Annotated in this window: 107 protein-coding genes, 1 tRNA gene, 2 pseudogenes and 2 riboswitches; of the genes and pseudogenes, 70 read left to right on the top strand and 40 right to left on the bottom strand. The window is 64.4% G+C overall.

Going from position 1 to position 113,296, the window contains the following annotated elements; translation table 11 throughout:
- The first annotated feature begins 16 nt into the window (after positions 1-16).
- The 3 genes from guaA (at position 17) to ACFUCV_RS08220 (ending at position 6,373) form a co-directional block, all read left to right on the top strand.
- Positions 17-1,606 (top strand): glutamine-hydrolyzing GMP synthase, encoded by a 1,590-nt coding sequence (guaA, locus tag ACFUCV_RS08230; RefSeq protein WP_380814422.1) that lies wholly within the window; start codon positions 17-19, stop codon positions 1,604-1,606.
- A gap of 112 nt (positions 1,607-1,718) precedes the next feature.
- Positions 1,719-5,858, top strand: a complete 4,140-nt coding sequence (locus ACFUCV_RS08225) for a DUF4011 domain-containing protein (protein WP_380814419.1) — start codon at positions 1,719-1,721, stop codon at positions 5,856-5,858.
- A gap of 11 nt (positions 5,859-5,869) precedes the next feature.
- Positions 5,870-6,373 (top strand): hypothetical protein, encoded by a 504-nt coding sequence (locus ACFUCV_RS08220; RefSeq protein WP_380814417.1) that lies wholly within the window; start codon positions 5,870-5,872, stop codon positions 6,371-6,373.
- 42 nt (positions 6,374-6,415) lie between these two features.
- On the opposite strand, the gene ACFUCV_RS08215 is transcribed toward ACFUCV_RS08220, so the two are convergent.
- Positions 6,416-7,159 carry an RcpC/CpaB family pilus assembly protein gene (locus ACFUCV_RS08215; RefSeq protein ID WP_380814414.1) on the bottom strand — a complete coding sequence of 248 codons (744 nt, stop codon included), beginning with the start codon at positions 7,157-7,159 and terminating at the stop codon, positions 6,416-6,418.
- A gap of 143 nt (positions 7,160-7,302) precedes the next feature.
- Between ACFUCV_RS08215 and ACFUCV_RS08210 the strand changes: the two genes are divergently transcribed.
- Entirely contained in the window at positions 7,303-7,434 is a 132-nt protein-coding gene (locus ACFUCV_RS08210; RefSeq protein ID WP_380814507.1) for a hypothetical protein, read from the top strand.
- 62 nt (positions 7,435-7,496) lie between these two features.
- Here the strand turns inward: ACFUCV_RS08210 and ACFUCV_RS08205 are convergent.
- Positions 7,497-7,610 (bottom strand): annotated as a pseudogene (locus ACFUCV_RS08205) (FmdB family zinc ribbon protein); the annotation flags it as partial.
- A 120-nt stretch (positions 7,611-7,730) separates the two neighbouring features.
- A complete protein-coding gene (locus ACFUCV_RS08200; RefSeq protein WP_380814411.1) occupies positions 7,731-8,336 on the bottom strand; it encodes a 5-formyltetrahydrofolate cyclo-ligase in 606 nt (201 codons plus the stop codon).
- A gap of 78 nt (positions 8,337-8,414) precedes the next feature.
- Between ACFUCV_RS08200 and galU the strand changes: the two genes are divergently transcribed.
- From galU to ACFUCV_RS08180, 4 genes are all read left to right on the top strand, one after another.
- Complete coding sequence (galU, locus tag ACFUCV_RS08195; RefSeq protein WP_380814409.1) at positions 8,415-9,317, top strand: UTP--glucose-1-phosphate uridylyltransferase GalU; 903 nt, start codon at positions 8,415-8,417, stop codon at positions 9,315-9,317.
- Between the two features lie 4 nt (positions 9,318-9,321).
- The gene (locus tag ACFUCV_RS08190; RefSeq protein ID WP_380814406.1) at positions 9,322-9,936 is read left to right on the top strand and encodes a GNAT family N-acetyltransferase; all 615 of its coding nucleotides are present in this window, start codon (positions 9,322-9,324) and stop codon (positions 9,934-9,936) included.
- A gap of 162 nt (positions 9,937-10,098) precedes the next feature.
- Positions 10,099-10,905, top strand: a complete 807-nt coding sequence (locus tag ACFUCV_RS08185; RefSeq protein WP_380814403.1) for a hypothetical protein — start codon at positions 10,099-10,101, stop codon at positions 10,903-10,905.
- Positions 10,906-11,008: 103 nt separating this feature from the next.
- Positions 11,009-11,084, top strand: a tRNA-Ala gene (locus ACFUCV_RS08180).
- Between the two features lie 416 nt (positions 11,085-11,500).
- Here the strand turns inward: ACFUCV_RS08180 and ACFUCV_RS08175 are convergent.
- Positions 11,501-12,070, bottom strand: a complete 570-nt coding sequence (locus tag ACFUCV_RS08175) for a dihydrofolate reductase family protein (protein ID WP_380814400.1) — start codon at positions 12,068-12,070, stop codon at positions 11,501-11,503.
- A 324-nt stretch (positions 12,071-12,394) separates the two neighbouring features.
- Between ACFUCV_RS08175 and ACFUCV_RS08170 the strand changes: the two genes are divergently transcribed.
- The 8 genes from ACFUCV_RS08170 to ACFUCV_RS08135 all read left to right on the top strand — a co-directional run bounded on the left by ACFUCV_RS08170 (position 12,395) and on the right by ACFUCV_RS08135 (position 21,814).
- A complete protein-coding gene (locus ACFUCV_RS08170; RefSeq protein WP_380814398.1) occupies positions 12,395-13,168 on the top strand; it encodes an AraC family transcriptional regulator in 774 nt (257 codons plus the stop codon).
- A gap of 267 nt (positions 13,169-13,435) precedes the next feature.
- Positions 13,436-14,458, top strand: a complete 1,023-nt coding sequence (locus ACFUCV_RS08165; protein WP_380814395.1) for an iron-siderophore ABC transporter substrate-binding protein — start codon at positions 13,436-13,438, stop codon at positions 14,456-14,458.
- 19 nt (positions 14,459-14,477) lie between these two features.
- Positions 14,478-15,521: a FecCD family ABC transporter permease gene (locus ACFUCV_RS08160; RefSeq protein ID WP_380814392.1), complete on the top strand. Its 1,044-nt coding sequence runs from the start codon at positions 14,478-14,480 to the stop codon at positions 15,519-15,521.
- A 38-nt stretch (positions 15,522-15,559) separates the two neighbouring features.
- Positions 15,560-16,597 carry a FecCD family ABC transporter permease gene (locus tag ACFUCV_RS08155; protein WP_380814496.1) on the top strand — a complete coding sequence of 346 codons (1,038 nt, stop codon included), beginning with the start codon at positions 15,560-15,562 and terminating at the stop codon, positions 16,595-16,597.
- A complete protein-coding gene (locus tag ACFUCV_RS08150; protein ID WP_380814391.1) occupies positions 16,597-17,427 on the top strand; it encodes an ABC transporter ATP-binding protein in 831 nt (276 codons plus the stop codon). Before ACFUCV_RS08155 ends, ACFUCV_RS08150 begins: the two co-directional genes overlap by 1 nt.
- A 75-nt stretch (positions 17,428-17,502) precedes the next feature.
- Entirely contained in the window at positions 17,503-19,089 is a 1,587-nt protein-coding gene (locus tag ACFUCV_RS08145; RefSeq protein ID WP_380814389.1) for an ABC-F family ATP-binding cassette domain-containing protein, read from the top strand.
- Between the two features lie 106 nt (positions 19,090-19,195).
- Positions 19,196-21,136, top strand: coding sequence for a penicillin-binding transpeptidase domain-containing protein (locus ACFUCV_RS08140; RefSeq protein WP_380814387.1), 1,941 nt, complete (start codon positions 19,196-19,198; stop codon positions 21,134-21,136).
- Between the two features lie 3 nt (positions 21,137-21,139).
- Positions 21,140-21,814: an NUDIX domain-containing protein gene (locus ACFUCV_RS08135; RefSeq protein WP_380814385.1), complete on the top strand. Its 675-nt coding sequence runs from the start codon at positions 21,140-21,142 to the stop codon at positions 21,812-21,814.
- On the opposite strand, the gene ACFUCV_RS08130 is transcribed toward ACFUCV_RS08135, so the two are convergent.
- The 7 genes and pseudogenes from ACFUCV_RS08130 to ACFUCV_RS08100 all read right to left on the bottom strand — a co-directional run bounded on the left by ACFUCV_RS08130 (position 21,811) and on the right by ACFUCV_RS08100 (position 29,029).
- Positions 21,811-23,469 carry a carboxyltransferase domain-containing protein gene (locus tag ACFUCV_RS08130; protein WP_380814382.1) on the bottom strand — a complete coding sequence of 553 codons (1,659 nt, stop codon included), beginning with the start codon at positions 23,467-23,469 and terminating at the stop codon, positions 21,811-21,813. The genes ACFUCV_RS08135 and ACFUCV_RS08130 overlap by 4 nt on opposite strands.
- Positions 23,470-24,228, bottom strand: coding sequence for a LamB/YcsF family protein (locus ACFUCV_RS08125; protein ID WP_380814380.1), 759 nt, complete (start codon positions 24,226-24,228; stop codon positions 23,470-23,472). It lies immediately after the preceding gene.
- Position 24,229: 1 nt separating this feature from the next.
- Positions 24,230-25,225 carry a malate dehydrogenase gene (locus ACFUCV_RS08120; RefSeq protein WP_380814377.1) on the bottom strand — a complete coding sequence of 332 codons (996 nt, stop codon included), beginning with the start codon at positions 25,223-25,225 and terminating at the stop codon, positions 24,230-24,232.
- A gap of 69 nt (positions 25,226-25,294) precedes the next feature.
- Entirely contained in the window at positions 25,295-25,924 is a 630-nt protein-coding gene (locus tag ACFUCV_RS08115) for a malonic semialdehyde reductase (RefSeq protein ID WP_380814375.1), read from the bottom strand.
- A gap of 317 nt (positions 25,925-26,241) precedes the next feature.
- Positions 26,242-27,334, bottom strand: a pseudogene (locus ACFUCV_RS08110) (IS701 family transposase).
- A gap of 147 nt (positions 27,335-27,481) precedes the next feature.
- Positions 27,482-28,477, bottom strand: coding sequence for a magnesium/cobalt transporter CorA (gene corA, locus ACFUCV_RS08105; protein ID WP_380814373.1), 996 nt, complete (start codon positions 28,475-28,477; stop codon positions 27,482-27,484).
- A 36-nt stretch (positions 28,478-28,513) separates the two neighbouring features.
- The gene (locus ACFUCV_RS08100) at positions 28,514-29,029 is read right to left on the bottom strand and encodes an Lrp/AsnC family transcriptional regulator (protein WP_380814370.1); all 516 of its coding nucleotides are present in this window, start codon (positions 29,027-29,029) and stop codon (positions 28,514-28,516) included.
- Between the two features lie 137 nt (positions 29,030-29,166).
- On the opposite strand from ACFUCV_RS08100, the gene ACFUCV_RS08095 reads away from it, so the two are divergent.
- Positions 29,167-30,081 carry an N-acetylglucosamine kinase gene (locus ACFUCV_RS08095; RefSeq protein ID WP_380814368.1) on the top strand — a complete coding sequence of 305 codons (915 nt, stop codon included), beginning with the start codon at positions 29,167-29,169 and terminating at the stop codon, positions 30,079-30,081.
- A gap of 34 nt (positions 30,082-30,115) precedes the next feature.
- Here ACFUCV_RS08095 and ACFUCV_RS08090 read toward each other — a convergent pair whose 3' ends face one another.
- Positions 30,116-31,138, bottom strand: coding sequence for a LacI family DNA-binding transcriptional regulator (locus ACFUCV_RS08090; RefSeq protein WP_380814366.1), 1,023 nt, complete (start codon positions 31,136-31,138; stop codon positions 30,116-30,118).
- Positions 31,139-31,344: 206 nt separating this feature from the next.
- Between ACFUCV_RS08090 and ACFUCV_RS08085 the strand changes: the two genes are divergently transcribed.
- The 4 genes from ACFUCV_RS08085 to ACFUCV_RS08070 all read left to right on the top strand — a co-directional run bounded on the left by ACFUCV_RS08085 (position 31,345) and on the right by ACFUCV_RS08070 (position 36,391).
- Positions 31,345-33,210 (top strand): beta-galactosidase family protein, encoded by a 1,866-nt coding sequence (locus tag ACFUCV_RS08085; RefSeq protein ID WP_380814494.1) that lies wholly within the window; start codon positions 31,345-31,347, stop codon positions 33,208-33,210.
- Between the two features lie 67 nt (positions 33,211-33,277).
- Entirely contained in the window at positions 33,278-34,237 is a 960-nt protein-coding gene (locus tag ACFUCV_RS08080; protein ID WP_380814364.1) for a glycine betaine ABC transporter substrate-binding protein, read from the top strand.
- A gap of 66 nt (positions 34,238-34,303) precedes the next feature.
- The gene (locus tag ACFUCV_RS08075; protein ID WP_380814361.1) at positions 34,304-35,521 is read left to right on the top strand and encodes a pyridoxal phosphate-dependent aminotransferase; all 1,218 of its coding nucleotides are present in this window, start codon (positions 34,304-34,306) and stop codon (positions 35,519-35,521) included.
- Between the two features lie 15 nt (positions 35,522-35,536).
- The gene (locus tag ACFUCV_RS08070; RefSeq protein WP_380814358.1) at positions 35,537-36,391 is read left to right on the top strand and encodes a PPK2 family polyphosphate kinase; all 855 of its coding nucleotides are present in this window, start codon (positions 35,537-35,539) and stop codon (positions 36,389-36,391) included.
- A 41-nt stretch (positions 36,392-36,432) separates the two neighbouring features.
- Here ACFUCV_RS08070 and ACFUCV_RS08065 read toward each other — a convergent pair whose 3' ends face one another.
- Together ACFUCV_RS08065 and xseA are read right to left on the bottom strand one after the other, a co-directional pair.
- Positions 36,433-36,687, bottom strand: coding sequence for an exodeoxyribonuclease VII small subunit (locus ACFUCV_RS08065; protein ID WP_380814355.1), 255 nt, complete (start codon positions 36,685-36,687; stop codon positions 36,433-36,435).
- Positions 36,684-37,982, bottom strand: a complete 1,299-nt coding sequence (gene xseA, locus ACFUCV_RS08060; RefSeq protein ID WP_380814353.1) for an exodeoxyribonuclease VII large subunit — start codon at positions 37,980-37,982, stop codon at positions 36,684-36,686. Before xseA ends, ACFUCV_RS08065 begins: the two co-directional genes overlap by 4 nt.
- Positions 37,983-38,151: 169 nt before the next feature.
- Between xseA and ACFUCV_RS08055 the strand changes: the two genes are divergently transcribed.
- The 5 genes from ACFUCV_RS08055 to ACFUCV_RS08035 all read left to right on the top strand — a co-directional run bounded on the left by ACFUCV_RS08055 (position 38,152) and on the right by ACFUCV_RS08035 (position 42,011).
- Complete coding sequence (locus ACFUCV_RS08055; RefSeq protein ID WP_380814351.1) at positions 38,152-38,985, top strand: hypothetical protein; 834 nt, start codon at positions 38,152-38,154, stop codon at positions 38,983-38,985.
- A gap of 9 nt (positions 38,986-38,994) precedes the next feature.
- On the top strand, positions 38,995-40,080 hold the full coding sequence (locus tag ACFUCV_RS08050; RefSeq protein WP_380814349.1) for a 4-hydroxy-3-methylbut-2-enyl diphosphate reductase: 1,086 nt from the start codon (positions 38,995-38,997) through the stop codon (positions 40,078-40,080).
- A 120-nt stretch (positions 40,081-40,200) separates the two neighbouring features.
- Positions 40,201-41,286 (top strand): redox-regulated ATPase YchF, encoded by a 1,086-nt coding sequence (gene ychF / locus ACFUCV_RS08045; RefSeq protein WP_380814347.1) that lies wholly within the window; start codon positions 40,201-40,203, stop codon positions 41,284-41,286.
- Positions 41,287-41,504: 218 nt separating this feature from the next.
- A complete protein-coding gene (locus tag ACFUCV_RS08040) occupies positions 41,505-41,756 on the top strand; it encodes a type II toxin-antitoxin system Phd/YefM family antitoxin (protein ID WP_380814344.1) in 252 nt (83 codons plus the stop codon).
- On the top strand, positions 41,757-42,011 hold the full coding sequence (locus tag ACFUCV_RS08035) for a Txe/YoeB family addiction module toxin (protein ID WP_380814342.1): 255 nt from the start codon (positions 41,757-41,759) through the stop codon (positions 42,009-42,011).
- Positions 42,012-42,030: 19 nt separating this feature from the next.
- Here the strand turns inward: ACFUCV_RS08035 and ACFUCV_RS08030 are convergent, their stop codons facing one another.
- From ACFUCV_RS08030 to ACFUCV_RS08015, 4 genes are all read right to left on the bottom strand, one after another.
- Positions 42,031-42,798 (bottom strand): SCO1664 family protein, encoded by a 768-nt coding sequence (locus tag ACFUCV_RS08030; protein ID WP_380814339.1) that lies wholly within the window; start codon positions 42,796-42,798, stop codon positions 42,031-42,033.
- Complete coding sequence (locus ACFUCV_RS08025; protein ID WP_380814337.1) at positions 42,798-43,358, bottom strand: DUF3090 domain-containing protein; 561 nt, start codon at positions 43,356-43,358, stop codon at positions 42,798-42,800. The genes ACFUCV_RS08030 and ACFUCV_RS08025 overlap by 1 nt, the downstream gene beginning before the upstream one ends.
- 24 nt (positions 43,359-43,382) lie before the next feature.
- The gene (locus ACFUCV_RS08020) at positions 43,383-44,075 is read right to left on the bottom strand and encodes an MSMEG_4193 family putative phosphomutase (RefSeq protein ID WP_380814334.1); all 693 of its coding nucleotides are present in this window, start codon (positions 44,073-44,075) and stop codon (positions 43,383-43,385) included.
- 214 nt (positions 44,076-44,289) lie between these two features.
- Entirely contained in the window at positions 44,290-44,874 is a 585-nt protein-coding gene (locus tag ACFUCV_RS08015; protein WP_380814332.1) for a DapH/DapD/GlmU-related protein, read from the bottom strand.
- Between the two features lie 53 nt (positions 44,875-44,927).
- Between ACFUCV_RS08015 and ACFUCV_RS08010 the strand changes: the two genes are divergently transcribed.
- From ACFUCV_RS08010 to ACFUCV_RS07980, 7 genes are all read left to right on the top strand, one after another.
- Positions 44,928-45,557 (top strand): hypothetical protein, encoded by a 630-nt coding sequence (locus tag ACFUCV_RS08010; protein ID WP_380814330.1) that lies wholly within the window; start codon positions 44,928-44,930, stop codon positions 45,555-45,557.
- A 141-nt stretch (positions 45,558-45,698) separates the two neighbouring features.
- Positions 45,699-46,118: a substrate-binding domain-containing protein gene (locus ACFUCV_RS08005; RefSeq protein WP_380814328.1), complete on the top strand. Its 420-nt coding sequence runs from the start codon at positions 45,699-45,701 to the stop codon at positions 46,116-46,118.
- Positions 46,119-46,259: 141 nt separating this feature from the next.
- Positions 46,260-47,507: a flavin monoamine oxidase family protein gene (locus ACFUCV_RS08000; protein ID WP_380814325.1), complete on the top strand. Its 1,248-nt coding sequence runs from the start codon at positions 46,260-46,262 to the stop codon at positions 47,505-47,507.
- A gap of 368 nt (positions 47,508-47,875) precedes the next feature.
- Positions 47,876-48,628: a glycosyltransferase gene (locus ACFUCV_RS07995; RefSeq protein WP_380814323.1), complete on the top strand. Its 753-nt coding sequence runs from the start codon at positions 47,876-47,878 to the stop codon at positions 48,626-48,628.
- Positions 48,625-49,509: an endonuclease/exonuclease/phosphatase family protein gene (locus ACFUCV_RS07990; RefSeq protein ID WP_380814320.1), complete on the top strand. Its 885-nt coding sequence runs from the start codon at positions 48,625-48,627 to the stop codon at positions 49,507-49,509. Before ACFUCV_RS07995 ends, ACFUCV_RS07990 begins: the two co-directional genes overlap by 4 nt.
- A complete protein-coding gene (locus ACFUCV_RS07985; RefSeq protein ID WP_380814318.1) occupies positions 49,506-50,114 on the top strand; it encodes a hypothetical protein in 609 nt (202 codons plus the stop codon). The genes ACFUCV_RS07990 and ACFUCV_RS07985 overlap by 4 nt, the downstream gene beginning before the upstream one ends.
- A 77-nt stretch (positions 50,115-50,191) precedes the next feature.
- Entirely contained in the window at positions 50,192-51,079 is an 888-nt protein-coding gene (locus tag ACFUCV_RS07980; RefSeq protein WP_380814315.1) for a DUF808 domain-containing protein, read from the top strand.
- A gap of 27 nt (positions 51,080-51,106) precedes the next feature.
- Here the strand turns inward: ACFUCV_RS07980 and ACFUCV_RS07975 are convergent, their stop codons facing one another.
- A complete protein-coding gene (locus ACFUCV_RS07975; protein WP_380814312.1) occupies positions 51,107-51,487 on the bottom strand; it encodes a VOC family protein in 381 nt (126 codons plus the stop codon).
- A 179-nt stretch (positions 51,488-51,666) separates the two neighbouring features.
- Between ACFUCV_RS07975 and ACFUCV_RS07970 the strand changes: the two genes are divergently transcribed.
- The 8 genes from ACFUCV_RS07970 to ACFUCV_RS07935 all read left to right on the top strand — a co-directional run bounded on the left by ACFUCV_RS07970 (position 51,667) and on the right by ACFUCV_RS07935 (position 63,133).
- Positions 51,667-53,481 (top strand): ABC transporter substrate-binding protein, encoded by a 1,815-nt coding sequence (locus tag ACFUCV_RS07970; RefSeq protein WP_380814309.1) that lies wholly within the window; start codon positions 51,667-51,669, stop codon positions 53,479-53,481.
- Positions 53,482-53,862: 381 nt separating this feature from the next.
- Positions 53,863-55,779 (top strand): translational GTPase TypA, encoded by a 1,917-nt coding sequence (gene typA / locus ACFUCV_RS07965; RefSeq protein ID WP_380814306.1) that lies wholly within the window; start codon positions 53,863-53,865, stop codon positions 55,777-55,779.
- Positions 55,780-56,064: 285 nt separating this feature from the next.
- Positions 56,065-57,705, top strand: coding sequence for an ABC transporter substrate-binding protein (locus ACFUCV_RS07960; RefSeq protein ID WP_380814304.1), 1,641 nt, complete (start codon positions 56,065-56,067; stop codon positions 57,703-57,705).
- 227 nt (positions 57,706-57,932) lie between these two features.
- Positions 57,933-58,859, top strand: coding sequence for an ABC transporter permease (locus tag ACFUCV_RS07955; RefSeq protein ID WP_380814301.1), 927 nt, complete (start codon positions 57,933-57,935; stop codon positions 58,857-58,859).
- Positions 58,852-59,859, top strand: a complete 1,008-nt coding sequence (locus ACFUCV_RS07950) for an ABC transporter permease (protein ID WP_380814299.1) — start codon at positions 58,852-58,854, stop codon at positions 59,857-59,859. Before ACFUCV_RS07955 ends, ACFUCV_RS07950 begins: the two co-directional genes overlap by 8 nt.
- A gap of 5 nt (positions 59,860-59,864) precedes the next feature.
- Positions 59,865-61,649, top strand: a complete 1,785-nt coding sequence (locus ACFUCV_RS07945; RefSeq protein ID WP_380814296.1) for a dipeptide ABC transporter ATP-binding protein — start codon at positions 59,865-59,867, stop codon at positions 61,647-61,649.
- A 120-nt stretch (positions 61,650-61,769) separates the two neighbouring features.
- Positions 61,770-62,669 carry a PIG-L family deacetylase gene (locus tag ACFUCV_RS07940; protein ID WP_380814294.1) on the top strand — a complete coding sequence of 300 codons (900 nt, stop codon included), beginning with the start codon at positions 61,770-61,772 and terminating at the stop codon, positions 62,667-62,669.
- On the top strand, positions 62,669-63,133 hold the full coding sequence (locus tag ACFUCV_RS07935) for a hypothetical protein (RefSeq protein WP_380814291.1): 465 nt from the start codon (positions 62,669-62,671) through the stop codon (positions 63,131-63,133). Before ACFUCV_RS07940 ends, ACFUCV_RS07935 begins: the two co-directional genes overlap by 1 nt.
- Here the strand turns inward: ACFUCV_RS07935 and ACFUCV_RS07930 are convergent.
- Positions 63,130-63,363 (bottom strand): hypothetical protein, encoded by a 234-nt coding sequence (locus ACFUCV_RS07930; protein WP_380814288.1) that lies wholly within the window; start codon positions 63,361-63,363, stop codon positions 63,130-63,132. The genes ACFUCV_RS07935 and ACFUCV_RS07930 overlap by 4 nt on opposite strands.
- Before the next feature lie 114 nt (positions 63,364-63,477).
- Between ACFUCV_RS07930 and fdxA the strand changes: the two genes are divergently transcribed.
- The 6 genes from fdxA to ACFUCV_RS07900 all read left to right on the top strand — a co-directional run bounded on the left by fdxA (position 63,478) and on the right by ACFUCV_RS07900 (position 68,111).
- Positions 63,478-63,801: a ferredoxin gene (gene fdxA / locus ACFUCV_RS07925; RefSeq protein WP_110107230.1), complete on the top strand. Its 324-nt coding sequence runs from the start codon at positions 63,478-63,480 to the stop codon at positions 63,799-63,801.
- 9 nt (positions 63,802-63,810) lie between these two features.
- Positions 63,811-64,965, top strand: coding sequence for a succinyldiaminopimelate transaminase (gene dapC, locus ACFUCV_RS07920; RefSeq protein WP_380814285.1), 1,155 nt, complete (start codon positions 63,811-63,813; stop codon positions 64,963-64,965).
- Positions 64,966-65,186: 221 nt separating this feature from the next.
- Entirely contained in the window at positions 65,187-66,470 is a 1,284-nt protein-coding gene (locus tag ACFUCV_RS07915) for a citrate synthase (protein WP_380814282.1), read from the top strand.
- Positions 66,471-66,505: 35 nt separating this feature from the next.
- Complete coding sequence (locus ACFUCV_RS07910) at positions 66,506-66,691, top strand: hypothetical protein (RefSeq protein ID WP_380814280.1); 186 nt, start codon at positions 66,506-66,508, stop codon at positions 66,689-66,691.
- Between the two features lie 46 nt (positions 66,692-66,737).
- Positions 66,738-67,361, top strand: coding sequence for a TetR/AcrR family transcriptional regulator (locus ACFUCV_RS07905; protein WP_380814278.1), 624 nt, complete (start codon positions 66,738-66,740; stop codon positions 67,359-67,361).
- A 141-nt stretch (positions 67,362-67,502) separates the two neighbouring features.
- Positions 67,503-68,111: a hypothetical protein gene (locus ACFUCV_RS07900; protein WP_380814276.1), complete on the top strand. Its 609-nt coding sequence runs from the start codon at positions 67,503-67,505 to the stop codon at positions 68,109-68,111.
- Positions 68,112-68,114: 3 nt separating this feature from the next.
- On the opposite strand, the gene ACFUCV_RS07895 is transcribed toward ACFUCV_RS07900, so the two are convergent.
- The 6 genes from ACFUCV_RS07895 to ACFUCV_RS07870 all read right to left on the bottom strand — a co-directional run bounded on the left by ACFUCV_RS07895 (position 68,115) and on the right by ACFUCV_RS07870 (position 73,973).
- On the bottom strand, positions 68,115-69,023 hold the full coding sequence (locus ACFUCV_RS07895) for a hypothetical protein (RefSeq protein ID WP_380814273.1): 909 nt from the start codon (positions 69,021-69,023) through the stop codon (positions 68,115-68,117).
- On the bottom strand, positions 69,013-70,002 hold the full coding sequence (gene dapD / locus ACFUCV_RS07890; protein WP_380814271.1) for a 2,3,4,5-tetrahydropyridine-2,6-dicarboxylate N-succinyltransferase: 990 nt from the start codon (positions 70,000-70,002) through the stop codon (positions 69,013-69,015). Before dapD ends, ACFUCV_RS07895 begins: the two co-directional genes overlap by 11 nt.
- A gap of 56 nt (positions 70,003-70,058) precedes the next feature.
- Positions 70,059-71,663 carry a molybdopterin-dependent oxidoreductase gene (locus ACFUCV_RS07885; RefSeq protein WP_380814269.1) on the bottom strand — a complete coding sequence of 535 codons (1,605 nt, stop codon included), beginning with the start codon at positions 71,661-71,663 and terminating at the stop codon, positions 70,059-70,061.
- A 108-nt stretch (positions 71,664-71,771) separates the two neighbouring features.
- On the bottom strand, positions 71,772-72,611 hold the full coding sequence (locus tag ACFUCV_RS07880; protein ID WP_380814267.1) for an anti-sigma factor domain-containing protein: 840 nt from the start codon (positions 72,609-72,611) through the stop codon (positions 71,772-71,774).
- The gene (sigK, locus tag ACFUCV_RS07875) at positions 72,608-73,189 is read right to left on the bottom strand and encodes an ECF RNA polymerase sigma factor SigK (RefSeq protein ID WP_380814265.1); all 582 of its coding nucleotides are present in this window, start codon (positions 73,187-73,189) and stop codon (positions 72,608-72,610) included. Before sigK ends, ACFUCV_RS07880 begins: the two co-directional genes overlap by 4 nt.
- 82 nt (positions 73,190-73,271) lie before the next feature.
- Positions 73,272-73,973 (bottom strand): fasciclin domain-containing protein, encoded by a 702-nt coding sequence (locus tag ACFUCV_RS07870; RefSeq protein WP_380814263.1) that lies wholly within the window; start codon positions 73,971-73,973, stop codon positions 73,272-73,274.
- A 175-nt stretch (positions 73,974-74,148) separates the two neighbouring features.
- Between ACFUCV_RS07870 and dapE the strand changes: the two genes are divergently transcribed.
- Positions 74,149-75,276: a succinyl-diaminopimelate desuccinylase gene (gene dapE, locus ACFUCV_RS07865; protein ID WP_380814260.1), complete on the top strand. Its 1,128-nt coding sequence runs from the start codon at positions 74,149-74,151 to the stop codon at positions 75,274-75,276.
- 60 nt (positions 75,277-75,336) lie between these two features.
- Here the strand turns inward: dapE and ACFUCV_RS07860 are convergent, their stop codons facing one another.
- The 4 genes from ACFUCV_RS07860 to ACFUCV_RS07845 form a co-directional block, all read right to left on the bottom strand.
- On the bottom strand, positions 75,337-76,185 hold the full coding sequence (locus tag ACFUCV_RS07860; RefSeq protein WP_380814257.1) for an amino acid ABC transporter permease: 849 nt from the start codon (positions 76,183-76,185) through the stop codon (positions 75,337-75,339).
- Positions 76,182-76,832 (bottom strand): amino acid ABC transporter permease, encoded by a 651-nt coding sequence (locus ACFUCV_RS07855; RefSeq protein WP_380814254.1) that lies wholly within the window; start codon positions 76,830-76,832, stop codon positions 76,182-76,184. Before ACFUCV_RS07855 ends, ACFUCV_RS07860 begins: the two co-directional genes overlap by 4 nt.
- An 86-nt stretch (positions 76,833-76,918) precedes the next feature.
- A complete protein-coding gene (locus ACFUCV_RS07850; protein ID WP_380814491.1) occupies positions 76,919-77,812 on the bottom strand; it encodes a glutamate ABC transporter substrate-binding protein in 894 nt (297 codons plus the stop codon).
- Between the two features lie 81 nt (positions 77,813-77,893).
- Positions 77,894-78,652, bottom strand: a complete 759-nt coding sequence (locus ACFUCV_RS07845) for an amino acid ABC transporter ATP-binding protein (RefSeq protein ID WP_380814251.1) — start codon at positions 78,650-78,652, stop codon at positions 77,894-77,896.
- Positions 78,653-78,772: 120 nt separating this feature from the next.
- Here ACFUCV_RS07845 and ACFUCV_RS07840 point away from each other — a divergent pair, with 120 nt between their 5' ends.
- The 5 genes from ACFUCV_RS07840 to ACFUCV_RS07820 all read left to right on the top strand — a co-directional run bounded on the left by ACFUCV_RS07840 (position 78,773) and on the right by ACFUCV_RS07820 (position 82,218).
- The gene (locus tag ACFUCV_RS07840; RefSeq protein WP_380814249.1) at positions 78,773-79,531 is read left to right on the top strand and encodes a TIGR00730 family Rossman fold protein; all 759 of its coding nucleotides are present in this window, start codon (positions 78,773-78,775) and stop codon (positions 79,529-79,531) included.
- A gap of 100 nt (positions 79,532-79,631) precedes the next feature.
- Positions 79,632-80,033: a DivIVA domain-containing protein gene (locus ACFUCV_RS07835; protein ID WP_380814246.1), complete on the top strand. Its 402-nt coding sequence runs from the start codon at positions 79,632-79,634 to the stop codon at positions 80,031-80,033.
- The gene (locus tag ACFUCV_RS07830; RefSeq protein WP_380814243.1) at positions 80,023-80,610 is read left to right on the top strand and encodes a DNA-3-methyladenine glycosylase I; all 588 of its coding nucleotides are present in this window, start codon (positions 80,023-80,025) and stop codon (positions 80,608-80,610) included. The genes ACFUCV_RS07835 and ACFUCV_RS07830 overlap by 11 nt, the downstream gene beginning before the upstream one ends.
- Positions 80,607-81,884, top strand: a complete 1,278-nt coding sequence (locus tag ACFUCV_RS07825) for a hypothetical protein (protein ID WP_380814241.1) — start codon at positions 80,607-80,609, stop codon at positions 81,882-81,884. Before ACFUCV_RS07830 ends, ACFUCV_RS07825 begins: the two co-directional genes overlap by 4 nt.
- Positions 81,885-82,050: 166 nt before the next feature.
- Positions 82,051-82,218, top strand: coding sequence for a DUF3117 domain-containing protein (locus ACFUCV_RS07820; protein WP_380814488.1), 168 nt, complete (start codon positions 82,051-82,053; stop codon positions 82,216-82,218).
- Between the two features lie 102 nt (positions 82,219-82,320).
- On the opposite strand, the gene ACFUCV_RS07815 is transcribed toward ACFUCV_RS07820, so the two are convergent.
- Complete coding sequence (locus ACFUCV_RS07815) at positions 82,321-82,953, bottom strand: O-methyltransferase (protein ID WP_380814239.1); 633 nt, start codon at positions 82,951-82,953, stop codon at positions 82,321-82,323.
- 178 nt (positions 82,954-83,131) lie between these two features.
- On the opposite strand from ACFUCV_RS07815, the gene sigE reads away from it, so the two are divergent.
- Together sigE and ACFUCV_RS07805 are read left to right on the top strand one after the other, a co-directional pair.
- Positions 83,132-83,758 (top strand): RNA polymerase sigma factor SigE, encoded by a 627-nt coding sequence (gene sigE, locus ACFUCV_RS07810; RefSeq protein ID WP_380814237.1) that lies wholly within the window; start codon positions 83,132-83,134, stop codon positions 83,756-83,758.
- A 121-nt stretch (positions 83,759-83,879) separates the two neighbouring features.
- Complete coding sequence (locus ACFUCV_RS07805; RefSeq protein ID WP_380814234.1) at positions 83,880-84,305, top strand: Sec-independent protein translocase TatB; 426 nt, start codon at positions 83,880-83,882, stop codon at positions 84,303-84,305.
- Between the two features lie 127 nt (positions 84,306-84,432).
- Here the strand turns inward: ACFUCV_RS07805 and ACFUCV_RS07800 are convergent, their stop codons facing one another.
- Genes ACFUCV_RS07800 through ACFUCV_RS07790 form a run of 3 tightly spaced genes read right to left on the bottom strand, consistent with a single transcriptional unit; the run spans position 84,433 to position 87,419 of the window.
- Positions 84,433-85,554, bottom strand: a complete 1,122-nt coding sequence (locus tag ACFUCV_RS07800; RefSeq protein ID WP_380814231.1) for a P-loop NTPase — start codon at positions 85,552-85,554, stop codon at positions 84,433-84,435.
- A 7-nt stretch (positions 85,555-85,561) separates the two neighbouring features.
- Positions 85,562-86,143: a DUF1003 domain-containing protein gene (locus ACFUCV_RS07795; RefSeq protein ID WP_380814227.1), complete on the bottom strand. Its 582-nt coding sequence runs from the start codon at positions 86,141-86,143 to the stop codon at positions 85,562-85,564.
- Positions 86,136-87,419 carry a magnesium transporter MgtE N-terminal domain-containing protein gene (locus ACFUCV_RS07790; RefSeq protein ID WP_380814225.1) on the bottom strand — a complete coding sequence of 428 codons (1,284 nt, stop codon included), beginning with the start codon at positions 87,417-87,419 and terminating at the stop codon, positions 86,136-86,138. The genes ACFUCV_RS07795 and ACFUCV_RS07790 overlap by 8 nt, the downstream gene beginning before the upstream one ends.
- Before the next feature lie 129 nt (positions 87,420-87,548).
- Between ACFUCV_RS07790 and ACFUCV_RS07785 the strand changes: the two genes are divergently transcribed.
- The 3 genes from ACFUCV_RS07785 to ACFUCV_RS07775 all read left to right on the top strand — a co-directional run bounded on the left by ACFUCV_RS07785 (position 87,549) and on the right by ACFUCV_RS07775 (position 89,353).
- Positions 87,549-88,436 carry a general stress protein gene (locus ACFUCV_RS07785; RefSeq protein ID WP_380814223.1) on the top strand — a complete coding sequence of 296 codons (888 nt, stop codon included), beginning with the start codon at positions 87,549-87,551 and terminating at the stop codon, positions 88,434-88,436.
- A 171-nt stretch (positions 88,437-88,607) separates the two neighbouring features.
- Entirely contained in the window at positions 88,608-89,045 is a 438-nt protein-coding gene (locus ACFUCV_RS07780) for a hypothetical protein (protein ID WP_380814220.1), read from the top strand.
- Positions 89,042-89,353 carry a transcriptional regulator gene (locus tag ACFUCV_RS07775; RefSeq protein WP_380814217.1) on the top strand — a complete coding sequence of 104 codons (312 nt, stop codon included), beginning with the start codon at positions 89,042-89,044 and terminating at the stop codon, positions 89,351-89,353. The genes ACFUCV_RS07780 and ACFUCV_RS07775 overlap by 4 nt, the downstream gene beginning before the upstream one ends.
- A 66-nt stretch (positions 89,354-89,419) precedes the next feature.
- Here the strand turns inward: ACFUCV_RS07775 and ACFUCV_RS07770 are convergent, their stop codons facing one another.
- On the bottom strand, positions 89,420-90,994 hold the full coding sequence (locus ACFUCV_RS07770) for an aminopeptidase P family protein (protein ID WP_380814215.1): 1,575 nt from the start codon (positions 90,992-90,994) through the stop codon (positions 89,420-89,422).
- A 116-nt stretch (positions 90,995-91,110) separates the two neighbouring features.
- Here ACFUCV_RS07770 and ACFUCV_RS07765 point away from each other — a divergent pair, with 116 nt between their 5' ends.
- Positions 91,111-91,959, top strand: coding sequence for a PHP domain-containing protein (locus ACFUCV_RS07765; protein WP_380814213.1), 849 nt, complete (start codon positions 91,111-91,113; stop codon positions 91,957-91,959).
- Between the two features lie 73 nt (positions 91,960-92,032).
- Here the strand turns inward: ACFUCV_RS07765 and ACFUCV_RS07760 are convergent, their stop codons facing one another.
- Entirely contained in the window at positions 92,033-93,775 is a 1,743-nt protein-coding gene (locus ACFUCV_RS07760) for a DEAD/DEAH box helicase (RefSeq protein ID WP_380814211.1), read from the bottom strand.
- A 296-nt stretch (positions 93,776-94,071) separates the two neighbouring features.
- Positions 94,072-95,541 carry an RNB domain-containing ribonuclease gene (locus ACFUCV_RS07755; RefSeq protein WP_380814209.1) on the bottom strand — a complete coding sequence of 490 codons (1,470 nt, stop codon included), beginning with the start codon at positions 95,539-95,541 and terminating at the stop codon, positions 94,072-94,074.
- A gap of 65 nt (positions 95,542-95,606) precedes the next feature.
- Between ACFUCV_RS07755 and ACFUCV_RS07750 the strand changes: the two genes are divergently transcribed.
- A complete protein-coding gene (locus tag ACFUCV_RS07750) occupies positions 95,607-96,311 on the top strand; it encodes a ferritin-like fold-containing protein (RefSeq protein ID WP_380814207.1) in 705 nt (234 codons plus the stop codon).
- Between the two features lie 95 nt (positions 96,312-96,406).
- Entirely contained in the window at positions 96,407-97,855 is a 1,449-nt protein-coding gene (locus ACFUCV_RS07745; protein ID WP_380814206.1) for an MFS transporter, read from the top strand.
- A 178-nt stretch (positions 97,856-98,033) separates the two neighbouring features.
- On the opposite strand, the gene ACFUCV_RS07740 is transcribed toward ACFUCV_RS07745, so the two are convergent.
- Complete coding sequence (locus ACFUCV_RS07740; protein WP_380814204.1) at positions 98,034-99,305, bottom strand: MFS transporter; 1,272 nt, start codon at positions 99,303-99,305, stop codon at positions 98,034-98,036.
- Positions 99,306-99,485: 180 nt separating this feature from the next.
- Positions 99,486-100,964 (bottom strand): D-serine/D-alanine/glycine transporter, encoded by a 1,479-nt coding sequence (gene cycA, locus ACFUCV_RS07735; RefSeq protein ID WP_380814202.1) that lies wholly within the window; start codon positions 100,962-100,964, stop codon positions 99,486-99,488.
- 157 nt (positions 100,965-101,121) lie between these two features.
- Positions 101,122-101,219, bottom strand: a riboswitch (glycine riboswitch).
- Positions 101,220-101,361: 142 nt separating this feature from the next.
- Positions 101,362-101,457, top strand: a riboswitch (glycine riboswitch).
- 155 nt (positions 101,458-101,612) lie between these two features.
- Here cycA and gcvP point away from each other — a divergent pair.
- From gcvP to ACFUCV_RS07700, 7 genes are all read left to right on the top strand, one after another.
- Positions 101,613-104,525: an aminomethyl-transferring glycine dehydrogenase gene (gene gcvP / locus ACFUCV_RS07730; RefSeq protein WP_380814200.1), complete on the top strand. Its 2,913-nt coding sequence runs from the start codon at positions 101,613-101,615 to the stop codon at positions 104,523-104,525.
- A gap of 18 nt (positions 104,526-104,543) precedes the next feature.
- Positions 104,544-105,662 carry a glycine cleavage system aminomethyltransferase GcvT gene (gene gcvT, locus ACFUCV_RS07725; RefSeq protein ID WP_380814198.1) on the top strand — a complete coding sequence of 373 codons (1,119 nt, stop codon included), beginning with the start codon at positions 104,544-104,546 and terminating at the stop codon, positions 105,660-105,662.
- 75 nt (positions 105,663-105,737) lie between these two features.
- Positions 105,738-106,121, top strand: a complete 384-nt coding sequence (gene gcvH, locus ACFUCV_RS07720; RefSeq protein WP_380814196.1) for a glycine cleavage system protein GcvH — start codon at positions 105,738-105,740, stop codon at positions 106,119-106,121.
- Entirely contained in the window at positions 106,118-107,434 is a 1,317-nt protein-coding gene (glyA, locus tag ACFUCV_RS07715; protein ID WP_380814194.1) for a serine hydroxymethyltransferase, read from the top strand. The genes gcvH and glyA overlap by 4 nt, the downstream gene beginning before the upstream one ends.
- Before the next feature lie 107 nt (positions 107,435-107,541).
- Complete coding sequence (locus tag ACFUCV_RS07710) at positions 107,542-108,939, top strand: L-serine ammonia-lyase (protein ID WP_380814192.1); 1,398 nt, start codon at positions 107,542-107,544, stop codon at positions 108,937-108,939.
- A gap of 10 nt (positions 108,940-108,949) precedes the next feature.
- Positions 108,950-109,969, top strand: a complete 1,020-nt coding sequence (gene lipA / locus ACFUCV_RS07705; RefSeq protein WP_380814190.1) for a lipoyl synthase — start codon at positions 108,950-108,952, stop codon at positions 109,967-109,969.
- 2 nt (positions 109,970-109,971) lie between these two features.
- Positions 109,972-110,769 (top strand): methylenetetrahydrofolate reductase, encoded by a 798-nt coding sequence (locus ACFUCV_RS07700; RefSeq protein WP_380814188.1) that lies wholly within the window; start codon positions 109,972-109,974, stop codon positions 110,767-110,769.
- A gap of 144 nt (positions 110,770-110,913) precedes the next feature.
- On the opposite strand, the gene ACFUCV_RS07695 is transcribed toward ACFUCV_RS07700, so the two are convergent.
- Positions 110,914-111,459, bottom strand: coding sequence for a hypothetical protein (locus ACFUCV_RS07695; RefSeq protein WP_380814186.1), 546 nt, complete (start codon positions 111,457-111,459; stop codon positions 110,914-110,916).
- Between the two features lie 194 nt (positions 111,460-111,653).
- Here ACFUCV_RS07695 and ACFUCV_RS07690 point away from each other — a divergent pair, with 194 nt between their 5' ends.
- The gene (locus ACFUCV_RS07690; protein ID WP_380814184.1) at positions 111,654-112,070 is read left to right on the top strand and encodes a DUF2809 domain-containing protein; all 417 of its coding nucleotides are present in this window, start codon (positions 111,654-111,656) and stop codon (positions 112,068-112,070) included.
- A gap of 40 nt (positions 112,071-112,110) precedes the next feature.
- On the top strand, positions 112,111-113,205 hold the full coding sequence (locus ACFUCV_RS07685) for an FAD-dependent oxidoreductase (protein WP_380814182.1): 1,095 nt from the start codon (positions 112,111-112,113) through the stop codon (positions 113,203-113,205).
- Positions 113,206-113,296: the final 91 nt, after the last annotated feature.

Below are 113,296 nucleotides of genomic sequence, written 5' to 3'. Positions count from 1 at the left end.
GGGTTAAGATTGGTGGGTGACTACTCCCGCTGCGGTCCAGACCGCCCAGAAGCCCGTCCTGGTTGTGGACTACGGAGCCCAGTACGCCCAGTTGATTGCACGCCGCGTGCGTGAGGCCAATGTGTACTCGGAAATCGTGCCGCATACCTATACCACTGCGCAGTTGTTGGCTAAGAACCCAGCTGCCATCATCCTTTCCGGGGGGCCCTCCAGCGTCTATGCGCAGGGTGCACCTGACGTTGGTGCAGACCTTTTTGAAGCTGGCATTCCGGTCCTGGGCATTTGCTATGGCTTCCAGGCCATGGCCGCGGCCTTGGGCGGAACCGTTGCGGAAACGGGGCTGCGCGAGTATGGCTCCACGCAGGTGCGCCTCGTGGGCGAAGGCCGCTCCATCCTCGACTCCCTGGACGCAAACCAGACCACGTGGATGAGCCACGGGGACAGCGTGCAGCAGGCCCCCGAAGGGTTTGACGTGCTCGCCACCTCCGACGGGGCACCCGTTGCAGCCTTCGCGAACGAGGAAAAGTGCCTGTTCGGCGTGCAGTGGCACCCTGAGGTGAAGCATTCCGAGTTCGGCCAGCAGGTGTTGGAGAACTTTTTGTTCAACGGTGCCAAGCTGGAAAAGAACTGGACCGCAACGTCCATCCTGGATGAGCAGGTTGAACTGATCCGCAAGCAGATCGGTGATGCCCGCGTGATCTGCGGCCTCTCCGGCGGCGTGGACTCCGCAGTGGCCGCCGCACTGGTGCAACGCGCCGTGGGCGAGCAGCTCACCTGCGTGTTCGTCAACCATGGATTGCTGCGCCAGGGAGAAGCCGAGCAGGTGGAGCTGGACTTCGTGGCATCCACCGGCGCCAAGCTGTACGTTGCCAATGAGCAGGACCGCTTCCTGAACGCCCTGGCCGGCGTCTCGGATCCGGAAAGCAAACGCAAGATCATTGGCCGCGAGTTCATCCGCGCCTTTGAGGAAGCCGAACGTGCCATCATGGCCGAGGCTGCCTCCGAGGGCGGGGAAATCAAGTTCCTGGTCCAGGGCACCCTGTACCCGGACGTGGTTGAGTCCGGCGGCGGTGAAGGCGCGGCGAACATCAAGAGCCACCACAATGTGGGTGGTTTGCCTGAGGACCTGCGCTTTGAGCTCGTGGAGCCGCTGCGGGCATTGTTCAAGGATGAGGTGCGTGCAGTGGGCGCCGAGCTTGGGCTGCCGCCGGAAATTGTGGGCCGCCAGCCCTTCCCCGGCCCCGGCCTGGGCATTCGCATCGTCGGTGAAATCACCGGAGAGCGTCTGGAACTGCTGCGCAAGGCCGATGCCATTGCCCGTGCCGAGCTCACCGCGGCCGGTCTGGACAATGAAGTATGGCAGATGCCGGTGGTGTTGCTCGCCGATGTCCGCAGCGTGGGCGTGATGGGTGACGGACGCACCTACGGACACCCCATTGTGTTGCGTCCGGTGTCCTCCGAGGACGCCATGACGGCCGACTGGTCCCGGCTGCCATACGATCTGCTGGCCAAAATCTCCAACCGCATCACCAATGAAGTCGAGGGCGTCAACCGCGTCGTTTTGGACGTCACCTCCAAGCCGCCGGGAACCATCGAGTGGGAGTAACCTCCCGTTAGCCACGAAAAGGGCGCCAAAGAGCTGTGGGTTCAGGCTTAATTTGGCGCCCTTCCGTGTGCCTAGCAGGCTAAATCCAGCTGAGGGGGATAGCCTGAATTGCATGTCAGTATGGTCAAGATCGTTTCGCTCAAGTGCAGAGAAGAAGGCACCCGTGTCCGCAGTTGCAAGCCCCAACGAGAGTTCCTGGGAACTGCGCAGCTGGCTTGCCGGGTTGGATTCGTACTCCGGCACGGACACGGCCCTGGCCTTCTCGAAGACCAGCTACGGCAGCATTGACCTCACCCATGCGCACCCTTCGGGGCTGGCCCAACTGCTGGCGGGCCGCAAGACCCGCCTCTCCACCCTGGTGCGGGAACCTGAGCACTATGCCGCGGCCAAGCGCGCCGCCGCCGCCTTGCGGGCGAAGATTTTTGAGCTCAGCACCGACCGCGGGATTGATGTGGGCTATTTGGCTGCCGGCATTGCCCGCTGGCCCGGCACGGAGCTCGACGGCGGCCTCACGGGCACGCCGGTGTGCGCCCCGGTGCTGCTGGCCGCCGTCGCACTGACTGTCCGCTCAGGTCAGGATGATTATGAGCTCCAGTTGATGGAGCAGGCGCAGGTGAACCCCGCCCTGGTCAAGCACCTGTCCCAAAATGCCGGCATCCATCTTGATGCAGCAGCTTTGGGCCGCCTGGCCTACAGCACCGCCCGCTTCGATCCGGCCCCTGTGCTGGAACGTGTGCGCGCCTTGTTGACTCCGATCCCCCAAGCCGTGGTGGAACACGATCTGGTGATGTCCACCTTCGCCTTCCTGGCAGATAACTTGAACGATCCGGCGCTGAGTGGCGGCAGCGAATTGCTCGAATCGCTGCAGCGCCACAGCAACGACGACGTCCTGCCGGTGGAGTTGGAAGCCGACACCTCCCGCTTCACCCCCTTGGATGAGCGTGATCCGGAGGAGGAAATCCTGGTCCGGGACGCGGACCCGCAGCAGCAATACGTGCTGGATCTGATTCGCGACGGCGGATCGGTGCTGGTCTCCACGCCCCCCGGCACCGGGCAGACACAAACAGCCGTCAATGCCATTGCGCAGCTGGTCCACGACGGCAAAAGCGTGTTGGTGGTGGGCGAACGCCGCGGCACGCTCAATGAACTGGCGCAGAACTTCACAGCCCTGGGCCTGGATTCGCTGCTGCTCCAGCTCAGCGCCCAGTCAGGTCCGCAGCAGATCAAGTCCCAGCTGGTGCGTGCCATCACCCGCAATGAAAAAGCCGATGAGCCCAAGCTGGGCACGCTGCATGAAACCCTGGTGGACCACCGCCACCAGCTGGTGGATCATGTGGCAAGCCTGCACAATGTGCGCGACCGTTGGGGCTGCTCGCCGTACCAGGCCATGCAGTCACTGGCCGAGTTGACCTCGATCCATCCCGCGCCCTCCACCACCGTCCGGCTCAAGCGCAGCGTTCTGGACAGCATTCAGGACCGCAAGGAACTTACTGCGCGGCTGCGGCGTGCCGCCGAGCTGGGTGCCTTCAGCCAGGTGGCTGTGAGCAGTGCCTGGCATGGCGCCCGGATGGTGACCCGCAAGGAAACCGAGTCCGCCTACACCTTGGCTGAGCAGCTGCACGAGCAGGTTCCCGGTTTTGCCGACAAAATGTACCAGGTGGCCGAATTTGGGCAGATCCGCCAGGGGCATTCCTTCGCCGAGTGGGGACGGCAGCTGACCATGCTGGTGGCGATCCGTGAAAGCCTGGACAAGTTCAACGCCGACATTTTCGACTGGCCCACCGACGACATGATTGCCGCCACCGCCACGGCTGCCTGGCGGCGCGAGCGGGGCATTGAAATGCCTGCCCTGCAGCGCGCCCGTTTCCGCCGCAATGCCAAGGATTTGGTGCGCCCCGGGGTCCATATTGCCGATCTGCATGCCTCCCTGCTGCTGGTCAATGAACAAAGTGCCCTCTGGGCGGAAGCTGCCACAAGCAAGCGCCACCCCACGGTGCCCTCGGGGCTGGCGGAGCTGAGCCGCAGCTACATGGCTTTGCGGGAAAAGCTGCTGGCCCTGGGCGCCATTTTGGATCGGACAGTCGACGGCGGCGACCTCATGAACTTCAACGCCGGCGAGCTCATTGGCCGGCTGGAAGCGCTGGTTCAGTCCAGGGAGTCCCTGGAGACCCTGCCCGAGCGCACCTTGCTGCTGGAGGGCATGCGTGAGCAGGGCTTGGGGGAGCTGCTCGATGACTTGGCCCGTCGTGAAGTTCCCGCTGCCCAGACCGGTGCCGAGCTGGAGCTGGCATGGTGGCAGTCGGCACTGGAAGCCATGATCAGCGGCGATGAGTACCTGGCCATGTCCGACGGCGACAACCTGCGCCGGCTGGAGGCGGAGTTCCGTCTCGCGGACCAGGCGCACGTGGCGTCGGGGCCGGCCCGGATCCGTTGGCGGCTGTCCCAGCAGTGGTCCAGCATTTTGTCCGGGCGGAACCGTCAGGGGGAAATGCTTCGCAATGTGTTGACTGACGGCAGGGTGTCCCTGGCCACCTTGAGTGCGCAGGCACCGGATCTGCTGCGCAACCTGGCGCCGGTGTTTGTATTGAGCCCCTTGGTGGTGCCCTCGGCCATTCCCAGCGGATATCGCTTTGACACAGTGGTGATCCTGGATGCGGAATCCACCTCCCTGCAGTCTGCCCTGCCCGCGCTGGCCCGCGCCGATCAAGTCGTGGCCTTTGGCGATGAACAGACCGCATGCCCGAAGAGTTTCACCGTGGCTGTCACCCGGCCGGGCACGGCAGCAACCGACCAGCATCCCTTGGAGAGCGTCTTTGGAGCGCTTTCACGGATGCTGCCGCGGCACCGTCTGACCATTTCCTACCGGGACGTCGATGAGGACCTGGTCCGCCAGCTCAGCAACGGCTTTTATGACTCCCAACTGCAGCGCCTTCCCGACGGCCGCACCGTCACCGGCTTGGACCGTGCCATCACCGTGGACTACCTGCCCGAAGGCAAGGGACTGCCGGGTGCCGGTGACGGGGGCGTGGAGTCGGTGGTGGCCGAGGTCAACCGGGTGGTCGATTTGGTGTTTGAGCACGCCCGGGTCCATCCACGGGAATCGCTGGCCGTCATCACCGCCAGCGACCGCCATGCGGTGCGGGTGGCCCAGGCCATCCGTCTGCAGATGGCCAACCATCCGCTGCTCAATGAGTTCTTTGCCTCCGGGCCGGAGTCCTTCCGGGTGGTGACGGTGGACCGGGCCGCCGGACTGGTCCGCGATCGCATTGTGTTCTCCCTGGGCTTTGGCCGCACCCCGCACGGGCGCGCCCTGCATGGTTTCGGCCCCCTGTCCGAACCCGATGGCCGCGCCAAATTTGCCTTGGCCATGACCCGTGCCCGCACCCACATCCACATTGTCACGTGCTTCCGTCCGGAAGATCTGGACGCGGCCCGCCTGAGCTACGGCGCCGTTGACTTCTTCGAGTTGCTGGACCGGGAACTGGCTGGGAACTCCCTGTTGGGCACACCTGCCACGCGGGCCATGGACAGTGAGAAGGAAACCGGTGAGGACCCGCTGGTGGCCGATCTTGCCGATCGCCTGCGGGCCCGGGGAGCCCGGGTATGGCACCACTATGACGGTGCCCTGGACATGGCCGCAGCACCGGATCCAATGTCCCTGCTGGGCCGGGAGGATCATGAAATCCCGGCGCCGGTGGCGGTGGAGTCCGACGGAACCGCGAAGTACAAGAACATGAGCGTGCGTGAACGCAGCCGTCTCCGCCCGCAAATGCTGGAACGCCTTGGCTGGCGCTACGTGTCACTGTGGACCATTGAAGTGTTCACGGACCCCTCCAGCTGCGCCGACCAAATTGCCCACCATCTGGGCCTGTCGTCCGCAACCGGTGAAGCCGATCTGGCGTCATTGCTGGGATCAACCCAGGACGGTTTGATGGCGGCTGTGGTTGACGCTCCGCGGGTCCGCCGCCGCGGCAATCAAGGCGGGGACAGCGCCGTTGAGGTGCAGGAAGAAGTTGAGGAAGGTGGTGGCACCGTGAGCCCCAGCAGTGCAGGGAACAGTCAGGATGACCGCCAGCCGGAGGAGGGGGCATCAGTGAAGGAACAGCAGCCTGTGGCAGCGGCACCGTCCAGCGACTCCCCGCTGCTGCCCAAGGAAGCCCCGGGCGACGCCGACCACACCTGGGGGGACGGGCCAAGGAACAGCGGCCACGATGAGTGGCTGCGTGAAAACAAGCCCCCGCATTGGGGATAGGGGTGGACACGGTGGCTGAAACATCAACGCCTGGCACGGATGCCCCCGGGAAGCAAAGCCGCCAGCCGGTTCAGGCGCCACCGGGCGTGGGCGCGGCGGCGGTCCTGCTGGTCCTGGCGGCCGTGGCCCAGGTGGTTGCCTCCGTCACCGCCGTCATTCATGCTCTCTCCCCGGAGCGGACCAAGGCCATCGAGGAACAAATCAACGCCATGACCGGCAGCGTCCCCAGTGTGGAATCCTTCCGGAACATGGGCGTCATCACTGTGGTTGTGGCCGGGCTGGGGACAGTGGCCGCCTATCTCCTGTTGGCGTTTTTCCTCCGCAAGGGCCGCATGTGGGCCCGGACGGGGGCGGCGGTGTTGCTCACCCTGACGCTGGTGCAGCTGTTGGGAATCACCTTTCCCCTGGGCCTGACCACCGTGGCGCAACTTTCCCTGGGAGCCGTGGCGGTGGCCCTGTGCCACCTCCCGGCCGGGACAAGGTACTTTCTCGCCGTCAAAGCGGCACGGAAGTGACAACTGGCCCATCCGCGGCGGCTTGTTGCAGCCATGGGCTTTTCAGTTCAGCAAAATCAGGAACACCTTTCCACGATTGATGGCGCCGGCGAGTTGCACCGCCTGCTCCGGCGACGCCGCCACCACCACCACCGGCTCGGTGTCTGAAGCGCCCGGGAGCAGCCCTTCCCCCGCGTCGGCGTCGCCGGGGGTCCACAACACAGGCACCTTCTCGGCCAGCACCACCGTGGTGGCAGCAGCCTCAAGCCCCTCGGCGCTGCTGAGCACCACTGTCACCAACTGGCCCTGGCGCAACAGGGGCAGTGTTGAAGGATCACTGAGCCGCAAGGGCACTGCCTGGCTGCCTGCCGGCGCGCCCGTCAGCAGACCGCTGCCTAAAAGGGCCGCGTCAGTCAAAACCTCTCCGCGCCGCACCGGCCCGGAGAGCCGGCCATCCCGGGGAGCTGGGTTGTGGGGGTCCAGAAGCCCGTCCGGAACCATGGCCGGGTCCAGGGCCTGGATGCGGTAGTCGGTGGCCGTGAGTGGATGCCCCGCCGGCAGGTCCCGGCTGGCGACCAGGACGGCCGTGGTCGGGGCGCTTGCGGGGGTGAGCTGCTCCACCGCAATGGCCGCCGCTGCGCAGAGGAACAATGCGGCAATGAGCCGACGGCGGCGCAGCGCCAGATGGTGCAGACGGCCCGCCCAGGACAGTTCCGACACCCCGGGCCACGGCCGGGCATTCCAGGCAGGACCGGGATACGCGGCGGGGCCGCGCTGTCCTTGGAATTTCCTGCCGGACCGACTCATGGGCCCACACTAGTGCTGCTCCGGCGCCTGCTCCGGCACAAATGTCCCGGCTGTGCCGCGCCGGGGCCAGCGCAGGCGTTGTGGAGGACTGCCGTGGGGCTGCCAGGGCGGCCGGTCGGTCTTAAGCGGCTGAGGAGGCGGGGGTGCTGGAGGTGCTGGACTTTGCCGGGGCCGGAGCCTTGCTGCCTGCGGGGGAGGCCGCGGCATCGGAACTGCCCGTGGCGGTGGGAGCGGCTGGAACGGAGCTGGAGGAGCTCCTGGAATCGGTGCGGTAGAAACCGCTGCCCTTGAAGACCACACCCACTGAATTGAATTTCTTCCGCAGGGTGCCGCTGCATTCAGGGCAAACCGTCAGGGAATCGTCACTAAACGACTGCTGGATGTCAAAGGCATGGCCGCAATTCTTGCAAGCATAAGCGTACGTGGGCACTGATTCTCCTTTTGAGTGCATGCGTTGGGGCCCCATTCCTGCCGGATACAGCATTGGCAGTCCATGGCCCCGAGTGCCAATTCTAGCATCCGCCCCGGTGCCACCCGGGAGCGGGCCAGCCTGCAAACCGCCCCTGGTCCTTTAGCGCCGGTCAGCTAGCAGGCCCAGCTTCCGGTGGCCGGCGGGCGTCACTGTGAAGGCGAGGGGAATGTCCAAGGCATCATGGGGCAGCGTGCCCGCCGGCAGCACCTCGTGGGCATACACCAGCGCTGCGATGGCTTCCGTGCGGTGGGCGAGGAACCTGTCGTAGTAGCCGCCGCCCTGCCCCAAACGCACGCCACTGCAATCAACTGCCAACGCCGGGATGAAAAGGGCAGCCACGGGCCCTAATTCAGTAAAACCAAGCCGCTGTCCCACCGGTTCCATCACCGGGGCCAGCGCGCTCGGTGCCAATGGCACGCCGCGGTGCCACGACACCCAACTCAAGTGATGTCCCGGTTCACAAACCGGCACATAGACCTTGCGGCCCGAACGCAGCAAAGCTTCAAGCAGCAGCTGGGTGGGGGGTTCCGCGCCCACTGAAATGTAGGCACAAACCGCTCCCGTGCCAGGGCAGCACGTCTCCAGCCAGGCGATGGCCGCCCGGGCCAGGTTCACGGCTGCATCCGTGTGTGGCTGTGCCGTCAAGGCTGCCACCCGGGCAGCACGAATTTGTCTCCGCCAGGCAGCTTTGTTCAGGGGGCTCACAGGGTCCTATCAAGGGTCATTACGGGGTCCAGGCCACGATATCCAACGTTTTACCTTCGGTTCAGTTAGCCTAGGTGAATGACTTCTGAAAAGCGTGTACGTAAGGCGGTTATACCCGCAGCTGGTTTGGGAACCCGTTTCCTTCCCGCCACGAAGGCGATGCCCAAGGAAATGTTGCCCGTGGTGGACAAGCCCGCCATCCAGTACGTGGTCCAGGAAGCCGTCGGGGCCGGCCTGACAGACGTGCTGATGATCACGGGCCGCAACAAGCGTGCCCTTGAGGATCACTTTGACCGTGTTCCCGTCACCGAGCAGCTGTTGGAGGACAAGGGCGACGTCGATCGCCTGGCAGCAGTCCAGCATGCCACCGCCTTGGGTGAGATCCACTATGTTCGCCAGGGGGATCCGAAGGGACTGGGCCACGCGGTGCTCCGTGCCAAGACCCACGTGGGTGACGAGCCCTTCGCCGTATTGCTCGGTGACGACTTGATTGACGAGCGTGATGAACTCCTGACCACCATGATTGAGGTGCAGGAACGCACCGGTGGCTCCGTGGTGGCGCTGATTGAGGTTCCCGAAGACAAAATCTCCGCCTACGGCTGCGCGGACATGAATGTCATCGAGGGTGAGAACTATGTGCGGGTGAACCACTTGGTGGAGAAGCCCGCGGTGGCGGATGCGCCGTCGAACCTGGCTGTCATTGGCCGCTACGTGTTGCACCCGGCGGTTTTTGAGGTCTTGGAAAACACCCCTCCGGGCCGGGGCGATGAAATTCAGCTCACGGATGCCCTGCAGACACTGGCCACGCGCGAAGGCGAAGGCGGCGGGGTCTACGGCGTGGTGTTCCGCGGCCGCCGTTACGACACCGGTGACAAGCTCAGCTACCTCAAGGCAGTCGTCACCTTGGCATGCGAAAACGAGGAGCTGGGCCCGGACCTGCGGGAATGGTTGGGCGAATTCACCCACGACTTCAAGGTCTAAAGCTGTGTGGGGGCAAACCATCTGGCCGGTGAGCCTGGAGTGCGGTGATTTGGCCCTGCGTCCCATCAAAATGCGGGACAAGGGACAGTGGACGCAGGTGCGGGCCCGGAATGCTCAGTGGTTGCAGCCTTGGGAGGCCAGCAACCCTGCTGGGCAAGGGGACTTGCCCAGCTTTGGCGGCATGGTGCGGGCCCTGCACCAACAGGCCCGGGACGGTTCGGCGCTGCCGTTCATCATCACCGAACGTGTGGCGTCGGAAGCGAAACCCGCCATTGTGGGTCAGCTGACGGTTTCCTCCATCACTTGGGGCTCCTCCATGTCAGCCACACTGGGCTATTGGGTGGATCAAAGTCGGGCCGGGCGTGGCATTGCGCCCACAGCGGTGGCCATGGCGACTGATTTGTGCTTCAGTCGGCTGGGTTTGCACCGGATGGAAATCAATGTCAGGCCCGAAAATTCTCCCAGCCTGCGCGTGGTGGAAAAACTGGGGTTCCGGGATGAAGGCCTGCGGCAACGCTTTTTGCACATCAATGGAGCCTGGGCCGACCATCGCAGCTTTGCTTTGACCGCCGAGGAAGTTCCCGAAGGTCTGCTGCCGCGCTGGCTTGCCCGCCGGTAGTTCAAGCCCACTGCAAGACGGCTGTCATGGGAGGTAATTATCCCCTTGCTCAACGACACACCGGCAGTAATGCCGCACAAGGAATGTTTCCCCTTTAGGGTTGAAACGTGGCAGGACGACAGTTGCCAGTTCCGCCAAATTCAGCAGTTGCAGGAGACGTCAATGGATAGCAGCACCTCCGACGCCCACGAGCCCGTGGAGCCGGGACCTTCAACGGCCGTGCCCTCGGCAACTGAGAAAACCCTGGTCATCCGCTGGGGCCGGACATTCATTGCCCTGGCCGGTTTACTGGCCCTGCTGACAGCGGGGATCTCCGGGGCCCTCAGCGTCTTTTCCCTAGGCTCGGCGACCGTGGCCTGGACCGCTTTGGCAGTGTTTGTTGCAGTGGTTCTGGGGCTGCGAACCATGGCAATGAGGGAACAGGCTGCCAGAAACGCCAAGCGCAGCCAACAACGGGCTGCTGCCCGGCAGGCGGGCCGTGATGTGGCTGTGAACCGGGTGGAACCGAAGGAGACGGCGCTCTTTGACCGGGCCGAAGGCGCCGAGCCGGCACCTGCTCAAAAGCCGTTGACGGCCGCCGAGCTGCGTGCCGCTGCGCTGCGCGTTGCGGCGAAGGGCACTGCCGAGGCAAAAATTGCCCACACGCAAACCTTGGCGGAGGGCGATTTGGGCCTGGAGCCTTGGCTGCCCGTGGAAGTGCCCGTTCCCGGCTATGTGACTGCCAACCGCGCCCTGAGTTTGGAGAAGCCGTTGGTTCTGCCGGAAGCGCCGAAGTCGGCCGGAACCTCCATTAAGGCCGATCAGGCCGGCGTTGGGGTTGCAGGAGAGCAGGAAGGCATTGTTGCCGTGGTTGACACTCCGGTCATTGCCGCCGAAAAGGCCGCCAAGAAGGAGCAAACTGCAGCTTCGGAGCGCGGCACCTTGGCGCTGAGCAATCTTGATGATGTGCTGCAACGCCGCAGGGCCTAGATTTTTTGCAGTGGCCGGGTCCCTTGGGCCCGGCCTTTTGTTTGCCAAGTGGCATTGCAGGCAGCGGCGCATTATTGTTGAAGGTGGGTCAAGTTTTACGCCCGGGGCTATGGCGCAGTTGGTAGCGCGCTTCGTTCGCATCGAAGAGGTCAGGAGTTCGAATCTCCTTAGCTCCACCAAAATACCCCTCTGGGCTGCGGAAACGCTGGGTTGGAGGGGTTTTTGTTTGCCCCAAAATGCCCCAACGACACGGAAACGACATGCTTTAGGCCAAAACACGATGGGATTTGGGGCTCGTTGTGTCGTGGAATAGTGGCGTTGGCGGCACCAGTTCCAGTTGCGCAGCAGCTTGCTGCGCAACTGGCTCCTTAGCCCAGGATCGGGCGAAAGTAGCCAGGAAGGTTTCACAGCGGACAGTCATTCAGAGCTCCCTCTTTAGAGGCCGGGCCCAGAATAGGGTGGTGGTGCTGTGATGCCGACGGCGCCGGCAGGGGCTTCCCGCCACAGCCTGCTGTCACCCGTGCCACGTGGAAATTGGGTTGTCCGGCGTGCCCTGGCTGGAACTTTCCCGTTGTTGAGGTCATGGGACCGCATATCAATCCGCCGCCCGCACGGGGCGGTAGCTTAGGGCAACAGCGCCTGAGCGGAACTCACGCCGATCCACGAGCTTGAGTTGGATGCGTTCGTGCAGACCGGCCAGCAAGGTGGGGCCGTGCCCGGCGAGTACCGGCTGCACCAGAAACTCGTACTCGTCGATCAAACCCAAATCAGCCAGTGCCAACGGCAGCGTCACACCACCAACCCACAGTCCCTCCCCGGGCTCCTGCTTGAGCCGTTGAACCGCCTCTCCCAAGTCGTCGCGCACCAGCTCGGCATTCCAAACAACCTTGGAAAGCGTGCCCGACACGACGTACTTCTTCGCCTGGTCGATGGCCTCGGCGAACGGGATCTTCCACGGGTCCATCCAGTCAGGCCAGGTGCCGATGGCCGGCTTTTGCCATGCAGACTCCATCATCTGGTACGTCACCCGGCCAAAGAGCAGGGCATCGGCCCGCTCCATCTCAGCGGTCCAGTAGCGCATCGACTCCTCGTCCGGGGGGAGCCCTGCCTCGTGGTGGCAGCAACCGTCCAGTGTGACATTGATTGAGTATCGAAGTGGTTTCATGGTCTTGACGTCCCTCACTGCGCAGCTTGATTTTAGTGGATCGGCGGTTGGCCAGGCCACCTCGTCGAACGCCCCTTCCGTAGCTTGAGGATAATCAGTCCCGCCGCCCAGCGGTAGCCTCCCGGGGCCCTAAAATTTGGCCGGTTCCATACATCGTGACCTGCTTGAAAACCCGTCTTCCCCAGGCCTCGGCTCTAAGAGTGCAAAGGGCGGCTGCATAAAAATCCGGCCGGAATCCCATGGGGCCGCCTCCCGGCAGGGGCAAACCGCGTGGAACAATGACGCCATGGACCTTTTCAACGCCCCGGGCGGGTGGGCCCGCCGGTGACGGGCGTGGATCGCCGGATCCTGCCCAGCTATGCGGCGGATTCCATGGCCGTGCCCTTTGTCATTTCGCGTTTTCATGAGCACATCCAGCAAGACACGCAGTGGGATGACCATTCCCACCCCACCCATGAACTCTTGTGGAACGACTCTGGCGTGTCCCGCGTCACTGCCGCCGCCAGGACCTGGCTCATCACTCCCGTCCTGGGTTTGTGGATGCCGGCCGGCTTTTTGCATGCGGGATCCGCTCCGGCGGGGACCCGCTGCAATTTTTCCCATTTTGGGGTCCGTTCCGTCCCCAGCATTTCTGCGGTGCCCGTTGCGGTGGAGCTCACGCCGCTGCTGCGGCTGTTGTTGGAGCGCCTTGCCGGCGCCACCTTGCCTGCAGGTTCCAGGGCCATTGCGGAAGCGGCCGTCTTGGACGTCCTGAGACCGGCACCCCATGAGGTGTCCCTGCATATTCCGCAGTCCAGGCTGCTGCGTCCCATAGTGGAATCGGTGTCCCGGGACCCCGGCCAGCAACGTTCGGCCGCGGAGTGGGCCCGGGAGCTGCAGGTCAGCCCGCGGACCATAACCCGGGCGTTTCAAGCCGAAACGGGGGCCGGTTTCCTGCAGTGGGTGGCCAAGGTGCGGGCCCAGCGCGCCATTTCCCTGCTGGCGCGGGGAGAAGACCTCGAGGAGGTGGCCGCCCTCCTGGGCTACAGCTCCTCAAGCGCCTTTGGGGCAGCCTTCAAGCGCACCACCGGATTCATTCCGTCCTCATTTCGGCCCTAATACTGAATGTTTTTCTGGCCTAATTAGCTCCACACCAAAAAGCATGCTGTCACTTTGGCGATATTGCCGTCGTATTCGTGTGTTTGCGTCCCGTCCCACGCCACTTTACGATGAATAGGCAAGGCTAACCTAAGTGATGGCGGGGACAGGTGAGTCCCGCAGATGGTGCTGCTTCAGCCCGCATCCAAGCCTTGCCCCTGGCAACTTAATGACACAGCCGTGTCCTATGACCTTTGAGTGGAGACCCTTATGCGCAAGCATCGTTTCATGCTGGCAAAAACCGTTGCCGTTGCGGCCGCCGCCATGTTTACCGTGGCATCCTGCGCCAGCGGCCCCGGCGATGTCCAGGGCGCGCAAAGCGTGCCCGCCGCAGATGCCGCCAGCTACCCGTTGAGCATCGAACATGCCCTGGGCACCACCGTCCTGGAGGCCAAGCCCACCCGCATAGCCACCGTCAACTGGTCCAACCAGGAAGTTCCGCTGGCGTTGGGCGTGGTTCCGGTGGGTATGGCAGCTGCCAACTTCGGCGACGACGACGGCGACGGCATCCTTCCGTGGGTCGAGGAAAAGCTCCAGGAGCTTGGCGGCGAAGCTCCGGTGCTTTTTGATGAAACCGACGGCATTGATTTTGAAGCGGTGGCCGACACTGCCCCCGACGTCATCCTGGCGGCCTACTCGGGGCTGACCCAGGAAGACTATGACACCCTGAGTGAAATTGCCCCGGTGGTCGCCTACCCGGAAGCCGCCTGGGCCACCTCATGGCGTGACAGCATCAAACTCAACTCCCAGGCAATGGGCATGGCCACCGCAGGCGAAGAGCTCATTGCCACACTGGATAAGGACATTGCCGACGGCGTCGCCAAGCACCCTGAGCTGGAAGGGAAATCAGTGATGTTCCTGACCCACGTGGATCCGGCCGACCTCAGCGAGGTCAGCTTCTACACCACCCACGACACCCGCACCGCCTTCTTTGAAGATCTGGGCCTGACAGCGCCAAAATCCGTGGCCAAAGCCTCTGAAGGTGAAGTTTCCTTCTCCGGAACCATCAGCGCCGAGCGCGTGGATGACTTTGACGATGTGGACATCATTGTCACCTACGGCGATGGCGCGCTGGTGCAGACCTTGAAAAATGACCCCCTGCTCTCCAAGATGCCCGCCGTGGCCAACGGCGCCATTGTGGCCCTTGATGGCACCGGGCCGCAGGGGACAGCGGCAAACCCCACACCCCTGGCCCTGTCCTGGGTCTTGAACGACTACCTGGATCTGCTCGGCACAGCGGCCGGCAAGTAGTTCAATCATCACTTCAAAAATGGCCACCGGCACCACAACTGATGGCGCGGACACCGGGACAACCCGGCGCCCGCGCCACAGGCGTCTGCCGGCGCTGCTGGCACTGTTGGCAACGCTGCTCATCCTCTGCGCCCTTTCGCTGTACATAGGCTCCCGCAGTGTGACGCTTCAGGACCTGATGGCGGGCCTGGGCGGGGCAGTGGACAATGTGGCGCAGGCGGCCGTGGTCAAACGCGTGCCCCGCACGGTCCTGGCGCTCCTGGTGGGCGCGGCACTGGGCCTGGCCGGCGCCGTCATGCAGGCCGTGACCCGGAACCCGCTCGCCGACCCCTCCATTTTGGGCGTCAACATGGGGGCCTCGCTGGCAGTGGTGGCGGGCATGGCCTGGTTTGGGCTGAGCACCGCCAATGGTTTTATCTGGGCAGCCATTGCCGGCGCCGCCGTAGCCGCAGTGCTGGTCTACGCCGTGGGCTCGCTGGGACGCGGTGGCGCCACCCCGCTGAAGCTCGCACTGGCAGGAGCTGCCATGTCCGCCGCCTTGGGATCTTTCTTGACGGCCATTGCCCTTCCCCGCGGCGACATTTCCGCCAACATCAGGTCGTGGCAGATTGGCGGGGTGGGGGGAACCACCTTCGAAGCCATTGGACCCATGCTGCCCTTCTTCGCGGTGGGCACCTTGATTTGCCTGCTCTCGGCCCGCAGCCTGAATTCGCTGGCCCTGGGTGATGACGTGGCTGCTGGTTTGGGGGAGAACGTTGCAGCCATCAGGCTCACCGCCGCCCTCGGCGCCGTGACGTTGTGCGGGGCCGCCGTTGCCGTGGCCGGACCCATTGCATTTGTGGGTCTGGTGGTGCCACACGTCTGCAGGCTGCTGGTGGGGGTGGATCAGCGGTGGCTGCTGCCCTTTTCCGCGCTGACCGGCTCGGCGCTGCTGTTGGCCTCGGACATTGTGGGGCGGGTCCTGGCACGCCCGGCAGAGCTCGACGTCGGCATCATCACGGCCGTCATTGGGGCGCCCGTCTTCATAGCCATTGTCCGGCGAGCGAAAGTCCGTGAACTGTGAGCGTTGACCAGGAATTGACGGCACCCAAGAACGGGGGCATGGATCATGGCGCCACCATTGCGGGCATCACCCGTTCCCGGACCCGGCGCCTGCGGGAACGGCGGCTGCTCCTGGCTGTGCTGGTGCTGCTGATCATTGCCAGCTGTGCCGTCTCCCTCATGGTGGGGCAAACAACATACTCCGCCGCCGAGGTGTGGCAGGTCATGCAGGGCCAGGATGTGCCCGGTGCCTCCTTCACCGTGGGCCGGCTCCGCCTCCCACGCACAGTCATGGCCCTGGTGGCGGGACTGAGCTTCGGGATGGCAGGTGTCACCTTCCAAACCATGCTCCGCAACCCCCTGGCCAGTCCGGACATCATCGGCATCAGCTCCGGAGCCAGCGCAGCGGCCGCCTTCGCCATTGTGATGCTGTCATTGAGCGCCACCATGGTCTCCATCTTCGCCATTGTGGCCGGATTGGTGGTGGCGTTCCTGGTTTACGCCCTCTCCTACAAGGGCGGGGCGGCGGGCATCCGGCTCATCCTGATCGGCATTGGCATTTCCGCCATGCTGGAGTCCATGATCAACTACGTCCTCTCACGGGCCGGGCAGTGGGATCTGCAGGAAGCCATGCGGTGGTTGACGGGAAGCCTCAACGGCACCACGTGGACCCAGGTGGTGCCGGCGGTGCTTGCCCTGGCCGTCTTCGCCCCGCTCCTGCTGGCCCAGGGCAAAAACCTGGCCAGCCTGCAGCTTGGCGATGACACCGCCGCAGCCTTGGGGGTCAGGGTTGACCGGGCCAGGCTGACCATGATCATTGCAGCGGTGGCGTTGATTGCCTTCAGCACCGCCGCCGTGGGGCCCATTGCCTTCGTCGCCTTCCTCTCCGGGCCCATTGCCGCCAGGATCCTGGGCCCGCGCGGTTCCCTGCAGATCCCGGCGGCACTGGTGGGTGCCTTGCTGGTGTTGTTGGCGGATTTCAGTGGGCAATACCTTTTCGGCACCCGCTTTCCGGTAGGCGTGGTCACGGGCGTGCTGGGCGCTCCCTTTTTGCTGTATCTCATCATTCGTAGCAACCGCACCGGAGGCGCCCTGTAATGGCCACCCACACTTTCGCCACCCACCAGCTTTCGGCCGGCTACGGCGAACGCGCCGTCATTGAAAAGCTGGATCTGGTGATTCCCCATGGCAAAATCACCACCATCGTGGGCCCCAACGCCTGCGGCAAATCCACCCTGCTGCGCTCAATTTCGCGTTTGCTCACGCCACGGTCGGGGCAGGTCCTGCTCGATGGCAAGCAAGTGCACAAGACACCGGCCAAGGAACTGGCCAAGGTTCTGGGCCTGCTGCCGCAGTCACCCATTGCACCGGAGGGCATCACGGTGGCGGACCTGGTGGGCAGAGGCCGTCAACCCCATCAAGGCATCTTTTCCCGTTGGTCCGCCGCCGATGACCTGGCCGTTGCCGCCGCACTCGATGACACGGACACGGCCCAACTGGCGGACCGGGCCATTGATGAACTGTCCGGCGGGCAGCGTCAGCGGGTCTGGATAGCCATGGCCCTGGCCCAGCAGACCGACATTTTGCTCCTTGATGAACCCACCACCTTTTTGGACGTCAGCCATCAGGTGGAGGTGCTGGATTTGCTGACGGACCTCAACCGCCGCGCGGAGACCACCATTGTGATGGTGCTTCATGATCTGAACATGGCAGCCCGCTACGCCGATCATCTGGTGGCCATGCGTGACGGGCAGATCCGGGCCGAAGGGACGCCTGAGGACATTCTCAGCGAAGCGGTGATTCGTGATGTCTTTGGCTTGGAATCGAAAGTCATCACCGACCCCACCACCAACAAGCCCCTGATGCTGCCGCTGGGCCGCCACCACATGGCGGGCCCCCGGACCACCGCCGCAAACTCCCTGGCCTGAGGGCAGGAGCCCGCCGACTACAGTGGTGGTGGGTGCTTTGCGTGCCCGTTCCCAGCTGCAAAGGACCACCCCGCCATGAGTTTGATCCGCCTCAATGATGTTTCCGTGCGCTTTGAGAAGGCCCAGGTGCTGCGGGAAGTCTTTTTCAAGCTCGAGGCAGGGGACCGGGTGGGCATGATTGGCCGCAACGGCTCCGGAAAGTCCACCCTGCTGAAGCTGGTGATGGACCAAATTGAGCCTGACGCCGGCACCGTGGCGGTGGAGCTGGGCACCAGGATCGGCTATTTTTCCCAGTTTTCCGAACTCAATGGCGCCGCCACCATCATGGACGTGCTGCAGGGCGTCTTTGCGCACGTGCAGGAGCTGGAGAAGGAACTGGCGGACATCGATGCCGCCCTGGCCGCGGATCCAACTGCATCCCAAATGGACACCATGATCCACCGGCAGTCGGAGCTTTTCGCGGACATGGACCGCCTGGATGGCTGGGACTACCAGCGCTCCATTGACAAGGTCCTCACCACGCTGGGCTTCAATGCGGCCCACCGGGTGTGCCCCATCGATGACCTCTCCGGCGGTTGGCGCAACCGGGCCGCGCTGGCCAAAATCCTGCTTCAAGCCCCGGACGTGCTGCTGCTGGATGAGCCCACCAACTATCTTGACGTGGCCGGCGTCGAATGGTTGGAGGGCTGGTTTAAGAACTTCCGCGGCGCAGCCATCATCGTCTCCCACGACCGCAGGTTCCTGGACGCAGTGGTCACCCGCATTGTGGAGCTGGAGAACTACCACCTGCATGAGTACCCCGGCAATTTTGCCGACTACGTGAATGCCAAGGCGTTCCGGCTTAAAACCCTGGAAAGCCAGTTCGTGCATGAGTCCGAACTCCTGGCCTTCGAGGCCGAAGGCATCTCGGACCGCCGCGCCGCTGCCAAGGCGGCCTCCAAGGGACTGGATGCGAAACTTTCCAAGATCAAAAAATCCCGTGCACCGCGTCCGGTGGATAAGATCATCACCGAAATTTATGCCGGCCTGCATGTCAAGGACGTGCTGTGCCGGGTGGAATCGCTGGGCAAGTCCTACGGGGACCGGACCCTGTTCAGTGACCTCAGCTTTGAGATCCGCCGGGGAAACCGGATTGTGGTGCTGGGCTCCAACGGCTCCGGCAAGTCCACACTGCTGCGCGCCCTGACCGGGGAGGAGCCGGCGGATTCCGGCTACGTCACCTGGGCCAAGGGCGGTGGGCTGATTTCCTACAACCAGGTGCTGGCCGAGTTGGATCCCGAGGACACCGTCACCCACGCCGTCAACGCCATGCCCGACAGCCTGGCCCTGACCGCCACCAAAAAATCCGTCAACCGCTTCCTGGCCATGTTCCAGTTCTCCGAGGCCGAGCTGAAGCAGCGCATCGGTGCGCTCTCCGGTGGCCAACGGGCCCGCGTGGCCATGGCGCAGTGCCTGCTGTCCGGGGCCTCCGTGCTGGTGTTGGATGAGCCCACCAACCACCTGGACATGTCCAGCACCCAGGTCATGGAACGGGCCCTGCTGCACTTCCCCGGCGCGGTTCTGGTGGTCAGCCACGACAGGTTCTTCACCGACAAGATCGCCAACCGCAAGCTGGTCTTCAACCCCGGGACGCCCGGCCGGATAAGCGTGCACGGGGCGTAAGGGCGCTGGCGCACCCTTGGGTCAAGGGTGCGCCACACCGGCGTGATTTGCTTGCCGGTGCATGCGGCGCAGGTAGTCTGAGGGGCAACCCAACGTCAGGAATTCCATGCTCCGTCGCCTTGCCGCCCTGCTGCTCGTCTGCTGCCTTGCCGTGGGAGGGGCCGGCTGTTCAGCGCCCGACGACGGCACCTCCACCGCGAATGCCCTCGCCACCGCCTTGAGCACCCACACCGTGGGGGATGTGGTCTTCGACGTCCCCGCGCAGGAGGTGCAAAGGGAACTGACGGAGCTGGCCCAGGGCATTGATCCGCTCTGGCCCACCGTAAGCGTCACCGGCGTCGAGCTGGCCGAAGACAGCGCCAGGGTTTCCCTGAACTACTCCTGGAACCTCCCCGACCAGGCACAGCCGTGGAGCTACGCCACGGGAGCTGACATGCAGCGCACCGGGAACAGCTGGACAGTAGCCTGGTCACCCCAAATGATCCAGCCGCAATTGGCGGCGGGCGAACGGCTGAACATCAGCACCACACCGGCCAAACGCGCCGACATCCTGTCCGCCGACGGTGCGGCCATTGTCAAGGACCGGCCCGTGCGGGTGGTGGGGATCAACAAGGAAGGGCTCAGCGAAGCGGAAGTGGAGGCCTCCGCCAAAGCCCTGGCAGCGGTGCTGGAGCTCGATGAAGCCGCATACCTGGCCAAGGTCAAAGCTTACGGTCCGGTGGCATTCGTCGACGCCATCACCTTGCGTGAGGAGGTCTTCGCGGCCCTGGACCAGACAAGGATTGCTCCCATCCAGGGTGTGCTGGCCACGGCGGACACGCTTTCTTTGGCACCTTCCCGCACCTTTGCCCAGGCCATTCTGGGTGATGTGCGCGAGGCGACGGCCGAAGACATTGAAAAGTCGGACGGAAAAATCAGTGCCGGCCAAATGGTGCCCGCCGGGGGACTGCAGGCAGCTATGGACGGGCAGCTGGCCGGCACCCCGGGGCTGACGGTGAGCGCCGTCGCCGCAGAGGAGACCGGCACCACCACCGCTGCACCCACCCCCGGCGCCACGGCCGCATCCCAAGCAGCCGAGGCACCAACACCGGCGCGGGTGCTTTTTGAAGTCGACCCCGTGGACGGCAAGGATGTCACCACCACGCTGGACCAGGGGCTGCAGGACGCCGCCGAACAGGCCCTGTCCCAGGTGGACCCGCCCAGTTCAATTGTTCTCATGCGCCCCTCCAGCGGGGCCATTCTGGCCGCCGCCAACGGGCCCGGCAGTGCCGGGTACAACACGGCCTTCCTGGGCCAGTATGCGCCCGGGTCCACCTTTAAGGTCGCCACCTCCCTGGCTCTGCTGCGGCTGGGGATGACACCGCATACCCCCGTCCCCTGCACCACTGAAGTCATTGCCGCCGGGAAGAAGTTCCTCAACGCACCGGGCTACCCGGCCGAGGCCACCGGGGATGTGCCGCTGACCACCGCCGTTGCAAAGTCCTGCAACACCGCCTTCGTCTCACAGTTTGAAAAACTGCCGCAGGAGCAGCTGGCCGACGCCGCAGCTGCCCTGGGCATTGGCATGGAAAACGATCTGGGACTTGATGCCTACATGGGCCAGGTGCCGCGTAATTCGGCAGGCACCGAACATGCCGCCTCCATGATTGGACAGGGCAAGGTCCAGGTCTCGCCCCTGGCCATGGCCACCTTGATGTCCACCGTGGTGAAGGGTTCCCCGGCGGCACCGGTGCTCATCAAGGACCGCGACGGCAAAGCCAAAGCTGCCGCCGGCGCCCCCCTCACGGCCAAGGAATCCGCAGATTTAACCACCATGATGCGGGCAGTGGTCACCGACGGCTATCTGACCACCCTGGCCGGGCTGCCCGGTTCCCTGGGCAAGACCGGCACCGCCGAATACGGCAATGAGACCCCGCCCCGCACCCACTCATGGGTCATTGCCGCCCAGGGCGACCTGGCCGTGGCCGTCTTTGTTGAAGACGGCGACCTGGGTGCTGTGACGGCGGGCCCCATCGCCAAGGCCGTGCTGACGGCCGCCGCGGGTTAGGCCGTGCTGGCTCCGTTGGAGGACGCCTGCACGGTGGTCCTGCTGCGCGACGGGAGCGCCGGGCTGGAAACGCTGCTGCTGGAACGCCCCCATTTCAGCCGCGCCTTCGCCGGCGCGTGGGTGTTTCCCGGCGGAAAGGTGGATCCTGCGGACCGGACGGCTGCCGACGGGACCGGGCTGGATGACCTGGCCGCGGCGCAGCGGGCCGGACTGCGGGAACTTTTTGAGGAAACCGGGCAGCGCCTGGAACCGGGGGAGCTGGTGTTCCTGTCCCAGTGGACGCCGCTGCAGGACATTCCGCGCCGCTTCCGCACCTGGCACATGCTGGCCGCCGCCACCACCGGGGAGGTGGTGCTGAACCCGGCCGAACATGTGGGCCTGCTCTGGATCACCCCCGCGCAGGCACTGGCCCGCCACGCCCGGGGCGGGTTGACGCTGATCCCGCCCACCTGGGTCACCCTGCATCATCTGGCCGCCATGGATTCCACGGCCCAGGCGCTGGCCAGGGCGCGTGCGGCCACGCCCTTCAGCTACCAGACCCGGCTGCTGGGGGACCGCGGGCTCATCTGGCGCGGGGACGAGGCCTACCCGGACCCTGCGGGGGCTGCCGGGAACGGTGCCCGCCATCGCCTGCTCACCGCCACGCTGCCGTGGGTGTTTGAGTCCACCGGTTTTTAGCCCAGCGCTGCAAAGCGGACGGCTGCGCCAGGGGCCAGGGCAGCGGCCTTGGCCAGGTCCTCGGCAACCACCACCCCCAGCACCGGGTAGCCGCCGGTCACGGGATGATCTGCCAGGAACACCACCGGCAGGCCCGACGGCGGCACCTGAATGGAGCCCTCGAGGATCCCTTCGCTGGGAAGTTCCAGGCCCCGGTGCGCGGCGGTCCGGGCCAAGGGCTGCCCGCTCCCGCCTGCGGGGCTCCTGCCTGCAGGACCGGGCAGTTGCAGGCGCAGCCCAATGCGGTTCGACTGCACACCCACGTGCCAGTTTTGCTGCCCAAAAGCGGACAACGACCCCGCAGTGAACCAGTCGCCGCGGGGCCCGGAGGTGAACCTTAAAAGAGTTGCTTCCGCCAGGGACGCGGCAGCGGCCGGGGCTGGTTCCGGGAACCCCACCGGCCCCACGGCTGTGGTGCCTCCGGTGGGCAGGAACGTTCCCGCGCCCACAACCGGCGGACCCAGCCCGGACAGCACATCCGTGGCACGGCTGCCCAACACCGGGGGCACGGCCACACCTCCGCGCACTGCCACGATGCTGCGCAGTCCGGGATGCGGCGGCAATGCCTCAACGCTGAGGACCGCCCCGTCCGGCAGCAGGAAGGGGGCATTGAGGGGCGCGCCGTAGGGCTCCGTGGTGCCGCGGTCAATGATCAAGCGCAGTGAAGTTCCGGCGACGGCGAGCAACTGGGTGCCCCGCGCCCGCACCCGCAGCCCGCCCAGCACAAGTTCCAGCCCGGCCGCACCGGGGCTGCGGCCCCGTGCGGGCGCATTGCCCACCATCCTGTTCGCGCGGCGCAGCGCCGGCCGGTCCAGGGCCCCCGATCCCGTCACCCCCAGGTGGGCATGGCCGGGACGGCCCAGATCCTGCACGGTGCTAAAGACCCCCGGCGCCAGGATTTCCAGCCCGGAGCGGTTCTGCGTTCCGGAGGTGCCCGGTGCGGCCGCTGTGCCCCCGGCGCAAGATTCCTTCGAAGCCGCACCAAGGTGCACTAGTTCCCGGACGGCCTTGAAGCGTACCTTGTCCCCGGGCTGGATCAGGGCCGGCTGTGCCCGGCCAGGGTCCCAGAGCGGGTCGGCGCAGCGTCCCAGCAGCTGCCAGCCGCCGGGGGTGGAACTGGGATAAATGGCGGAAAATTCGCCGCCCACCGCCACGGACCCGGCCGGCACCACCGTGCGCGGGACGGCCTGGCGGGGAATGTTCAAGGCCCGCTCCGACGGTGCGAGGTACATGAAGCCCGGCGCGAAGCCGCCAAAGGCCGCCACCCACTCCTGCCCGGCATGCCAACGGACCAGGGCATCGGCACCGAGGCCGGCCAGCTGCGCCGCATGGGCAAGGTCGGCGCCGTCGTACACGGTGTCGAGGCTGTGCCGGGCGCCCCTGACGGGTGCACCTCGGACGGGCCCGGGGCGGGACAGAACCGCCCGGGCCTGTTGCGCCGAGGCCGGCGAGTCGCAGCGGACCAAAACGGTGCGTGCCGCGGCCACCACGTCCAGCACCCCGGGCAGGCGCCGTTCCCGCAGCAGGGAGGCACTGTCCATGACCGCTGCCAGGGAATCCAGTTCCATTAGAAAGGAGCAGCCACCCAGGGGATGGAAACGCCCATGCCGGCCCATTCAGGCAAAACTGTTGATGGACACGCCGGCATCCTCCAACGCTTTGCGGACAGCTGCAGCCAGGGCGAGGGCGCCGGGCGTGTCCCCGTGCAGGCACAGGCTTTGCGCCGTCAGGGGAATGCGGCTGCCGTCAACGGCGGTGACCCGGTGCTCCACGGCGAGGTCCAGGGCCTGCGCCACGACGGCGCCGGGATCATGCAGCACCGCCCCGGGCCGGCTGCGGGGAACCAGCGTGCCGTCCGGGTTGTAGGCACGGTCGGCGAAGGCTTCGCCCACCACCTTCAGTCCGGCGGCCAGACCCAGACGCATCACTTCCGACCCCGGCGCCACCAGCAGCGCCAAGGCGGGGTCCAGGGCAAGCACGGCGTCCACCACCGCCTGCGCCTGCCCCGTGTGGTGCGCCATGGCGTTGTACAGGGCGCCGTGCGGCTTGACGTAGCGCACGCCGGTGCCGTACGCCCGGGCCATGGCCTGCAAGGCGCCCACCTGGTAAATGATCTCGTGCCGCAGCTCGGCGGGATCCACATCGAGGAAGCGGCGGCCAAAACCGGCCAAGTCCCGGTACCCGGGGTGCGCGCCAACACTGACCCCTGCCGCTGCTGCGGCGGCGCAGCTGCGCGCCATGGCGGCGGGGTCGCCGGCATGAAAACCGCAGGCAATATTGGCGCTGCTCAGGTGCTCCATGAGGGCTGGATCGTCCCCGAGCCGCCACTGGCCAAAAGACTCGCCAACGTCGGCATTGAGGTCAATGGCCGGCATTTCAGAGCAGGCCCAGGGCGGCGACGGCGTCGCGTTCGGCGAGCAGTTCGGCCACCGAGGCGTCAATGCGGCTGCGTGAGAACGCATCAAGCTCCAGGCCCGGAACAATGGTGTAGTTCCCAGCATGGGTGGACACGGGGAAGGAGCTGACCAATCCGGCCGGCACGCCGTAGGAACCGTCGGAGGGCACCGCCATGCTGGTCCAGTCGCCCTCCGGGGTGCCCTGGACCCACAGGCGGACATGTTCGACGGCGGCATTGGCGGCCGACGCCGCGGAGGAGCCGCCCCGCACGGCAATGATCCGGGCGCCACGGTTGGCCACGGCGGGAATGAAGTCCTCCGCCACCCAGCTGTGATCCACGAGGGAGGTGGCAGGTGCCCCGCCCACCGTTGCATGGGTCAGATCCGGGTATTGGGAGGCGGAGTGGTTGCCCCAAATGGCCATGCGCCTGATGTCCGTGACGGGGCTGGCGGTCTTGGCGGCCAGCTGGGCCACGGCCCTGTCATGGTCCAGCCGGGTCATGGCCGTGAAGCGGGAGGCCGGGATGTCGGGGGCATGCGAGGCGGCAATGAGGGCGTTGGTGTTGGCCGGGTTGCCCACCACCACCACCTTGACGTCGTCGGCCGCGCCGTTGTTCAGGGCCTGGCCCTGGGCAGAGAAGATGCTGCCGTTGGCGTTGAGCAGATCGGCCCGCTCCATTCCCGGCCCGCGGGGGCGTGCGCCCACCAGCATGGCAATGTTGGCGCCGTCGAACGCCGGCAGGGGATTGTCAAAGACCTCAATGCCTGCCACAAGCGGGAAGGCACAGTCCAACAGCTCCATGACGGTGCCCTCAGCCGCCTGGGCCGCCTGCGGGATTTCCAGCAGCCGCAACTTGATGGGCACCTCCGGACCCAACAGGGCGCCGGAAGCGATGCGGAACAGCAGGGCGTAGCCAATTTGGCCGGCGGCCCCGGTGACCGTGACAGTGACGGGGGTGCGCGCATGTGCGTTCATGGTGCCAGTCTAGCCACGGCGGCCGCCGCCCGGGGAGCGTCTTTTCCTGCCCAGGCGGGGGCCGGAACGTTACAGGGTTGCGGTGGCGGCGTCGAAGTCCAGGCGCGGGAGGCGCGCGCGGCCGCTTTCGCCGTCGGGCTTGCCCAAGTTGACCACCATGAAAGCCGTCAGGGGCGTGCCGGCGTGGAATTCAGCGGTGAGGGCCGGGGCATCGAAGCCTGTCATGGGTCCGGCGGCCAGTCCTGCCGCACGGGCGGCCAGAATGAAGTAGCCGGCCTGCAAATGGGCGTTGGTCAAGGCCATGTGGTTGCGGGTGTCGGGATCGGCTTCAAAGACCGGGGCCAGGCCACTCATGTGTGGGGTGGTGGTTTCCAGCAGCTGGTGCCATTCGTTGGTGTAGCTGAGCACCGCCACCAGGGGGGCCGTGAGGGTCTTGTCCTTGTTGCCGTCGTTCATGTGCTTTACCAGGCGCTCCCGGGCCTCGGGCGAGCGGACCCAGGTGATGCGCAGGGGCTGGATGTTCATGGCCGTGGGGCCCATCTTGGTCAGCGTGTAAATGGCTTCCAAGGTGCCGTCGGCAATTTCCTCCGCGGACCAGCTGTTGGCTGTGCGTGCCTGCAGGAACAGGGCGTTGGCGGCCTCGCCATCCAGCACCAAGGCGTCGTTGAGGGTGTCTTCGGGGGCAATGTCAATGCTCATGGGCACGGCTTTCTGTTGGCAGTGTGGAGACCTTCCACAGGTCACAGCGTCCGTGCCGGGCACTATGTTTCCCCGCTGATGGTGATTTTGACCACATTGGCCAAGCTGTGGCCTTTGCCCCGGTGGGCGGCGCGCGCCAATGCCTAGTACTACAGTCGTGTTTGTAGGGTGTGGCCGCGGGCTTTGTAATGGCATTGTTGGGCGGGGTATTGGTGTCGTCGTAGCCAAAGTGACCAGCGGATCGCGTGGTGTGGGTCCGGTTCCCGGTGCCAGATGATTCCGGGTGATGAGGCGCCTAATTTCGGGCAGCGACAGTCTTACCAGGTGCTTGGAGTCTGGGTGCGGGCCCCCTTTTTAGAGCGGATGACGCTCAGGAATGCGTGGGCGAACATGGAAAGGGTGATATGCCGATACCAGCTGCGTGTATTGGCGCACCTGGTAGTGGTCAAGGCCGGTTTCTCCTTTGGAGGTTTGGAAAGTTTCCTCGATGGCCTACCGGGCTCCGGTGACGCGGGCCAACTCGATCACGGTGACGTTTTCTGGGGTGTGGCAGATGAAGTAGGCCAGGTCGGTCGGGTCTTTTAGGGAGCGGCGTGCCAGCAGCCAGTGCTCGCCCGTTTCGGCGGGACCGTTGATGCGGATCCTGGCCCAGGCGTAGAGCCGTTCGTCCTTGGTTCCGATGCCGGCGGTGCGGGTGCGCCAGGCACGCCTGTCCAGGGCGGCGAAGAACTCATCGGCACGGTCGTCCCCGCCCACTGAACCACGCACCCAGGCGATGACACGCTGGTTCATAGGTACCGCCATGACGTAGTGCATGCTCCGGGCTTCCAAGCGGCGGCGCAGCCCGGCATGTTGGCCGTAGACAGCGTCCCCGGTGGTCCATTCGGCCTCAATGCCAGCATCTAGGGCGCGCTCGATCATGTCAGCGGCGAGGACGGGCTTGGTGGCCATGACTCGCTCTTCCGGGATACCCGCGCGCTTGCAACGCGCCGCGTCATCCATCCAGGCCTTGGGCAGGTACAGCTCCCGATCCAGAAACGTCCTCCCTGCCGGTGAAACGTAGGACAGGAACACCCCGATTTGGCAGTTCTCCACCCTCCCGGCGGTGCCCGAGTACTGCCGCGCAACCCCGGCCGAAGCGGTTCCCTTTTTCAAGAAACCGGTCTCATCAATCGCCAAAATGCCCTTCGAGTCGCCCAAGTGCTTTTTCACGTAGACGAACAAAGCATCACGGACCTTGTCCGGGTCCCAATCGGTCGTCGAGAGCAAGCGCTGCATCCCATCCGGCGTGCCCTGCCCAGCGCGCTCCGAAAGGGTCCAAGAGTTCTTCCGCTCCTCATTCGAAAGCAGCCCGCGAATATAGTTCACGGCGTTGTTCCGCGGCTCCGTCCGGGCGAACTCACCCCCCAATCAACTCCAGGACTTCCTCCAGGCCATCAGCCCATTCCCGTATCTCTGCCACCCAAATATCATCACTCACCCACCATGATTAACAGGATTCTCGCCCCAAGTCCGATTAAACCGCCGACACGACCAGAAACAAACGCGGCTGTAGTACTAGAGCCAGGACTTGCGCTTAAAGATCCAATACATGCCCAGGCCCACCAGGCCCATCAAGCCCAGCGCGAAAGGGTAGCCAAAAGACCAATGCAGTTCAGGCATGTGCTCAAAGTTCATGCCGTAGATGGTGCCCACGAACGAGGGTGCGAACAAGATGGCGGCCCAGGAAGAGATCTTTTTCATTTGCTCGCTCTCTGCCACATTTGCCTCGTTTTGGCGGTTCGAGGTCAAGGTGCCGTCCACCGTCATGGCGTTTTGCAGCAGCTGCCGGAAGGAATCGGCGCGGGCTGTGACAATGTTGACGTGGTCCTCCACATCACGCAAATAACGCTGCTGCTCCTTGTCCACCCCGTACTTTTCAAAGCCGCCCTTGAGTTGTTCCAGCATGCCCTGCAAAGGGTGGATGGCGCGCTGGAACTGGATCACCTCACGTGCCAGCTGATAAATGCGCCGGGAAACATGCGGGTCGCCGGCAAACAGTTGGTCCTCAATTTCATCAATGTCGTTTTCCAGTCCATTCACCACCGGCTGGTAGTCATCCACCACCTGGTCCAAAATGGCGTACAAAACCGCCTCCGGACCCAACGCCAGCATTTGGGGTTCCCCTTCCAGGCGGGCACGGACCCGGGCAAGGTCGGGGGTCTCGGCGTGCCGGATGGTGATCACAAAATCCCTGCCGGTGAAAACATGCAGTTCCCCAAACTCGACGCTTTCGCTCTCGTCGAGGTATTTGGCCGGCCGCAGCACTGTGAAGAGGACGTCGTCGTACCTTTCCAGCTTGGGCCGCTGGTGCGCCTTGATGGTGTCCTCAACCGCCAGCACATGCAGGGAAAATTCCGCCGCCAACTGCTTCATTTCAGTGGCGTCGGGCCGGAACATGCCAATCCACGCCATTCCGTCGCACGAGTCCCTCAGCTCAAAAGTCTGGTCAAGGTTTTGGGGAGTGGCAAAGCGCAATCCGTCCACATATACGGCGTTATCAATGATGGTCACCGATCCATTATGGTGCCCGGCGCCCAAAATCGCAGCTTAATCCAGCGGGCCCGTGTGCCCGGGAATGTGCTTGAACACCAGGGTGGTTTCCGTATGCCCCACCACCGGATCGGTGGTCAAATTGTCCAGCACCCAGTCACGCAGGGCATCGGTGTCACGCACCGCAATGTGCAGCAGGTAATCCACCGACCCGGAGGTGTGGAAGGTGGAGAGCACCTCCGGCAACAGGGGGACGCGGGAGGTGAAGGTGTCGATTTGGTCCCGGTCGTGCGCGCGCAGCCGCACGGCAATGAGCGCCTGCACCGCCCGGCCAATGGAGGCCAGGTTCAGTTTGGCCTCGAACCCTTCAATGGCTCCACGCTCCATCAGTGAGCGGGTGCGCATCAGCGCGGTTGAAGGGGCTATGCCCACCGCGTCGGCAAGATCCCTGTTGGTGATGCGGGCATCGGCCACCAGGGTGTCAATGATTTGGCGGTCGACTGCGTCCAGCAGCTCTGGGGCAAAACTTCCGTGCACGGGGTCCCGTCGAACGTTCTTCGCCGATGCTGCCATGGTTCCTCCGTGATTTTGCGTGATGTCCGATGGTTGGCCGTTGCAAACTGCCACTAGTTCGTGGATTTGGCCAATTTCCGAACATTCTACGCCCCTGCAGCGTCCTGGTGCGGCGTTGTTGGCATTAGTCTGGGCAGGTGGAACACACTACCCTTACCCCGCAGCTGCTTCCGGCGCGCTTTGTGGGCCTTGACATTGGCGGCTCCAAAACGCGCGGCATGGTCTGGACTTCCGGATCCGTCACCGGTGATGCCACGGTGGGCAGCACCAATGTGCAAAACGTGAGCGCGGCGGTGGCTGCCGAAAACCTGGCCGCCCTGTTTGCGGCTTTGGACTGTGCCGGTGCCGTGGAGGTGTTTGTGGGTGCCGGAGGCATTGACACCGACGACGACGCCGCCGCACTCCGGCGCTTGATCTCTCCCCTGGTGCCGGGGGCGCAGGTGACGGTGGTCCATGACACGCGCCTGCTGCTGGCGGCTGCCGGCTACACGGAAGGCACTGCAGTCATTGCCGGAACGGGGTCCGCCGCCTGGGGGATCAATGCGGCGGGGGAGCAGGCCAGGGCCGGGGGATGGGGCTACCTGCTCGGCGATGAGGGCAGCGGCTATTGGCTGGGCCGGGAGGCTGTGCGCCACAGCCTGCGCCGCATGGATGCCGGCAACGCCGTGGATACCTTGACGTCCGAGCTGCTGCGCCACTGCGAGTTGCGGGTGCCCGGTGAGCTCATTGCGCATTTCCATGGCGGTACCTCGCGCCGTTACTGGGCGGCGGCGTCCGCGGTGGTCGTGGCGGCCGCCGATGCCGGCCATGCCCCGGCCCGTGCAATGCTGGACCGGGCCGCGGACTCTCTGGCGGAGCTTGCCGAAGCTGTGGCGGTACAGCTGCAGCTGTCGGCGCCGGTCGTTCTGGGTGGCGGGCTGGGCAGCAATGTCCCGGCATTGCAGGACGCGTTCACCAAAGCCCTGGCAGAGCGTGGGATGCATCAAGTCCACATTCTCCGGCAGGATCCCATTTTGGGCATTCCGTTGCTGGTGGCCGGGCGGGGGCATTGATTCCCGCCGGTCCAGGCAGGGAATCAATGCCGGTCTAGGGCGCGGACGGCGGGGGAGCTGTGCTGGCGCGGACCACGAGCTTGGGCGCCCGCAGCTCGGTGGTGGTGGCCAGTTCCGGGTGGACAATATTGGCCACGAGGCGCTGCACGGCGCGCCGGCCCGTGTCCTCAAAGGATTGCCGCACGGTGGTCAACGGCGGTGTGGAAAAAGCTGCCAAATCAATGTCATCAAAGCCCACCACCGACACATCCTCCGGCACGCGCCGGCCACATTCATCCAGCGCCCGCAGCACGCCAAAGGCCATCTCGTCGCTGCCCACCACAATGGCAGTGACTTCTTCCATCCGGCCCAGGATCATGCCGTTGCGGTACCCGGATTCGGGGCTCCAGTCGCCCTGCAGCTCCGGCGGGACCTCGCGGCCGGCTTCCTGCAGGGTGCGCCGCCAACTGGCCAGGCGGCTGGCCGCGTCGGACCATTCCCGCGGACCGGAAATGTGCCAGACCGTTTTATGGCCCAGATCCAGCAGATGTTGGGTTGCCAGGACCGCGGAGACATCCTGGTCCACGCCCACTTGGCGGTCCCCCGGGATGGCGGAACCGTCAGTGTTCACCGTGGGGATCCGTGCGGTGATCCGCTGCACTTGCTCGGCCGCATCCAGCAGCGGCGCAGCAATGATGATGCCATCCACGCCCTGGTAGACCAGACGGCTGACGGCGTCGGTCAAGCCCTGCGCGGAAAGGTCCGCCGTCACCGAGTTCACCGTGTATCCCGCCTCCCGGGCCCCGAGTTCCACGCCCAGGGCCAGGGATGAGCGGGAGTAGTTGTTTGTTGCCAGCGTCAGGACCCCAATGGTTTTGGAACGCCCCGTGACCAGCGCGCGGGCCGTGTGGCTGCGGCGGTAGCCCAGGTCTTCAACTGCCGCCAGTACGCGGCGGCGGGTGCTTTCCTGGACATTCGGGTGCTCGTTCAGGACGCGGGAGACCGTCTGGGCCGAGACGCCGGCAGCTGCCGCCACATCACGCATTGCCGGGCCGCGGGTGTATTGCTGCGAGCTCATTGCTTTCCTAGGGGTGGGACAACTCATGCGTCAGGCAACGCAATGCTGCCTAAATTCTACGGCCCGCACCCGCACCCGGCCCCGGGCGCGCCTGGAAATCCCCCCAGCGGGCCATCCTCCCTGACATCAGGCTCTAATGACGTTACGCTTGTTATCCATAACAAGATCATCTGAAGATTCCCGCCCCTCAAGGAGTTAAGTTGAACGTGCCAGCGTCCGGGGCAGCTGCGCCCCCAGCCATTCCGGCCCAGCCACAGCCCGCGGCTGCCGGTGCCGCCTTGAGCTATGCCGACCGTCAGCTTTTCCGCCACGGCACCGGGCACCGCATCATTGCCGGTGCCCTCCATTACTTCCGCATCCATCCGGACCAGTGGCAGGACCGCATTGAACGCCTGGTGGCGTTGGGTGTGAATACCCTGGACAGCTATGTGGCGTGGAACTTCCACCAGCCCTCCGCCCACGCGGCCCCGGATTTCTCCGGGTGGAAGGATTTGGCCCGTTTCATCACCATGGCAGGTGAGGCCGGGCTGGACGTCATTGTCCGTCCGGGGCCGTACATTTGCGCTGAATGGGACAATGGTGGATTCCCTGCCTGGGCCACATCCACACCGAATGTGGTATTGCGCTCCTCCGATCCGCTGTTCACCTCGATGGTGGCCAACTGGTTTGATGCCTTGATGCCCGTCCTGGCGCCGCTGCAGGCCTGCCACGGCGGACCCATTGTGGCTGTGCAGGTGGAGAATGAATATGGCAGCTACGGCGACGACCAAAATTATCTGCACTGGAACCGGCAGGCGCTGCGGGACCGGGGCATCAGCGAAATGCTGTTCACCGCCGACGGCGGCACCGACTACTTCCTTGACGGCGGCGCCCTGCCCGATACCTGGGCGGCAGCAACCCTGGGATCCCGCGGCGCGGAAGCGAACAGCGTGTGGGAACGCAGGCGCCCGGGTGAACCCTTTTTCACTGTGGAATTCTGGAATGGTTGGTTTGACCACTGGGGTGAGGACCACCACACGCGCGGCGCTGCGGACGCGGCGGCCGAGGTCAGGCAGATCCTGGACGTGGGTGGCTCCATTTGCCTCTACATGGCCCACGGCGGCACCAACTTCGGCCTGGCTTCGGGAGCGAACCATGATGGAGGCATCCAAGCCACGGTCACCAGCTACGACTCCGACGCACCCATTGCCGAAGACGGCCGTTTGACTCCGAAGTTCCACGCCCTGCGCCAGGAGTTCTTTGCCGCCTCGGGCCGGGAACCGGTGCCGGTGCCGGACCACCTTGTCCGGCCCGCACCCGTCCTTCCGGCCGCGGACTTTGAGCTAAAGCCCGGCACGCCCCTGCTTGATTTTGCCAGGGCCGCGGCAGCTGTGCCCAGTATCAAACCGCTCTCCTTTGAACAACTGGGGCTCGACCGCGGCCTGGTGCATTACAGCGCCCGCGCGGTGCTTCCGCGCGGGCGCTCCGTCCTGAAAATCCGTGGCCTCCACGACCGTGCCTACATTTGGATTGACGGCGCCTTCGCCGGGATCCTCAGCGATGCCGACGGTGCGCAGGGGCTGCCACTCAATGGCGCCGGTGGGCTGAGCAGCTTGGAAATCCTGGTTGAAAACCAGGGCCGGATTAATTACGGACCCCACTTTGGCGAGGGCAAGGGCATCCTCGACGGCGTCCTGATCAACCAGCGCTACGTTTTCCATTGGGAGCAGCGCGCCATTGACCTGGAGCTGCCACTGGAACAACTGCTGGAACTGGGCAGCCCGGGCGCAGGGGTTTCCCGGGAACAAGCCGCCGGTTGGTACCACGGCGTGGTGGATGTTGCGGCGGCGGCGGACAGCCACCTGGCCCTTCCCGGCTTTGGCAAGGGAATGGTGTGGCTCAACGGCTTCCTGCTGGGACGCTTTTGGGAGATTGGGCCCCAAACCACCCTGTACATGCCCAAACCACTGTTTAAAACAGGCCTGAACCACCTCACAGTGTTGGAGCTTGTTCGTGGCGGCTGCCACGGAGAGCTCCGCGAAGCAGCCAATCTGGGCCAGGCCAAGGTAACCTATGTGGAGGATTTAGGCTAAGCCGCCACAGCCGTCCCGGCATCTTGCCGGGGTTAAAAGCGGCTTCAATCACCTAGGAGAGTTCAGAGTGCGCCGGAAGTTCATTGCCGCATTCTCCCTCGGTGCGCTGTTGATGGTGGGGACCGGGTGCACCCCCGAGCCCATCGTGGCAATCCCCAGCCTGTCCAACACCATTGGGGAAATCCCACTCCAGGTCGCCGCGGCCGAGGTGCCCGCGGGGGTGGACACGCAGGAGGGCGTGCTCGTTGCCCAGCTGTACGTGGCCGCGCTGAACGCCGCCGGTGCCACGGCTCAAGTGCATGAAGGGGCCGGCACAGCACGCGGTGCCGTTTCCGAGGTGGCGGCAGGCACCGTTGACATTGCCCCGGTTTTCTCCCGGCAGGCCATGGACGGATCCTTGCCCGGGGTCTGGACCAAGGATTCGGCGCAGGTCTTGTCGGCGCTGAAGGAATCCCTGCCGGCCGGGGTTGAGCTCTTGGATCCCGTGAAGGCCCAGGACAAGACCAACGTGGTGGTGACGGCGGTTACAGCGGAAAAGTACCGGCTTAAAACCATGGCCGATCTGGCCGGCACCTGCGCGAAGGTGGATATGGGAGGTTCGGCGGCATTCCGCAGCCACCCCCGGGGCCTTGCCGCCCTAAGCAGCGATTACAACTGTGTGCCCAGGCAATTCAAGGAACTGACCCCCTCGGTGGGCTATTCGGCGCAGAGCACCCTGTGGGCGCTGCTTCGAGATGACATTCAGCTGGCCACCCTGCACAATTCCTCACCCGCCATTGCCGACAACGCCCTCGTAGTGCTGGGTGATCCCCAAGACGCCTTCCCTGCCCAGGATCTGGTGCCTGTGGTGTCCACGGCACGGGTCACCGATGAAGTCCAGGCAGTGGTGGACAAGGTCAGTGGCGCCCTCACCGAAGGTGAAATGGCCAATTTGAACCGCTTGGCACAGGACCGCCATTTCGGCACCATGGCCGCGGCGGCCGAGGCATGGCTGGTTCAAAAAGGACTAATCGAAACCCGCTCCTAGCCTCTGGCGGGGCCTTGTCGGCACGTTGGCACGGCATCACCGGGGTCAATGTGCGATATTGGGTGCATGGCAGAATTCACGCAGTCCACCAAGCTCCATAATGTCCTTTACGACATCCGCGGACCGCTCCTGCAGCGGGCCCAGCAGATGGAGGCCGAAGGCCACCGGATACTCAAGCTCAACATTGGGAACCCGGCGCCTTTTGGCTTTGAAGCGCCGGACGCGATCCTGGTGGATATGATCCGGCACCTGCCCCACGCCCAGGGCTACACGGATTCGCGCGGAATTTTCTCGGCCCGCACAGCAGTGGTGCAGTATTACCAGACCCGCGGCATCCAAAACATCGACGTCGACGACGTCTACCTGGGCAACGGCGTGAGCGAACTCATCACCTTGTCCCTCATGGCGCTGCTGAACAATGGCGACGAGGTGCTCATCCCCACCCCCGACTACCCGCTGTGGACGGCGTCGGTGAGCCTGGCAGGTGGCCGCCCGGTGCATTACCTCTGCGATGAAGACCAGCAGTGGTGGCCGGACCTGGAGGATTTGGCGGCCAAAATCACCCCCCGCACCAAGGGCCTGGTGATCATCAATCCCAACAATCCCACCGGAGCCGTGTACCCGGCACATATTGTCCAGGGCATGGTGGATCTGGCGCGCAAACACGGTTTGGTGGTCTTCTCCGATGAAATCTACGAGAAAATCCTCTATGACGACGCCGAGCACATCAACACGGCCAGCATCACGGGCGAGGACGTGCTGTGCATGACCTTCAGCGGCTTGTCCAAGGCCTACCGCATTTGTGGGTTCCGTTCGGGATGGCTGGCCATTTCCGGACCCAAATCCCGTGCCGCCGACTACCTTGAGGGCATTAATTTGCTGGCCAGCATGCGCCTTTGTGCCAATGCCCCCGGCCAACACGCCATCCAGACGGCTTTGGGCGGGCATCAGAGCATTGAGGACCTGATTTTGCCCGGTGGGCGTCTGCGCGATCAACGCGACCTGGCCTACCGGATGCTCAATGACATTCCCGGCGTGAGCACCAACCAGGCCAAAGGTGCGCTGTACCTGTTCCCCAAACTTGATCCGGAAATGTACCCCATCAAGGATGATGAGAAGTTTGCCCTGGATTTGTTGCAGTCCCAGAAGATTTTGGTCTCCCATGGCCGTGCCTTCAATTGGATCCGCCCTGACCACTTCCGTCTTGTCACCTTGCCCAACCTTTTGGACCTGGAAGAGGCCATTGGCCGCATTGCCGAATTTTTGAGCACCTACAAGCCCTAGGAAAGGTCCACCACCATGGCGCTGCCCTTCGAATTCACCGGTCACCCGGCCCAACTGCTGCGCGTGGGGCCCGGTTTCTCCCTGGCCGCCCAACCATGCCATGCAGCTCCCGGCTTCGCGGGCAAAAAGGCTGCCGGTGCGGCCGCCCTGGCCGCGCGTGCTCCGCTTTTGGCGCAGCTGCAGGAACAGCTTTTCGCGGAAAGCCGCTTCGGCGGGAAGCGCTCGCTGTTGTTGATCCTGCAGGCCATGGACACTGCCGGCAAGGGTGGCATTGTTTCCCACGTGGTGGGTTTGGTGGATCCCCAGGGAGTCCAGCTGACCTCGTTCAAGGCCCCCAGCGAGGAGGAGAAGGCGCATGACTTCCTCTGGCGCGTGCGCCCCGCAGCGCCACGCCCGGGCATGTTGGGTGTCTTTGACAGGTCCCACTATGAGGACGTGTTGATCCACCGGGTCCATGGCTGGGCCGATGGCCCTGAACTGGACAGGCGCTACGAGGCCATCAACGCCTTTGAAGCTGAACTGGCGGAGGCGGGGACCACCATTGTCAAGATCATGCTCAACATCAGCCCGGAGGAGCAGCTTGAACGCTTGACGTCCCGGCTGCACGACCCCACCAAATATTGGAAGTACAGTCCCACCGATCTGGACGAACGTGCGTTCTGGCCCGCCTACATGGAGTCCTACCAGCGCGTCTTTGACAAAACCTCCACCGGGCATGCGCCGTGGTATGTGGTGCCGGCGGACAAGAAGTGGTACGCCCGCCTGGCCGTGCAGGAAATCCTGATCCACGCCCTGGAGTCGTTAAAGCTGCAGTGGCCCTCGGGTGACTTCGATTTGGCCCGGGAACGGTTACGGCTCAGCAAGGCTTGAGGCACGCCGGAACCGGCGCGGCACGGCGTTGTTCGGCAGGGTTATGCGTCGTTGGATTTGTCGGCGCGGGCAGCATCAAGACGTGCTTTGGCGCCCTGCAGCCACTCTTCGCAGCGCCGGGCGAGGGCTTCGCCGCGCTCCCAGAGAGCCAGGGACTGCTCCAGACTGGAGCTGCCGGCCTCAAGCTGGTTCACCACCGCCATGAGTTGTTCCCGTGCTTGTTCGTAGCTCAGGGCCGCCACATCTTCAGGGTCCGCTGCCTTTGACTTGGCCTGGACTTGCTGGGTTTCACTCATTGGAGATCCTTTGCTGGTGCTGTTTGAACGGTTTGGCTGTCGGTGGCTGTTGCTTCTTGGGCGGCGGCGACCGCTGCCAGGGTTCCGGCCGCCACCCGGATGGCCAGGGGTGTCCCCGCTGGTGCCTGCGCTGGATCCCGCACAATGCTTTTATCCGCCAACTGCACCACTGAATAGCCCCTGTCGAGGGTTTTTTGCGGGGATAGCGCGCGCACCTGGGCCCGGAGGTGCTGCAGCTGGTCACCATGGCGCCGGACCTGGGTCAGCACCGCATTCTGGGCGCGGGCGCCCAAGGCGGTGACGTCGTCATGCCGGACGGTGATCATCACTGCCGGGTTGGCCAGGACGGGGCGGGACCGCAAATGGATCAGACGCTCAGCCTCGCGGCCCAAAAGATCCTCAATGCGCCGGTTCAGCTGGGTGCGTGCCTGCTCCACCCGGCGCAGTTCCTCGCTCACGTCCGGAACGATGCGTTTGGCGGCGTCCGTGGGGGTGGACGCACGCAGGTCGGCAACCTCATCAAGAAGCGGACGGTCGGCCTCATGGCCAATGGCGGAAACAACCGGAGTCGTGGCGGCGGACACCGCGCGGACCAGCTGCTCGTGGCTGAACGGCAGCAGGTCCTCCAGTGAGCCGCCGCCGCGGGCTATGACAATCACATCAACCTGCGGGTCGGCATCCAGCTCGGCCAAGGCGGCCAGGACGCCGCTGACGGCGTTGACTCCCTGGACGGGGACTTCCCGCACCTCGAACTCCACGGCAGGCCACCGCAGGGAGGCGTTGCGGGTGACGTCCTTCATGGCGTCGGAGTTGCGCCCGGTAATCAACCCAATTTTGTGCGGCAGCAGCGGCAGACGCTTCTTGCGGCGCACATCGAAGAGGCCCTCGGCAGCCAGTGCCTGACGCAGCTGTTCAATGCGGGCCAGCAGATCACCTGCGCCCACCGGGCGAATGTCCTGCCCCTGCATGGACAGCCGGCCGGTTTTCAGCCAAAAGTCCGGCTTCAGCTGGGCCACCACGCGGGATCCACGTTCCAACGGCACCTCCAGCCGGCCCAGGACCGAACCCCACACCGTGACACTGAGGGACACTTCCGCATCGACGTCGCGCAGGGTCAGGTAGCTGACATTGGCCCGCTTGTTCAACTCAATGATCTGCGCCTCCACCCAGGCCGGCGGGGCCTTTTCAATGTGGGATTTGAGCTTTTGGCTCAACAGCTGCAGCGGCCAAGGATTATCCGGGGAGGTTTCCGCCGCCGTGGGCGGAAGGACTTTCCGTTCCGGGGTTTCCGTCATGGTAAGAATCGCCGTCCTTGTAACTCGGTGCCGTGCCTGATGCCGGACGTTGTGCCTGGAGCCTGTGCCAATAACTCTATCCGCACGCACTGACACGGACGGTTTGTTCTCCACAGCGGTGTACTAAAGTTGGGATCCATTGCACGCCGCTCTACGTCTGGGGTCACTTATGCGCACTGCCGCTTCCGCCTTGCTGGTCATCATTGCGCTCCTGGTGGCAGCTGTTGCCGGTCCATCGCTGTGGCTGCAGCGCAACATCATTGATGAGGCAGGCTTTGCCAAACTGGCCGGACCGCTGGGCGGCAATGCTGAATTCCAAGGCGGGCTGACGGAACTTGTCTCCTCGCGGGCCACCGCGGCCCTGAATCTGACCCCGCCCTTCAGCGACCTTGCCGCATCACTGGTCACCTCGGCCGCGCAGCAGATCTACACCGATCCGGCCTACGAACCAGCGTGGACCCAGACCCTGGAACGCAGCCACCGCCTGACCTTTGCGGCAGCGGAAACTTCCGGCACCGCAGCGGACGTGAAACTGGACATTGCCCCCATTGTGGGCATGGTGATTGGGAACGTGAGCGAACAGGTGGGCATTCCCGTACCCCTGCCGCCGGAATTGGTGGTTGACGTGGAACAGCCGGAACTGGCGCGGCTTCTGCCGGCGGCAACCACGCTGGGTGGTTGGGGCCCGTGGTTGGCGGGCATCGCCGTTGCACTCATCGTGCTGGCGCTGGTGGTGGCCAAGCGGCGGGCCGCGACCACAATTTTTCTTGGGGTGGGACTTGCCGTGGTGGCCCTGGGCTGGTGGCTGGCCGCAGGGATGGTGCAGACCGGGCTGCGGCAGCAAATGGCGGGCCCGGCGGCCATTGAAACCCTGGGTGTGGAGCTCGGCGCCCTGGCCGGGGAAAGCTGGCAAAAAGGTATCACAGCCACCTTCATCGTGGCCGCCGTGCTGCTTGTCGCCGGTGTTGTAGCTCTCATGGTGGGGAACAGGCGCACCACGTAAGATGGGAGCATGAGTGCCTCCGCTGTTTCCCTCGCCATGCCCGTGGTTCCGCGCCGTCGCAGGACGCCCGAAGAGGTCGCTGCCGCAGCACCCGTCACCGGAGAAAAGAAGGTCCTGCTCGCCGCGCCGCGGGGCTATTGCGCCGGCGTCGACCGGGCGGTCATTGCTGTGGAAAAGGCCTTGGAGCACCACGGCGCTCCCGTCTACGTGCGCAAGCAGATTGTCCATAACGTGCATGTGGTGTCGTCGCTGGAAGCGCAGGGCGCCATCTTTGTGGAGGAAAATGAGGAAGTCCCCGAGGGTGAGCTCGTGGTGTTCTCCGCCCACGGTGTTTCCCCCGCCGTGGTGCAGTCCGCCGCCGACCGGAATCTACGCACCATTGACGCCACCTGCCCGCTGGTGACAAAGGTCCACAAGGAAGCCGTCCGCTTCGCCAAAGCCAACAACCACATCCTGCTCATTGGCCATGAGGGCCATGAGGAAGTTGAGGGAACCTATGGCGAGGCTCCCGAAAGCACCACCATTGTGAACAATCCGGAGGAAGCGCGCACGGTGCAGGTGGCGGATCCGGATAACTTGATATGGCTCTCACAGACCACCTTGTCGGTGGATGAAGCCATGGAAATTGTGGAGATCCTGCGCGAGCGTTTCCCCAAGCTCCAAAACCCGCCCAGCGACGACATTTGCTATGCCACCACCAACCGCCAGGTGGCCATTAAAAAGATTGCCCCGCAGGCTGACCTGGTCATTGTGGTTGGCTCCGCCAACTCCTCCAACTCCGTGCGTCTGGTGGAAGTGGCCCTGGAATACGGCGCCAAGGCTTCCTACCGGGTGGACTTCGCCAATGAAATCGACGAGTCCTGGTTTGAGGGCATGGCCACCGTGGGTGTCACCAGCGGAGCCTCCGTGCCGGAAGTCCTGGTGCAGGACGTCTTGCGCCTGTTGGCCGACTACGGCTACGGGGACGTGGAGGAAGTTGTCACGGCCGAGGAAGACATCCTCTTCTCCCTGCCGAAGGAACTGCGCGCCACCATGAAGGCCGCCGGAGACAGCTCCAACGGCCTCGGTGGCCACGGAAAGCGCCCCGTCAGCTAGTTTTTGCCGGGTGCGGGGCCCACTCCCACGTGGCGGAAATTCTTAGCCGCCACCTGGCAGTTGGCCCCGCATTCGGTGCAAATAAGGCGAAACGGGGCCCTGCCGGTAGAATCACATACCGTGGCTCTTACTATTGGCATCGTCGGACTGCCCAACGTCGGCAAATCAACCCTTTTCAACGCACTGACACGCAACAACGTGCTCGCAGCGAACTACCCGTTCGCCACGATCGAGCCCAATGTTGGCGTGGTCAGCCTGCCCGATCCCCGGCTGGCCCAACTGGCCAAAGTGTTTGGATCAGCGCGCATCCTGCCCGCAACCGTTTCCTTCGTGGACATTGCCGGGATCGTCAAGGGCGCCTCGGAAGGTGAAGGGCTGGGTAACAAGTTCCTTGCCAACATCCGCGAGGCGGAGGCCATTGCGCAGGTCATCCGCGTGTTCGACGACCCCGATGTCATCCACGTCGACGGCAAGGTTGATCCCCGCTCCGACATGGAGACCATCAACACCGAGCTGATCCTTGCGGACATGCAGACCATTGAAAAGGCCGTTCCCCGTCTGGAAAAGGCTGTCAAGCTCAAGCAGCGTGAAGCGGCGGAGTTGAACGCCGTGCAGGCGGCTTTGACTGTGTTGGAGCGTGGCGACACCATTTTCTCCTCCATCAAAAGCGACAAGCTGGAGATGGAGCACTTGAAGGAACTGAGCCTGCTGACGGCCAAGCCCTTCATTTACGTGTTCAACGTGGACGACTCCATCCTGGGCAACCCGGAGCGCCAGGCGGAACTGCGCGAACTCGTGGCACCCGCGGACGCCATCTTCCTGGACGCCAAGCTGGAATCCGATCTGGTGGAACTGGATGAGGAGGAAGCCCGCGAGATGCTGGAAATGAACGGCCAAGAGGAGTCCGGCCTGGACCAGCTGGCCCGCGTTGGCTTCCACACCCTGGGCCTGCAGACCTACCTCACCGCCGGTCCCAAGGAAACACGCGCGTGGACCATCCACCGTGGCGACACCGCGCCCCAAGCCGCCGGCGTCATCCACACCGACTTCCAGCGCGGCTTCATCAAGGCCGAAGTGGTCCACTTCGACGACCTCATCGAGGCCGGTTCCATGTCCGAGGCCAAGGCCAAGGGCAAGGTCCGCATTGAAGGCAAGGAATACGTCATGCACGACGGCGACGTGGTGGAGTTCCGCTTCAACGTCTAGAAACCGCTTCTGATCAAGATCAAGTCCTGCCCCTTGGGCATGTTGAACGCCTCACGGAACCTGGTTCCGTGAGGCGTTTGAATTTTATGGAGTGGGAATAAAGCCGTGTCATCTTTATGGGCAATTTTGACGGCTGTCGACGAAAGCGCACGAGACTGCTGATCGACTGACTGGTACCATAAAGTGGTACGGCTAAATCAAACGTGAAGGAGTGGCTGATGTCCATCAGCGCCAGTGAGGCCCGGAAAACATTGTTTCCGCTTATTGAGCAGGTCAATGACGACCGCACTGCCATTGAGATTGTCTCCCGCAAGGGGAACGCCGTTCTCATGCCGGCCGACGAATATGCGGCGTGGCAGGAGACTGCTTATTTGTTCCGTTCCCCTACCAACGCCCGGCGGCTGATCGATGCCTACGAGCGGGCCGCCGCCGGTGGAACCCAGACGCATGAACTTGATCGGGAGGAGTGAGTGCGCCTCGCTTGGGATGAGTCGGCCTGGGAAGACTACAAGCACTGGCAAACGGCTGATCGCCGGATCCTCAAGCGGATCAATACACTTCTGGACGCCTGCCTTCGTGATCCCTTTGCCGGCATAGGCAAGCCCGAGCAGCTGAAGTACGGTGCGCCAGGTGCGTGGTCCCGGCGTATTACCGAAGAGCACCGGCTCGTGTATTTGGTCGACGGCGATGACCTGGTCGTTCTTCAGGCGCGCTACCACTACTAAACCCCTGCTCCGGCAATTCCTAGAACAGCGGCCAGGGCACCGCTGACATCTCACCGCTTGGGGCCGGGAACCGGCCGGCGGAGAGCAGACGGGAGCAGCGCACGGCCAGGGAAGCAATTTCCTCGGCCGTCAGCAGCTCCGCCAAGGCCTCGCCCAATTCACCATCAAGGGCCGTGCGGACACGGTCAATGCCCGCAAGCTCCTCCGCAGTGAAGGCTTCGCCCAGCCATCCCCACAGCACCGTGCGCAGCTTGTGGTCCTGGTGGAAGGTGAGGCCGTGATCCACGCCGTGCCGGTGTCCGCCGGCCATGGCCAGGATGTGGTCGCCTTTGCGGTCGGCATTGTTCACGACGGCGTCGAACACGGCCATGCGCCGCAGCGCCGGCGAGTCCTCGTGCACCAGGGCAACCGTCCGCCCGCTTCCATCTCGGCCTTCAAGTACCTGCTTCCAGCCGGTGTCCGGCACCTCATCGGCTGGAATCAAGTCCACGGCGTCCTGCCCGGGATCCTCCTCCTGCCAGAGCTGCACCATGCCTTCGCCCAGCGGACCGCCGCGCAGCCAGGTGCGGGGCACCACGTCCCAACCAAAGACCTCCGAGACCAGGAACGCGGCCACTTCCCGCTGCGCCAGCGTGCCGTGCGGGAAGTCCCACAGCGGGCTTTCCCCGGCAATGGGCTTGTAGACCACCGTGACGTCGCCGATGCTGCCCAAAAACGTGGCGTTGGAAGCCGTGGTGATGCGGCCGGTGAGGTCCAGCTGCGCGGTCACCAGCTCCGGCGTCGGCATCAGGACTCAGGAATGGTGCAGCTGTGTCCGTCGGCGTCCACGGGATAGCCGCAGAGCGGGCACGTGGGGCGCCCGGCACCCACAACCTCGCGGGTGCGCATGGCGAAGGCGCGGGCGGTGCCCACCGGCATGCTCACACGCAGCATTTCGGAATCGTCGTCCGTATCCTCGAGAAATGCGTTGTCATCGGCGTCGGGATCAAGATCCTCTTCAGCCAGGGGGTGGGCCTCAATGACGATCTGGGCGGTGGTGGGGTCCCACCCCAGGCTCATGGTGCCCGTGCGGAACTGCTCCTGGACGGCCTCAAGGGGCTCGTTGTCCACCAGTTCCAAAGGGGTGCCCGTGGGAATGCTGAAGGGGTTACCGTCCACGGTGATGAGCTGGTCCAGGATCTCGTCGATCTTCTCCGCAAGCAGGGTCGACTGCTGCTTCTCCAGGGCAATGCTCACCAGCGCCTTCCCCGCACGCACCTGAAGGTAAAAGGTGCGCGCCCCCGGAACGCCAATGGTGCCAATGACCACCCGGTCGGGCCAAACAAATTCGTGAACACGTGTAGGCATGTCAGTATTCTAGGCCCATCGGCTTCATGGTGCCTGCTGGCCTGCGCCGCCACCCACCGGGGCATCCCCCGCTTGGATGCCGTTGGCCAACCAGGACAGATCACCGGCGTCGGTGTTGCTCGCGTGGACGCTGGGCCGGCCGGCCCCATAGCGCACGATCGAGATGGAGGCAGGGCCCACATTGATGCGCTGGAACAGGTCAAGGTGCATGCCGAGCGCGTCGGCAAGGACCGATTTAATGATGTCGCCATGGCTCACCGCCACCCACACGGCCCCTGGCCCATGCTCGGCCTCAAATGCCGCATCATGACGCCGGACCGCCGCCACGGAGCGGGCCGCCATGGCGGCCAGGGATTCACCGCCGGGAAAGACGACGGCGGACGGCTGCGACTGCACGGCAGGCCATAGGGCCTCGGTCATCAGCTCATTGAGCAGGCGGCCCTGCCACTGGCCGTAATCGCACTCGGTGAGATCGGGGTCAAGGGGTGCGTGCGGAGTGCCGGACTGGCGGTCCAGGATGAACTGGGCGGTCTGCCGGCAACGCTCAAGGGGGCTAGACACCACCCCCGCCAGGGGCACCGCCGCGAGCCGGACGCCGGTGGCGGCCGCCTGCTCCCGGCCCACCTGGTCCAGGCTGACGCCGTCGGCCCGGCCGGCCAAAACTCCGCTTGCATTGGCTGTGGTGCGGCCGTGCCGCACGAGGATAACTGTTGCCATCCACCCAGCCTAGCCACCTGCAGGCGGTCCCGCGCCCAGGTGCGGGCCGGCGGCCCAGCTGGAAGCGGCGTGAGGGCCCAAAGCAGCTGGTGAGTGGCGCCCGCGGACTCGTGCCGACCAAATCAGAATCAAGGTTGGAAAGGGCGTTGACATTCGCAGGCTCGACAAGCTGATTGCCAACATCCTTCTTGCCTAGCGGTTGACGTACGGCGGGTCACCCTTCCGGAACCGTGCCCACCTGCTTTGCGGGGACGCCCACCACCACTGCCCCGGCAGGCACGTCCTTGGTGACCACGGCGCCGGCGCCCACCACCGCGCCGTCGCCAATGGCCACGCCCGGCAATATTGTCACATTGGCGCCAAACCACACACCGCGCCCAATCACCACGCGCGCCGGATGCATGTCGGCCCGCCTGCTGGGCACCATGTCATGGTTCAAGGTGGTGATCACGGCATTGTGGCCAATGAGCGAGCCGGCACCAATCTCAATGCCGCCCTGGTCCTGGAAGCGGCAGCCGCTGTTAATGAAAACGTCCTCGCCAAGGCTGATGTTTTTGCCAAAGTCGGCGCTAAAGGGCGGGAAGAGCGCAAAGGAATGGGGCACCGGGTGTCCCGTCAATTCACTGATCAAATCCCGCACCTCAGCGGGGCCGTGGTAGCTTCCGTTCAAGGTGGCGGTGATGCGCAGGGCCTCCTGGCTGGCTGCGTGCATGGCCCGGTGGTGCGGGGAGCCCCCGGGTATTGTCTGTCCGGCATTTAAGGCAGTCAGCAACTCTTCGAGACCGTCGATCGTGTTCATGCCCCCACGCTAACGCATGGGCCGGGCAGCCAATTGACGCATAGTCTAAAACCATGACCAAAGGTATGGAACCGGACATGACGATGACGGATGGCTGGGGTGGGCCGATGGTCGTGATCACCGACTGCCTGGAGGTCCTGCAAGCACTTGAAGGCGTCAAGGGCCGTCCAATTGCCTGGGCCGCGCTGGGTGCGCCTGTCATTGACCGTGGCGCCCATGCCATCTTTCCCCTTGCGGTGGCCGCGGTGCAGCCTGGCCGGGACGCGCAGGAATCGGCATCCTTGGCGGAGCTGGCGCGGAACCTTGAACTGCATTGCATACACTTCCACGGTGGAGACGGGTTCCATGCCGAGATGGCCCTCAAGGCGGACGCCGGCTACGGACGCAGGCTCGTTGAGACATCGGCGCTGCTGCGCACGCCAAGGTATTGGTGGGGGATAGGCCGCTTCGCGGTGGTGCTGGTGCATGCCGTGGAGCAGCGGGGGGAGTTTGAGTCGCTTGCCCTGCACGTCATCCCCAAAGACTGGGTCTGGCACTCGCCCATCACCCCGAGCACGAAGCGGGGGGCATCCCAGCTGCGCCGGATTGTCCGCGAACAGGAAAGCATTGGTGGAGCGGCCGACGTCCTCTGGTCGTGGCCATTGGAGAAGCAGGCGCAGGGAATGCCCCAGGGGAGCGCTTGAACACTGTGCTTTAGCGCCGGTGCCTTGCAGGGAAGGACACCTGGGTGAGGCTGAAACCTCAGCCAGGTGTCCATAGTCTGGGGCAGGGGAGCCAAGGGGCCTGCCCCTTGTCCGGGTCCTTTACTGTGCGGCAGGCTGCATATGAACCACGCGCACCTGGCCGGCCGGTACAGCCACGGTGCCGGCAACAGTTTCCCCGGTGAGCATTTCCCGCCCGTTGGCCTCCACCGTGGCGGCCTCTTCGGAGAAGCGCTGGTGGCCTACGGTGACTACAGCCGCGAACCCGCCTTGGACGCCGTCGCCGCCGGCAACGACCTCATGGCGCTTGGTGCCATGGATGTGTTGGCTGAGGCAGGGTTGGCCGTGCCCGGCGACGTTGCGGTGGCCGGTTTTGATGACATTGACCTTTCCGCGTCGTCGATTCCGGCATTGACCACTGTCCGGCAGCCCTTTGAGCGCATCAGCCGGGAAATGGTGCGGCTGCTGCTGGAGGTCATTGCCGGGCAGCGGCCGGCGGTCATCACCATGCCCACCGAGCTGATGGTCCGCCAGTCCACCTAGGCAAGGGGTTGCGGACCCGGAAACAGGACGGCGGGCCACAGTGTTTTTCAAACCGGCCGCCGACTTGACGGGCGGGCAGGCCTCGGCCAGGGCTACCATGGGTCACACGCCCAACCGCTGGAACCGAACAACTGGAGCCCCATGGAAAGCGATGTCATTGTCATTGGCGCGGGACTGGCCGGTCTGCAATGTGCCCGCAGGGTGCAGCGCAGCGGTTACGGTGTAGTGGTTTTGGAGTCCGCAGATGCCGTCGGAGGCCGCATCCGGACCGAGAACATTGACGGTTTCCTGTGCGACAGGGGTTTTCAGCTGCTTAATCCGGCCTACCCGGCGGTGCGCAGCTGGATTGATGTCGACAGCCTTGGTTTGCAAAAATTCGGCGCGGGCGTCGTTGTGCGCAGCGGCGACACCGCCACCACCCTGGCCCATCCGCTGAAACATCCACAGCACGCGCTGGAAACCCTGCGCAGTGAACTGACCCCGGCTTCGGAGCTGCTGGCCCTGGCCCGTTGGCTGGCACCGGCCTTCCTCCCGCTGCGAAGCCGCGGCCGCGATGAGTCCCTGCATGACTCCTTCGACGCAGCGGGCCTCAAAGGCAGGCTGCGCCGGGATGTGCTTGACCCCTTTCTCTCCGGTGTCCTTGCCAGCAGCAGGGGGGAAAGTTCAGCCCACTACGTACGTGATCTGGTGCGTTATTTTGCCCTCGGCACTCCGGGCCTGCCCCGTGCGGGCATGCAGGCGCTCCCGGAGCAACTGGCCAGCTGGCTGTTGGAACCAGTGCGCCTCAATACTGCGGCGCGTCAAGTGCGGCAGAACTCCGGCGGAGTCAGCGTGCTGACCGACCATGGTGAAGTCCGCGGCAGGGCCGCCGTCATCGCCGTCGGAGGGCATGATTTGCCACAAGTCACTGAACTACCGGCCGTGAAAAGCAACGGCCTGACCACGTGGTGGTTCCGTGCGCCCCATGAAGTGGCCGAATCCCCATTCATCATGCTGGATGCCACGGCCCCGGGCCAGGGAGCGGCCGGACCCATCTGGCATACGGCAGTGGTTTCCAGTGCGGCACCCAGCTATGCGCCCCGGGGCGAAATCCTGGTGGAGGCCACCACGCTGCTGGACCGGCCCGACGGGCTTGCAGAGGAAGGGCAGCTGCGACGGCAGTTGGCACGTCTTTACAAAACCTCGCCCAGCGGTTGGGAGGTACTGGCCCACCATGTTGTTCCCCACACGCTCCCTGAACAGCTGCCGCCGCTGAAGGATCGCCAACCACTGTGGACGGGGGAGCGGATCCTGCTGGCGGGTGACCACCGCCACACCGCTTCCATCCAGGGCGCGCTGGCCTCCGGGGACAGCAGCGGACGCGAAGTTGTGCAGCGGCTCAAACAATGACAGTACCTCGCGCCGGGGCACCGTTTAGCAAGGGTTCACGGAATGTTCATGGAGGCATGTCGGCGCTCCAAGATGCCCATTGGGCACGCCAAGGGCCGGTTTCAGTTCTCCGGCAAGTGTGCGGCCGGGGGTGGAATTGGACCTGCGGATCCGCACTCAACAGCTGTTCCGTGGCCAAAAGCTGCCGCGGACCGGGTGCAGAAACAACGCCTGCGCGGTGCTTCTGCACCCGGTCCGGCATGGCCCTGGAAAGGGCAGCTCCGGGCGTCGTCCACCTTTTGGTTCACGTGGCGCAAAGACGCTAGCCTAGGAGCAGCCGAAGCGAAAACGAGGGCCAGATGCATGTACACGGGGACGGCACACGCCCAGTGAACCACCAGGCACGCGTGTCGGTGGTCATTCCAGTGAAGAATGACAGTGCCGAACTGGCCAGATGCCTTGCCGCGCTCGCCCGGCAATCCAGGCCCGCGGATGAGCTCATAGTGGTTGACAACGGCTCAAGCGACGATTCGGCGCAGACTGCCGTCTGTGCCGGAGCAACTGTCATCAGCTGCCTGGCTCCCGGAATCCCGGCGGCAAGTTCCTGCGGCTACGACGCCGCCACCGGGGATCTCATCCTGCGCCTGGACGCCGACTGCGTCCCTGCCCCCTCCTGGATTGCCGAGGTGGTTTCCTCCTTCGAGACGCGCCCCGACGTGTCGGCCTTCAGCGGCTACGCCCGGTTCATTGACGGACCCAAACTGCTGCGCGCACCCCTGGCTGCCTTGTATTTGTTGGCCTACGTGCTCGCCACCGCGCCGGCCCTGGGGCATTGGCCTCTGTTTGGCTCCAACATGGCCATGCGCAGGGAAGCGTGGGACGCGGTGCGCGCCGCTGCCCACCGGGATGACCCTGAACTGCACGATGACATGGATTTGTCCTTCCACCTGGGCGAAGGCCACCGCATCCGCTACCTGAAAGGCGCCGCCATGGGCATGTCGATGCGCCCCTTCCACAGCGCAGCCGCCTTCCGGCGCCGCCTGGCACGCGGGTTCCGCACCGTCCTTGCCCACTGGCCACACGATTTCCCGCCCCGGCGATGGGGCCGCAGGATCAGCCGCGCTGCCGGACTGGGCCGTTGAGCGCCCACTGCGCATCCACTGGCGCAGCACCGGTGGAAGACGGGCTTCAAACGCCCCTTATTGGCCCCGTCAGTGGACCGGAACTGCACGTGATGAGTTGGAACATCCGGCGGAAAGTGCCCGAACGCACAGCACGTGCAGCCGACAGCTGGGAGGGCCGTGCCCCGCGGCTGCGGTCATTGCTGCGCACTGAACGGCCTTCCCTGCTGGGTGTGCAGGAGGCCTTGCCGGAGCAAAGCGAATTTGTGGCGGAATCAATGGGCTCGCGGTACCGGTCCGTGGGCCATGGACGCAATGCCGACGGCAGCGGGGAAGGCAGCCCGCTTTTCTATGATGAAAAGAGATTGGAGCTGCTGGACTGGGAGCAGCTGGCCCTTTCCAGCACGCCCAACCGCCTAGGTTCCAGATCCTGGGGCAATATGATTCCACGCATGCTCGTGACGGCAACCTTTCAGGACCGCGAGGGCCCGGCCCGGTTTTTGGTGGTCAATACCCACTTTGACCACATTTCACGCACTTCACGCGTCCACTCCGCGCAGGCCATTGGGCGGCTGGTCGCCCAGAAGGGCCTGCCGGCAGTGGTGATGGGCGACTTGAATGCCGGCGCCACCAGTGCGCCCCTGCGTGAGCTGCTCACTGCGGGGAGACTCGTGGATTCCTGGGCCGTGGCGGCGTCCCAGGAGAGCAAAGAATGGGGCACCTTTCCCAACTACCAGCAACCGCGGCTTGGCCGTAAACGCATTGACTGGATCCTCCTCACCCCTGAAGTCAGGGTCCTCAGGGCAGCCATCAATCCTCAAGGCTTTGCTGATGGCTGGGCCTCTGACCACCTCCCCGTGCAAAGCGTGCTGAGTTTCCCGGCCGCAGACGGGAACCCATGATAGGGAATTTTTTACGCCCGCCCCGGACCCCGGGCGAATACACGGCCGAGCTGTTGCGGATCATTGCCCTGCTGGGCGTCATGCTTGCCGCCGTTTTTTTGGCCTGGACCGACGCCGCCATCCTCGCCTTTGCGCTGCCGGCAGTGGTGGCACCCCGATTCTTAGGCATGCGTCTGTGGGCTGATCTGCTGTTCACCAGTACGGTGCTGCTTGCGGCAGGCAGCAACGTTTTTGACCTGTACACCCGCATTTCCTGGTGGGATGTGGTGGTGCACTTTGCCTGCACGGGTGTGCTGGCGGCCGGCTGCTACATCCTGCTGGCCGCCCTGCGCATAGTGCCGGACCCCCGCGCCGCTGACTTCACCCCCAGGGTGGGAATTGTCCTGACCACCACCGTGGGCCTGGCTCTTTGTGCCCTCTGGGAAATCGCGGAGTGGCTGGGTTACGTCTACATCAGCGATGAAATTTACATTGCCTATGTGGACACCATAGTCGACATGATCTTTGGGGCCCTGGGATCGCTGGTGGTGGGGTTCGCCGTGGCCTATCTGCCCTTGTACCGTGCCACGGCGGCCCGCCCTCTGGCTTCCCGGCCCCGCAACTAGGACCTTGGCAGCGTGCGGGATGCGTTTAGGATTGCCCGGTACAGTTAATGCCCTGCCAAGCCACCAAGGAGAGCCGCATGTCTGTAGGTTTACTTGCCATTGTCGATGACATTCTTGCCGCGGCCCTGAAGGCATCGGCCAAGTCAGCGGGCGTGGTCATTGATGATGCCGCCGTCACTCCGCAGTATGTGCAGGGCCTCACGCCTGCCCGCGAACTGCCCGTGGTGTGGAAGATTGCCCGCGGCAGTCTGATCAACAAGTTTTGCTTCATCATTCCCGTCGCCTTGCTGCTGACGGCCTTCGCACCCTGGGTGCTGCCGTTCCTGCTCATCATCGGTGGCACCTACCTGTGCTTTGAAGGCGCGGAAAAGGTGAGCGAGTGGTTTGGGCACCACCACGCAAAAAAGGATGAGGGCGCCAGGGATGAAAAGGCGTTGGTGGCCGGCGCCGTCCGTACCGACCTCATTCTTTCCACCGAAATCATGCTGATTTCCCTCTCAAACCTTGACCCGGGCCTGGGTTTTTGGATGCGCCTGGCCACCTTGGCAATCATTGCCTTGGTCATGACGGCCCTGGTATATGGCGCCGTGGGTCTGCTGGTGAAAATTGATGACCTTGGCATCAAGATGGAAGGCAGCGCCAATTCCGGTACCCGGCGCTGGGGCACCCGCATTGTCCACTCCATGCCGGCGGTGTTCCGCGTCATCAGCATTGTTGGAACTGTGGCCATGCTCTGGGTGGGCGGGCACCTGGCCATTTTGAACCTCGGCGAAGTGGGCTGGCACCTGCCGGTGGACCTGCTGCACCAGCTGGAGCATGCGCTGGAACCCCTCGGCGCCGTGGTGACGTGGTTGGGGGACACCGCGGTGTCAGCCGTGGTGGGACTGGTCATAGGCTTGATTGCGGTCGCAGCCATGACGCTCATCAAGCGGCTGGCCCCTACCCGGGACTCCGCGGCGCACTGACCAAACCGCGCTGCCGGGGATCAAGGTTCAAGGGGTGCGCAGCACACAAAATTCGTTGCCCTCCGGATCTGCCATCACCACCCAGCCCACTTCACTGCCCTGCCCCACATCCACCCGGTGCGCGCCCAAGGCTTCCAAGCGGCTGACCTCCGCGTCCTGGTCCTGCGGGCGCAGGCAAAGATGCAGCCGGTTCTTCCCGGCTTTCCGTTCCGGGACACGCAGGAACAACAGCTCACAAAAGGCCCCTGGCCCGTCGCTGCCGGCCGGCGGCGCAAGCGCCACTTCGTCGTCGTCGCTTTCCCCGCCGTCACCTTGGGCCATGTCCCACTGCAAGGCAGCTGCCCAAAATTCCGCAGTCTCCCGCGGCGAGGTTGAATCAATGCAAATGTTTTCAATATGAAGGCCCATGGCAACATTGTCCCTGCCATGGCCGTCCGTGCCCAGTGTTGCCCGCCTTTCACAAAGGGTTTTTCCACGTCCGCTGGCCCCAGGCTGCGGTAACCTAGGCAGACTGAAGCTCTTCCCGGGACCGGCGCAATGCACCTGCAGTTCCGGATGATCGCCGTGCATTAAAAACTGGAGGTGGAATGCGGTCCGGACGCATTTTTAAGATGTTGACCGCGGCCGCAGCTGCAGCGCTGGCCCTGGCGGCATGCACTCCGGCCGGACCTGATCCGGTCCTCCCCAGCCCCAGCGCCACCATTGTGGACGGCGGCACCGTGACAGTCTTGGAATCCGTACCCTTCACCTCCTTCAACGCCCTGAGCGTTACGGGGAGCACTGCGACAAACACCAGGATCGCCGCAGCCACCCACTCGGGTTTCTTCACGGTTGATGAGAAGTTGAACATCTCCAAAAATGAGGAATTCGGCAAGGTGGAAAAGGTCAAGGACCGCCCCCTCACAGTGAAATACACCATTAAAGACGGCGTCCAATGGTCCGACGGCGCCCCCGTCACAGCGGATGACCTGTTCCTGCAATGGGCGGCGCTGTCCGGCTATTTCAATGACGCAACCTTGGACAGCAGCTTTGCCGTGGCCCGGGGCAACGCATATTTTCATGTGGCGGGGGACCATTCCATGCTGGCCCAAAGCGGGGTTCCCGAGATTGGCGATGACGGATCATCGCTGACCCTGACATATTCCACGCCGGTTTCCGACTGGGAGAGCGCCTTTGGTGCCCTGGTGGTGGTTCCGGCACACATTGTGGCCGGACGCACCGGATTGGTGGACGCGCCGGCGCTGACGGCGATGCTGCGCGGCCAACCCAAGGGGGACCCCGCCGACCCGCGGCCGGACAACCCGAAACTGCGCAAGGTTGCGGACTTCTGGAACACCGGCTTTGATACGAAAAGCATGCCCGATCCCTCGCTGGCACTGTCCAACGGCCCCTATCTGGTCAAGGACATCACCCCTGAACAGGAGCTGGTCCTGGCTCCCAACGCAGACTACAGCTGGGGTTCAAAACCCCGGCTCGAGACCTTGAGCGTGAAATATGAAGCCGATCCCGACCGGGCGGTGGATGCCCTGACCTCCGGCGCCGCCGACGTGATTTCCCCGCCCGCTTCCGCTGCACGGCTCGCCGCCTTGAACGCGGCCGACGGCGTCCAGCTCCAGCAGGGACCGGGGCTGGGCTTTGACCAGCTGGTGCTGAACTTTCAAGGCGTGCTGTCCGAGCCTGACTTTCGCACGGCGTTCCTGATGACAGTGCCGCGCCAGGAACTGGTGGAGCAGGTGGCCAGCTCCCTGGACCCCGCGGCGCAAATGCGTGATTCCTTCCTGTTCCATCCCGCGCAGGACGGTTATGCAGAATCAGTGGCCAACAATGGCATTGAGCGTTTCACCGTCAACGCCGCTGCCGACGGCGGCGCCCAGGATGAGAACCTTGCCCAAGCCAAGGAGATGCTCGACGGCGCCCGCCCCACGGTGCGGATCCTTTACAACAGGGACGACCCCGAACGTGCAGCGGAGTATGCGCTGGTGGCAGATGCGGCCCAGGCCGCGGGCTTCACCGTGACGGATGCAGGAAAAAGTGCCGGCGAGTGGATGGGAGCCCTGCAGGCCGGTGCCTTTGATGCCGCCTTGTATGGCTGGACGGCCAGCCCCACCGGATCCGTGCAGCTGCCGCAGCTCTTCCGCACCGGCGCGGCCTCAAACCTCAATAACTTTTCCAGCCCGGCGGTGGATCAGCTGACCGAAGAGCTTGGCAGCACCACGGAAGCGAAGAAACAGGGCGAACTGAAACGGAAAATCGATGAGCTGCTCATTGAGTCCGGGTACGGCCTGCCCTTGTTTCAACGCACTTCACTCAGCGCCACCAGCCGGAACGTCACAGGCGTGGGCTACTCGCCTCTGGACATTGGGCCTTGGCACAGTGTGGCCAACTGGGCAGCCGTGAAGTAGAGCACGCCGCCAGTGGGCACAGCAGGGCCAGGCCCTGCAAAGCAACTGGCAGCTCGCGTCTGCCCTGCCTGTGTGTTTTCGCCAAGCGCAGCGGCAAAAAATTCCCTGCACCCCGGCACTCCAGTGATATTAATCACCCTCATTTTGTTGGCGCCCTGCGTTTTCAGGGCGGAAATCCGGTACGAAAGCCCTGTGGGTGGGGGCCGGTGATCTGGACGTGTGTCAAAACATGGTCCACATGGGATAAAGTGACTAGGCCGTATTTGGCACTGCGTCTAGAATGGTGTTATCTGCCGACTTTCTCGGCCAAACATAAACGTGACTTTCTGCTTTGCCCTTTCCGGGTCTGCAGCTGGGCCCAACTGAAACGAGTCTTCACCTATGAGCGATCTTTCACTCAACACCGCCGAGCGCAATGACCTGCGCAACGTCGCCATTGTGGCGCACGTTGACCATGGAAAGACCACCCTGGTCGACGCCATGCTGCAGCAGACCCACGCCTTTGCAAGTCACGGTGACGTTGCCGAGCGCGTCATGGACTCCGGTGACTTGGAGCGCGAAAAGGGCATCACCATTTTGGCCAAGAACACCACCGTTGCCTACAGCGGCCCCTCCGCCAATGGCCTGGACATGACCATCAACGTCATTGACACCCCCGGCCACGCCGACTTTGGTGGCGAGGTTGAGCGTGGACTGTCCATGGTTGACGGCGTCGTTTTGCTCGTTGACGCTTCCGAGGGCCCGCTGCCGCAGACCCGCTTCGTGCTGCGCAAGGCGCTGGCCGCAAAGCTCCCCGTGATCCTGCTGGTCAACAAGACCGACCGCCCCGACGCCCGCATCGACGAGGTTGTGGCCGAATCCATGGACCTGCTGTTGGGCCTGGCCTCGGACATGGCTGACGAAGTTCCGGATCTGGACCTCGACGCCGTTTTGAACGTTCCCGTTGTCTACGCCTCCGGCAAGCTGGGCCGCGCCTCCACCGCGCAGCCTGAAAACGGCGCCGCACCGGACAATGAGGATCTTGAGCCGCTGTTCAAGACCATCATCGATCACATTCCGGCCCCGACCTACAACCCGGAAGGTGTCCTGCAGGCGCACGTCACCAACTTGGACGCTTCCCCGTTCCTGGGCCGCCTGGCTTTGCTGCGCATCTTCAACGGCACCCTGCGCAAGGGCCAGACCGTTGCCTGGTGCCGTCAGGATGGCACCGTAAAGCCGGTCAAGATCACCGAACTGTTGGCCACCAAGGCACTCACCCGTGTTCCTGCCGAGTCCGCCGGCCCCGGTGAAATTGTTGCCGTTGCCGGCATCGAGGACATCACCATTGGTGAAACCCTCACCGACATTGACAACCCCCAGCCGCTGCCTCTGATCACCGTTGACCCGCCGGCCATCTCCATGACCATCGGTATCAACACCTCTCCCATTGCCGGGCGCGTCAAGGGCCACAAGGTCACCGCACGCCAGGTCAAGGACCGCCTTGACAAGGAACTGATCGGCAACGTGTCCCTGAAGGTCCTCCCCACCGAGCGCCCCGATGCTTGGGAAGTGCAGGGCCGTGGCGAGTTGGCTTTGTCCATCCTCGTTGAGCAGATGCGCCGCGAAGGCTTTGAGCTGACGGTGGGCAAGCCGCAGGTGGTCACCCAGACCATTGACGGCAAAACACACGAGCCGATGGAACACATGACCATTGACGTACCCGAGGAATACCTCGGCAATGTCACCCAGTTGATGGCCTCACGCAAGGGCCGCATGACCAATATGGCCAACCACGGCACCGGCTGGTGCCGCATGGAGTTCATCGTGCCCGCCCGTGGCTTGATTGGCTTCCGCACCCGCTTCATGACCGACACCCGTGGTGCCGGCATTGCTTCCTCGCTGGCCGAAGGCTACGAGCCGTGGCACGGTCCGATCGAATACCGCAACAACGGTTCGATCGTGGCCGACCGCACCGGCGTCGTGACCCCGTTTGCAATGATCAAGCTCCAGGAACGCATGACCTTCTTCGTGCAGCCCACCTCGGAAGTTTACGAGGGCATGATTGTTGGCGAGAACTCACGCGCCGATGACATGGACGTGAACATCACCAAGGAAAAGCAGCTCACCAACATGCGTGCGGCCTCCTCGGACACCTTCGAGAACATGACCCCTCCGCGCGTGCTGACTTTGGAAGAGTCCCTCGAATTCGCCCGCGAAGACGAGTGCGTTGAGGTCACCCCGGAAGCCATCCGCATCCGCAAGGTCATCTTGAACGCCGGAGACCGCGCCAAGCAGTACCGCGCCCGCGCCAAGGCATAACGGCACAAGCTGCCGGCAGGCCGGCCGGCCCGCATGGCTGCCGCAGGGGCCTGCATCCTTTTGATTGTTACAAAGGATGCAGGCCCTTTTGCGTGCAACGGCACCCAGCTGCTAGATCTCATCTCTATAAAGATCTGCCAATAATGTGACCTCAACTACTTGCCAGTAGTTTTTAGCCGTTAGCCTTGGGGGGTATGAGTTGAAACACGTGCGAATTCGATGGTGAGTTCCGCCACCCGGCACAACCGGGGTTTGACTCGAGTCAATCTCAAACAAGGAGGCGGAATGCGTTTCGCAAAGACTTACAAAGCACTGGGTGTGGCTGCCGTATTGGCCCTGTCACTAAGCGCATGCGGCGGCGGCAATGACAGCGGGGATTCCGGCGACACTGCCGGGGATGCCAGCAAGGTCATCACGGCCAACAACACCGAACCCCAGAACGGCCTGCTGCCGGCCAACACCAATGAAGTCGGCGGCGGCAAGGTCATGGACCTGCTGTACACCGGCCTGGTGAGCTATGACGCCAAGGGCGCCACTGTGAACGAGATCGCCGAGTCCATTGAAACCGACGATTCCATCACCTACACCATCAAGATCAAGGGTGGCCAGACCTTCAGCGACGGCACGGCCGTTACCGCAAACAGCTTTGTGGATGCCTGGAACTTCGGTGCCGCGGCCAAGAATGCACAGCTCAACAGCTACTTCTTCGAGTCCATCAAGGGCTTTGACAAGGTCTCCGCCGAGGGCTCCACCGAGGAGACCATGGAAGGGCTGAAGGTTGTCGATGACACCACCTTCACCGTGGAATTGGCCCAGGCCGAGTCCGACTTCCCGCTGCGCCTTGGCTACACCGCCTTCTACCCGCTGCCCGAGTCCGCGTACGCGAATCCTCAGGAATTTGGTCAGAACCCCGTAGGCAACGGCCCGTACAAGCTGGCCGAGGGTGGCTGGAAGCACGACGTGTCCATTGAGCTGGTTCCCAACGAGAACTACGATGGTCCGCGCAAGGCCAAGAACGCCGGCGTGACGTTCACCATCTACTCCAGCCCCGATGCCGCCTACACCGATGTTCAGGGTGACAACCTTGACATTCTGGACCAGGTGCCGCCGAGCGGCCTGCAGAACTTCAAGGAAGACTTTGAAGGCCGCTTCGTCAACCAGCCCTACGCCGGCAATGCCACCATGACGATTCCGTCCTACCTGCCCGAGTTCCAGGGTGAGGCCGGGATGATGCGCCGCCAGGCCATCTCCATGGCCATTGACCGCCAACAGATCATTGACAAGATCTTCTACGGCAACAAGCAGGCAGTCACCGAGTTCACCTCACCCGTCATTGACGGCTACGAGGCTGAACTCCCGGGCAGCGAAGTCTTGAAGTTCGACGCCGCCAAGGCCAAGGAAATGTGGGACAAGGCTGACGCCATCAGCCCGTGGCCCGCCGACAAGGTCTTCACCATTTCCTCCAACATTGATGGTGCCGGCAATAAGGAATACATCACGGCCATGGCCAACCAGATTTCCACCAACCTGGGAATCAAGGCCGAGCTGAACCCCATTGCCACGTTCAAGGAAATGCGTGCCCTGGTGGGCACCAAGGAACTGACGGGTGCCTCACGCGCCGGCTGGCAGGCCGACTACCCGTCGCTGTACAACTTCCTCGGGCCGCTCTACGGCACGGGCGCCGGCTCCAATGACGGCGACTACAGCAGCGAGGAATTCGACGCCAAGCTGAAGGAAGGCCTGGCGGCCACCAGCGTTGAAGAAGGTGTCAAGAGCTTCAATGAGGCGCAGGAAATTCTCCTGAAGGACCTGCCGGTTGTGCCCCTGTGGTACCAGGCAGTCCAGGGCGTGTGGAGCAACAACGTCAATGCCGTTGAGTTCGGCTGGAACGGTGTTCCGCTGTACTACGAAGTCGTGGCCAAGTAAGCAACGCCACCATCCAAGCAACAACCTGCCATAGGTGAAAGAAGGGGGATCCGGCCTTAAACCGGGTTCCCCTTCTTTGCCTGTGCAGGGCGTTTTTCTGCCACCCAAAGATTGCATCTGGGCGGGACGTAGAGCTCTACGTGTTATGGTTCCCGCACAGACAGCTAATGAACAGGTAACTTCATGAATGAATTGTGCCCCCCACGGCTGGGGCTGGTGAAAATCACATGGTGATGTTCACGCTCCGTCGTTTCCTGCAGTTGATTCCCGTATTCTTCGGGGCAACCCTGCTGGTGTATTTCCTCGTCTTTGCAACACCCGGTGATCCCATCGCCGCGCTTTCCGGCGGAAAGCCCATGGCTCCGGCTGTGGAGGCCGCCCTCCGCGCCCAGTACAACCTGGACCAGCCTTTCTGGGTCCAATACGGCCTATACTTGAAAAACCTGGTGACCTTGAACCTGGGGCAGACCTTCTCCGGTCAGGAAGTGGCCACCGTCATTGCCCGCGCCTACCCCGTCACTGCACGCCTGGCCATCATGGCACTGGCTTTTGAAGCAGTTTTTGGCGTGCTCTTTGGTGTCATTGCCGGCCTGCGCAAGGGCAAGCTGTTTGACAGCACCGTCCTGATCGCCTCCCTCGTGGTCATTGCCGTCCCCACCTTCGTACTCGGCTTTGTGCTGCAGCTCATTGTGGGCGTGCAGCTTGGCTGGGCGCGTCCCACCGTCAGCGGCACCGCGCCATGGAATGAACTCATTTTGCCCGCGCTGGTCCTGGGGCTGGTGTCCCTGGCGTATGTGATCAGGCTGACCCGTGCCTCCATCAGCGAGAACATGAATGCAGACTACGTCCGCACGGCCACTGCCAAAGGTCTGAGCCGGCGCCGCGTGGTCATGGTCCACATCCTGCGCAACTCGCTCATTCCCGTCATCACCTTCCTGGGTGCCGACCTGGGCGCCCTCATGGGTGGCGCCATTGTCACCGAAGGTATTTTCAATGTCCCTGGTGTGGGCAATCTGCTTTACCAGGCCATCCTGAAGGGTGAGAGCGCCACAGTGGTTGCCGTGGTGGGCATCCTGGTCATTGTCTTTGTGGTGGCCAACCTGGTGGTGGACCTTTTGTACGCCGTGCTCGATCCGAGGATTCGCTATGTCTGAGAATTTCACTCCTGAAAATGAACCAAGGAATGTCCCGGCCCCGCGCCTTGGCAAGACCTCCACGCGCGTCATTGAGCACTACGTGGCGCCGCTGGAGGAAACCCCCCTGGCCGCCGTTGACAAGGTGGAGGAAAGCGGTGCGCCCGTCAGCCTGTGGGCTGAGGCGTGGCGGAATCTCCGCAGGCAGCCACTGTTCATCATTTCCACCCTTCTGATTCTGCTCGTGGTGGTGGTTGCGGCGTTCCCGCAGTGGTTTGCCAGCGTGGAACCCACCAGCTGCGACCTGGGCAACTCCGCGGAACCTGCCCGTGACGGACATCCCCTGGGATTCACCCTGCAGGGTTGTGACGTGTATGCCCGCATGATCTTTGGCACCCGCGCCTCACTGACGGTGGGCATCTTCACCACTATTGGGGTGCTCATCATTGGCGGCACCATGGGTGCGTTGGCCGGTTACTACGGGGGCTGGCTGGATTCCATCCTGGCCCGTCTGGGTGACATTTTCTTCGCCCTGCCCCTGATCCTCGGCGCCATCATCATCAACCAACTGCCGTACTTCCGCGAGAACAAAAGCGTTTGGACAGTGGTCATAGCACTGGTGGCCTTTGGCTGGCCGCAAATCGCCCGCATCACCCGCGGCGCCGTGATTGAGAACCGCAATGCGGACTTCGTCACTGCCTCCAAGGCATTGGGGCTGTCCCGCTTCAGCGCGCTGGTCAAGCATGTGCTGCCCAACTCGCTGGCACCGATCATTGTGGTGGCCAGCATCTCGCTGGGAACCTTCATCGTGGCCGAGGCAACCCTGTCCTTCCTGGGCCTGGGACTGCCGCAGTCGGTGATGTCCTGGGGCAATGACATTTCAGCGGCCCAGCCACAGGTGCGCAACAACCCCGGCGTGCTGCTCTGGCCTGCCGCCGCTTTGTCGGTGACTGTCTTGAGCTTCATCATGCTCGGTGACGCCCTGCGTGATGCCCTGGATCCCAAAGCAAGGAAGAGGTGACTGGCATGTCCAGCATTGACATGAACAAAACCACCGGCGCCGCTTCCAACGCCGATCAGCCGCTTCTGGAAATCCGGGATCTGGCCATCACCTTCGACACCCAGGGCGGGCCCGTCAACGCAGTACGGAATGCCCACCTGACGGTCATGCCCGGTGAAACTGTGGCCATTGTGGGCGAATCGGGTTCCGGAAAGTCCACCACGGCCCTGGCCGCCATTGGCCTGCTGCCCTCCAATGGGCGCGTCAGCGGCGGGCAGATCATCTTTGACGGTGAGGACATCACCAATGCCAGCTCCAAGCGGATCATTGAACTGCGTGGAAATTCCATTGGCATGGTTCCCCAGGACCCCATGTCAAACCTCAACCCGGTGTGGAAAATTGGATTCCAGGTCAAGGAAACGTTAAAGGCCAACGGCCTTGCCGGAGCCAACCACAAGGAACGGGTCGTTGAAGTCCTTTCCGAGGCGGGCCTGCCCGACGCCGAGGCCCGGGCCAAGCAGTACCCGCACGAGTTCTCCGGCGGCATGCGCCAACGCGCGCTCATTGCCATTGGCCTGGCCTGCCGGCCGCGCCTGCTCATTGCCGACGAACCCACCTCGGCACTGGACGTGACGGTGCAGGGCCAAATTTTGGACCACCTGGACCGGATGACCACCGAGCTGAACACGGCCGTGCTGCTGATCACCCACGACCTTGGCTTGGCCGCCGAGCGCGCCGAGAAGCTCGTGGTGATGTACAAGGGCCAGGTGGTGGAATCCGGGCCGGCACTGGAAATCCTGCGCAACCCGCAGCACCCGTACACGCAGCGTCTGGTGAATTCCGCGCCGTCGTTGGCGTCCAAGCGTCTGCAGTCGGGCAAGGCCAAGGAGGCGCTGGCAGCAGCTGCCGCCGCCACCACGGTGGAGGTTGGCGACGCAGCCGGTGTGCAGGAAATGCATCAGCGTGAAGCCGTCGCCGCGGCCACTGTGGAGGGTCACAACCGCAAGGCGGCCGAGCGCGGCGACACCATTTTGGAGATCAAGAACCTCAGCAAGGTCTTCAAACTCCGGGGTGCGCTGGGCAAGAGCAGCGACTTCAGGGCTGTCGATGATGTGTCCTTCAGCGTCAAGCGCGGCACCACCATGGCCATTGTGGGGGAGTCGGGTTCCGGCAAGTCCACGGTGGCACAAATGGCCCTGGGCCTGTTGGAACCCACCGAGGGCAGCATCCTGTTCGACGGCGTGGAAGTGAACTCGCTCAAGGGCAAGGCGTTGTTTAATTTCCGCCGCCGCGTCCAGCCCATCTTCCAGGACCCCTACGGTTCCCTGGACCCCATGTTCAACATTTTCAGGACCATTGAGGAGCCGTTGAAGATCCACAAGATCGGCAACGCCAAGTCACGGGAAAAGAAGGTGCGGGAGCTGTTGGACCAGGTCTCCATGCCCGCATCCACCATGCGGCGCTTCCCCAATGAACTCTCCGGAGGTCAGCGCCAGCGCATCGCCATTGCCCGTGCCTTGGCTTTGAACCCGGATGTCATCATTTGTGACGAGGCGGTCTCGGCACTGGATGTCCTGGTGCAGGCGCAGGTGCTGAACCTGCTCAACGAGCTGCAGGAGGAGTTGGGGCTGACGTACCTGTTCATCACCCACGACCTGGCAGTGGTGCGCCAGATTGCCGACAACGTCTCGGTGATGCAAAAGGGCCGGCTCGTGGAGCAGGCCACCACGGACGAGGTCTTTAACAATCCGCAGCAGCGTTACACGCAGGATCTGCTCAACGCCATTCCCGGAGCATCCCTCCTGGTGTAGCGGCAGGCACATGCCAAAGGGCCGGCGGCCGTGGAAATCCATGGACGCCGGCCCTTTGGCATGCCCGCACCCGGCTGCCGCTTTACGGTGGCGTGGCCGGCGGGGAGTAGATTGGTTGCCATGGAAACACCCGCTTTGCTGCCCGGAACCGGCCCCGGCACCACCATGCTTTTAATCCACGCCCATCCAGACGATGAAACCATTGTCACCGGTGCCACCATGGCGGCCGCCGCCGCGGCCGGGACACGTGTGGTGCTGCTGAGCTGCACGCGCGGTGAGCTCGGCGAGGTGATCCCGCCCGAACTGGCCCATCTGGAGGTCAAAGCCCCACACCTTGCGCACGACGCCGGTGCCGCCCAGGAAAGTGCCGCGTCGCTGGGTGCCGGGCTGGCCCGCGAACGGGAGCGTGAACTCGCCGCCGCGCTGCAGGCCCTGGGCGTCACCGACCATCTTTGGCTGGGGCGCGGCGCGACGGCTCCTGCATCGGGTGAGCTGACATTCCGTGACTCCGGGATGAAATGGGGCCCGGAGGGGCGGGCCACAGCCGCCGACACGGTTTTGCCCGGCTCATTTTCCCGTGCCCCCCTGAAGCAGCTGGCGCCATTGCTGGCACAGGCAGTCCGCACGCTGCGCCCCGAGGTGGTCATCAGCTATGCCGCCGACGGCGGCTACGGCCATCCCGACCATGTCCGCGCCCACCAAATGACCATGGCGGCGCTGCCTTTGGCTGCCGCCCCCGGACCGGGATCCGGCGCCGTTGCCGCGCCGGGCTGGCGGGTTCCCCACGTCTACGCCATTGTCAGTGACAGACCGGAGCGTCCCTTGGCTGCCGGTGCGCCACGGATTGCCGTGCAGGGGGATGTGGCGGCCAAAACAGCTGCCATGCGCGCGCACCGAACCCAGATCACTGTGAAAGGCGGGAGTTTCGCCCTCTCCAACAACCAATGGCATGAGATCAGTGCGGTGGAGGAATTTACGCCGGTGGATCCCTACGCCCCCCACGGATTGCAGGGCCCTTGATGCTCCCGAAGGATGCGCCGCCGACCAGGCAGACGGCGCCGGCGCCTGACCACGGACCCGCGCCGCGGCGCCCGGCGGCCCTTGCTGCCGCAGCCTGCTCCGGGGTGGGTGCCGGCTTGCTGGGAACCTCCCTCCACGGGCATTTGTGGTTTCCCGCGCCGGGGACGCCCGCCCTGCCCGTGGGTGCGTTGCTGGCCCTGCTTTTGATGGCCGCCGTCAGCTTTTTCGTGAGCCTGTGGAGCCGCAATGCCTGGATGGGGGTGTGGTGTGGCGCGGCGGCGTATCTCACAGCCGGGCTGCTGTCACTGCAATTGGATGGTTCGGGATTGATTTTTGCCAATATGCAGGGCCAGCTGTGGCTTTACGGCATTGCCCTGTGCGCTTTGCTGGTGCCCCTTCTGGCGCGGCGAGTGCTGGGCCCTCGCAAACAAAGGCCGGCGCAGGTCAAACGCCCGCCGGTTTAGCCGTCGAGACGTCTGCTGCGTGGCGCCGGAGGCGGTGGCACCGCCTTGGCAAGTTGAACGTCCCCGAAGGCGATCCTGACCTCACCGGTGCGGGTGGTGATGGTGCAGCCAAAATGGTCACGGGAACTGAGCTCGCCCAAGGCGTCGCTTAAAGCGCCATCAATTCGGTGCCGGACCACCACCCGGGTACCCAGCGGAAGGCGGGCAAGGCGGTCAAGTGCAATGTTCACCACTTCATACTAAGTCGCCCTAACATGCGCCAGGCACCGGCGGTGGGGGATAATGAAGAACACCGGTGGCACTGGGTGCCGGAAAACATGATTTTTTGAGGAAGGTTGGGGTTCGTGACGTATGTAATTGCGCAGCCGTGCGTGGATGTCAAGGACAAGGCATGTGTGGAGGAATGCCCCGTTGACTGCATCTATGAAGGTGAACGCTCCCTCTACATCCACCCCGATGAATGCGTTGACTGTGGTGCCTGTGAACCCGTATGTCCTGTGGAAGCCATCTACTACGAAGATGACACACCGGATGAATGGGCCGAGTACTACAAGGCCAATGTGGAATTTTTCGATGTTTTGGGTTCCCCGGGGGGTGCGGCCAAAATTGGCAACACCCACACCGACCACCCCATCATTGCGGCACTGCCGCCCCAGAACCAGGACTAGACCCCGCCCATGACAGTGGCCCAGCAGCCCCCGCGCCCCTTTGGTCTCCAGCTGCCGGAGTACCCTTGGGACGCCTTGGCCCCCTACCAGCTGCGTGCAGCGGCGCACCCGGATGGCGTGGTGAATTTATCCATTGGCACCCCCGTGGATCCCACACCGGCCTTGATCCAGGATGCGCTGCGGGCCGCCGCCGACGCCCCCGGATATCCCACCACCCACGGCAGCCTGGCTTTGCGCCAAGCGGTGGTGGAGTGGTTTGCGCGCCGCCGCAATGTCACCGGACTGGATCCGGCCAATGTGCTGCCCACAGTGGGTTCGAAGGAACTGGTGGCCTGGCTGCCGCTGCTGCTGGGCCTGCGCGCCGGCGATGTGGTGGTGCGGCCCAAGGTGGCCTACCCCACCTACGACATGGGTGCCGTCTTTGCCGGCGCCCAGGCGGTCGCTGCGGATTCCCTCGATGAGCTCGACGCCGCGACCCGCGCCAGGGTGCGGCTGGTGTGGGTCAACTCCCCAGGCAATCCCACCGGCATGGTGCGGGGAGTGGACGACTTCGCGCAGCTGGTGCGCACGGCGCGGGAGCTGGGCGCCGTGGTGGCTTCCGATGAATGTTATGGCGAGTTGGGATGGGGCCGGTGGGATCCGGAGCATGGCGGGGAGCCGGTGCCCAGCGTGCTGGACCCGCGGGTCTCAGGTGGTTCGCATGAGTCGCTGCTGGCCATTTACTCCCTGAGCAAGCAGTCAAACCTTGCCGGCTACCGGGCGGCCTTCGCCGCCGGCGACGGGGCGCTGGTGGCGAATCTGGTCAACAGCCGCAAGCATGCCGGCATGATTGTGCCCCACCCCGTCCAGGAAGCCATGCGTGTGGCGCTGGGGGAGGACGGGCACGTGCGTGCCCAGAAGGCGTTGTACCGGCGCCGTCGTGAACAGCTCAGTGCCGCATTGGCGGCCTTTGGGCTGACCATCCACCATTCCGAAGCTGGCCTGTACCTGTGGTGCACGGCCGGGGAAGACACCTGGATTACCATCGGCAGGCTGGCGGATCTGGGCATCCTGGCCGGGCCCGGCACCTTTTACGGTGAGGCCGGGCAGGGCTTTGTCCGCGTGGCCTTGACAGGCAGTGATGAACGCATTGACGCTGCCGTTCGGCGCCTGGAGGCAAAGTAGGGCACTATTTGGCGCCGCCGGAGCTGTCAGGGGAGGCAGGATTAGTGTTGAATGGCCTTAAAGCGGTAGTTTCGTAGGTAACCGTCCAGGCCACCGGACGCATTCTGTGACTTTTGAACTTTCCCGCATTGTCCCCTCCGAGGACGCGGGTGGGACGTGGACGGAACGCATGCATTGAACCAACCAAGGCCCCACGAAGGCCACCTCATGAAGGGGACTCCATGACTGACTCCACGAGCGCATCGCTGCGCTATGACGGCAAAGAGCTGGAACTGCCGCGCCTGGACGCTGTTGAAGGCAACGCCGGGTATGACGTTTCGCAGCTGTTGAAGACCACCGGAGCGGTCACCTACGACCCCGGCTTTGTCAACACTGCAGCCACTTCCTCAGCCATCACCTACATTGACGGCGACGCCGGCATCCTGCGCTACCGCGGTTACCCCATTGAAGAGCTGGCCGAGCACTCCAACTTCCTGGAAGTTTCCTACCTGCTCATCCACGGCAACCTGCCCAGCCCGGCGGAGTTTGAAGCCTTTGACCAGCGGATTCGGCGCCACACCATGCTGCACGAGGACCTCAAGGGCTTCTTTGGCGGCTTCCCCCGTGACGCGCACCCCATGCCCGTGCTGTCCTCGGCCGTTTCGGCCCTGTCCACCTTCTACCAGGATTCCCTGGATCCCTTTGACGACGAGCAAGTGGAAATGGCCACTTTCCGCTTGATGGCAAAGCTGCCCGTCCTGGCCGCCTATGCGCACAAAAAGTCCATTGGCCAGCCCATGCTGTACCCGGACAACTCCATGAACCTGGTGGAGAACTTCCTGCGTCTGAGCTTTGGCCTGCCGGCAGAACCCTACGAGCTGGACCCGGTGGTGGTGAAGGCCCTGGACCTGCTGCTGATCCTGCATGCGGACCACGAACAGAACTGTTCCACCTCCACCGTGCGCCTGGTGGGCTCGGCCAATGCCAACATGTTTGCCTCCGTCTCGGCCGGGATCAACGCGCTCTTTGGCCCGCTGCACGGCGGCGCCAACGAGGCGGTGCTGAACATGCTCCGCCAGATCCAGGCCAGTGGCGAACCCGTTGAGAAGTTCGTTGAGCGGGTCAAAAACAAGGAAGCCGGTGTGAAGCTCATGGGCTTCGGACACCGCGTATACAAGAACTACGATCCTCGCGCCAAAATCGTCAAGGCCACAGCCCACGAAATTCTGGAGAAGCTGGGCGGCAATGACGAACTGCTGGACATTGCCATGCGTCTGGAAGAGGTGGCGTTGACGGATGAGTACTTCATTTCCCGCAAGCTCTACCCAAATGTGGACTTCTACACCGGCCTGATCTACAAGGCCATGGGCTTCCCTGAGAAGATGTTCACGGTGCTCTTTGCCATTGGCCGCCTGCCGGGCTGGATTGCCCAGTGGCGCGAAATGATGAAGGACCCGGCCACCAAAATTGGCCGGCCCCGCCAGCTGTACACAGGCGAACCGGAACGCATGTACCCCTCACGGTAAGCACGCCCGCCATCCCCGAACCAGGAAACCACCCCATGTTGAAACTGTTGTTGCACACCTTCTCCCTGGCCTTCCCCATTGTGGTGCTGGTGCTGGGAATTTTGGTGCTGGTGGGTAAAACCGTGTTCCTGCCGTGGTTTATAGGCGCACTGGTCATCATGGTGGTGCTGCTGGTGCTGCTGGTCCTTGACCGGAAAAAAGCCGCCGCCACGCGCGGTTAGGAATACAGCCACAGCTGTGGCCACACAAGTGTGCTAAAACAGAGGTGTGCCTAAAATTGTCAATGCCGATGCCCGCCGTGAACTCATAGCAGATGCCGTGTTTGCGGTGGTGGGCGAACGGGGCCTGGCCCAGGCTTCGCTGCGGACCGTCGCTGATGCCGCGGACCTGGCGCTGGGCTCGGTGCGGCACTACTTTGACAATCAGGCTGAACTCATGGAGTTCGCCTTTATGGTGAACTCCGAACGCATCCACTTGCGGGCGCTGGAACGGCTTGTGGTCCTGGAGGAAACGGAACTGCCTGCCGGTGCGCAGGAATTGGTGGATGCGTGCGCGGCCGTGCTGGAGGAGCTCCTGCCCCTGGATCAACGGCGCCGGGCAGATGCCGCGGTCCACATGGAGTTCATGCTTGAGGCCCGCACCACCGCCGCACTTTCCCAGGCTGCCCAGGATGATTACCGGGCCACCGGAGCCGTGGTGGGACGGGTGCTGCTGCGACTGCTGGAAAGCCCGCTTGCCCTTGCGGGACTGGTTGCGCTGGAGGAGGCGCAGCGGCTCATTGCACTCCTGGATGGTCTAAGTTTGCGGCTGGTGCTGCAACCGGCCTGGGCCGCGCCCCAGGAGGGCCAGGCCACACTCCGCCGCCACCTGGCAGAACTTCTTCAAGGCTGAGCACTTCCGGCCGCAACCCAGGGGTTGGGCCGCCGCGTATCGGGGCGAAGCGCATCTTCGCCGATGCGTGATTACTTGGCCCGGTGGGAGTAACCTAGGCCATGTGCCGCGGCATCCCTGCGGCGGGTGGAGGGTGGAGACGTGCATCATACTGGCGGCCCTGGCTGGCGCATCACCATGGACACCTGCCACCCCATGCTGGTGGCCCTGTACCTGCGGGACGTGGCGGGCCTGGAAGGGGCCGGGAACCCGGCACTGTCGCATGTGGCGCCGACGGTGCGCGCGGCTGACCATTCCATGCTGACCAGCGATGTGGGCGGCAACCCGGCGCTCCGCCGGCAGTGGGAATTCTGGTGGGAGCAGCTGGTGGAGGGTTTTCCGCAGGCTCCGGCGTTGACGGCCCCGGACTTTCCGGAACTTGGCACCATGCCCGCACTGCAGCGGGTGGCGCGGGCCCACTACGGCTCGGCGCTGGGCTGGGCGGGGGAGCGGGCGCAGCAGTACGCCATGATGGCGGCACAGCGGGAGACCATGGGTGGACACAGGATTCTGGCTGAACTGGTGCAAAACCGGGAAATGGAATTGGGACGCAATGCCCGGGACTTCACCTTGTCCATTCTGGAGGTGCCCCTGGCCCAACCACGGGCATGGTTCATTGAGCCCGACAAAATCATCATGAGCTCAAAGCTGCTTGATGACCAGGACGCTTTTTGCAGCTACGTCCGGCCCGTCGTGGAGCAGCTGGTTTGACTCCTAACCAGCTGCCGTCTGCGCAAGTGTGACTGACACTTCCGCGGCGGGCACCTTGCTGCCCTGCTGCCAACCCAGGTTGTGGGTTTCAGCATTGGCATTGCGGTCCCACAGCAGGCCCGCATGGCTGACAGTTTCAATGCCAAGGCTCTGGGCATGGGCCACGGCCCAGTGCGCAGTGGCCCAGCCCGTGGCCTCGGTGACGTCAAAGGTCAGCACAGCCCCGGTCCCCGCCGTGGTGTCCGAGTCCCCGGTCCGCACGGGCACAGGTCCCAGGGCTGCCTGCGCCGCCGCCATGACTGCCTCCGGGCTGGATGATCCCGCCCCGGCGGCGGGCAGCGTGCAGCTCAGGGCCTGGGGAGACTGGCCGGTCAAGGCCGAGGCAAAGGCGCGGGACAGCGGTTCGTGCTGCGCGTACGCCTCGGGGTAGCCTGAACGCTGCACAATTTGCGCCGCGTCATTGATGGGCAGATTGACGTAGTCGGGAACCTCCGCCAGGGCGTCGTAAAAGGCGTTGGCCGAATACGCCGGATCCATGATCTGCTCCACCGTTCCCCAGCCCTGGGACGGTCGCTGTTGGAACAGGCCCACTGAATCGAGGTCGCCGTAGTCAATGTTGCGCAGTTTGGATTCCTGCAGGGCAGTGGCCAAGGCAATGGACGCCGCCCGGGCCGGCATGCCACGCCGGGCTGAAAGCGAAGCAATCAAGGCAGCATTTTCGCTTTGGTCCAAAGCCAGCTTGAACTCCGTGCCGTTGACCACCGCCGTGCAGCCAAATGACAGTCCCGGGGCCAGGGCGTCCCTAATGCCGGAGGTCAACCAGATGCCGCCGCCAATGAGCAGCCCGGCGGAAACCACCAGCACGCCCAACCATCCCACCAGGCGCCGGGCCCGGGAGGAGCTAGTTTGCATGCAGACTCTCATTGAGGGCCACTGTGGTGCCCTTCCGGGGCAAAACCTCAACGCCGCCGTCGGTGGAATTGCGGCGGAAGAGCAGATTCGGCACGCCTGAGAGTTCGCTGGCCTTTAAGACCACCACGGTGTCCTCACCATCGGCGTTCTTGGGTCCGGGGACGCGCACGCGGGTGCCGGCTGTCACGTACAGGCCGGCCTCCACCACCGAATCGTCCCCAATGCTGATGCCCACGCCCGAGTTTGCACCCAACAACACCCGCTCGCCCAGGGCGATGCGCTCCCGCCCGCCGCCGGAAAGGGTGCCCATGATGGAGGCGCCGCCGCCCACATCGGTGCCGTTGCCCACCACCACGCCGGCGGAAATGCGGCCCTCCACCATGGAGGTCCCCAGGGTGCCGGCGTTGAAGTTCACGAAGCCTTCGTGCATGACCGTGGTGCCTTCGGCCAGGTGCGCGCCCAGGCGGACCCTGTCGGCGTCGGCAATGCGCACGCCGGTGGGAATGACGTAATCGACCATGCGGGGGAACTTGTCCACGGAATACACGGTGACGGTCCCGCGGCGGCGCAGCTTGGCCCGGGTGAGCTCAAAGCCGTCCACGGCGGCCGGACCAAAGTTGGTCCAGACCACATTGTTCAACTTCCCGAAAATACCGTCCAGGTTGATGCTGTTGGGGGCGACCAGGCGGTGGGAGAGCAGGTGCAGGCGCAGGTAGGCGTCAACGGCGTCGACCGGTTCGGCGTCGAGCTTGATTTGGGCGAAGACCACGCTTTGTTTTACGTCACGGTCCTCGTCGGCACCTGCTTGTGCCAAAGCCACCAGGGCCGGCTCGGCCTCGGGCGCATCGGCCAGGCTGCCGGCGGCCACACCCAGTGCGGGAGCCGGGAACCAGACATCCAGGATGGCGCCCGAGCCGGTGATGGTGGCCAGGCCAAAGCCGTGGGCGGACAGTTCAGTGGAGGCAGTCGTCTCAGTCATGTCAACAGTTTATCCGGCGTGCCGCGATAACCCTGCCTCGCGGCGTCGGGGACGTGTCACGTGACGGTGAAGTTGATGGTGTGCCAGCCGGTGGAGCCGTCGGGCTCCGGCGGGGCCTGGTCCTCGATCTGCAACTCGTTGTCCGCATCGTAGGCCCGGACCCGCACCTTGTGGTTTCCTGCCGGGGCGTCATTCCACAGGAAGGACCATTGGCGCCAGGTGTCCACGCTGGCTTCCGTGGCCAGCTCGGCTTCCTGCCACTGACCGCCGTCGAGCTGAATCTCAACCTTGGAGATGCCCTTGGTCTGCGCCCAGGCGCTGCCGCCAATGGCGACGGTGCCGGCCGGAATGCGGCCCAAGGCGCGGGGCACCTCAATGCGGGAGGACATCTTGATGGGGCCGCGCTCCAACCAGCCGCGGGTGCTCCAGTAGGCCTTGGTCTGGGCGAAGGTGGTGACTTCAAGGTCCACCACCCACTTGGTGGCCGAAACAAAGCCGTACAGGCCGGGAACCACCATGCGCACGGGAAAACCGTGCTCCAGCGGAAGGGGTTCGCCGTTCATGCCCACGGCCAGCATCGCGTCCCTGTCATCCTGCAGGACCGGCAGGGGGGTGGAGGCGGTGAAGCCGTCAACACTGGTGGACAGGACCATGTCCGCTTCCGCCAGCGGCTTGGCGCGGGCCATGACCTCACGCAGGGGGAACCCGAGCCACTTGGCATTGCCGGCCAAATTGCCGCCCACGGTGTTGGAGACACAGGTCAAGGTGACGTGGGATTCAATGAGTTCGGAGGCCAGAAGCTCGTCAAAGGTGATCTCGAATTCCTCCTCCACCATCCCATGCACCCGCAGCGACCAGTTGCTGGGATCCACCTCCGGCACCACCAGTGCGGTGTCAATCCGGTAAAAGTCGGCATTGGGGGTGACGAAGGGCGTCAGGCCCTCCACCGGTGCCTGCACCCCGGCCGGAAGTGCCGGGGCCTTGATTTTCGGGGCCGGGAGCGTCAATGATTCCCGGAAGGCCCTGGCTGCCCTGCGTCCGGCGGAAAGGGCCTCGCCGCCCAATGTCCCCAAGCCGGCAAGGACCGCAACGCCGGCCAGGCCAACGGAGCGGATCAGGAAGGTGCGCCGGGCCGTGCCGTCCTGCACCGGGGCAGGGGCATCAGTGGCGGCGGTGGCCGGCGACCCCGCGGGGGACCCCTGGCTTGCCGGTATTGCCAGCAAACGCAGCGAGAGCACCCCGGCCAGGGTGCCAATGGCCAGCGGAATAAGATCCAACGGCCCGGCCAAGGCACGGGTCACAATGCAGATCCCCATGACCACGGCCAGGGCAAAAATGATGCCCGTGGCCAGGCGCAGGGAGCGCCGGGCAATGATGCCTGTGATGGCTGCCAGCACAGCTGCGGCAATGCCCATGGAGAGCAGGAGCACAAATTTGTCATTGGTGCCAAAGGTTTCGATGGCAAAGTTCTTCAACCATTTGGGGGTGAAGTCAATGAAGGTGGACCCCGTCGCCCCCAGGGGGGATGCGGCCGGGGCAAAAAATGCCGCCAACAGTTCGGCAATGCCAAACAGGACCGCGGCGCTGATCACCCCCATCAGGGCACCTGCACCCAGCTCCCGCCAAGGTGTTCGTTTTGTCGCTGTGTTCCGCCTGCCCATGGCAAACTCCTCTGAACTCTTGGGTGGACGCCGTACGGTGCCCCGATGAAATACCTGAAAGTACTTCGGAGCCAAGGGCCTTCTGGATTGGCTGGAAGGAGGCGCGGTTTAAATTTCCTGCACCAAGAGCGGCGTGGTGGTGGGCTCGTCGGATCCGCCGGCGGGTTCCACGGTGATCCCCACGTGCGTTGCGGCCCCGAGTTGGCCCTCCAGGATCTGCAGGGCAGGTTGTTCCGTGCCGCCCATCAAGCCTGCCGGAACGGCCCCTGCGGCGGAGATGAGCCACAGTTCATAGGATTTGTCCGCCGGCAGTTCAGGCATTTCATTGACCATGACAGCTGCCCGGTTGGCGGCTTCCGAGGAAGCAACCGTGACTGTGACGCCACCGGCCAGCGGTGTGGTGGCGATTTTGGTGTCAGCTGCGCTCATGATGGCCAGCATGGTCTTTTGGTTTTCCTCGGTCTGGTTCAGCTGTTCCTGCATTTGTTCCAGGGCCACCTGTTGCTGCGGGTCATTGCTGACCGAGTTTTGGCCGGCCACCCAGCTGCCAGCGCCCACGCCACCGAACAAAAGCAGCGCTGCTGCGGCGCTCAGTGCCGGCACCCAGCGTCGGTTTTGTGCGGATCCGCCTGCGGCGCCCGCCGCAGTGCCCGCTCCGCGTTCCCGCGCACCTTGCTTGCGGGCTGAGGAGATGTCACGCACCACTGAACTGGCAGGGAGCTGGCGGGTGTTGCGGATGGCGGCCATGACGTTGGCCTTCAAAGCTTCCGGAGGAGCCTCGGCGGGTGTGGCATAGGCCAGCAGGGACGCCGTCTCGCTAAGGCTGCGGACCTCTTCCAAGGTCTGAGGGTCAAAGAGTGCTGAACGCTCAAAGTCGCTGCGCTCATCATCCGTCAGGGAGTTCAGGGCGTAGGAACCGGTGAGCAAATGCAGTTGTTTTTCCATCATGCCACCCCTAACTGGTCCCTGAGCCTGACCATGCCGTCCCGTATTCTTGTCTTAACTGTACCGACCGGGATCTTCAGCAGCTCGGACACTTCCTGGTGCGTGCATCCACCGTAGTAGGCCAAGCTGATTGCTTCCCGCTGGGAATTGGTGAGGGATTCCATTGCCTTGCGGACACGTTCACTTTCAATGCGGGTTTCCACGATGTCCGCGACGTCGTCGTAACTTTCCTGAAACTCCTTGATGCCCTGCCGCAGGTCGCGGTCCATGCTGGCCTGGCTGGCCCGGACCCTGTCCACTGCCCTGCGGTGGGCTATGACCAGAATCCAGGAAATGGCCTTGCCCCTGTCGGCGTCGAAACGGGCCGCCTGGGACCACACGTCCACGAAGACTTCCTGCGTCACTTCCTGGCTCTGGTCCGGGTCCCGCACGACGCGGCGCACCAATCCGTAGACCCTGGGCGCGACCGCGTCGTACAGTTCCTCAAACGCCGCCTCGTCGCCGAGGGCGACGAGGCGGATTAGTTCTTCGTGGGTGGGTGGCGCCAGAGGCTCCACAGGCCGGAGCCAAGGCAATCGCATGGTATCAACCTTGCCACGCCCTGGCTCCATGGACCCAATTCCTTCCACGTGTTGCTGTATTTCCTTAGTGCCGGCGCAATGGTTACTTGGCCGGGGGCATCAGGACGGTGTCAACCAGGTACACGGTCGCGTTGGCGGTCTTGACGCCACCGCAGATGACCTTGGAGTCGTTGACCATCAAGTTGTCGCCGCTGCCGGTGACTTCCAGCTCGCCGCCCTGGGCCGTGGCGTACATGCCGCTGAGCTCGCTGGGGGAGACCTGGCCGGGGACCACGTGGTAGGTCAGGATGGAGGTCAAGGTGTCGGTGTCGGTCTTGAGGCCCTCGATGGTCTCGGCCGGGATCTTGGCGAAGGCGTCGTCAACGGGTGCGAAGACGGTGAATTCGCCGGAGTTCAAGGTGTCAACCAGGTCAACGTCCGGGTTCAGCTGGCCGGTGACGGCTGCGGTGAGCGTCTTCAAAAGCGGGTTGTTCGACGCCGCCGTGGTTACCGGATCCATGGCCATGCCGGCAACCGAGCCGGCGCCACTGGGAACTGCCGCGGCGTAGGATGCACAACCGGCACCCACCAGCTCACTGGCCGGGTCCATCGCCATGGTGGACTCCGGAGCCATGGGGGCGGTGCTCTCCATGGTGGCTTCCGCGCTGGCCATGGGTGCCTCGGACGTGGCCTCGGCATCGGTGCTGCCCGAGCTGCATGAGGTCAAGCCCAGGGCGGCAATGGCAAGGAAGCCCAAGCCCATGCTGAGGTTTTTGCGGGTACCGAACTTCTTGGTGCTGTTCATGATGATTCTCCATTGTGTGAAAGCGGAAAGGAATTCCGTCATGCGTCCCGCACCGCTTCCGGACATTTCATCCGGCGGTGGGCTGTCAGGTAGTACTTCGGAGCCCGGGGGGAAGTTGGATTGGAATTGGATTGAAAAAGTTTTAATCTTTTTTTGCCCCGCTAAACTTGAGCCCATGACCCATACCCCCCACCCCGCCCGGCAGACGCCCTCCACCCCACGGACGGCCGTGCTTGACCTGCACGGCGACGTGGCCGCGCTGACAGCTGCCTTGATGGACATTGAGAGCGTTTCAGGCAATGAAAAGGAACTGGCCGACGCCGTGGAGCTTGCCTTGCGCTCCCTGCCGCACCTGCACGTGACCCGCAATGGCGACTCCATTGTGGCCCGCACGGAACTGGGCCGGGCTGAGCGGGTGATCCTGGCCGGGCACCTGGACACAGTGCCGCTGCCCACCACTGCAGGTGCGCGCGGCACGGTGCCCAGCTCCTGGGACGGGGATGTCCTGTACGGGCGCGGAGCGACGGACATGAAGGGCGGGGTGGCCGTGCAGCTCGCCCTCGCGGCCACCTTGCGGGAGCCGAGCAAGGACGTGAGCTACATTTTCTATGACCACGAGGAGGTGGCGGCGGCAAAGAGCGGGCTGGGGCGCCTGGTGCGGGAGAACCGGGAGTTGTTGGATGCCGATTTTGGCATCCTGCTTGAACCCACCAATGGCACGGTGGAAGGCGGGTGCAATGGCACCATCCGCTTTGAGGTGTCAACGCGGGGGGTGGCTGCCCACTCCGCCCGGGCCTGGATGGGGGAGAACGCCATTCATGCAGCAGCGCCCATCCTGGCCCGTCTGGCCGCATACCAGCCGGCAACCATCACCGTGGAGGGGCTGGACTACCGCGAATCGCTCAATGCGGTAAAGATCCATGGCGGCACTGCCGGAAACGTCATTCCCGATGCCTGCGTGGTGGAGGTGAACTACCGTTTTGCCCCCGACAAAACCCCCGACGAGGCAGAGGCCCACGTGCGTGGGCTGCTGACCGGGTTCGAACTCATCCGCACGGACTCCTCATCCGGTGCCCGCCCCGGCCTCACAGCACCGGCCGCGGCCTCCTTTGTCGACGCCGTGGGACGCGCCCCGCTGCCCAAGTACGGTTGGACGGATGTGGCCAGGCTCAGTGAAATGGGCATTCCGGCAGTGAACTTCGGGCCAGGGGACGCACTGTTGGCGCACAGCGACAATGAGCATGTGCATGCGGAGGCTGTGCGTGAATGCCTGGCTGCGCTCCTCCGGTGGCTCACGCCCTGAAAAGGGTATGAAAAATGCGGTGGATGCGCTCATCCACCGCATTTTTCATGCCTTGCTGGGCTAACCCACTTGGATGCCCTTGGTCTTGGCCTTGACGGCTTTGACGCGCGAGGACATTTTCGACTCCACCACTTTGGCGACGCCGGAGAGGATCAGGCACAGCCCCACGTAGACCACTGCCGCGACCATGAGCGCCGGAACCAGCGGGGAACCGTACTGGCCCTGGGATCCCAGGAACGTGGCGTAGTACAGGATCTCGTTGTAGGTGATCAGGAAGCCCAGGGCGGTGTCCTTCATGATGACCACCAGCTGGGCAATGATGACCGGGAGCATGGCCCGCACGGCCTGGGGCAGCAAAATGCCGCGCAGCACCTGGCCGCGGGTCATGCCAATGGCCAGGCCGGCTTCGCTTTGGCCCTTGGGCAGGGATTCAATGCCGGCCCGGAACACTTCGGCCAGAACCGAGCCGTTGTACAGGGTCAGCCCCACCACCACGGCAATGAAGGGCGTGATGCCCTCCACGCCGGCTGAGGGCAGGCCGTAGTACATGATCATCATCAGGATCAACAGCGGCACTGCACGGAACAGTTCAGTGAACCAGTAGCACGGCAGGCTCAGCCACTTGCTCTGCGCCAGGCGCCCAAAGGCCAGCAGGACGCCCAGCACCAGGCTGGCCACCGCAGCAACACCAAAAGCCTTCAAAGTGGCGCCAATGGCCTCCAGGAAAGTCTGCTGCACCCGCGGGAAGGTGAAGATCTCCCACTTCTTGGCGGTGAACTGGCCGGATTCATTAAAGCGGTACAAAATAAAGCCGATGATGGCCGCCACCACCACTGCGGTGATGACGTTTAAGAACATGTTCCGGGTGCGGGCCTTGGGGCCGGGAACGTCAAAAAGCACCGAGCTCATCGCGCCACCTTCCACTTCTTCTCGAGGTAGCGTTGCAGCGGCGTCAGGATGCCAAGCACCAGCACCACAAAGATCAGGGCCACCCACAGCAGACCAGGCAGCAGCGGCTCACCGCGCTCACTCAATGCGGCGCGGATGTAACCGGCTTCAACCACGGAGAAGCCCGCGGCGACGGTGGTGTTTTTCAACAGTGCAATGAAGACGCTGAACAGGGGCGGAACCACCGAGCGGAATGCCTGCGGCAACACGATCAGGGTCAAGGTTTGGATAAACGGCATGCCAATGGCGCGGGCAGCCTCGGACTGGCCCACGGAAACCGTGTTGATGCCTGAACGGATGGCTTCGGAGACATAGGTTGCCGTGTACAGGGACAGGCCAATGATGGCCGCCACCAGGAAGTTGACCGGGGGCAGTCCAAGTCGGGGGTAGCCCAAGGCAAAGAAGGCCAGGATCAAGGTCAACGGGGTGTTGCGGACGGCATTTACATAAAGCGTGCCGGTGGCACGCATGGCAGGCGCCGGCGAGACGCGCATGCCAGCGACAATTGTGCCCAGCACCAGGGAGAACAACGCGGAAAAAGCAAACAGGATTCCGGTGTTCTTGAACCCGGTGAGGAACAAGTCGCTGTTGTCGATAAGTACATTCACAGGGCAGTGTCGCTTTCAGTGAATTGAAGGGGACAAGCTGGGGTGCGGCACCGAAACCTTCGGCGCCGCACCCCAGCCAGGACGTGTTAGTACTGCTCTACTGCCGGCTGTTCAACCTTGGTGCCTGACTTGCCCAGGGTTTCGTCGTAGATCTTGTTCCAGGTGTCCCCGCCCTCGGTGAGCGTGGTGTTCAGGAAGCTGCGCAGCTCCGTGTCCGCCAGCGGCAGGCCAACGCCGTACTTCTCCACGGTGAAGGGTTCGCCCACAACCTTCAGGTTGTCAGGATCCTGTGAAGCAAAGCCCAACAGGATGGCCTGGTCGGTGGTGACAGCGTCAACGCTGCCGGTCTTGAGGGCGTCGACGCATTTGGAATAGATGTCGAACTCGGTTGTCTTGACCGCGGGGAAGTTCTCCTTGATGTACTGAATCGGCGTGGAACCCGTTGCGGAACAGACGTTTTTCCCGTCGAGATCCTTCTCGCTGGTGATGTCCGAGTTGTCCTTGCTCACCAACAGGCCCTGGCCTGTTTCAAAGTACGGGCCGGCAAAACCAACGAGGCCCTTGCGCTTGTCAGTGATGGAGTAGGTGCCCACGTACAGGTCCACATCGCCGTTGGCCAGCGCGGATTCACGGTTGGCCGAGGGGATGGCCTTGAATTCAATCTTGTCCTGGGCCATGCCCAGGGAGGCTGCCATCCACGTGGCGATTTGAATGTCGAAGCCTGTGCGCTCGCCGGTGGCGGCGTCCAGGAAGCCCAGACCGGGCTGGTCCTCCTTGACACCAATACGGATCTTGTCAGCTGACTTGATGGCATCAAAAGTGGGGCTGCCGGTCAGTGAAACGTCGGTGGCAACTTCAAATGCCGGTGACTCGCCGGAGTCGGAGCCGGAGTCGGCGGTGTCGCCACCGCAGGCTGTCATGGACAGTGCTGCCGCCGTGAGGATGGCCGCGACGCCGAGGCCCTTTTTGCCAAAAAACATTTTCATGGGATTCCTTTCGTAAACGGCCCCGCAGGGCCGGTGCAACTAGTGGCCGCAGGGGCCTAAAACTGGGGAGTGTCTTTAGCCGTTGGTCAGGATCTTGGACAGGAAGTCCTTGGCCCGGGCGGTTTGGGGGTTGGTGAAGAACTGATCGGGTGTGGCTTCTTCGACGATTTGCCCGTCAGCCATGAAAATCACGCGGTCCGCGGCTTTGCGGGCAAAGCCCATCTCATGGGTGACCACCACCATGGTCATTCCATCCTTGGCCAGTTCCACCATGACGTCCAGGACCTCGTTGATCATTTCCGGATCCAAGGCGCTGGTGGGCTCGTCAAAGAGCATGACCTTTGGCTTCATTGCCAAGGCCCGGGCGATGGCCACCCGCTGCTGCTGTCCGCCGGAGAGCTGGGCCGGCATTTTCGCCGCCTGATGTCCCACGCCAACACGGTCCAACAGGCCCATGGCGAGCTTGTCGGCGTCGGCCTTGTTCATGCCCTTGACCTTGATGGGGCCAAGGGTCACATTTTCAAGAATGGTCTTGTGGGCAAATAAATTAAAGGACTGGAACACCATGCCCACGTCGGCCCGCAGCGTTGCCAGCTGCTTGCCTTCCTTGGGAAGTTCCTTGCCCTCAATTTTAATGGAGCCGTTGTCAATGGTTTCAAGCCGGTTGATGGCCCGGCACAGGGTCGACTTGCCTGACCCGGAGGGGCCAATGACAACCAGAACCTCGCCTTTGGCAACTTGGAGATTGATCTCCTGAAGTACGTGAAGCGCACCGTAATGCTTGTTGACAGCTTGCAACTCCACCAGCGCAGGAGCGTGTACGGGATTTGTCATGCAACGAATGTATCGACATTCCCGCGGCAGGGTAAAGGAAATGCCGCTTTGGGGCTGGATCGTAACGCTAACGAGATATTGTGAGTCGGGCCACTGGCGGTTTTCCAGTACCCTAGGGCAATGAGCGCACCCACAGGATCAAACCACCTCAATGTACAAGGGCAGCCCTTTGGCGTGTGGCGGCAAAACAGCCAGGGCCACGAAACGGCGGATTCCAGATTGCTGGAGAGCCCGCCCAGCGGCGGTTTTACGCACACCGATCCATGGCGGGTCATGCGCATCCAAAGCGAGTTTGTGCAGGGTTTTGATGCCCTTGCTGAAATTGGCCCGGCCGTGAGCGTTTTCGGCTCTGCCCGCACCAAGCCGGATTCCCCGCACTACGCCACCGGGGTTGAGGTGGGGCGCCGCCTGGCGGAGGCCGGCGTTGCCGTCATCACCGGCGGCGGCCCCGGGTCCATGGAGGCTGCCAACCGCGGGGCTGCGGAGGCTGGCGGATTGTCGGTGGGCTTGGGCATTGAACTTCCCTTTGAGCAGGGCATGAATGCATGGGTCGGTTTGGGGGTGGGTTTCCGCTACTTCTTTGCCCGCAAGACCATGTTTGTGAAATACGCCCAGGGGTTTGTGGTTTTGCCCGGGGGTTTGGGGACCCTGGATGAACTTTTTGAGGCCATGGTTCTGGTGCAGACCAGCAAGGTCCGGCAATTCCCGATCGTGTTGGTGGACAGCGGTTTTTGGGGCCCGCTCCTGGACTGGATCCGGGAGGTCATGTTGGAGCACGGCTTCGTTTCCGCCGGGGACCTTGACATCATTTCGCTGGTGGACACCGCCGAGGAAGCGGTGGAAATGGTGATGAAGGGCAAGGCCGGGGACAGGGTCTAGCCCCTGTCCCGGCCCTGGGATCGGGAGCCGGCTTGGCAACACCTGCCCCAGCGGACTTCACGAAAAAGAGTGGCCGCCAGCCATCTGGCACCATGGTCTAGTGACCTACTTCTTGATTTTCCTAGCCGTCATGGTGGCGGCGGCCGTGGCCCTGTACGTGGTGGGGCTGAACAAACAGGACCCGGACGCCGCCATCCGGCGCGACGGGCTGCTGTCCCCGGTGGCGACTTTACCGCCGGTGCTGCTGCCGCAGCAGCCCACACCGGCTGATGTGGACAAGGTGCGCTTCTCGCTGGGTCTGCGCGGCTACCGGATGGATCAGGTCGATGAGGTTCTGGACCGGCTCCGTGATGAGCTGGCAGCCAAGGACCGGCGCATCGCGCAGTTGGAGTCAGCTGAACCCGGCAGGCACGCACCCGGTGCTGTTCCTGCCCCGGAAAAGCCTGACATGACGGAGCCGGCCGCAACATTGTCCAAGGAGGCAGCCCCCGGTGGACAGTGAGAAGCCGCGCTGCCGCTGGCCGGGTCTGGACAAGGACGAGCAGTACCGGATCTATCACGACACCGAATGGGGCCGGCCCGTCGCCGGTGAGCAGGAACTCTTTGAACGTCTCAGCCTTGAGGCCTTTCAGGCAGGGTTGAGCTGGCTGACGATCCTGCGCAAACGGGAAGCTTTTAGGGCCGCTTTTTGCCGCTTCGATCCCGTACAGGTGGCAGCTTTTAATGCTCACGATGTTGCCCGGCTGCTGGCGGATGCAGGCATTGTCCGCAACCGTTTGAAGATCAATGCCACCATTGGCAATGCAAGGGCCCTGCTGGCCCTGCCCCAGGGAACCACGCTGGCTTCACTGCTGCGCGCCCATGCCCGGGATGCGCCGCGGCCTCCCGGCGGGTCAATTCCCGCCCAAACGCCTGAATCGCTGCAGTTGGCCAAGTCCTTGAAGAAACTGGGTTTTTCCTTTGTTGGACCCACCACCGCCTACGCCATGATGCAGGCCGTGGGCGTGGTCAATGACCACGAACCCCAGTGCTGGCTGGCGCCCACTGCAGCTGGTGGCCGCCAGGGTGTTCCCGGGTGAGCCGCGGACCCGGTGCAGGGGCGTTTGTGGCGGGCCGGGCTCCCGGTGCTCGACAGAAGCAGACCATCAATGACCGGCTGTACCTGCTGCTGCGCCGGCTGTTGGCGCCCCTGCGGCGGGCCCCATGGTGGCTTAAGGTCACCCTGGTGTACGCCGCGGCACGTCTGGTGTCCTACGGAATTTTTCTGGGGAGCGCCTGGCACGCCGATGACTCGCCCTGGGGCGGGCGCCAGCCCGGCTACCTGACGTTCATCAACCGTTGGGACGCGGGGTGGTATGAACGAATCTTCAACAACGGGTATCCCCAGGCCATTCCCCGGGACCCCGACGGCGCGGCGTATGCCAATGAGTGGGCTTTTTATCCGGCTTTTCCACTTTTGGTGCGCGGCTTGGCTGCCATCACGGGCTGGGGCTGGCCCGCCGCCGGCGCCATGATGGCAACTGTTGCGGGCCTGGCGGCCATGCTGATGATTTACCTCCTGTTCCGCAATTTTGCCGCGCCCGCCAATGCCCTGTGGGGGGTGGCCTTTTGCGCCTTTTTCCCCGTCTCGGCGATTCTGCAGGTTCCCTACGCGGAGTCGCTGGGCTTGTTTTTCCTGGCCGCGGCACTGCACTTGCTGGTGCGGGGCAAATATTGGGCGGCCATGCCGGTGGTGTTTTTGCTGTGCGTGTCACGGCCGGCAGGCGTTCCCTTCGCCGCAGTGGTTGCCCTGCACCTGGCACTGCGCTGGCGCCGCCGCCACCAGGAGCCCTTCCCGGCCCGGGACGTGATTGCCGCAGTGGTGCTCACCGCCTTCAGTGCCGTCATGGCCTTTGCCTGGATGCTCACCGCCTGGTGGGTCACCGGGGAGCGCAACGCCTACACCGACACCGAAACCGCGTGGCGCGGCGGTGGCGGACTGGTGCTGTTCAAGCCCTGGTTCGAGGCCGGCGTGGACTTGGTGGGGCCGTTGTGGGGACCGGTGCTGCCGGTGCTGCTGGTGGTCATTGCCGCCCTGTGCTTCAATGCCAGGGCCGCACGCCGGATCGGGCCGGAGCTGCTGGGCTGGTCGGGCATGTACCTGCTGTATCTTTTGGCGGTGCTGCACCCGCAGTCAAGCACTTTCCGGATGCTGCTGCCCATGTTCCCGCTGGCACTGGCGGCAGTGTTCCTTTCCCCTGCACGGGCGTACAGGTGGTGCGTGCTGGCCATGTTCACCCTCTTGCAAATTGTCTGGGTGGAGTGGCTGTGGCAATGGGTGGCGATCACCACCGGGCAGACCTGGCCGCCCTAGGAGCGCCAGTGGGCTGCCCGCTGGCCCGACACGCGCCCGCATGCCTTTGTGCCGATTAGCACCGGGGCCCACAAGTGCGGAATAATGGGCTGTGAGCAGTACAACACTGACGGCATGCCGGGAATCCGGAATGCGCGGGTATGCACTACGAAAAGGGGAACTCCTGATGGCGGCCATGAAACCCAGAACCGGCGACGGTCCAATGGAAGTTACTAAAGAGGGTCGGAGCTTGATTTTGCGGCTTCCTTTGGAGGGCGGCGGCCGGCTCGTCGTGGAGATGAACGCAGATGAGGCACGAAGCCTCAAGGAATGCCTGGTGGGCGTCACCGAATAAGGTTCATCCCGCAATGGGCGGAACGGCGCAAGCTGTTCCGCCCATTGCTTTTTGTTTCAATCCCCGGCCTGGGGTCTGCCGGGAAGATTCAAGCGTGTGGCTTCAGCGCTTGACCGCCAGCAGCAGCCCGTCGCCCGTGGGCAGCATGGCTGTCATGAGCGCTTCGTTCTCACGCACCATCTTCCCCACGCGCCGCAGCACCACGGTGTTGCTTTCCCGGATGGCGGGGTCGGAAACCCTGTCCTTGTCCAGGGCGTCGTTGACAATCAGCAGCCCCCCGGGCTTGAGCAGGCGCACGCCCTGCTCCACATAGTCGGGGAAGCTGGGCTTGTCCGCGTCAATGAACACCAGATCGTAGGCGGAGTCGGTCAGCCGCGGCAGCACGTCCTGGCCCCGGCCGGAGATGGTGCGGGTGCGGTTGGCGGGCGCTCCCGCGTGTGTAAATGCTTCGCGGGCGGCCTTGAGATGATCCACGTCGGGGTCAATGGTGGTCAGCACGGCCCGGGGGCTCAAGCCGCGCAACAGTGCCACGCCGGACACGCCGGCCCCGGTGCCCACCTCAACGGCCGTCTGGGCCTTGGACACCGCTGCCAACACCGTCAACGCGGCGGCCACCCCCGGGCTGACGGCAAAAAGCCCCAGTTCATGTGAACGTTCCCGGGCACGCCGCAAAACGACGTCCTCCACGGGGAGGCCCTCTGCATAGGACCAGCTGGTGGATTTATCGGCGCTCATGGGCGTTTCCTCAACTCTCGCGGTGGATCACCCTAGCCTACTGCCTGTTGGCCCCGCGGTCAGGATGGGACCGTTCAGCCAAATGCCAGCTTGATTTGGCACACTGTTGCTACCCGAGAGACTTCTCTTGGTCCGGATCTTGAGGTCCCGGCAAGGACCAAAGACGTGAGGTGCTGCCATGAACGAGTCAGCCGGCCCCGCCAACACTGCCCCCGGCGCCGTTCCCGGGCGCAGCGAATGGAGCACTCCCAGCTGGGATGAGGTGGTGGAAAACCATTCAGCCAAGGTTTTCCGGCTCGCCTACCGCCTCACCGGCAACAGGTACGACGCCGAGGACCTCACCCAGGAAGTCTTTGTGCGGGTCTTTAAGTCCCTGGCCAATTTCAAGCCCGGCACCCTCGATGGCTGGTTGCACCGGATCACCACCAACTTGTTCCTTGACCAGGCCCGGCGCAGGCAGCGGATTCGTTTCGATGCTTTGTCCGAGGATGCGGCCGCCCGGCTTCCCGGCAATGATCCCGGCCCGGAACGCAGCTTTGAATTCAACAATCTGGACGCCGACGTGGCCGCCGCACTGGAGGCGCTGCCTCCGGACTTCCGCGCCGCGGTGGTCCTGTGCGACATGGAGGGCCTGTCCTATGACGAGGTGGCGCACGCGCTGAACATTAAACTGGGCACCGTGCGTTCGCGCATCCACCGGGGCCGGGCCATGTTGCGCGAATCCCTGGCCGACCGTGCGCCCGGGAGGGACCGCGGCAGCAAAGCAGTGCGCAAGCCGCTGCTGTCACTGCCGCGCATGGCGTAGGGACGGCAGCCCGGCCCCGCCGGTGTTTTGGCTGTGGGAGAGCGCGCGACGAGACCAGGAAGTTCCAGCGTTACCGCGCAAGAATCGTTGCTTTGACTGTTGAGAGGGTAATCTTCCTAACGTGTTTGGTATCAATACCCCCGAGCTGATCCTCATTCTCGTTTTGGCGCTCTTAGTGATTGGCCCCACCCGGCTTCCCGGGTATGTGGAGAAGCTGAAGAACCTCATCCGCGAAGTGCGCAGGATGGCTTCCGGTGCGCGTGAAACCATCAAGGAGGAGGCCGGGGTTGATATTGATGACATTGACTGGAAGAAGCTTGACCCGCGCCAGTACGACCCCCGCCGCATCATTCGCGAAGCGCTCCTTGACGACGGTGATCTGGACACCCTGAAGTCCCTGAAGGCGGCCCCCGGCGATGCTCTCGCCTCCGTGCTGGGCAAGGATTCGGGCAAGGCCGTGACAACGCCGGAGGCCATCCCTGCCGCGCCTGAGGTGGTGCGGCTGGCACCGGGGCAGCTGGCTCCGTACGACGTCGAAGCCACCTGAGCTGTCCCGGGCCGGCGCCGGCAATTTGTCAAGAACACAGCATTGCCTCCCCACCCTGTGCGGAGGCAATGCTGCTTAATGCCGGTTATGGCCCTCTGCGCGGCCGGCCTGCGTCCAGGCGGCTTTGCTAAACGGGGGTGACGCCCAGCTTCATCCCGGCCAGGCCGCGGGGACGCTGCGCCAGGGCCTCGGCAATTCCTGCCAGGGCCTTGGCGGCGGCCGAGCCGGGGTCTGCGAGCACGATGGGCATGCCGGCGTCGCCGCCTTCGCGGAGGGCAACATCCAAGGGAATCTGACCCAGCAGCTGCACCGGTGCGTTGACGGTCCGGGTCAGGCGCTGGGCCAAAAGGGTGCCGCCACCGGAGCCAAACAACTCCATGGTGCTGCCGTCGGGCAGGGTCAAAAATGACATGTTCTCAATGACGCCCGCCACCTTCTGGCCAGTCTGCACGGCAATGGCGCCGGCGCGTTCGGCCACGTCGGCCGCTGCGGCCTGCGGGGTGGTCACCACGAGAATTTCGGCCTTGGGAAGCAACTGGGCCACGGAAATGGCCACATCCCCGGTCCCCGGCGGCAAATCCAGCAGCAGGACGTCCAAATCACCAAAGTAGACATCGGAAAGGAACTGTTCCAACGCCCGGTGCAGCATGGGCCCGCGCCAAGCCACCGGCTGATTCCCGGCCACAAACATGCCAATGGAAATGACTTTCACGCCGTGGGCCACCGGCGGCAAAATCATCTCATCCACCCGCGTGGGTGCCTGGGTGATGCCCATCAGCCCGGGCACTGAAAAACCATAAATGTCGGCATCCACGATGCCCACCCGCAGGCCGCGGGCCGCCAGGGAGCAGGCCAGGTTCACCGTCACGCTGGATTTGCCCACCCCGCCCTTGCCGCTGGCCACCGCGTACACCCGGGTCAAGGAGCCCTCGGCGTTGAAGGGGATGCCCCGTTCGGCGGCACCGCCCTTGAGCCGCTCCTTCAGCTGCGCGCGCTGTTCGGGCGTCATGACCGTCAGCTCCACATCAACGCCGGCCACGCCCGCCAACGCCGACAAGGCGGCGGTGACGTCGGCGGTGATGGTTTCGCGCAGCGGGCAGCCTGCCACGGTCAGGCGGATGACGGCGCGTGCCCGGCCGTTTTCTTCCACCTGGACCGATTCCACCATGCCCAAATCGGTGATGGGACGGCGCAGCTCCGGGTCAATGACCGTGGCGAGGGCGGCAAGCAGTGTGGAGTGGGTGGTCATGGCTGCCTTAGGAATTTGTGGACCGCGGGGAAGGCGGCGTCTTGGTGCTGGTGGCCGGGTTGTGGTGGGCCTCGCCCGCCTCCTCGGCGTCGGCGTCGTTTTGCAGGGCCACCAGGTCCTCCAGCAGGCCGCGGAGTTCGGAGCGGACAAAGTCACGGGTGGCCACCTCACGCAGCGAGATGCGCAGCGCGGCAACTTCACGGGTGAGGTATTCGGTGTCGGCGAGGTTGCGCTCGTTGCGGGAACGGTCCTGTTCAATTTGGACACGGTCCCGGTCGTCCTGGCGGTTTTGGGCCAGCAGGATCAAGGGCGCGGCGTAGGAGGCCTGCGTGGAGAAGAACAGGTTCAGCAGGATGAAGGGATAGGGGTCCCACCGCAGGCCAAAGAGGCCCACCACGTTCAAGGCAATCCACACCACCACAAAAATGGTCATGTACAGCAGGAAGTTTGCCGTTCCCATGTAGCGGGCAAACCGTTCGGCAAAGCGGCCAAACAAATCGGGGTCGCTGGTGAGGCTTGGCAGGAAGCGGGATTTAAGCTCCATGGGCGTATCCAGCCCACCGCCCTTGATGTGGTGCCGCTCAGCCAATGCGTCCTCCCAACTTGCGGATCGGGGCGCCGTCGTCGTGGGTGCGCCAGTCCTCGGGCAGCAGATGGTCCAGCAGGTCATCCACCGTCACGGCTCCCACCAGCCGGCCCTCCTTGTTGACCACCGGCAGGGAATTCAAATTATAGGAGGCCATGATGTGGCTGACGGTGCTGATGTCATCCTGGTCCGAGGCGGGCTCAAGGTTCTTGTCCACGATGGTGCCCAACATTTCGGGCGGGGCGCTGCGCAGAAGCTGTTGAATGTGGACCACCCCGAGGAAACGGCCCGTGGGGGTTTCCAGGGGCGGGCGGCAAATGAAGATCGCGGAGGCAAGGGAGGGGGACAGGTCCTCGCTGCGCACATGCGCCAGCGCCTCGGCCACCGTGGCCTCCGGGGGCAGAATCACCGGAACAGGGGTCATGAGGGCCCCTGCCGTGCCCTCGGCGTACTGCAGCAGGCGGCGGACGTCCTTGGCCTCCTCGGGTTCCATGAGCAGCAGCAGCTCCTCAGCCTTGGCATGGGGCAGATCGGCCAGCAGGTCGGCGGCGTCGTCGGGATCCATTTCCTCCAGCACGTCCGCTGCCCGCTCATTGTCCAGCGCGGACAGCAGGGTGACCTGGTCGTCTTCGGGAAGCTCGGACATGATGTCCGCCAGGCGTTCATCCTGAAGTTCCCCGGCCACTTCAATGCGGCGCTTGTCGGACATTTCCTGCAGGGCGTCGGCAAAGTCGGCCGCCTTGAGGTCCTCGTGCGTGGCTACGAAGACCGTGGCGCTTTGCGGGGCCGTGGCGTCATCGGCACTGGCCTCGGACCAGTCGATCAACATGGTGTGCCCGCGCCGCAGCCCGCGCAGCCGGGAAGTGGAAGCACCGCGGCGGACGAACATCTTCGTCACCAGCCAGTCGCCATTGCGCTGCTGGTCCATGGCAATGTCTTCAATGACAGCCATGTCACCACCGTCGACCAGCGTGACCTTGCGGTCAAAAATGTTGCCCACCACCAGCTGCTCGGCACCGCGTTGTTCAAAACGGCGCAAATTGACCAGACCCGTGCAGATGATTTGGGATTGATCCATGGAGGTCAGCCGCGTCATGGGCACAAAGACGCGTTTTTTACCCGGAACCTCCACCACGATGCCCACGGCATGCGGGGCGCTGGTGCCGCCGCGGCCCAGCACCACGACGTCGCGCAGTTTGCCCAGCCGGTCCCCAATGGGGTCAAAGACGTCCAGGCCCAATAATCGGGACACAAAGATGCGGGTAGGTTGAGTGCTCACAGATACAGGCTACTTCCCCCGCCGAGCAATGGCCCAACCACCGCTTGCCGGCCAAGCTCCACCGGCTGGTCATTTCACTGCCAGCGATACTCCAGCCAATGCCCCTGCAGATGGTGAACAATGGAGCCTATGGCTAACCTTTTTGGACGCACCCCGACCGCGGATCAGGGCCGTAGTGTTCCCACGGGAGAAACTATTGGTTCCTACACCTCATATTTGGATGCCCAAAAGGCTGTGGACTACCTGGCGGATGAGAAGTTCCCCGTCCGTTACGTCTCCATTGTGGGCAATGACCTGAAAATGGTGGAGCGGGTCACCGGCAAGCTCAGCTACCCCCGGGTGGCGTTGACCGGTGCCATGACGGGTGCGTGGTTTGGTCTCTTCATTGGCGTCATGCTCTCCTTTTTCGACTCCGCAGCCAATGCCGGCCAGATGCCACTGAATGTGATGACGTCCGTTTTGCTCGGCGCGGCGCTGTGGATGCTCTTTGCCATTATTGGCTACGCCGCCCAGCGCGGCAGGCGCGACTTCACCTCCACCAACCAGGTGCTGGCCAGCAGCTATGACGTCATTGTGGCCCCGGATGTTGCCGGCGACGCCCGGCGGCTGTTGGCCCAACTGCCCATGAAGTCCAATGTCATTGCGCCCCGGCCCGGTGGCGCCGTGCCCGGGGGGCACCTCCCGCCTGCACAGCCCCCGGCCGGCCCGGCTCCGGCACGCCCCGAGGCCTGGCATGATCCCTACGCCCCTGTTGCCGGGGACAATGCCGCCGTCGATGACGCCGCCACCAGCAACGACCGCCCCGGCCAGGCCCCGCTGACGGGCCCCAGCCGCGGCCAGTTCCCGGATCTTCCCGACGGGCGTCCGCAGTACGGCATCCGGGTGGAACCCGTGGCGCCTCCGGCCGGGGCGGATACTGCCCAGGCGCCCGCCCAGGCTGCCGCCGCCCAGCCCGGGGAGCCTGCCCAGGCCCAGGCGCCCGCCCCGGGGGCAGATCCCGACGGTCCCGCCAAGTAGAAGCCTCAAGACGCAGGAAAGCCGCCCACCCGGGCGGCTTTTTTGCGCCCGCGGCACGCCGGTTCCAGGCGGCGGAACCGCTGGCGGATGCAGGCGGCGCGCACTGCAGGCCGTCCTTGACTTTCCGTGATGGAAAATGATTGACTTTCCGGTATGGAAAACAATTCTTCAATGCAGGCACGCCAAGCCCTTGATGCCGTGGCGGAGGCCAGATCCGCAGCGGCCGACCGCCTGATCAGTCCGTGGTGGTACCACCCGGTGCTGGGTCTGTTGGTGGCCGTGTTCATGCTCGCGTTCACCACCGGCGGCGTCGCCGTGCAGATTGCCGTGGGTCTTGCCTACTTTGCGGGCCTTGGCCTGCTGGTGTCGCTTTACAAGGCCAGGACCGGGATGTGGATCAACGGCCTCACCGCGGGCAGGGCCAGCTGGTGGACGGTGCCGCTCATGCTCATCATGGTGCTGGCCATGGGGGTGTCCTATTATTTTCACGCCGTGCACGGCCTGCATTGGCCCGCGTGGCTGGCGGCGGCAGTGGTCTTTGTGGCCACCAATGTCCTGGGGAGCCGTTTTGATGCCTCCCTGCGCAGGCAATTGCGGAACGCCTCATGAACGCAGGGCTCAACGACGTCATCCATGCCCCGAACCGCCTGCGGATCTGCGCCTTTTTGAGCAGCGTCAGCACAGCGGAATTCAGTGTTGTCAGGGACATGCTGGGCGTGGCCGACTCCGTCACCAGCAAGCACTTAAAGGTTCTGGAAGAGGCCGGCTACATCTCCCTGCACAAACCCACCGGCAAGGGACGGGTCAAGACGTGGGCCACCCTGACACCCGCCGGGGCACGGGCGTACCAAGCGCATGTTGCCGCCCTCAGGGAGCTTATTGCGAGCCCTGAAGCGGACCGGCTCCGACCGTCTTGACGGCCGTACGACGGCGGGGCCCACCGTTGAGGGTGGGCCCCGCCGTCGTGCAGTGGATGCCTTGTGCTAGCTGGCCAAGCCCGCCATCCAGGACTCAATGTCCTCAATGGTGCGCGGCAGCGCCGCGCTGAGGTTGACGGGACCGTCGGCGGTGATGAGGACGTCGTCTTCAATGCGGACGCCAATGCCGCGGAACTCCTCGGGAATGGCCAGGTCCTCGGCCTTGAAATACAGCCCTGGCTCAATGGTGAAAACCATGCCCTCGGTGATGATGCCGTCCAGGTACATCTCGGCACGGGCCTGGGCACAGTCGTGCACATCCAGGCCCAGGTGGTGGCTGGTGCCATGGGGCATCCACCGGCGGTGCTGCTGACCTGCCGGGGACAGGGCTTCCTGCGCCGGGACCGGCAGCAGTCCCCACGCGGCCAGACGGTCGGCCAACACCTCCATGGCCGCTGCATGAACGTCGCGGAACTTCCGCCCCGGAACGGCCACCGCAAAGGCCGCGTCGGCGGCGTCGAGCACGGCCTGGTAGATCCTGCGCTGCACGGGGGAGAAGGTGCCGTTCACAGGCAGCGTGCGGGTGATGTCGGCGGTGTAGAGGGAATCGGCCTCCACCCCGGCGTCCACCAGCAGCAGCTCGCCGGCGTTCACGGTGCCGGTGTTCCGGTTCCAGTGCAGCACGGTGGCGTTGTTGCCGGCGGCGGCTATGGTGTCGTAACCGAGCTCGTTGCCTTCCTCGCGGGCCCGGGCAAAGAAGGTGCCCTCCACCACGCGCTCGCCGCGCTGATGTGTGATGGCGCGGGGAAGGGCCTGGACAATGTCTTCGAAGCCCTTCACGGTGGCGGCCACCGCCACCTGCATTTGCTCAATTTCCCATTCGTCCTTGATCAGCCGCAGCTCCGAAAGGGCCTCGCTGAGCTTGGCATCGAGGGCGTCCAGGGCGCTGAAGTCCAGGGCATCGGGATTTGCCGCGGTGTTGTAGCGGGCCGTGTCCACCAGGGCGTCAATGTTTTCATCCACCTTGCGGACCAGGCGGATGGAGGTGCCGCCCACGGAGGGTTCGCCCACGTTCTTGGTCACCGCCACCTCCAGCTCGATGAGGTCCGCGGTGGGCAGGCCCAGCTGTGCCTGGAATTCGGGCAGGGTGGGGCGGCGGCCAATCCAGAACTCGCCGCTGCGGGAGTCGGCATAGAACGCCTGGCTGTCGCGTCCGGCCATGGGGCGGAAGTACAGCGTGGCTGCGTGGTTGCCGCCGTCGTCGCCGGTGCCTTCGGCCACCGGGTCCAGCACCAACACGGCGTCGGGCTCATGGTCAACGCCCAGGCCCGTCAGGTGGGCAAAAGCGGAGTGCGGGCGGAAGCGGTAGTCACAGTCATTGGAGCGGACCTTCAACGGACCTGCCGGAATGACCAGGCGTTCGTTGGGGAACTGCATTGAAATGCTCCGACGGCGGCGCGCGGCATGGTCAGCCACGGCGTCGCGGGCCGGCAGCTCCGTCCCGGCGGAGGCCCAGTTGGCGGCCATGAAGGAACGGAACGCCTCGGAATCGGGCCGTTGCGAACGGTTGTTAACACGTTCCTCGAGGGGTTGCTCGTTGGAAGGGTCGGTGTGCGTGGAGTTTTGCTCAGTCTGGTTCACCCCTCAAGTCTCCCACCGTGTGCGCCAGGGGACAAAGGCGACGCCGGGGGCCGGCATGGCCGCTGGCACGGACCGGCCGGCATGCCCCGGGCCGGTGGTGGACGTAGGCTAGGGAGGTGATGATTGACTTGCACGCGCATTCAAATGTTTCCGACGGCACCCAAACCCCGGCCGATCTGCTCGCCGCGGCAGCCGCCGCCCGCCTGGACGTCGTTGCCCTGACCGACCATGATTCCACCGACGGCTGGGAGCCGGCGCTGGAGGCGGCGCGGCAGCACGGTGTGGGCTTGATTCCCGGCATGGAAATTTCCTGCAAGACCGCCGACGGCGTCAGCGTGCACCTGCTGTCCTATCTGCATGACAGGTCCAATCTGGCGCTGCTGGAGGAAATCACCCGCGCCAAGGACGCCCGGCTGAGCCGGGCCGAGCGCATGGTGGACCGTCTGTCCCAGGACTATCCGCTGAGTTGGGATGACGTCAGTGCGCACCTGGCGCCCGGGGCGACGGTGGGGCGCCCCCACATTGCCGATGCCCTGGTGGCGGCAGGGATTGTGGCTGACAGGAACGAGGCCTTTGCCAGCATACTCACAGCCCAGTCGCCGTATTTCTTGAGCCACTACGCCGCCGACCCCGTCACTGCCGTCCAGCTGGTCCGGGCCGCCGGGGGAGTGCCGGTGTTTGCGCACCCCATGGCGTCCACGCGGGGCAGGGTGGCCCCGCCGGAGGTTTTCCAGGACATGATCGATGCCGGATTGCTGGGGGTGGAGGTGGACCACCGGGACAACACCGCGCAGGGCCGGCAATGGCTGCGGAAGCTGGCGCGTGAACGGGGCTTGTTCGTGACGGGATCCTCGGACTACCACGGCGCCGGGAAGCCCAATTTGCTGGGCGAGAACGTCACAGCGCCGGAGGTATTGGAGCAGATTGTGGACACCGCCACCGGCAGCGGCGCCTACCTGCCCTGACAGGGGCATGGCCGGGTGCAAAAAACCCGCGGAACCGGTCTTATCCGGAGCCGCGGGCTTTTTGTTTTTGTTGCTAGACGTCGCTGACGTTCCCGGCGTCCGGGCGGCGGCGGGTGCGCGTGCGGGTGCGGCGGGCGCGGGGTGCACCGGCGTCGCTGGCTGCGCCTGCGGCCGTCACGGCGGGTTCAGAGGCCGCGGCGGGGCCAGCTTCCACCGAACCGCGTGCGGCCCGCTCACTGGCCGGGCGGCGACGGCTCCGGCCGCCTGCGCGCTTCTCGCCCTCGGCGGCGCCCCCGGCTGCCGTTTCCTCCCGGCGCTTCTCGCCGTGGTGGGCACCGGAGCGGTTCCCGCCACGGTTTCCGCCGCGGCCCTCACGGGCACCATCACGGGCGCCGTCACGGCCGCCGTCACGGCCGCCGGAGCGGGGTGCGTTGCGTTTTCCCGTCTCGCCCAGGTCCTCCAGGACCTCGGCGCCAATGCCGGCATGGGTGCGCTTGTCGCGCGGCAGGCGGCCCTTGGTGCCTTCGGGAATGTCCAGATCCGTGTACAGGTGCGGGGATGAGGAGTACGTTTCCACGGGCTCCGGCACGCTCAGGCCCAGGGCCTTGTTGATCAACGCCCAGCGCGGCATGTCATCCCAGTCCACGAATGTCACGGCCGTGCCCTTGTTGCCGGCACGGCCCGTGCGGCCCACGCGGTGCAGATAGATCTTCTCGTCCTCAACGCACTGGTAGTTCACCACGTGCGTGACGTCGTCCACGTCGATGCCGCGGGCGGCGACGTCGGTGGCCACCAGCACATCGACCTTGTTGTTGCGGAAGGCGCGCAGCGCCTGCTCGCGGGCACCCTGGCCCAGGTCACCGTGGATGGCGGCGGCGGCAAAGCCACGGTCCACCAGTTCCTCGGCCACCTTGGCGGCGGTGCGCTTGGTTTTGGTGAAGATGATGGAACGGCCCCGGTCCTTGGCCTGCAGGATGCGGGCCAAAACCTCAATTTTGTCCATGTTGTGGGCGCGGTAGATCAGCTGTCGGATGTCACGCTTGGTCAGGCCCTCGTCTTCGGGGTCTGCCGCGCGGATGTGCGTGGGCTGGGTCATGTACCGGCGGGCCATGGCCACCACGGGACCGGGCATGGTGGCGGAGAACAGCAGGGTCTGGCGGACCACGGGGGTGCCTGCAATCAGGGTCTCCACGTCGGGCAGGAAGCCCAGGTCCAGCATTTCGTCGGCCTCATCAAGGATCACCATGCGCACGCTTTTCAGGTTCAGGTGCCCCTGGCGCAGCAGGTCGATCAAGCGCCCGGGCGTGCCCACCACCAGTTCAACACCCCTTTGCAGGGATTCCACCTGGGGTTCGTAGGCGCGGCCGCCGTAAATGGTGCCAATGCGGATGCCGCGCTGCTTGGAAGCCACGCTCAGATCCCCTGCCACCTGCACGGCCAGTTCACGGGTGGGCACAATGACCAGGGCCTGCGGGGCGCCCGGTGCCGCCAACTCTCCGAATCCCGCGTCCTTGGGGGCAACAATGCGGTTCAACGCCGGGATGCCGAAGCCGAGGGTCTTTCCCGTTCCCGTCTTGGCCTGGCCAATGATGTCGTGGCCGGCCAGGGCAATGGGCAGGGTCATGGCCTGAATGGGGAAGGGGTGGTTGATCCCGGCTTCCGTCAGTGAGGAAACAATCTCGTGGTGCACCCCAAAACTGGCGAAGGTTTCCTTTTCTTCATGCCGGGCCGGCTCAGGGCTGCTGAGCGAACCGTCAATTTCAATCTTTTCGCTGCTGTCCTCGGCCTGCAGGAGGGAGTCTGTCTCAATGCTCAAATGCTTACCATTCAATTCGTCTATACAGGTGCCGCCTGCCGGGCTCTACGCGAGGCTGTGGGCTTCACGGAACCGCAGCACGGCGGCACTATCTTGAGGAAGCCGATCGCGGGCTGAGAAAACATGCTCTCCCGCGGCCGGAACGGCCAATGCGGGAGAAACTGGCTAGACGCGCGCTGGGGCGGGTGGGTTGAAGTGCAAAAATTCTTTAATTCAACGACCGGGCATCCATGTCTAGTTGCCAGTCTAGCGCCACGACCCCGGATCTGGACGGCATCTGGGCAATTGTGCCCGTGTCAACTCCCAGCGGGGATAAACCTGACGGTCCGTGTGGCAATGTCCGCCTCCACCAGCTTGACCCGCACTTCGGTGCCGGGCTCCAGCGCGCCCTCACAAAAGGCGGTGATGGCCGGGACCTCTATTTGAATGGGGCTCCGGGGTGCGGCGCCATTGCTGCCGGTGCCGTTTTTCCTGGGCCCGGCGAGCACCACGGCATGAAACTCCTCGCCCACCCGGTGGCGCAGGATGGCGGCTTCAATGGTGTCCACCGCTGCCCTGTCCACCCTGTTGGCCAGCTGATTGGACGCGGCCATGATGTCGGGCAGTTCCGCCAAGGCGGCCACGGCCCATTCCGGCGCTTCCTCCCCGGCGCACAGGGCGGCACAAATGGCGAGGACAAAACGGTCCACCAGCCGGCGCAGGGGAGCCGTGGCGTGGGCATAGGGTGCGCCCACGGCGGCCTGCAGCAGCTGCGCGGGCACTTCGCCCTGGAACGGGGTGTATCCGGCGCCGCGGAACAAGGTGGTGGCGGCATGCATGAGCGCCAAATGCGCGGGCTTGGAGGTGTCCAGGCTGCGCAAATACTCGCCATAGGCCAGGTCCTGGCCCCAGGGGTGGCCCAACGCCACTGTCTGCAGCCGGTAGGCTGCGATGGCTTCGGCATCCGGGGCGGGCATGGTGCGCAGGATCCCCACCTTCCCGGCAATCATGATCTGGGCTGCTGCCATGCCGGTCAGCAGGGAAATTTGCGCGTTCCAGTCTTCAATGGGCAGATTGGGGCGGAATTGCAGCACATACCTGCCGTCGGCGTACTCCACCTCCTGGGCCGGGACGTTGAGGCTGGCGCCGCCCCTGGCCCGTTCCAACTGGATCCGCTTGGGACCAATTTCAGCCAGCAACTCCAAGGTGCCGGCAATGGCGGCAGGTGCGTTGGCGTCGTCGTGCATTTTTTGCCCCTGGGCGTAACTGAGCTTGGCGATGCTTGCCACCGTGGCGCGACGGACGGAACAGGCGCGTTGTTCGGCGTCGGACGTCAAATGGATTTCCCACACAAAGGCCGAGCGCGGGCCGTCGGGCAGCAGGCTGGCCGCCCCCTCGCTCAGGGGCACCGGATGCAGGGGAATCCGTTGGCCGGGCGTGTAGATGGTTTGGCCGCGGCGCCTGGTTTCGGCGTCGAGGGCCCCGGCGGCGGGGACGAACGCCGGCACGTCGGCAATGGCGTAATACACCACGTAGCCGTCCCCTTCACGCTCCAAATACAGCGCCTGGTCCAGGTCCTGGGAGGTGGGCGGGTCCAAGGTGATGAACGGCAGTGCGCGCAGGTCCGTGGCCGGCAGCTGATGGTTGGCCATCACCTGCTCAACTTCGGCCAGCACTTCGGGGCTGAAATCCATCGGCAGGGAAAATTCCCCGCCGAGCGCGGCCAGGGCTTGGGCGAGGGACCTTTGCGCGGCGCTGCTGTCGACGCCAATATGGGAATAGGGCACGAATTCAGCGTAAACGATCACGTCTGGGGGGCAAGGGCGGCGCGGCACGGACTACCCTTGAAACCATGAGTATTTCCGCAGCCGGATCCGATGACTTGGTCTCCACCGGTGAATTGAGCGCCCGCTATGACAAGTTCATTATTGATTTGCTCGGTGGCATGGCCTACGCGGAGCTTTCGGCCTTTGAACGCCTGGCCACGGATGCGCGCCATTCGCCGTCCCTGACCGATCGCGCCGTTCTGGGGAAGATGGCCGTGGCTGAGTACGCCCACTACGAGGCCATGTGCGCGAAGTTGCGGGAAATGGGGATGGACCCGGAGCTGGCCATGGTTCCGTTTCAACGCATGGTCGACGCCTTCCACGAGCGGACCCGCCCGGCGGACTGGCATGAATCGCTCATGAAGGCCTATGTGGTGGAGGCCATCACCGAGGAGTTCTACACAGCCATTGCCAAGCACCTGGACGAATCCACCCGCAGCGCCATTGCCGCCGTCAAGACCAGCGAGGAGCAGTTGGCCGCGTTGACCGCGCTGTTGAAGAAGATGCTGGCGGAGGATCCCCGGCTTTCCTCCCGTCTGGCACTGTGGGGACGGCGCATGGTGGGCGAGGCCCTGACGCAGGTCCAGCGCATTGGCGCCAAACACAGCTTCCTGGTGGGGTTGCATCCCGACGGCACGCAGGAGCAGGCCGCAGCCGAGGTCGCGGCCATCCTGGTGACACTGACCCGCAACCATTCGCGCCGGATGAGCCAATTGGGCCTGACCGCGTAGGGCTGGACCAAGCGGCGGGTGCCCCCTGTGTGCCTGGGCCCCGGCCGGCACCTCAGCTGACGGCCTGTCCGCCCGGCCTTGGTTAGGGTGGGCAGGTGAAACGAAAAAGTGCGACGCCGGCGCCCGGCGTTTCCTTCAGCCGTCCCCTGGCGCTTTTGGTGGCCGGAACCCTGTTCATGGAGATCCTGGACGGCACCATCATTGCCACGGCGGCGCCGGGCATTGCCGCGGACCTCAATGTCAGGCCTGTGGACATCAACCTGGCCATGACCGCCTACTTGATCACCTTGGCGGTGGGCATTCCCATCAGTGGCTGGCTGGCCGAACGCTTCGGGACCCGCCGCGTCTTCACCGCAGCCATCGCGATTTTCACCGTGGCCTCGCTCCTGTGCGCGTTGAGTCCCAATCTGCTGTTTTTGTGCGCCGCCAGAACACTCCAGGGCGTGGGTGGAGCCATGATGGTGCCGGTGGGGCGGCTGGTGGTGCTCCGTGATGCGCAGCGGAAGGAATTCCTGGAGGCCATTGCCTATTTGACGTGGCCGGCGCTGCTGGCCCCGGTGCTGGCCCCGGTCCTGGGCGGGCTGCTGGCCCCGGTGCTGGCCCCGGTCCTGGGCGGGCTGCTGGTGAGCTATGCCAGCTGGCACTGGATCTTTTTGCTCAACCTTCCACTGGGTGTGGCGGCCTTCCTTCTCGCCCTGAAGCTGGTGCCGCAGCTGCGTGCCCGGCAGGTGCCGCCACCTGACTGGGTGGGGTTCGTTCTGTGCGGGATGGCCTTGGCCGCCCTGGTGGCGGGCATGGAACTGGTGGGCTCCGATCCCACCCCGTGGACGGCAGTGGTGTTGTTGCTGCTGCTGGCAGCCGCGGCCGGGGCCGGGACGCTGTGGTGGTTCAAACGTGCACGCCATCCGCTGCTGGACCTGCGGGCGCTGCGCATCCGCACCTTTCTGGTGGGCAATGCCGGCGGCGGCATGTACCGGCTGGTGGTAAACGCCGTGCCGTTTTTGCTGCCGCTGATGTTCATGCTGGCCTTTGGCTGGAGCGCCTTTGAAGCCGGATTCATGACCATGTTTGTCTTTGCCGGAAATGTCTTGATCAAACCGGCCACCTCGCCCATGATCAGGCGTTTTGGCTTCCGTGCCGTGCTGACGTTGAGCGCCTTGGGCGGTGCCGCGGCGCTGGCCGCCTGCGCCTTCCTGACTGCGCACACCCCCTCCGTGGTGGTGGGGACAGTGCTGTTCCTCAGCGGGGCGCTGCGCTCCATTGGCTTCAGCGCCTACAACACGCTGCAGTTCGTGGACGTCCCGAAGGCGCGCATGGCCGGCGCCAACACCCTCTCCTCCACCATGGGCCAGGTTGCCACCGGCCTGGGCATTGCCGTTGCGGCCTTGACGCTGCGTGGCACCGGGGCCCTGCTGGGCCCGGAGGCACCTGCCGTGGACAGCTTTCACCTCACCTTTGCCGTGCTGGCGCTGCTCATGCTGTACCCGGTGTTGGAGGCGGTGGCGCTGCCGCGCACCGCAGGTGACGAGGCCCGGGTGAAATAACCCGGACGCCGGCGCGTCGCGGCCCAGCCCAACAGTGCCTGCCAGGGGCGCGGGAAAGTGAAGTGCCTGCGTGGTTCCAGGCGCCCGGACGGAAGCTGCGGCATCCGCCCGGGATTGACGGCCCCAGGTGCGGACCACGCACCTGGTGCGGAACCGGCGCGTTCTGCCGGGTCCGCTCCTACTGCTCCACGGACGGCAGTGGTCCTGGTCCGCGCGAGGCGCCGCCGGGCAGGAGGGCAGCCGCAGCCACGGCGGAACAGACTGCCAACACCGCCAACACAGCTGCCATGGCAGTCCAGCCAAACTGCTCGAACACCAGACCTGAACTCCACCCCACAACGCTGGAACCGGCATAGTAGCTGAGGTTGTACAACGAGGAGGCCTGCGCCCTGCCAGTGTTGGCCAAGGCGCCGGTCCAGCCCGAAGCCACGCTGTGAGCGCCGAAGAAACCGGCCGTGAACAACACCAGTCCGGCCAGGATCACTGTCACCGGGCTGGCCAGGGTCAGGGCCAGTCCGGTGACCATGACAGCCGTGGAGACCAGCAGCACTGTGCGCCGGCCCCAGCGAACGGCCAGTTCCGCCACCGCCCGCGAGGACACGGTGCCCGCCAGATACGCCAGAAACAGCAGCGCCACAGCCGATGCCGGAAACAGGTATGGCGGGGCCTCCAAGCGGAAACCCAGATAATTGTAGACACTGACAAAGGCACCCATCAGCAGGAAGGCCTGTGCATACAGGGCCAGCAGGGAGCTGTTGCGCAATGGCGGGAGCAGCTTGCCCAGGACCGCGCCGAAGCCTTCCGCCCGTGTTGGCACAAAACCCCGCGGCCGCGGGGCCAACAACAAAAAAACTGCGGCAGCAGCCGCAGCGCACACCGAGACGGCGAGGGTGCCGATGCGCCAGCCCGCCAAATCCGCCACGGGACCGGCCAACAACCGTCCGAAGAGGCCCCCGAGCGTGGTCCCGGCAATGTAGGCGCCGGCGGCGGCTCCGGCGTGGCGGCCACTGACCTCCTCGGTCAGGTAGGTGATGGCCAGGGCCGGGATCCCGGCGAGGGCCGCGCCCTCCAAGCAGCGCAGGAGCAGCAGCGCCTCCAAAGTGGGGGCTGCGGGAACCAGCAGTCCGAGCGCCGTGGCTAAAATGACCGACAGCCCCATGGTGCGCACACGGCCCCACCGGTCAGAGACGAAGGACCAGGGCACAACAGCGGCGGCGAGCCCCACCGTGGCCATGGAGACCGCCAGCGATGCCTGCGCTGCGGTGACGTCCAGTCCGCGGGAGATCAACGGCAACAGGCCCTGGAGGGAATACAGCTGCGCGAAGGTGGCCACGCCGGCACAGGCCAGCGCCGCCAGCAGGCGGCGGTAGCCCGCGCTGCCCTTCGGGTGCCCCGGCCACGGGTCCCAAGCCCCCGGCCTGCCGGAGTCTGGCCCGCCAGGCTCAGCCACAGTTCGCTTCCATCACATGACCCACCGTAGAGCTCCGGCACAAAAGGCGTCCATTTGGTGGTTCCTGCGTGCAGGCGGACCCCGGCCGCACAGCCGGGCCCCCAGGCTGTGGCAGGAGCGTGCCGTGCCGCTGCACGGGCGGCGTTGTCCCTGCAGGGGCGCCGCCCGGTCAGGGGTCCGTCACCGCCCGGATTCGACGGCGCCGGCGAGCACCTCCCCGGCTGTGGCCCGTTCGGCCTGCAGGGCTTCCTGGAAGCGTGCATAGCGTTCCAGATGGCTGGGCCGGCGCCGCATGAACGCCCACACAACGGCCAGGACAACGAACCACACCGGGGTGACGAGCAGTGCCTGCAGGGTTTCGGGCTGGGTGGTCAGGGCCCACAGGACAAAGGCGAAGAACGCAAAGACCGTGTAGACCATGGGCCTGCCGCCGGGCATTTTGAACTTGGAGTTCTGGTGCAGCTCGGGGCGCCGGCGGCGGAACGCGAGGTAGCTGGCCAGGATGATGGACCAGACAAACACAAAGCAGACGGCGGCCACCGTGGTCACCATTTCAAAGGCCTTGCTGATGTCCTGGCCGGCGTACATGAGCACCAGCGAGGAGAGCAGCAGGATGCAGGAAAGGAACAAGGCGTTGTTGGGGACCTTGCGCGTGGAGAGTTTGGCGAAGCGCTTGGGTGCGTCGCCTTCCTGGGCCAGGCCGTAGACCATGCGGGAGGTGGAGTAGATTCCGGAGTTCGCCGAGGACATGGCCGAGGTCAGCACCACCAGGTTCACAATGGTGGCCGCTGCGCCCAGCCCGGCCAGGGAGAACATGGCAATGAAGGGGCTGCTGCCGGCCACAAACTGTGTCCAGGGGATCACCGACATCAGGATGATCAGGGCGCCGACGTAAAAGAGCAGGATGCGCACCGGGATGGAGTTGATGGCCTTGGGCAGGTTCTTTTCGGGATCCTTGGCCTCGGCGGCGGTGGTGCCCACCAGTTCAATGCCCACAAAGGCGAAGACGGCAATTTGGAAGCCGGCCACAAAACCCAGGAACTCATTGGGGAAGAACCCGCCGTGGCTCCACAGGTTGGTGAAGCTGGCGGTGCCGGTGTCGGACGTGAAGCGGGTGCCAATCATGACCAGGCCCACCACAATGAGGGCCACAATGGCAACAATCTTGATCAGGGCAAACCAGAACTCGGTTTCACCAAAGGCCCTGACGGTGGTCAGGTTCAGCACCAGCAAAATGCCAATGGTCACCACACCCGGAATCCACAGCGGCATTCCGGGCCACAGGACATCGGAATAGGCGGCAATGGCGATCACATCGGCAATGCCTGTGATCACCCAGCAGAACCAGTAGGTCCAGCCGGTGAAGAAACCGGCCCAAGGGCCCAGCAGGTCCGCGGCAAAATCGCTGAAGGACTTGTAGTTGAGGTTGCTCAGCAGCAATTCCCCCATGGCCCGCATGACAAAGAACAGCATGAAGCCAATGATCATGTACACAAAAATGACCGACGGTCCGGCGGCGGAAATGGTTTTCCCGGAACCCATGAACAATCCCGTGCCAATGGCTCCGCCAATGGCGATGAGCTGGATGTGCCGGTTGCTGAGCTGGCGCTCAAGATGCGGCTCCGCGCTGGGGGCGGGGAGGGGGCGCTTAATGGTCAAAGGAAGGTCCTTCGTTCAGGTGGCATGGTGCACCACGAAGATGTGCTTCCTCCCCGCTCTGTCGTGGACCTGAGAGTTTCCGCGGTTCCTTGATTCTTCCAGATTCCGCTTGCACCTTCGGTGAGCTTGAGGATCCCAAGCTGCTTTCCAGAGTTGCCTCGCCGCGGCGGTACATGGGCCTGAGAGATTCCCGGGGAGGGTTTGCTCCTTCGGCGCCTGCCGGTGGTTCCGGAAGGACTCTCCCGCTGCGGATCAATGGCGCTGCTAATTACGCAGGTGATGCGAATCACACGTTAGCGGCTGTCCGCGCGAAAGGCAAAATGGGCCTTTCAGCTTGGTTCGGTGCGGATTCTACTGTAGTCTGTGTTGCGGATCACCCACATTTTAATATGCCTTTTGAACCGTGGCGGGAGAGTCCTCCCAGCAATGTGGAGGCGCCGTAGGAGCAAATCCTCCCCAGGAATCTCTCAGGCCCCCGTACCGCCATGGCGAGGCAACTCTGGAAAGCAGTTTGGCGCCCCCAAGCTCACCGAAGGTGCAAAGCAGCGAAAAATTCAGCTGCGGAATCTCTCAGGTCCACGACAGAGCGGGGAGGAACTTAAGCCCATGCCGGTTCCTTCGGGACCGGCCGTAACTTGGAGTTCCCCCATGCCGAATGCGTCCCACCCCGTCCAGTCCACGCCCACGGTGTTCGCCGACCGGCACATTGGTGCCCGTGCCCAGTCCCACATCGACACCATGCTCAAGGCCATCGGCTATGACAGCGTGGACGCCCTGGTGGATACCGCCGTCCCCGACTCCATCCGCCAGGACGCACCCTTGAACCTGCCAGGGGCCCTGAGCGAGGTGGAGGTGCTTGCCGAACTGCGCGCGCTGGCCGCGAAAAACAAGACGGCCGTGCAGCTGATCGGCCAGGGCTACCATGACACCGTGACCCCGCCGGTGATCATGCGCAACATCCTTGAAGCACCTGCCTGGTACACGGCGTACACGCCCTACCAGCCCGAGATCTCCCAGGGCCGGCTTGAAGCGCTGCTGAACTTCCAAACCATGGTCAGCGATTTGACGGCCCTGCCCGTAGCCAACGCCTCCCTGCTTGATGAAGCCACCGCCGTGGCCGAGGCCGTGCTGCTCATGCGCCGTGCCAATAAGGCCAAGGGCGCCGCCGAGGGCAAGACGGTTCTGGACGCCGATCTGCTGCCGCAGACCATTGCGATCGTCAAGGGCCGCGCCGAGGCGCTGGGCTTTGAGGTGGAAGTGGCCGATCTTGCCCTGGGCCTGCCCGAAGGAACCATCAACGGGCTCGTGCTCCAACAGCCCGGGGTCTCCGGGCGCGTGTTCAACCATGCACCGGTCATTGCCGAAGCCAAGGACCGTGGCGCGCTGGTGACGGTGGCCGCGGACCTGTTGGCACTGACCCTGATCACCCCTCCCGGGGAACAGGGCGCCGACATTGCCGTGGGAACCGCGCAGCGCTTTGGTGTGCCCCTGTTCTTCGGTGGCCCGCACGCCGCCTACATGGCAGTGCGCACCGGCATGGAACGCTCGCTGCCCGGCCGGATCGTGGGCGTGTCCAAGGACAGCACGGGCCTGCCCGCCTACCGGCTGGCCCTGCAAACCCGTGAGCAGCACATCCGCCGCGAGAAGGCCACCTCCAACATTTGCACCGCGCAGGCGCTGCTGGCCATTGTGGCCTCCATGTACGCCGTCCATCACGGCCCCGACGGCTTGAAGGCCATTGCCGAAAGGGTCCACGGCCATGCCCGCACCCTGGCGGCGGCACTGCAGGGATCCGGCGTGGAACTGCTCCACACGGCGTTCTTTGACACCCTCACCGTCCGCGTCCCCGGCCGCGGCGGCGCCCTGGTGGCGGCGGCGGAGCGTGCAGGGATCAACCTGCGCCCCATTGACGCGGACCACGTGGGCATTTCCTTGGATGAAACCACGACGGCGGACATTGTGGCCCGCGTGGCCGCCGTCTTTGGTGCCGCACCGGCCGGAGACGGCTTTGACGTCAGCACCCCCGCCGGGCCGGCCCTGCCTGCGGACATGCTGCGCAGCACCGGCTACCTCAGCCACCCGGTGTTCAACACCCACCGTTCCGAGACGCAGATGCTGCGCTACATCCGCCGCCTCAGCGACAGGGACCTGGCCCTGGACCGCACCATGATCCCCCTGGGCTCATGCACCATGAAGCTCAACGCCACGGCCGAGATGGAAGCCATGTCCTGGCCGGGCTTCGCCTCCATCCACCCCTTCGCCCCTGATTCCCAGACCGAAGGCTGGCGCGAACTCATTGGCGCCCTGGAGGCGGATCTGGCCGAAATCACCGGCTACGACCAGGTCTCCATCCAGCCCAACGCCGGCTCACAGGGCGAGCTGGCGGGCCTGCTGGCCATCCGTGGCTACCACCTCTCCCGGGGGGAGTCGCAGCGCACCATCTGCCTGATCCCGCAGTCCGCGCACGGCACCAACGCGGCCTCCGCGGTCCTGGCCGGCATGAAGGTCGTGGTGGTGGCCACCGCCGCCGACGGCACCATTGACCACGCGGATCTGGCTGCCAAGATTGAAAAGCACCGGGACCAGCTCTCAGCGATCATGATCACCTACCCCTCCACCCACGGCGTGTACGACGCGGATGTGCGCGAGGTGTGCGACGCCATCCACGCAGCCGGCGGCCAGGTCTATGTTGACGGCGCCAACTTGAACGCGCTGGTGGGCCTGGCCCAGCCCGGCAAATTCGGCGGCGACGTGAGCCACTTGAACCTGCACAAGACCTTCTGCATCCCGCACGGCGGCGGCGGCCCCGGCGTGGGCCCCGTCGCCGCCAAGGCGCACCTGGCCCCCTTCATGCCCGCGGACGCCAACGCCTCCGCAGCCGCTTCGGCCTCCTCCGCGGGAGTGCCCATCTCGGCCACCCGCTTTGGCTCCGCCGGCGTGCTGCCCATCTCCTACGCCTACGTCAAGCTCATGGGCGGCAAGGGACTGACGGAGGCCACCAAGTCCGCGCTGCTGGCGGCAAATTACATTGCCTCCCGGCTGAACGAGCACTACCCGGTGCTGTACACCGGCGCCGGGGACCTGGTGGCCCACGAGTGCATCCTGGACCTGCGCCAACTGACGGCCGCCACCGGCGTCACCGCCGAGGACGTGGCCAAGCGCCTCATTGACTACGGCTTCCACGCACCCACCCTGTCCTTCCCGGTGGCCGGCACGCTCATGGTGGAGCCCACCGAATCCGAGGACCTGGCGGAAATCGACAGGTTCATCACCGCCATGATCAGCATCCGCCATGAAATCGACCAGCTGGCCCAAGGTGACTTCACCCTGCTGGACAGCCCGTTGCGCAATGCCCCGCACACCGCTGCGGCAGTGGTGGACTCCGCCTGGGAGCGCGGCTACTCCCGCGAACAGGCGGTCTTCCCCGTGGCAAGCCTGCGCCAGGACAAGTACTTCCCGCCCGTGGGCCGCATTGACGGCGCGGCCGGGGACCGGAACCTGGTGTGCTCCTGCCCGCCCCTTGAGGACTTTGCAGACGAACCCGAAGCATCAGCGAACTAGGACCGCGAAGGAAATCCCATGACGCAGCACACAGCCCTTTACGGCGAACACCAAAAAGCAGGCGCCTCCTTCACCGACTTTGGCGGTTGGCAGATGCCCTTGAAGTACTCCTCCGAACTTGCCGAACACCATGCCGTGCGCACGGCCGCGGGCCTTTTTGACCTCTCCCACATGGGGGAAATTTGGGTGCAGGGGCCGGACGCGGCAGCATTTTTGGATTACGCGCTGGCCGGCAAGCTCTCGGCAGTGGCCCTGGGCCGGGCCAAGTACTCCCTGATCTGCAACGCCGACGGCGGCATTGTTGATGACTTGATCTCCTACCGCCTCGCTGATGAAAAGTTCCTGGTGGTCCCCAACGCCGGCAATGCCGCCACGGTGGCGGCCTTGCTGGGCGAGCGTGCAGCGGGCTTTGACGTGGCGGTCGACGACGTTTCCGCCCAGACCTCCCTCATTGCCGTGCAGGGACCCAAGGCCGAAGCCATTGTCCTGACCCTGGTGCCGCAGGAACAGCACTCCCTGGTGAAGGAGCTGAAGTACTACGCGGCCGTGGAGGTCACCCTTGACGGCCGGCAGCTGCTGCTGGCACGCACCGGCTACACGGGCGAGGACGGCTTTGAAATCTACGTTCCCAATGAGCACGCCCCGGCCCTGTGGCAGGCGCTGCTGGTGAACGGCGCAGGCCATGGCCTGGTGCCCGCCGGACTCGCCTGCCGCGATTCCCTGCGTCTGGAGGCCGGCATGCCGCTGTACGGCAACGAGCTTTCCACCTCCGGCAATGCCTACTCCGCAGGTCTGGGACCGGTGGTCTCGCTGGCCAAGGAAAGCGACTTCATTGGCAAGGCCGCGCTCGCAGCCATTAAGGAATCGGGCGAGGGCGTCAGTTCGGGCCGCCGGCTGGTGGGCCTGAAGGGCCGGGGCCGCCGCGCCGCACGGGGCCATTACCCGGTGCTCAAGGACGGCGCCACCATTGGCGAGGTCACTTCCGGCCAGCCCAGCCCCACCCTGGGCTATCCGGTGGCGCTGGCCTACGTTGACGTGGAGCACGCTGCCGTGGGCACGGTGCTCGACGTTGACCTGCGCGGCAAGCCCGAGAGCTTCGAAGTGGTGTCCCTGCCGTTTTACAAGCGGGCCAGGTAGGCGCCGCACGGGGGGCCCTGGAGCCCACCCGACTTTTCCTGAGCCGTAACTTTTTAGACAAAGGATCACAAGAAAATGAGCAAGGTAGCAGCAGAACTGCAGTATTCGGCCGAGCATGAATGGATTGCCCGCAATGGTGCGGGCCCCGTCACCATTGGCGTCTCCGCCGTGGCAGCTGACGCCCTCGGGGACATTGTGTATGTGGATCTGCCCGAGGTCGGCGCCGCCGTCACCGCCGGCGAGCCCTGCGGCGAGATTGAGTCCACCAAGTCCGTCTCGGAGCTGTTTTCCCCCGTGACGGGCGAGGTCACTGAAGTCAACACCGCCGTCGTGGATGACCCGGCGCAGGTCAATTCCGATCCCTACGGGGCCGGGTGGCTGTTCAAGGTGGCTGCAGAGTCCGAGGGTCCGCTGCTGAGCGCCCAAGAGTACGCCGCAGCGAACGGCGGCGGGCTGTGAGCGCCGCCGCAGTGGGCTACACGCCGGTGGCCGCCGCGAGCCTGGACGCGCCCCTCGCCGCACTCGATCCCGAGATCGCCGCCCAGATCGACGCCGAACTGGGCCGCCAGCGCAGCGGCCTGGAAATGATCGCCTCGGAGAACCACACGGCCGCGGCCGTGATGGCCGCCCAGGGTTCGGTGCTGACCAACAAGTACGCCGAGGGCTACCCGGGACGCCGCTACTACGGCGGCTGCGAACACGTGGACGTCATTGAACAGCTCGCCATTGACAGGGTCAAGGACCTCTTTGGTGCCGGCTACGCCAATGTGCAGCCGCACTCCGGGGCCCAGGCCAACGCCTCGGTCATGCATGCCCTGATCAAGCCCGGGGACACCATTATGGGCCTGAATCTGGCGCACGGCGGGCACTTGACCCACGGGATGAAGATCAATTTCTCCGGCCGGCTGTACAAGGTGGTGCCCTACCAGGTGCGCGAGGACACGCACCAGGTGGACATGGCCGAGGTGGAGCGCCTGGCGCTGGAGCACAAGCCGGCGCTGATTGTGGCCGGCTGGTCGGCCTACGCCCGGCAGTTGGACTTTGCACAGTTCCGCCGCATCGCCGATCTGGTGGGCGCCTACCTCATGGTGGACATGGCGCACTTTGCCGGCCTGGTGGCTGCGGGCCTGCACCCCTCGCCGGTGCCGCACGCGCACGTCACCACCTCCACCACGCACAAGACCCTGGCCGGTCCGCGCGGCGGCATCATCTTGAGCAACGATCCCGACATTGCCAAGAAGATCAACTCAGCCGTGTTCCCGGGCCAGCAGGGCGGACCGCTGGAGCATGTCATTGCCGGCAAGGCGGTGGCTTTCAAGATTGCGGCCTCCGAGGAGTTCAAGGAGCGTCAAGAGCGCGTCTTGGCGGGAGCTCACATTTTGGCTGAACGCCTGGTGCAGCCGGACGTGGCCGCCAAGGGCATCTCAGTGATTTCCGGAGGCACCGACGTGCACCTGGTGCTGGTGGATCTGCGCAACTGCGAACTCAATGGCCAGGAGGCGGAGGACCGGTTGGCGGACATTGACATTACAGTCAACCGCAACGCCGTGCCGTTTGATCCGCGCCCGCCCATGGTGACCTCCGGGCTGCGCATTGGCACCCCGGCCCTGGCCACGCGTGGCTTCGGCCAAGAGGCCTTTGCCGAGGTGGCCGACATCATTGCCCAGGCCCTGATGGCCGACGCCGGTGCCGACCTTTCTGCGCTGCGCACCCGGGTGCGGGCCCTGGCCGACGCCCACCCGCTGTACCCGTCCGTGGGGAATTTGTCCTGACGGACCCGGCCGGGCATGCACCGTCATGGTGCGCCCGGCCGTTTCCGGGCCCCCGTGCCTGGAAATGGTGACCGGAAACGGTTGTGAGCATGAAATGAGGTGTTCGTATGTCTGTTGGTGTATTTGATTTGTTTTCCGTGGGGATTGGCCCCTCCAGTTCCCACACCGTGGGGCCCATGCGGGCTGCGGCGTCCTTTGTCCGCGAACTCGGGGAAGGTGGTCATCTGGCGGAGGTGGCAGCCGTGCACGTGGACCTCTACGGCTCGCTGGCAGCGACCGGACGCGGCCACGGCACCATGACAGCTGTCCTGCTGGGTTTGGAGGGACGCGAACCCGAATTGATCCTGCCCGAGGAGGTGGAGGCCCGTCTGGCAGCCTTTGCCGCCGGGGAGCCGCTGCTGCTCGGCGGCGTGGTGGAGCTCGCCTACGGCGCCGGGGACATTGTGCTGCGGCCGCTGACCATCCTGCCCCGGCACACCAACGGTGTGAAATTCAGCGTCAGCGACGCTGCGGGAACCGTGCTGCACGAAGCCACCTACTTTTCAGTGGGCGGCGGCTTCATCATCCGCGAGGACGCGGTGGAGGAGGCCGTGGCAGAGCTGGAAAGCTCCAAGGGACGCCTGCCCTACCCCTTCCGCACGGCCGCCGAGCTGCTAAAACATTGCGCCGCAGCGGGTGGCAACTTCAGTGACGTCATGCTGGCCAATGAACTGGTGGAACGCAGCGAGGAGGAAGTGCGTGCAGGTCTTTTGCATATCCGCGACGTCATGGAGGACTGTAAAAACGCCTCCCTGGCCCGTGAAGGGCTGTTGCCCGGCGGCTTGAATGTCCGGCGCCGGGCCCCCGCCTGGCACAGCCGCCTGCGGGAGGCCGATCCGGACCGGGACCCGAAGTTCTGGCAGGAATGGGTCAACCTGGTGGCGCTTGCCGTGAATGAGGAAAACGCCTCCGGCGGCCGGGTGGTCACGGCGCCCACCAACGGCGCCGCCGGCATCATTCCCGCGGTCATGTTCTACGCCACCCACTACACCGAGGGCATGCGCCATGCGCCCAAGGAAGCGATCGACGCCGTGGTGGTCAAGTTCCTGCTGGCAGCAGGCGCGGTGGGCGTTTTGTACAAGGAACAGGCCTCCATTTCCGGCGCCGAGGTGGGCTGCCAGGGCGAGGTGGGGTCGGCGTCGTCCATGGCGGCCGCCGGATTGGCCGAGGTCATGGGCGGCACCCCCGAGCAGGTGGAGAACGCCGCCGAAATCGCCATGGAACATAATCTGGGCCTGACCTGTGATCCCATTGGCGGGTTGGTGCAGGTGCCCTGCATTGAACGCAACGCCATTGCCGCGGCCAAGGCAATCAACGCCGCGAAGATGGCGCTTTGGGGTGACGGCCAACACCGCGTGTCCCTGGATGAAGTCATCATCACCATGCGTGAAACGGGACGCGACATGTCCTCCAAGTACAAGGAAACGGCCATGGGCGGGCTCGCCGTCAACGTGGTGGAATGTTAGGGGTTTTGTTGTGACGTTGGCGCCTGAGGGTCGGAAGTTGTTGCGGATTGAGCAGCGTAATGCTGCTGTTCCGGTGGAGCGCAAGCCGGAGTGGATGAAGGCCAAGGTTGAGATGGGGCCGGAGTTCATTGCGATGAAGAATCTGGTCAAGGGCCAGGGCCTGCACACGGTGTGTGAGGAGGCGGGGTGTCCGAACATTTTCGAGTGTTGGGAGGACCGGGAAGCGACGTTTTTGATTGGTGGGTCCGAGTGCACGCGGCGTTGTGATTTTTGCCAGATTGATACGGGCAAGCCGTCGCCGGTGGATATGTTTGAGCCGACGAAGGTGGCGCGTTCGGTGGTGAAGATGAATTTGCGCTACGCCACGGTGACCGGGGTGGCCCGTGATGACTTGGCTGATGAGGGGGTGTGGCTGTACGCCGAAACGGTCCGCAAGATCCATGAGTTGAATCCGAACACCGGGGTGGAGCTGTTGATTCCGGACTTTTCGGGCAAGCCGGAGCACATTGCGGCGATCTGTGCCTCGGCTCCGGAGGTCTTCGCGCACAATGTGGAGACCGTGCCGCGGATCTTCAAACGCATCCGTCCCGCGTTCCGGTATGAAAGGTCCCTGGACGTGTTGACGCAGGGCCGGGATTTGGGCATGGTCACCAAGTCGAATTTGATTCTGGGCATGGGGGAGACGCGGGCGGAAATTTCCACCGCGTTGCAGGATCTGCATGACGCGGGCACTGATTTGATCACCATCACCCAGTACCTGCGTCCGTCCGAACGGCACCTGCCCGTGGACCGGTGGGTGAAACCGCAGGAATTCATGGAACTCTCCGCCGAGGCCGAACAAATTGGTTTCCTTGGGGTGATGTCTGGGCCGCTGGTGCGTTCCTCCTACCGGGCCGGGCGGCTCTGGGCTGCTGCCATGCGCAAAAAAGGCCGCGACATCCCCGAACACCTGGCCCACATCGCCGACGGCATCGAAGACTCCGGCCACACCCGCCAGGAAGCCGCCTCCCTCATCCCCCAACCCCACTGACCATGAACGTTCACGGGGTGCCCGCCCTGATGCCTGGCCGGGTGGAAATCATTCCCACCCAGGGCATTGTGGATGCGGTGCTGGCGCAGCTGCCCCGCAGCACCACCATCACCGTCACCTGCCTGCCGCACCACGGCATTGCCCGGACCATGGCGGTCTCGGTGCAGCTCGCCCGGAGCGGATACACAGTGGTGCCCCATTTGGCGGCCCGGGCCATTGAGTCCAGGGAGCAACTGGCAACAATTGTCCGCCAGTGCAGTGCGGAGGGCATCCATGGGGTGTTTGTGGTTGGCGGCGACAGCGCCCAGGCCGCGGGCCCCTACGCCTCAAGCGGCCAGCTGATGCTGGACGTGGCCGTTTTCAGTGGCGGCTCTTTAGCGATGGGCATTGCCGGATATCCCGAAGGGCATCCCGGCATTGCCGACGGGCTTTTGCTGGAGTCGTTGCTGAGCAAAGCCGGGCTGGCCAGCTACATCGTCACGCAAATGTGTTTTTCGGCGGACGTCATTTCCAGTTACATGGCAAGGGTGCGGGGCGCGGGAATCGCGCTGCCCGTGTGGGCCGGTGTTGCCGGGACGGTGCCACGGACCAAACTCATCTTGTTGGCGACAAAAATCGGCGTGGGCGGTTCACTGCGCTTTATCAGCGGCAAGGGTGCGCTGGGACTGCGCCTGTTGGGTGGCGGCAGCTACGACCCGCAAAGTTTGACGGCGGAACTGGCTGCTTTGCCCATCCCGCCGGCCGGCATCCACCACTACAGCTTCAACACGCTGCCGAACGTCGCGTCCACGCCCGCATAGGGCGTTGGCGCCGTTCAAGTGGGGCGGTTGCCGGCGGTTCCGGCTCCCGGGCCCGGCTTCGCCAGATTTTTCCGCAGCAACAGCAAGCTGCCGCCGTCGCCCTTTGCAACACAGCGCGACGGCGGCAACTGAGCCCTGCAGCAGCTACCAGCGATGGGCCACGTCCACGACGACCCGAGTGGCATCACCGGGCCCCGCAAGCACCAGCACCCGGAAGGGCAGACGCGCACGCACACCCAGCCCCAGCGTGGTGCTGCCCTCATAACTGCCGGCCATGGCGACTTGCCGGAAGGTGGCATAACCAGCCACATTGCTCAGTTCATTCCGGTTCGACGGCAGATAAGTCGGGGTGCCGGCGGAGTTGTAGGCCGGTGCCTTGACGGTTATCCGAATAAATGCTCCGCCACGCAAGGCAACATTCTGCCCGCTGCCCGGGGATGTCACGGCGGAAACATAGGCCACTGAGTATCCGTTGGCCCGGCCTTGAAGATCGATGACCAGCCGATCAAAGCAAAGCTGCTCTCCGGTACGGACATTGGAAACCGTGGCACTGGAACCGACACCGGCTGACTTGGCGGCCGAGCCCCACGTGATGCCGCAGTATGACGCGGCTTGAGCCGGAGCGGGCCCGGCGATGAGAAACGCAGCCAGCAGCCCCACAACTGCCAGAATGGATTTAATTGATTTCATGCCAACCATCTTCTTAGAACGGGCAAAGTACCCACAGGGGAGTGGTTTAACGTTATGACCAGCCACTTTGCATGGCACCAGTGTCGGGGAAAAGTACTGCAAACCGTTATGTGGGGCAAGAATGCAGCTGCAATTGTTATGCAGCATCCAGCCCCTGTGACATGAGCTCCACCTGCGCCATTAGACTCAGACCCATGGTTGCAGCCCAACGTTTCATTTCCCGCCGGCGTGGTTTGTTTCTGGCGGCGGTGTGTGTGGCCGCGCTGGGTTTGGCCGTGCACTTTCTGCTTGCCGGCGGGTTTGGCTCCCTCTTCGCCGATGCCCTCTATACCGTCTTGGCGTATTTGGTGCTGGCCTGGCTGTTCCCAGGTGCTGCCCGGCACCTGGTGGCGTGGGCAGCCTTTGCCGTCAGCGCGCTCATCGAGCTGGCGCAATTGACAGGGCTGCCGGCGCAGCTTGCCGTGGATTTTCCGCCGTCGCGCCTGATCCTTGGCACCACCTTCTCCGCCCCTGACCTGCTGGCCTACGCTGCCGGCGCCCTGGCAATTTGGCTTGTGGACGTGCTGGTCTCCGGCAAGCGGCCGCAGTTGCATGCACCACAGTTGGAATAGCGCCGCGACGGGCCCGGTTTTGTACCTGTAGGAGGCAACGATGCTTGATGTGGTGGTCATTGGCGCAGGACAGGCCGGTCTTTCAGCTGCGTATTACCTGGCCCGGCAGGGGCTCACGCCGGAAATTGATTTTGTGGTGCTCGACGCCAATCCGGCACCCGGCGGGGCCTGGCTGCACCGTTGGAGCTCGTTGACGCTGGGCGCGGCCCACGCCGTCCATGACCTGCCGGGCATGAAGCTGCCGCCCTCGGATCCCGGGGAGCCGGCGTCGGCCGTGGTGGGCCGCTACTACGGCGACTACGAGAAGACCTTTAATCTGCCCGTGCACCGTCCGGTCAAGGTGCGCCAGGTGCATGCCGGCAACATTTCCCCGGACGACGCCGCCACCTCCTCCCCGGCCCTGGCACCTTTGGTGGTGGAGACCGGGCAGGGCGAATTTGTCACCCGTCTTGTCATCAATGCCACCGGCACCTGGGACAAGCCGCACTGGCCGCACTATCCCGGCGTGGAGCAGTTCACAGGGCGGCAGGTGCATACCCACGACTTCCGGTCGGTGGAGGACTTTGCAGGTCAGCGGGTGCTGGTGGTGGGCGGCGGGACCTCCGCCGTGCAGTTCCTGCTGCAGCTGGCCCACGCCGGCGTCGAAACGGCATGGGCCACGCGCCGTCCGCCGGAGTTCACCCCGCGTGCCTTTGATCCCGACTGGGGCAGGGATGTGGAAGCCCGCGTCAACGCGCGCACCGCCGCCGGGCTGCCCCCCTTGAGCGTGGTGGGCGTGACCGGGTTGCCGCTCACCGAACAGTACATGGCCGGCATTTCCGCCGGGACGCTGGTGTCGCGGGGGCCTTTGAAGCGGCTTGGCGCAGCTGGTGCCGAGTTTGCCGATGGCACCGGGTTCGCAGCGGACGCCGTCCTTTGGGCCACCGGATTCCGTGCCTCCATGGACCACTTGAGGCCGCTGAAGCTCCGCGAGCCAGGCGGCGGGGTGCTCATGGACGGGGTCAAGGTGGCCCGCGAGCCTCGGCTTCTGATGGTGGGCTACGGAGCCTCGGCCTCCACGCTGGGGGCCAACCGGGCGGGGCGGGCTGCTGCCTTGGCTGCGCTGGAACGGCTCAGCGTGCCGGCGCCCGCCTAGGACGTGTCTCCTTATTGGCGTAGCCAGATCAGCGTTGCGTAGAGGGCTATGCCGGCTCGGTAGGTGATGGCGAGTTTGTCGTAGCGTGTGG

Source organism: Specibacter sp. NPDC057265, assembly GCF_042668835.1.
Taxonomy (GTDB): domain Bacteria; phylum Actinomycetota; class Actinomycetes; order Actinomycetales; family Micrococcaceae; genus Specibacter.
This window is presented reverse-complemented; position numbering and strand designations above follow the sequence as displayed.

Excerpts from the sequence above, each read along its gene's own strand:
- ACFUCV_RS07785 (WP_380814223.1), top strand. The coding sequence starts at position 87,549 with ATGGCTAACCTTTTTGGACGCACCCCGACCGCGGATCAGGGCCGTAGT.
- ACFUCV_RS08040 (WP_380814344.1), top strand. The coding sequence starts at position 41,505 with ATGTCCATCAGCGCCAGTGAGGCCCGGAAAACATTGTTTCCGCTTATT.
- ACFUCV_RS08000 (WP_380814325.1), top strand. The coding sequence starts at position 46,260 with ATGGAAAGCGATGTCATTGTCATTGGCGCGGGACTGGCCGGTCTGCAA.
- ACFUCV_RS08160 (WP_380814392.1), top strand. The coding sequence starts at position 14,478 with ATGGCCACCGGCACCACAACTGATGGCGCGGACACCGGGACAACCCGG.
- ACFUCV_RS07960 (WP_380814304.1), top strand. The coding sequence starts at position 56,065 with ATGCGTTTCGCAAAGACTTACAAAGCACTGGGTGTGGCTGCCGTATTG.
- ACFUCV_RS08175 (WP_380814400.1), bottom strand. The coding sequence starts at position 12,070 with ATGAAACCACTTCGATACTCAATCAATGTCACACTGGACGGTTGCTGC.
- ACFUCV_RS07940 (WP_380814294.1), top strand. The coding sequence starts at position 61,770 with ATGGAAACACCCGCTTTGCTGCCCGGAACCGGCCCCGGCACCACCATG.
- ACFUCV_RS07780 (WP_380814220.1), top strand. The coding sequence starts at position 88,608 with ATGCAGGCACGCCAAGCCCTTGATGCCGTGGCGGAGGCCAGATCCGCA.
- dapC (WP_380814285.1), top strand. The coding sequence starts at position 63,811 with ATGACAGTGGCCCAGCAGCCCCCGCGCCCCTTTGGTCTCCAGCTGCCG.
- ACFUCV_RS08090 (WP_380814366.1), bottom strand. The coding sequence starts at position 31,138 with ATGAGCTCGCAGCAATACACCCGCGGCCCGGCAATGCGTGATGTGGCG.
- ACFUCV_RS07975 (WP_380814312.1), bottom strand. The coding sequence starts at position 51,487 with ATGGGCCTTCATATTGAAAACATTTGCATTGATTCAACCTCGCCGCGG.
- ACFUCV_RS08140 (WP_380814387.1), top strand. The coding sequence starts at position 19,196 with ATGCTCCGTCGCCTTGCCGCCCTGCTGCTCGTCTGCTGCCTTGCCGTG.
- ACFUCV_RS07695 (WP_380814186.1), bottom strand. The coding sequence starts at position 111,459 with ATGAAATCAATTAAATCCATTCTGGCAGTTGTGGGGCTGCTGGCTGCG.
- ACFUCV_RS07700 (WP_380814188.1), top strand. The coding sequence starts at position 109,972 with ATGAACGTTCACGGGGTGCCCGCCCTGATGCCTGGCCGGGTGGAAATC.
- ACFUCV_RS07885 (WP_380814269.1), bottom strand. The coding sequence starts at position 71,663 with ATGGGCAGGCGGAACACAGCGACAAAACGAACACCTTGGCGGGAGCTG.
- ACFUCV_RS07860 (WP_380814257.1), bottom strand. The coding sequence starts at position 76,185 with ATGAGCTCGGTGCTTTTTGACGTTCCCGGCCCCAAGGCCCGCACCCGG.
- ACFUCV_RS07910 (WP_380814280.1), top strand. The coding sequence starts at position 66,506 with ATGTTGAAACTGTTGTTGCACACCTTCTCCCTGGCCTTCCCCATTGTG.
- typA (WP_380814306.1), top strand. The coding sequence starts at position 53,863 with ATGAGCGATCTTTCACTCAACACCGCCGAGCGCAATGACCTGCGCAAC.
- sigE (WP_380814237.1), top strand. The coding sequence starts at position 83,132 with ATGAACGAGTCAGCCGGCCCCGCCAACACTGCCCCCGGCGCCGTTCCC.
- ACFUCV_RS07820 (WP_380814488.1), top strand. The coding sequence starts at position 82,051 with ATGGCGGCCATGAAACCCAGAACCGGCGACGGTCCAATGGAAGTTACT.
- gcvT (WP_380814198.1), top strand. The coding sequence starts at position 104,544 with ATGACGCAGCACACAGCCCTTTACGGCGAACACCAAAAAGCAGGCGCC.
- dapE (WP_380814260.1), top strand. The coding sequence starts at position 74,149 with ATGACCCATACCCCCCACCCCGCCCGGCAGACGCCCTCCACCCCACGG.
- ACFUCV_RS07750 (WP_380814207.1), top strand. The coding sequence starts at position 95,607 with ATGAGTATTTCCGCAGCCGGATCCGATGACTTGGTCTCCACCGGTGAA.
- ACFUCV_RS07800 (WP_380814231.1), bottom strand. The coding sequence starts at position 85,554 with ATGACCACCCACTCCACACTGCTTGCCGCCCTCGCCACGGTCATTGAC.
- ACFUCV_RS07880 (WP_380814267.1), bottom strand. The coding sequence starts at position 72,611 with ATGATGGAAAAACAACTGCATTTGCTCACCGGTTCCTACGCCCTGAAC.
- ACFUCV_RS08165 (WP_380814395.1), top strand. The coding sequence starts at position 13,436 with ATGCTGGCAAAAACCGTTGCCGTTGCGGCCGCCGCCATGTTTACCGTG.
- ACFUCV_RS07895 (WP_380814273.1), bottom strand. The coding sequence starts at position 69,023 with ATGCAAACTAGCTCCTCCCGGGCCCGGCGCCTGGTGGGATGGTTGGGC.
- ACFUCV_RS08215 (WP_380814414.1), bottom strand. The coding sequence starts at position 7,159 with ATGAGTCGGTCCGGCAGGAAATTCCAAGGACAGCGCGGCCCCGCCGCG.
- ACFUCV_RS08065 (WP_380814355.1), bottom strand. The coding sequence starts at position 36,687 with ATGAGTGAAACCCAGCAAGTCCAGGCCAAGTCAAAGGCAGCGGACCCT.
- ACFUCV_RS07690 (WP_380814184.1), top strand. The coding sequence starts at position 111,654 with ATGGTTGCAGCCCAACGTTTCATTTCCCGCCGGCGTGGTTTGTTTCTG.
- ACFUCV_RS07970 (WP_380814309.1), top strand. The coding sequence starts at position 51,667 with ATGCGGTCCGGACGCATTTTTAAGATGTTGACCGCGGCCGCAGCTGCA.
- ACFUCV_RS07850 (WP_380814491.1), bottom strand. The coding sequence starts at position 77,812 with ATGTTTTTTGGCAAAAAGGGCCTCGGCGTCGCGGCCATCCTCACGGCG.
- galU (WP_380814409.1), top strand. The coding sequence starts at position 8,415 with ATGACTTCTGAAAAGCGTGTACGTAAGGCGGTTATACCCGCAGCTGGT.
- xseA (WP_380814353.1), bottom strand. The coding sequence starts at position 37,982 with ATGACGGAAACCCCGGAACGGAAAGTCCTTCCGCCCACGGCGGCGGAA.
- ACFUCV_RS07950 (WP_380814299.1), top strand. The coding sequence starts at position 58,852 with ATGTCTGAGAATTTCACTCCTGAAAATGAACCAAGGAATGTCCCGGCC.
- gcvP (WP_380814200.1), top strand. The coding sequence starts at position 101,613 with ATGCCGAATGCGTCCCACCCCGTCCAGTCCACGCCCACGGTGTTCGCC.
- ACFUCV_RS08185 (WP_380814403.1), top strand. The coding sequence starts at position 10,099 with ATGGATAGCAGCACCTCCGACGCCCACGAGCCCGTGGAGCCGGGACCT.
- ACFUCV_RS07870 (WP_380814263.1), bottom strand. The coding sequence starts at position 73,973 with ATGAACAGCACCAAGAAGTTCGGTACCCGCAAAAACCTCAGCATGGGC.
- ACFUCV_RS08050 (WP_380814349.1), top strand. The coding sequence starts at position 38,995 with ATGAGTGCCTCCGCTGTTTCCCTCGCCATGCCCGTGGTTCCGCGCCGT.
- ACFUCV_RS08155 (WP_380814496.1), top strand. The coding sequence starts at position 15,560 with ATGGATCATGGCGCCACCATTGCGGGCATCACCCGTTCCCGGACCCGG.
- ACFUCV_RS07840 (WP_380814249.1), top strand. The coding sequence starts at position 78,773 with ATGAGCGCACCCACAGGATCAAACCACCTCAATGTACAAGGGCAGCCC.
- ACFUCV_RS08020 (WP_380814334.1), bottom strand. The coding sequence starts at position 44,075 with ATGGCAACAGTTATCCTCGTGCGGCACGGCCGCACCACAGCCAATGCA.
- ACFUCV_RS08010 (WP_380814330.1), top strand. The coding sequence starts at position 44,928 with ATGACCAAAGGTATGGAACCGGACATGACGATGACGGATGGCTGGGGT.
- gcvH (WP_380814196.1), top strand. The coding sequence starts at position 105,738 with ATGAGCAAGGTAGCAGCAGAACTGCAGTATTCGGCCGAGCATGAATGG.
- ACFUCV_RS07685 (WP_380814182.1), top strand. The coding sequence starts at position 112,111 with ATGCTTGATGTGGTGGTCATTGGCGCAGGACAGGCCGGTCTTTCAGCT.
- ACFUCV_RS07935 (WP_380814291.1), top strand. The coding sequence starts at position 62,669 with ATGCTCCCGAAGGATGCGCCGCCGACCAGGCAGACGGCGCCGGCGCCT.
- ACFUCV_RS08225 (WP_380814419.1), top strand. The coding sequence starts at position 1,719 with ATGTCAGTATGGTCAAGATCGTTTCGCTCAAGTGCAGAGAAGAAGGCA.
- ACFUCV_RS08075 (WP_380814361.1), top strand. The coding sequence starts at position 34,304 with ATGGCAGAATTCACGCAGTCCACCAAGCTCCATAATGTCCTTTACGAC.
- ACFUCV_RS08130 (WP_380814382.1), bottom strand. The coding sequence starts at position 23,469 with ATGGGCCGGCATGGGCGTTTCCATCCCCTGGGTGGCTGCTCCTTTCTA.
- ACFUCV_RS08115 (WP_380814375.1), bottom strand. The coding sequence starts at position 25,924 with ATGAGCATTGACATTGCCCCCGAAGACACCCTCAACGACGCCTTGGTG.
- ACFUCV_RS07775 (WP_380814217.1), top strand. The coding sequence starts at position 89,042 with ATGAACGCAGGGCTCAACGACGTCATCCATGCCCCGAACCGCCTGCGG.
- ACFUCV_RS07845 (WP_380814251.1), bottom strand. The coding sequence starts at position 78,652 with ATGACAAATCCCGTACACGCTCCTGCGCTGGTGGAGTTGCAAGCTGTC.
- ACFUCV_RS07945 (WP_380814296.1), top strand. The coding sequence starts at position 59,865 with ATGTCCAGCATTGACATGAACAAAACCACCGGCGCCGCTTCCAACGCC.
- ACFUCV_RS08005 (WP_380814328.1), top strand. The coding sequence starts at position 45,699 with ATGAACCACGCGCACCTGGCCGGCCGGTACAGCCACGGTGCCGGCAAC.
- ACFUCV_RS08150 (WP_380814391.1), top strand. The coding sequence starts at position 16,597 with ATGGCCACCCACACTTTCGCCACCCACCAGCTTTCGGCCGGCTACGGC.
- ACFUCV_RS08055 (WP_380814351.1), top strand. The coding sequence starts at position 38,152 with ATGCGCACTGCCGCTTCCGCCTTGCTGGTCATCATTGCGCTCCTGGTG.
- sigK (WP_380814265.1), bottom strand. The coding sequence starts at position 73,189 with ATGCGATTGCCTTGGCTCCGGCCTGTGGAGCCTCTGGCGCCACCCACC.
- ACFUCV_RS07915 (WP_380814282.1), top strand. The coding sequence starts at position 65,187 with ATGACTGACTCCACGAGCGCATCGCTGCGCTATGACGGCAAAGAGCTG.
- ACFUCV_RS08070 (WP_380814358.1), top strand. The coding sequence starts at position 35,537 with ATGGCGCTGCCCTTCGAATTCACCGGTCACCCGGCCCAACTGCTGCGC.
- ACFUCV_RS08030 (WP_380814339.1), bottom strand. The coding sequence starts at position 42,798 with ATGCCGACGCCGGAGCTGGTGACCGCGCAGCTGGACCTCACCGGCCGC.
- ACFUCV_RS08015 (WP_380814332.1), bottom strand. The coding sequence starts at position 44,874 with ATGAACACGATCGACGGTCTCGAAGAGTTGCTGACTGCCTTAAATGCC.
- ACFUCV_RS07955 (WP_380814301.1), top strand. The coding sequence starts at position 57,933 with ATGGTGATGTTCACGCTCCGTCGTTTCCTGCAGTTGATTCCCGTATTC.
- ACFUCV_RS08120 (WP_380814377.1), bottom strand. The coding sequence starts at position 25,225 with ATGAACGCACATGCGCGCACCCCCGTCACTGTCACGGTCACCGGGGCC.
- ACFUCV_RS07710 (WP_380814192.1), top strand. The coding sequence starts at position 107,542 with ATGTCTGTTGGTGTATTTGATTTGTTTTCCGTGGGGATTGGCCCCTCC.
- ACFUCV_RS08100 (WP_380814370.1), bottom strand. The coding sequence starts at position 29,029 with ATGGCAGCATCGGCGAAGAACGTTCGACGGGACCCCGTGCACGGAAGT.
- ACFUCV_RS07815 (WP_380814239.1), bottom strand. The coding sequence starts at position 82,953 with ATGAGCGCCGATAAATCCACCAGCTGGTCCTATGCAGAGGGCCTCCCC.
- ACFUCV_RS08025 (WP_380814337.1), bottom strand. The coding sequence starts at position 43,358 with ATGCCTACACGTGTTCACGAATTTGTTTGGCCCGACCGGGTGGTCATT.
- ACFUCV_RS08125 (WP_380814380.1), bottom strand. The coding sequence starts at position 24,228 with ATGCCGGCCATTGACCTCAATGCCGACGTTGGCGAGTCTTTTGGCCAG.
- ACFUCV_RS08145 (WP_380814389.1), top strand. The coding sequence starts at position 17,503 with ATGAGTTTGATCCGCCTCAATGATGTTTCCGTGCGCTTTGAGAAGGCC.
- ACFUCV_RS07980 (WP_380814315.1), top strand. The coding sequence starts at position 50,192 with ATGTCTGTAGGTTTACTTGCCATTGTCGATGACATTCTTGCCGCGGCC.
- ACFUCV_RS07985 (WP_380814318.1), top strand. The coding sequence starts at position 49,506 with ATGATAGGGAATTTTTTACGCCCGCCCCGGACCCCGGGCGAATACACG.
- dapD (WP_380814271.1), bottom strand. The coding sequence starts at position 70,002 with ATGACTGAGACGACTGCCTCCACTGAACTGTCCGCCCACGGCTTTGGC.